This window comes from uncultured Parvibaculum sp. (assembly GCF_963975745.1).
Taxonomy (GTDB): domain Bacteria; phylum Pseudomonadota; class Alphaproteobacteria; order Parvibaculales; family Parvibaculaceae; genus Parvibaculum.
This window is the reverse complement of sequence record NZ_CAXBIB010000009.1, coordinates 1-113,453: the sequence shown is the minus strand read 5'-3', so window position 1 is coordinate 113,453 and position 113,453 is coordinate 1. Positions and strand designations below refer to the sequence as shown.

110 protein-coding genes and 1 tRNA gene (1 of these 111 running past the window's edge) are annotated in these 113,453 nt (G+C 63.5%); 46 read left to right on the top strand and 65 right to left on the bottom strand.

Going from position 1 to position 113,453, the window contains the following annotated elements; all coding sequences use genetic code 11:
• Together rpsD and AAC071_RS09145 are read right to left on the bottom strand one after the other, a co-directional pair.
• Positions 1-370, bottom strand: partial view of a 30S ribosomal protein S4 gene (gene rpsD / locus AAC071_RS09150; RefSeq protein WP_339831883.1) — the 5' portion only. The gene continues 251 nt to the left of window position 1, outside the view; the window shows 370 of its 621 coding nt (coding positions 1-370); the start codon lies at positions 368-370; its stop codon lies beyond the left edge, outside the window.
• A 220-nt stretch (positions 371-590) separates the two neighbouring features.
• The gene (locus tag AAC071_RS09145; RefSeq protein WP_339831881.1) at positions 591-1,379 is read right to left on the bottom strand and encodes an RNA methyltransferase; all 789 of its coding nucleotides are present in this window, start codon (positions 1,377-1,379) and stop codon (positions 591-593) included.
• A 155-nt stretch (positions 1,380-1,534) separates the two neighbouring features.
• Between AAC071_RS09145 and AAC071_RS09140 the strand changes: the two genes are divergently transcribed.
• The gene (locus AAC071_RS09140; protein ID WP_339831879.1) at positions 1,535-2,764 is read left to right on the top strand and encodes an NADP-dependent isocitrate dehydrogenase; all 1,230 of its coding nucleotides are present in this window, start codon (positions 1,535-1,537) and stop codon (positions 2,762-2,764) included.
• Here the strand turns inward: AAC071_RS09140 and alaS are convergent.
• The 10 genes from alaS to AAC071_RS09090 all read right to left on the bottom strand — a co-directional run bounded on the left by alaS (position 2,761) and on the right by AAC071_RS09090 (position 13,990).
• Positions 2,761-5,439 carry an alanine--tRNA ligase gene (gene alaS / locus AAC071_RS09135; protein WP_339831877.1) on the bottom strand — a complete coding sequence of 893 codons (2,679 nt, stop codon included), beginning with the start codon at positions 5,437-5,439 and terminating at the stop codon, positions 2,761-2,763. The two genes, AAC071_RS09140 and alaS, sit on opposite strands and share 4 nt — an antisense overlap.
• A gap of 256 nt (positions 5,440-5,695) precedes the next feature.
• On the bottom strand, positions 5,696-6,784 hold the full coding sequence (gene recA, locus AAC071_RS09130) for a recombinase RecA (protein ID WP_339831876.1): 1,089 nt from the start codon (positions 6,782-6,784) through the stop codon (positions 5,696-5,698).
• Between the two features lie 188 nt (positions 6,785-6,972).
• On the bottom strand, positions 6,973-7,923 hold the full coding sequence (locus tag AAC071_RS09125; protein WP_339831875.1) for a fatty acid desaturase: 951 nt from the start codon (positions 7,921-7,923) through the stop codon (positions 6,973-6,975).
• Positions 7,924-8,001: 78 nt separating this feature from the next.
• Positions 8,002-10,536, bottom strand: coding sequence for an ATP-binding protein (locus AAC071_RS09120; RefSeq protein WP_339831873.1), 2,535 nt, complete (start codon positions 10,534-10,536; stop codon positions 8,002-8,004).
• Between the two features lie 64 nt (positions 10,537-10,600).
• Positions 10,601-11,683, bottom strand: coding sequence for a flagellar biosynthesis protein FlhB (flhB, locus tag AAC071_RS09115; RefSeq protein WP_339831871.1), 1,083 nt, complete (start codon positions 11,681-11,683; stop codon positions 10,601-10,603).
• Positions 11,684-11,696: 13 nt separating this feature from the next.
• Positions 11,697-12,458: a flagellar biosynthetic protein FliR gene (gene fliR / locus AAC071_RS09110; RefSeq protein WP_339831870.1), complete on the bottom strand. Its 762-nt coding sequence runs from the start codon at positions 12,456-12,458 to the stop codon at positions 11,697-11,699.
• Positions 12,459-12,477: 19 nt separating this feature from the next.
• A complete protein-coding gene (fliQ, locus tag AAC071_RS09105; protein ID WP_339831869.1) occupies positions 12,478-12,741 on the bottom strand; it encodes a flagellar biosynthesis protein FliQ in 264 nt (87 codons plus the stop codon).
• A gap of 42 nt (positions 12,742-12,783) precedes the next feature.
• Positions 12,784-13,095 (bottom strand): flagellar hook-basal body complex protein FliE, encoded by a 312-nt coding sequence (gene fliE, locus AAC071_RS09100; protein WP_339831868.1) that lies wholly within the window; start codon positions 13,093-13,095, stop codon positions 12,784-12,786.
• A 17-nt stretch (positions 13,096-13,112) separates the two neighbouring features.
• A complete protein-coding gene (gene flgC / locus AAC071_RS09095; protein ID WP_339831954.1) occupies positions 13,113-13,523 on the bottom strand; it encodes a flagellar basal body rod protein FlgC in 411 nt (136 codons plus the stop codon).
• 38 nt (positions 13,524-13,561) lie between these two features.
• Positions 13,562-13,990 (bottom strand): flagellar basal body protein, encoded by a 429-nt coding sequence (locus AAC071_RS09090; RefSeq protein WP_339831867.1) that lies wholly within the window; start codon positions 13,988-13,990, stop codon positions 13,562-13,564.
• Between the two features lie 275 nt (positions 13,991-14,265).
• On the opposite strand from AAC071_RS09090, the gene AAC071_RS09085 reads away from it, so the two are divergent.
• Complete coding sequence (locus AAC071_RS09085; protein ID WP_339831865.1) at positions 14,266-14,631, top strand: flagellar biosynthetic protein FliO; 366 nt, start codon at positions 14,266-14,268, stop codon at positions 14,629-14,631.
• Entirely contained in the window at positions 14,628-15,392 is a 765-nt protein-coding gene (gene fliP / locus AAC071_RS09080; protein ID WP_339831864.1) for a flagellar type III secretion system pore protein FliP, read from the top strand. Before AAC071_RS09085 ends, fliP begins: the two co-directional genes overlap by 4 nt.
• Before the next feature lie 27 nt (positions 15,393-15,419).
• Here fliP and AAC071_RS09075 read toward each other — a convergent pair whose 3' ends face one another.
• From AAC071_RS09075 to AAC071_RS09055, 5 genes are all read right to left on the bottom strand, one after another.
• Positions 15,420-18,896 carry a tetratricopeptide repeat protein gene (locus tag AAC071_RS09075; protein WP_339831863.1) on the bottom strand — a complete coding sequence of 1,159 codons (3,477 nt, stop codon included), beginning with the start codon at positions 18,894-18,896 and terminating at the stop codon, positions 15,420-15,422.
• Between the two features lie 136 nt (positions 18,897-19,032).
• Entirely contained in the window at positions 19,033-19,773 is a 741-nt protein-coding gene (locus AAC071_RS09070; RefSeq protein ID WP_339831861.1) for a hypothetical protein, read from the bottom strand.
• Between the two features lie 13 nt (positions 19,774-19,786).
• Complete coding sequence (locus AAC071_RS09065) at positions 19,787-20,260, bottom strand: DUF6468 domain-containing protein (protein ID WP_339831860.1); 474 nt, start codon at positions 20,258-20,260, stop codon at positions 19,787-19,789.
• The gene (fliM, locus tag AAC071_RS09060) at positions 20,257-21,318 is read right to left on the bottom strand and encodes a flagellar motor switch protein FliM (RefSeq protein ID WP_339831953.1); all 1,062 of its coding nucleotides are present in this window, start codon (positions 21,316-21,318) and stop codon (positions 20,257-20,259) included. Before fliM ends, AAC071_RS09065 begins: the two co-directional genes overlap by 4 nt.
• A 55-nt stretch (positions 21,319-21,373) precedes the next feature.
• Positions 21,374-21,880, bottom strand: a complete 507-nt coding sequence (locus tag AAC071_RS09055) for a flagellar basal body-associated FliL family protein (protein ID WP_339831857.1) — start codon at positions 21,878-21,880, stop codon at positions 21,374-21,376.
• A gap of 359 nt (positions 21,881-22,239) precedes the next feature.
• Between AAC071_RS09055 and flgF the strand changes: the two genes are divergently transcribed.
• From flgF to flgH, 4 genes are read left to right on the top strand one after another with little or no spacing between them, the layout of a single operon-like run.
• Positions 22,240-22,971 carry a flagellar basal-body rod protein FlgF gene (gene flgF, locus AAC071_RS09050; protein WP_339831856.1) on the top strand — a complete coding sequence of 244 codons (732 nt, stop codon included), beginning with the start codon at positions 22,240-22,242 and terminating at the stop codon, positions 22,969-22,971.
• 41 nt (positions 22,972-23,012) lie between these two features.
• Positions 23,013-23,798 carry a flagellar basal-body rod protein FlgG gene (gene flgG, locus AAC071_RS09045; RefSeq protein ID WP_339831855.1) on the top strand — a complete coding sequence of 262 codons (786 nt, stop codon included), beginning with the start codon at positions 23,013-23,015 and terminating at the stop codon, positions 23,796-23,798.
• Between the two features lie 18 nt (positions 23,799-23,816).
• The gene (flgA, locus tag AAC071_RS09040; RefSeq protein WP_339831853.1) at positions 23,817-24,800 is read left to right on the top strand and encodes a flagellar basal body P-ring formation chaperone FlgA; all 984 of its coding nucleotides are present in this window, start codon (positions 23,817-23,819) and stop codon (positions 24,798-24,800) included.
• Positions 24,801-24,838: 38 nt separating this feature from the next.
• Positions 24,839-25,576: a flagellar basal body L-ring protein FlgH gene (gene flgH, locus AAC071_RS09035; RefSeq protein ID WP_339831851.1), complete on the top strand. Its 738-nt coding sequence runs from the start codon at positions 24,839-24,841 to the stop codon at positions 25,574-25,576.
• A 73-nt stretch (positions 25,577-25,649) separates the two neighbouring features.
• Here the strand turns inward: flgH and dksA are convergent, their stop codons facing one another.
• Both dksA and AAC071_RS09025 read right to left on the bottom strand, forming a co-directional pair.
• Complete coding sequence (gene dksA, locus AAC071_RS09030) at positions 25,650-26,066, bottom strand: RNA polymerase-binding protein DksA (protein WP_339831849.1); 417 nt, start codon at positions 26,064-26,066, stop codon at positions 25,650-25,652.
• A 159-nt stretch (positions 26,067-26,225) separates the two neighbouring features.
• Positions 26,226-26,654 (bottom strand): flagellar assembly protein FliX, encoded by a 429-nt coding sequence (locus AAC071_RS09025; protein WP_339831848.1) that lies wholly within the window; start codon positions 26,652-26,654, stop codon positions 26,226-26,228.
• A 267-nt stretch (positions 26,655-26,921) separates the two neighbouring features.
• Between AAC071_RS09025 and AAC071_RS09020 the strand changes: the two genes are divergently transcribed.
• The 9 genes from AAC071_RS09020 (at position 26,922) to AAC071_RS08980 (ending at position 35,885) form a co-directional block, all read left to right on the top strand.
• Positions 26,922-28,061, top strand: a complete 1,140-nt coding sequence (locus AAC071_RS09020; RefSeq protein WP_339831846.1) for a flagellar basal body P-ring protein FlgI — start codon at positions 26,922-26,924, stop codon at positions 28,059-28,061.
• Positions 28,061-28,372 (top strand): rod-binding protein, encoded by a 312-nt coding sequence (locus tag AAC071_RS09015; protein WP_339831844.1) that lies wholly within the window; start codon positions 28,061-28,063, stop codon positions 28,370-28,372. Before AAC071_RS09020 ends, AAC071_RS09015 begins: the two co-directional genes overlap by 1 nt.
• Entirely contained in the window at positions 28,369-28,848 is a 480-nt protein-coding gene (locus AAC071_RS09010; RefSeq protein ID WP_339831842.1) for a hypothetical protein, read from the top strand. Before AAC071_RS09015 ends, AAC071_RS09010 begins: the two co-directional genes overlap by 4 nt.
• A gap of 91 nt (positions 28,849-28,939) precedes the next feature.
• Positions 28,940-30,562 (top strand): tetratricopeptide repeat protein, encoded by a 1,623-nt coding sequence (locus AAC071_RS09005; RefSeq protein ID WP_339831840.1) that lies wholly within the window; start codon positions 28,940-28,942, stop codon positions 30,560-30,562.
• A gap of 332 nt (positions 30,563-30,894) precedes the next feature.
• The gene (locus AAC071_RS09000) at positions 30,895-32,076 is read left to right on the top strand and encodes a flagellin (RefSeq protein WP_339831838.1); all 1,182 of its coding nucleotides are present in this window, start codon (positions 30,895-30,897) and stop codon (positions 32,074-32,076) included.
• A gap of 233 nt (positions 32,077-32,309) precedes the next feature.
• The gene (locus tag AAC071_RS08995) at positions 32,310-33,458 is read left to right on the top strand and encodes a flagellin (protein WP_339831836.1); all 1,149 of its coding nucleotides are present in this window, start codon (positions 32,310-32,312) and stop codon (positions 33,456-33,458) included.
• A 160-nt stretch (positions 33,459-33,618) separates the two neighbouring features.
• Positions 33,619-34,011, top strand: a complete 393-nt coding sequence (flbT, locus tag AAC071_RS08990; RefSeq protein WP_339831834.1) for a flagellar biosynthesis repressor FlbT — start codon at positions 33,619-33,621, stop codon at positions 34,009-34,011.
• The gene (flaF, locus tag AAC071_RS08985) at positions 33,995-34,372 is read left to right on the top strand and encodes a flagellar biosynthesis regulator FlaF (RefSeq protein WP_339831831.1); all 378 of its coding nucleotides are present in this window, start codon (positions 33,995-33,997) and stop codon (positions 34,370-34,372) included. The genes flbT and flaF overlap by 17 nt, the downstream gene beginning before the upstream one ends.
• A gap of 580 nt (positions 34,373-34,952) precedes the next feature.
• Entirely contained in the window at positions 34,953-35,885 is a 933-nt protein-coding gene (locus tag AAC071_RS08980; protein ID WP_339831828.1) for an IS110 family transposase, read from the top strand.
• A 116-nt stretch (positions 35,886-36,001) separates the two neighbouring features.
• On the opposite strand, the gene AAC071_RS08975 is transcribed toward AAC071_RS08980, so the two are convergent.
• The 3 genes from AAC071_RS08975 to AAC071_RS08965 all read right to left on the bottom strand — a co-directional run bounded on the left by AAC071_RS08975 (position 36,002) and on the right by AAC071_RS08965 (position 40,783).
• Positions 36,002-37,492 carry a flagellin gene (locus AAC071_RS08975; protein WP_339831825.1) on the bottom strand — a complete coding sequence of 497 codons (1,491 nt, stop codon included), beginning with the start codon at positions 37,490-37,492 and terminating at the stop codon, positions 36,002-36,004.
• A gap of 4 nt (positions 37,493-37,496) precedes the next feature.
• Positions 37,497-39,347: a flagellar hook-associated protein FlgK gene (flgK, locus tag AAC071_RS08970; protein ID WP_339831822.1), complete on the bottom strand. Its 1,851-nt coding sequence runs from the start codon at positions 39,345-39,347 to the stop codon at positions 37,497-37,499.
• Positions 39,348-39,418: 71 nt separating this feature from the next.
• Complete coding sequence (locus AAC071_RS08965) at positions 39,419-40,783, bottom strand: flagellar hook protein FlgE (RefSeq protein WP_339831820.1); 1,365 nt, start codon at positions 40,781-40,783, stop codon at positions 39,419-39,421.
• Between the two features lie 335 nt (positions 40,784-41,118).
• On the opposite strand from AAC071_RS08965, the gene AAC071_RS08960 reads away from it, so the two are divergent.
• The gene (locus tag AAC071_RS08960; RefSeq protein ID WP_339831817.1) at positions 41,119-41,964 is read left to right on the top strand and encodes a MoxR family ATPase; all 846 of its coding nucleotides are present in this window, start codon (positions 41,119-41,121) and stop codon (positions 41,962-41,964) included.
• Positions 41,965-42,113: 149 nt separating this feature from the next.
• Here AAC071_RS08960 and AAC071_RS08955 read toward each other — a convergent pair whose 3' ends face one another.
• The 3 genes from AAC071_RS08955 to AAC071_RS08945 all read right to left on the bottom strand — a co-directional run bounded on the left by AAC071_RS08955 (position 42,114) and on the right by AAC071_RS08945 (position 45,216).
• Positions 42,114-43,748, bottom strand: coding sequence for a DUF4166 domain-containing protein (locus AAC071_RS08955; protein WP_339831815.1), 1,635 nt, complete (start codon positions 43,746-43,748; stop codon positions 42,114-42,116).
• Complete coding sequence (locus AAC071_RS08950) at positions 43,745-44,209, bottom strand: DCC1-like thiol-disulfide oxidoreductase family protein (RefSeq protein ID WP_339831813.1); 465 nt, start codon at positions 44,207-44,209, stop codon at positions 43,745-43,747. The genes AAC071_RS08955 and AAC071_RS08950 overlap by 4 nt, the downstream gene beginning before the upstream one ends.
• Before the next feature lie 449 nt (positions 44,210-44,658).
• Positions 44,659-45,216 carry a lysozyme inhibitor LprI family protein gene (locus AAC071_RS08945; RefSeq protein WP_339831811.1) on the bottom strand — a complete coding sequence of 186 codons (558 nt, stop codon included), beginning with the start codon at positions 45,214-45,216 and terminating at the stop codon, positions 44,659-44,661.
• Positions 45,217-45,299: 83 nt separating this feature from the next.
• On the opposite strand from AAC071_RS08945, the gene AAC071_RS08940 reads away from it, so the two are divergent.
• Complete coding sequence (locus tag AAC071_RS08940; protein WP_339831810.1) at positions 45,300-46,475, top strand: VWA domain-containing protein; 1,176 nt, start codon at positions 45,300-45,302, stop codon at positions 46,473-46,475.
• Between the two features lie 9 nt (positions 46,476-46,484).
• Here the strand turns inward: AAC071_RS08940 and AAC071_RS08935 are convergent, their stop codons facing one another.
• From AAC071_RS08935 to AAC071_RS08925, 3 genes are read right to left on the bottom strand one after another with little or no spacing between them, the layout of a single operon-like run.
• The gene (locus tag AAC071_RS08935; RefSeq protein ID WP_339831808.1) at positions 46,485-47,186 is read right to left on the bottom strand and encodes an ABC transporter ATP-binding protein; all 702 of its coding nucleotides are present in this window, start codon (positions 47,184-47,186) and stop codon (positions 46,485-46,487) included.
• Positions 47,183-48,433: an ABC transporter permease gene (locus tag AAC071_RS08930; RefSeq protein WP_339831806.1), complete on the bottom strand. Its 1,251-nt coding sequence runs from the start codon at positions 48,431-48,433 to the stop codon at positions 47,183-47,185. Before AAC071_RS08930 ends, AAC071_RS08935 begins: the two co-directional genes overlap by 4 nt.
• A 3-nt stretch (positions 48,434-48,436) precedes the next feature.
• On the bottom strand, positions 48,437-49,459 hold the full coding sequence (locus AAC071_RS08925; protein ID WP_339831805.1) for an efflux RND transporter periplasmic adaptor subunit: 1,023 nt from the start codon (positions 49,457-49,459) through the stop codon (positions 48,437-48,439).
• A gap of 116 nt (positions 49,460-49,575) precedes the next feature.
• Between AAC071_RS08925 and AAC071_RS08920 the strand changes: the two genes are divergently transcribed.
• A complete protein-coding gene (locus tag AAC071_RS08920) occupies positions 49,576-49,989 on the top strand; it encodes a hypothetical protein (protein ID WP_339831804.1) in 414 nt (137 codons plus the stop codon).
• On the opposite strand, the gene AAC071_RS08915 is transcribed toward AAC071_RS08920, so the two are convergent.
• Together AAC071_RS08915 and AAC071_RS08910 are read right to left on the bottom strand one after the other, a co-directional pair.
• The gene (locus AAC071_RS08915; protein ID WP_339831803.1) at positions 49,983-53,240 is read right to left on the bottom strand and encodes an error-prone DNA polymerase; all 3,258 of its coding nucleotides are present in this window, start codon (positions 53,238-53,240) and stop codon (positions 49,983-49,985) included. The genes AAC071_RS08920 and AAC071_RS08915 overlap by 7 nt on opposite strands.
• Entirely contained in the window at positions 53,237-54,835 is a 1,599-nt protein-coding gene (locus tag AAC071_RS08910; RefSeq protein ID WP_339831802.1) for a DNA polymerase Y family protein, read from the bottom strand. The genes AAC071_RS08915 and AAC071_RS08910 overlap by 4 nt, the downstream gene beginning before the upstream one ends.
• A 148-nt stretch (positions 54,836-54,983) precedes the next feature.
• On the opposite strand from AAC071_RS08910, the gene AAC071_RS08905 reads away from it, so the two are divergent.
• Both AAC071_RS08905 and AAC071_RS08900 read left to right on the top strand, forming a co-directional pair.
• Complete coding sequence (locus AAC071_RS08905; protein WP_339831800.1) at positions 54,984-55,238, top strand: hypothetical protein; 255 nt, start codon at positions 54,984-54,986, stop codon at positions 55,236-55,238.
• A gap of 15 nt (positions 55,239-55,253) precedes the next feature.
• Positions 55,254-55,544: a hypothetical protein gene (locus tag AAC071_RS08900; protein WP_339831798.1), complete on the top strand. Its 291-nt coding sequence runs from the start codon at positions 55,254-55,256 to the stop codon at positions 55,542-55,544.
• 1 nt (position 55,545) lies between these two features.
• On the opposite strand, the gene AAC071_RS08895 is transcribed toward AAC071_RS08900, so the two are convergent.
• The 7 genes from AAC071_RS08895 to AAC071_RS08865 are packed head-to-tail and all read right to left on the bottom strand — an operon-like array spanning position 55,546 to position 60,470.
• Positions 55,546-56,382 carry an inducible mutagenesis protein A gene (locus AAC071_RS08895; protein WP_339831797.1) on the bottom strand — a complete coding sequence of 279 codons (837 nt, stop codon included), beginning with the start codon at positions 56,380-56,382 and terminating at the stop codon, positions 55,546-55,548.
• Between the two features lie 60 nt (positions 56,383-56,442).
• Positions 56,443-57,060 (bottom strand): sulfotransferase family protein, encoded by a 618-nt coding sequence (locus AAC071_RS08890; RefSeq protein WP_339831795.1) that lies wholly within the window; start codon positions 57,058-57,060, stop codon positions 56,443-56,445.
• 28 nt (positions 57,061-57,088) lie between these two features.
• Positions 57,089-57,706, bottom strand: a complete 618-nt coding sequence (locus AAC071_RS08885) for a class I SAM-dependent methyltransferase (protein WP_339831793.1) — start codon at positions 57,704-57,706, stop codon at positions 57,089-57,091.
• 53 nt (positions 57,707-57,759) lie between these two features.
• Positions 57,760-58,611 (bottom strand): hypothetical protein, encoded by an 852-nt coding sequence (locus AAC071_RS08880; RefSeq protein ID WP_339831791.1) that lies wholly within the window; start codon positions 58,609-58,611, stop codon positions 57,760-57,762.
• A 23-nt stretch (positions 58,612-58,634) separates the two neighbouring features.
• The gene (locus AAC071_RS08875) at positions 58,635-59,054 is read right to left on the bottom strand and encodes a DUF3574 domain-containing protein (protein WP_339831789.1); all 420 of its coding nucleotides are present in this window, start codon (positions 59,052-59,054) and stop codon (positions 58,635-58,637) included.
• 40 nt (positions 59,055-59,094) lie between these two features.
• Entirely contained in the window at positions 59,095-59,418 is a 324-nt protein-coding gene (locus AAC071_RS08870; protein WP_339831787.1) for a 2Fe-2S iron-sulfur cluster-binding protein, read from the bottom strand.
• Between the two features lie 20 nt (positions 59,419-59,438).
• Entirely contained in the window at positions 59,439-60,470 is a 1,032-nt protein-coding gene (locus AAC071_RS08865) for an NAD(P)/FAD-dependent oxidoreductase (RefSeq protein WP_339831785.1), read from the bottom strand.
• A 233-nt stretch (positions 60,471-60,703) separates the two neighbouring features.
• Here AAC071_RS08865 and AAC071_RS08860 point away from each other — a divergent pair, with 233 nt between their 5' ends.
• Complete coding sequence (locus AAC071_RS08860; RefSeq protein ID WP_339831783.1) at positions 60,704-61,012, top strand: chorismate mutase; 309 nt, start codon at positions 60,704-60,706, stop codon at positions 61,010-61,012.
• Positions 61,013-61,032: 20 nt separating this feature from the next.
• On the opposite strand, the gene AAC071_RS08855 is transcribed toward AAC071_RS08860, so the two are convergent.
• Positions 61,033-61,662 (bottom strand): glutathione S-transferase family protein, encoded by a 630-nt coding sequence (locus AAC071_RS08855; RefSeq protein WP_339831781.1) that lies wholly within the window; start codon positions 61,660-61,662, stop codon positions 61,033-61,035.
• Positions 61,663-61,753: 91 nt separating this feature from the next.
• On the opposite strand from AAC071_RS08855, the gene AAC071_RS08850 reads away from it, so the two are divergent.
• Complete coding sequence (locus tag AAC071_RS08850) at positions 61,754-62,353, top strand: TetR/AcrR family transcriptional regulator (protein WP_339831778.1); 600 nt, start codon at positions 61,754-61,756, stop codon at positions 62,351-62,353.
• A 32-nt stretch (positions 62,354-62,385) separates the two neighbouring features.
• Here AAC071_RS08850 and AAC071_RS08845 read toward each other — a convergent pair whose 3' ends face one another.
• Positions 62,386-62,706, bottom strand: a complete 321-nt coding sequence (locus tag AAC071_RS08845; RefSeq protein ID WP_339831775.1) for a 2Fe-2S iron-sulfur cluster-binding protein — start codon at positions 62,704-62,706, stop codon at positions 62,386-62,388.
• Positions 62,707-62,926: 220 nt separating this feature from the next.
• Between AAC071_RS08845 and AAC071_RS08840 the strand changes: the two genes are divergently transcribed.
• Both AAC071_RS08840 and AAC071_RS08835 read left to right on the top strand, forming a co-directional pair.
• On the top strand, positions 62,927-64,453 hold the full coding sequence (locus tag AAC071_RS08840) for an alkaline phosphatase family protein (protein ID WP_339831774.1): 1,527 nt from the start codon (positions 62,927-62,929) through the stop codon (positions 64,451-64,453).
• Between the two features lie 452 nt (positions 64,454-64,905).
• A complete protein-coding gene (locus AAC071_RS08835; protein WP_339831773.1) occupies positions 64,906-66,015 on the top strand; it encodes an NAD(P)/FAD-dependent oxidoreductase in 1,110 nt (369 codons plus the stop codon).
• A gap of 224 nt (positions 66,016-66,239) precedes the next feature.
• Here the strand turns inward: AAC071_RS08835 and AAC071_RS08830 are convergent, their stop codons facing one another.
• Positions 66,240-66,647, bottom strand: coding sequence for an Hpt domain-containing protein (locus AAC071_RS08830; protein ID WP_339831770.1), 408 nt, complete (start codon positions 66,645-66,647; stop codon positions 66,240-66,242).
• A gap of 352 nt (positions 66,648-66,999) precedes the next feature.
• Here AAC071_RS08830 and AAC071_RS08825 point away from each other — a divergent pair, with 352 nt between their 5' ends.
• Positions 67,000-69,168 (top strand): hypothetical protein, encoded by a 2,169-nt coding sequence (locus AAC071_RS08825; RefSeq protein WP_339831768.1) that lies wholly within the window; start codon positions 67,000-67,002, stop codon positions 69,166-69,168.
• A 259-nt stretch (positions 69,169-69,427) separates the two neighbouring features.
• On the opposite strand, the gene AAC071_RS08820 is transcribed toward AAC071_RS08825, so the two are convergent.
• Genes AAC071_RS08820 through AAC071_RS08805 form a run of 4 tightly spaced genes read right to left on the bottom strand, consistent with a single transcriptional unit; the run spans position 69,428 to position 72,971 of the window.
• Positions 69,428-70,096, bottom strand: a complete 669-nt coding sequence (locus tag AAC071_RS08820; protein ID WP_339831766.1) for an ABC-type transport auxiliary lipoprotein family protein — start codon at positions 70,094-70,096, stop codon at positions 69,428-69,430.
• An 11-nt stretch (positions 70,097-70,107) separates the two neighbouring features.
• On the bottom strand, positions 70,108-71,016 hold the full coding sequence (locus tag AAC071_RS08815; RefSeq protein ID WP_339831765.1) for an MlaD family protein: 909 nt from the start codon (positions 71,014-71,016) through the stop codon (positions 70,108-70,110).
• 5 nt (positions 71,017-71,021) lie between these two features.
• Entirely contained in the window at positions 71,022-71,792 is a 771-nt protein-coding gene (locus tag AAC071_RS08810) for an ABC transporter ATP-binding protein (protein WP_339831763.1), read from the bottom strand.
• Positions 71,793-71,795: 3 nt separating this feature from the next.
• Complete coding sequence (locus AAC071_RS08805; RefSeq protein WP_339831762.1) at positions 71,796-72,971, bottom strand: ABC transporter permease; 1,176 nt, start codon at positions 72,969-72,971, stop codon at positions 71,796-71,798.
• 181 nt (positions 72,972-73,152) lie between these two features.
• Here AAC071_RS08805 and AAC071_RS08800 point away from each other — a divergent pair, with 181 nt between their 5' ends.
• The 3 genes from AAC071_RS08800 (at position 73,153) to dgcA (ending at position 77,052) form a co-directional block, all read left to right on the top strand.
• The gene (locus AAC071_RS08800; RefSeq protein ID WP_339831760.1) at positions 73,153-73,551 is read left to right on the top strand and encodes a cytochrome c family protein; all 399 of its coding nucleotides are present in this window, start codon (positions 73,153-73,155) and stop codon (positions 73,549-73,551) included.
• A 166-nt stretch (positions 73,552-73,717) separates the two neighbouring features.
• Positions 73,718-75,976 carry an adenylate/guanylate cyclase domain-containing protein gene (locus AAC071_RS08795; RefSeq protein WP_339831759.1) on the top strand — a complete coding sequence of 753 codons (2,259 nt, stop codon included), beginning with the start codon at positions 73,718-73,720 and terminating at the stop codon, positions 75,974-75,976.
• Between the two features lie 92 nt (positions 75,977-76,068).
• Positions 76,069-77,052, top strand: coding sequence for an N-acetyl-D-Glu racemase DgcA (dgcA, locus tag AAC071_RS08790; protein ID WP_339831757.1), 984 nt, complete (start codon positions 76,069-76,071; stop codon positions 77,050-77,052).
• Here dgcA and AAC071_RS08785 read toward each other — a convergent pair.
• The 8 genes from AAC071_RS08785 to AAC071_RS08750 form a co-directional block, all read right to left on the bottom strand.
• Positions 77,049-78,062 carry an NAD(P)-dependent alcohol dehydrogenase gene (locus tag AAC071_RS08785; RefSeq protein ID WP_339831755.1) on the bottom strand — a complete coding sequence of 338 codons (1,014 nt, stop codon included), beginning with the start codon at positions 78,060-78,062 and terminating at the stop codon, positions 77,049-77,051. The two genes, dgcA and AAC071_RS08785, sit on opposite strands and share 4 nt — an antisense overlap.
• Before the next feature lie 103 nt (positions 78,063-78,165).
• Positions 78,166-79,023: a TauD/TfdA family dioxygenase gene (locus tag AAC071_RS08780; RefSeq protein WP_339831753.1), complete on the bottom strand. Its 858-nt coding sequence runs from the start codon at positions 79,021-79,023 to the stop codon at positions 78,166-78,168.
• Positions 78,980-80,206, bottom strand: a complete 1,227-nt coding sequence (locus AAC071_RS08775; RefSeq protein WP_339831751.1) for an MFS transporter — start codon at positions 80,204-80,206, stop codon at positions 78,980-78,982. Before AAC071_RS08775 ends, AAC071_RS08780 begins: the two co-directional genes overlap by 44 nt.
• A gap of 87 nt (positions 80,207-80,293) precedes the next feature.
• Complete coding sequence (locus tag AAC071_RS08770) at positions 80,294-80,743, bottom strand: hypothetical protein (RefSeq protein ID WP_339831749.1); 450 nt, start codon at positions 80,741-80,743, stop codon at positions 80,294-80,296.
• The gene (locus tag AAC071_RS08765; protein WP_339831747.1) at positions 80,740-81,780 is read right to left on the bottom strand and encodes a phosphotransferase family protein; all 1,041 of its coding nucleotides are present in this window, start codon (positions 81,778-81,780) and stop codon (positions 80,740-80,742) included. Before AAC071_RS08765 ends, AAC071_RS08770 begins: the two co-directional genes overlap by 4 nt.
• 8 nt (positions 81,781-81,788) lie before the next feature.
• A complete protein-coding gene (locus AAC071_RS08760) occupies positions 81,789-82,907 on the bottom strand; it encodes a hypothetical protein (protein WP_339831745.1) in 1,119 nt (372 codons plus the stop codon).
• Between the two features lie 163 nt (positions 82,908-83,070).
• Positions 83,071-83,262: a rubredoxin gene (locus tag AAC071_RS08755; protein WP_339831744.1), complete on the bottom strand. Its 192-nt coding sequence runs from the start codon at positions 83,260-83,262 to the stop codon at positions 83,071-83,073.
• Between the two features lie 29 nt (positions 83,263-83,291).
• Positions 83,292-84,563 (bottom strand): cytochrome P450, encoded by a 1,272-nt coding sequence (locus AAC071_RS08750; RefSeq protein ID WP_339831743.1) that lies wholly within the window; start codon positions 84,561-84,563, stop codon positions 83,292-83,294.
• A gap of 322 nt (positions 84,564-84,885) precedes the next feature.
• Between AAC071_RS08750 and AAC071_RS08745 the strand changes: the two genes are divergently transcribed.
• From AAC071_RS08745 to AAC071_RS08705, 9 genes are all read left to right on the top strand, one after another.
• The gene (locus tag AAC071_RS08745) at positions 84,886-85,854 is read left to right on the top strand and encodes an NAD-dependent epimerase/dehydratase family protein (RefSeq protein ID WP_339831742.1); all 969 of its coding nucleotides are present in this window, start codon (positions 84,886-84,888) and stop codon (positions 85,852-85,854) included.
• 66 nt (positions 85,855-85,920) lie between these two features.
• Positions 85,921-86,298: a DUF423 domain-containing protein gene (locus AAC071_RS08740; RefSeq protein WP_339831740.1), complete on the top strand. Its 378-nt coding sequence runs from the start codon at positions 85,921-85,923 to the stop codon at positions 86,296-86,298.
• 77 nt (positions 86,299-86,375) lie between these two features.
• Positions 86,376-87,866, top strand: coding sequence for an FAD-dependent oxidoreductase (locus AAC071_RS08735; RefSeq protein WP_339831738.1), 1,491 nt, complete (start codon positions 86,376-86,378; stop codon positions 87,864-87,866).
• A 40-nt stretch (positions 87,867-87,906) separates the two neighbouring features.
• Positions 87,907-88,878 (top strand): alpha/beta hydrolase, encoded by a 972-nt coding sequence (locus AAC071_RS08730; protein ID WP_339831737.1) that lies wholly within the window; start codon positions 87,907-87,909, stop codon positions 88,876-88,878.
• A gap of 104 nt (positions 88,879-88,982) precedes the next feature.
• On the top strand, positions 88,983-89,351 hold the full coding sequence (locus AAC071_RS08725; RefSeq protein WP_339831735.1) for a hypothetical protein: 369 nt from the start codon (positions 88,983-88,985) through the stop codon (positions 89,349-89,351).
• 46 nt (positions 89,352-89,397) lie between these two features.
• Complete coding sequence (locus AAC071_RS08720) at positions 89,398-89,808, top strand: nuclear transport factor 2 family protein (protein ID WP_339831733.1); 411 nt, start codon at positions 89,398-89,400, stop codon at positions 89,806-89,808.
• A gap of 171 nt (positions 89,809-89,979) precedes the next feature.
• The gene (locus tag AAC071_RS08715) at positions 89,980-91,338 is read left to right on the top strand and encodes a glycosyltransferase family 4 protein (RefSeq protein ID WP_339831732.1); all 1,359 of its coding nucleotides are present in this window, start codon (positions 89,980-89,982) and stop codon (positions 91,336-91,338) included.
• Positions 91,304-92,020, top strand: coding sequence for a methyltransferase domain-containing protein (locus tag AAC071_RS08710; RefSeq protein WP_339831730.1), 717 nt, complete (start codon positions 91,304-91,306; stop codon positions 92,018-92,020). The genes AAC071_RS08715 and AAC071_RS08710 overlap by 35 nt, the downstream gene beginning before the upstream one ends.
• A 2-nt stretch (positions 92,021-92,022) precedes the next feature.
• Positions 92,023-93,108, top strand: a complete 1,086-nt coding sequence (locus tag AAC071_RS08705) for a prenyltransferase (protein WP_339831729.1) — start codon at positions 92,023-92,025, stop codon at positions 93,106-93,108.
• Here AAC071_RS08705 and AAC071_RS08700 read toward each other — a convergent pair.
• Positions 93,088-93,708 carry a class I SAM-dependent methyltransferase gene (locus AAC071_RS08700; RefSeq protein ID WP_339831728.1) on the bottom strand — a complete coding sequence of 207 codons (621 nt, stop codon included), beginning with the start codon at positions 93,706-93,708 and terminating at the stop codon, positions 93,088-93,090. The two genes, AAC071_RS08705 and AAC071_RS08700, sit on opposite strands and share 21 nt — an antisense overlap.
• A 130-nt stretch (positions 93,709-93,838) precedes the next feature.
• On the opposite strand from AAC071_RS08700, the gene AAC071_RS08695 reads away from it, so the two are divergent.
• The gene (locus tag AAC071_RS08695; RefSeq protein WP_339831727.1) at positions 93,839-94,390 is read left to right on the top strand and encodes a hypothetical protein; all 552 of its coding nucleotides are present in this window, start codon (positions 93,839-93,841) and stop codon (positions 94,388-94,390) included.
• Here the strand turns inward: AAC071_RS08695 and AAC071_RS08690 are convergent.
• Genes AAC071_RS08690 through AAC071_RS08680 form a run of 3 tightly spaced genes read right to left on the bottom strand, consistent with a single transcriptional unit; the run spans position 94,387 to position 96,935 of the window.
• Complete coding sequence (locus AAC071_RS08690; RefSeq protein WP_339831726.1) at positions 94,387-95,403, bottom strand: threonine/serine dehydratase; 1,017 nt, start codon at positions 95,401-95,403, stop codon at positions 94,387-94,389. The genes AAC071_RS08695 and AAC071_RS08690 overlap by 4 nt on opposite strands.
• Entirely contained in the window at positions 95,364-95,966 is a 603-nt protein-coding gene (locus AAC071_RS08685) for a histidine phosphatase family protein (protein WP_339831725.1), read from the bottom strand. The genes AAC071_RS08690 and AAC071_RS08685 overlap by 40 nt, the downstream gene beginning before the upstream one ends.
• Positions 95,967-96,935: a magnesium transporter CorA family protein gene (locus AAC071_RS08680; protein ID WP_339831723.1), complete on the bottom strand. Its 969-nt coding sequence runs from the start codon at positions 96,933-96,935 to the stop codon at positions 95,967-95,969.
• A gap of 306 nt (positions 96,936-97,241) precedes the next feature.
• Between AAC071_RS08680 and AAC071_RS08675 the strand changes: the two genes are divergently transcribed.
• From AAC071_RS08675 to AAC071_RS08665, 3 genes are all read left to right on the top strand, one after another.
• Positions 97,242-98,558 carry a DEAD/DEAH box helicase gene (locus tag AAC071_RS08675; protein WP_339831720.1) on the top strand — a complete coding sequence of 439 codons (1,317 nt, stop codon included), beginning with the start codon at positions 97,242-97,244 and terminating at the stop codon, positions 98,556-98,558.
• A gap of 131 nt (positions 98,559-98,689) precedes the next feature.
• Complete coding sequence (locus AAC071_RS08670) at positions 98,690-99,241, top strand: hypothetical protein (RefSeq protein WP_339831719.1); 552 nt, start codon at positions 98,690-98,692, stop codon at positions 99,239-99,241.
• A gap of 88 nt (positions 99,242-99,329) precedes the next feature.
• Positions 99,330-100,166: a hypothetical protein gene (locus tag AAC071_RS08665; RefSeq protein WP_339831718.1), complete on the top strand. Its 837-nt coding sequence runs from the start codon at positions 99,330-99,332 to the stop codon at positions 100,164-100,166.
• A gap of 91 nt (positions 100,167-100,257) precedes the next feature.
• Here AAC071_RS08665 and AAC071_RS08660 read toward each other — a convergent pair.
• The 9 genes from AAC071_RS08660 to purT all read right to left on the bottom strand — a co-directional run bounded on the left by AAC071_RS08660 (position 100,258) and on the right by purT (position 109,933).
• A tRNA-Lys gene (locus AAC071_RS08660) sits at positions 100,258-100,333 on the bottom strand.
• 155 nt (positions 100,334-100,488) lie between these two features.
• On the bottom strand, positions 100,489-101,637 hold the full coding sequence (gene rodA, locus AAC071_RS08655; RefSeq protein WP_339831717.1) for a rod shape-determining protein RodA: 1,149 nt from the start codon (positions 101,635-101,637) through the stop codon (positions 100,489-100,491).
• Complete coding sequence (gene mrdA / locus AAC071_RS08650) at positions 101,637-103,523, bottom strand: penicillin-binding protein 2 (RefSeq protein WP_339831716.1); 1,887 nt, start codon at positions 103,521-103,523, stop codon at positions 101,637-101,639. Before mrdA ends, rodA begins: the two co-directional genes overlap by 1 nt.
• 23 nt (positions 103,524-103,546) lie before the next feature.
• On the bottom strand, positions 103,547-104,080 hold the full coding sequence (gene mreD / locus AAC071_RS08645) for a rod shape-determining protein MreD (RefSeq protein WP_339831714.1): 534 nt from the start codon (positions 104,078-104,080) through the stop codon (positions 103,547-103,549).
• 4 nt (positions 104,081-104,084) lie between these two features.
• A complete protein-coding gene (mreC, locus tag AAC071_RS08640; RefSeq protein WP_339831713.1) occupies positions 104,085-105,008 on the bottom strand; it encodes a rod shape-determining protein MreC in 924 nt (307 codons plus the stop codon).
• Between the two features lie 80 nt (positions 105,009-105,088).
• Positions 105,089-106,129 carry a rod shape-determining protein gene (locus AAC071_RS08635; RefSeq protein ID WP_293507255.1) on the bottom strand — a complete coding sequence of 347 codons (1,041 nt, stop codon included), beginning with the start codon at positions 106,127-106,129 and terminating at the stop codon, positions 105,089-105,091.
• Between the two features lie 393 nt (positions 106,130-106,522).
• The gene (locus tag AAC071_RS08630) at positions 106,523-107,482 is read right to left on the bottom strand and encodes a LysR family transcriptional regulator (protein WP_339831710.1); all 960 of its coding nucleotides are present in this window, start codon (positions 107,480-107,482) and stop codon (positions 106,523-106,525) included.
• A gap of 189 nt (positions 107,483-107,671) precedes the next feature.
• Positions 107,672-108,622, bottom strand: coding sequence for a calcium/sodium antiporter (locus AAC071_RS08625; RefSeq protein ID WP_339831709.1), 951 nt, complete (start codon positions 108,620-108,622; stop codon positions 107,672-107,674).
• A 111-nt stretch (positions 108,623-108,733) separates the two neighbouring features.
• Positions 108,734-109,933: a formate-dependent phosphoribosylglycinamide formyltransferase gene (gene purT, locus AAC071_RS08620; protein WP_339831708.1), complete on the bottom strand. Its 1,200-nt coding sequence runs from the start codon at positions 109,931-109,933 to the stop codon at positions 108,734-108,736.
• A gap of 111 nt (positions 109,934-110,044) precedes the next feature.
• Between purT and AAC071_RS08615 the strand changes: the two genes are divergently transcribed.
• The 4 genes from AAC071_RS08615 to AAC071_RS08600 all read left to right on the top strand — a co-directional run bounded on the left by AAC071_RS08615 (position 110,045) and on the right by AAC071_RS08600 (position 113,369).
• Positions 110,045-110,374 (top strand): metalloregulator ArsR/SmtB family transcription factor, encoded by a 330-nt coding sequence (locus AAC071_RS08615; protein WP_339831707.1) that lies wholly within the window; start codon positions 110,045-110,047, stop codon positions 110,372-110,374.
• A gap of 238 nt (positions 110,375-110,612) precedes the next feature.
• Positions 110,613-111,512 (top strand): cation diffusion facilitator family transporter, encoded by a 900-nt coding sequence (locus AAC071_RS08610; protein ID WP_339831706.1) that lies wholly within the window; start codon positions 110,613-110,615, stop codon positions 111,510-111,512.
• Between the two features lie 275 nt (positions 111,513-111,787).
• Complete coding sequence (locus AAC071_RS08605) at positions 111,788-112,555, top strand: alpha/beta hydrolase (RefSeq protein ID WP_339831704.1); 768 nt, start codon at positions 111,788-111,790, stop codon at positions 112,553-112,555.
• Positions 112,556-112,931: 376 nt separating this feature from the next.
• Entirely contained in the window at positions 112,932-113,369 is a 438-nt protein-coding gene (locus AAC071_RS08600) for a globin (protein ID WP_339831701.1), read from the top strand.
• The last annotated feature ends 84 nt before the right edge of the window (positions 113,370-113,453 follow it).

Below are 113,453 nucleotides of genomic sequence, written 5' to 3'. Positions count from 1 at the left end.
TGACCAGCACATGACCATGGCTGACGAACTGGCGTGCGGCGAACACGGTCGGCACGAACTTGGCGCGGTAGACGACGGCGTCGAGACGGCGCTCCAGGAGGCCGATCAGCAGCTCGCCGGTGTCGCCGCGCAGACGGTCGGCATCCTTGTAGATGCCGCGGAACTGCTTTTCGGAAATATTGCCGTAGAAGCCCTTGAGCTTCTGTTTGGCGCGCAGCTGCACGCCGTAGTCCGAGAGCTTGCCCTTGCGGCGCTGGCCATGCTGGCCGGGGCCGTATTCGCGGCGGTTGACCGGGCTCTTCGGACGACCCCAGATGTTTTCGCCCATCCGGCGGTCGATCTTGTACTTGGACTCCTGGCGCTTTGTCATCGCGGTTTCCTTGGGTCAGACGTTAAGGAAACGCGCCCTCCTTTGTCCCTGCGGGACCGACAGGGACCGGCTACAAGCGTCGCCGGACCCGCGGGTGCGTAACTCTTCAATGAAAACCGGGCCCCCAAAGCCGGGAGCCCGTTTCGAGGCGGGTTTTAGCGCGGGGGACCCGCCCTGTCAAACCACTCAAAACGCTCGAAAAAATCGGCCCGCCCAGGCCCTATTTGTCCTCGGGCCCCTCGCCCTTCGGCACCCGCCTTGTCAGCGCCGCCACAACACCCCTGAGCGTGCGGACCTCCTGCTCGGTCAGGCCCGCCCGCTGGAACATGTTGCGCAGATTGCGCACCATGGAGGGGCGTTTTTCCGGCGGCTTCAGGAAGCCGAAACGGTCGAGTTCACTCTCGAGATGGGTGAAGAAGCCGACAAGCTCCGCCTTGCTGGCCGGCCGCGTCTGCTGGTAGTCGATCCGCGTCGGCGCGGTCGCGTCGCCCGCCTTGTGCCATTCATACGACATCAGCAGCACGCATTGAGCAAGATTGAGCGAGGCGAAGGCCGGATTGACCGGCACCATCATCAGCGCATCGGCAAGCGCCAGGTCATCGTTTTCGAGGCCGGTGCGCTCCGGCCCGAAAAGCAGCCCCGCCTGCCCGCCGCCGATTGCCTGCCGCAATGCGCCCGCCGCCATAGCCGGTGTGTGGATCGGCTTGACCATGTCGCGCGCGCGCGCCGTCGTCGCAATGACATAATCGAGATCGGCGACGGCATCGGCCGTCGTGTCGAACACCCGCGCACCGTCGATCACGACATCGGCACCCGACGCCGCCGCACGGGCCCGCTCATTGGGCCAGCCGTCGCGCGGCCGCACCAGCCGGAGATCGGTCAGGCCGAAATTGAGCATGGCGCGCGCCGCCGTGCCGATATTCTCGCCAAGCTGGGGCGCCACCAGAATCACGGCAGGACCCGCCTCGCGCGGGGCTTCGTCTCGCCTGGTCTGATCGGTTCCGGCCATGGGCAGATGGTTTCCGTTAGGGAAGTCGGCGAGCGTCAATAAGCGATTGCCTGCCTTTAATCAATCGGCCTGCAATGTTATACGGAAGAGGCTCGTTCTGCGCCGGCGCCACGCACGCCTGCCCCCCGCCCGTTACACGTCTCGAAGGACCCCCCATGCCGAAGATCAAAGTCGCAAACCCCGTGGTCGATCTCGATGGCGATGAGATGACCCGGATCATCTGGCAGATGATCAAGGACAAGCTGATCTTCCCCTATCTCGATCTCGATCTCGACTATTACGACCTCGGCATGGAGCATCGCGACGACACCGACGACCGGGTGACAGTCGAATCTGCCGAGGCAATCAAGCGCCACGGGGTTGGCGTCAAATGCGCGACCATCACGCCCGACGAGGCGCGCGTCGACGAGTTCAAACTGAAGAAGATGTGGCGGTCGCCCAACGGCACGATCCGCAACATTCTCGGCGGCACGGTGTTTCGCGAGCCGATCATCTGCCGCAACATCCCGCGCCTTGTGCCGGGCTGGACCGAACCGATCGTGATCGGCCGTCATGCCTTCGGCGACCAGTACCGCGCCACCGACATGCTGATCCCAGGCAAGGGAAAGCTGACGATGAAGTGGGTGTCGGACGATGGCAAGGACACGATCGAGGAAGAGATCTTCGACTTCCCCTCATCCGGCGTCGCCATGGGCATGTACAATCTCGACGACAGCATCCGCGACTTCGCCCGCGCCTGCATGAAGTTCGGTCTCGACCGCAAATATCCGGTCTACCTGTCCACCAAGAACACGATCCTCAAGACCTATGACGGCCGCTTCAAGAATCTCTTCCAGGAGATTTACGAGAAGGAATTCAAGGCCGATTTCGAAGCGGCAAAGATCACCTATGAGCATCGTCTGATCGACGACATGGTGGCCTCGTCGATGAAATGGTCGGGTGGCTATGTCTGGGCCTGCAAGAATTACGATGGCGACGTGCAGTCGGACTCGGTCGCACAGGGCTTCGGTTCGCTCGGCCTGATGACTTCGGTGCTGCTGACGCCGGATGGCAAGATCATGGAAGCCGAAGCCGCGCACGGCACCGTGACGCGCCATTACCGCGCCCATCAGCGCGGCGAGGAAACCTCGACCAACTCGATCGCCTCGATCTTCGCCTGGACACGCGGTCTCTCGCATCGCGCCAAGCTCGACGGCAATGACGCCCTGGCGAAATTCGCCGCAACGCTCGAAAAGGTCTGCGTCTCGACCGTCGAGAGCGGTTACATGACCAAGGACCTGGCGCTGCTGGTCGGCTCCGAACAATCCTGGCTGTCGACGGAAGGCTTCCTCGACAAGGTGGCAGAGAACCTCAACAAGGCGCTGACAAAACAGGGTCTCGTCTAGGCGGCGCCCGCAAGCCCTTCGACCGTCGCTCGCACTGCGTCGAGTGCGGCTGCAGCCTTCGCACCCTCCGGACCGCCGGCCTGCGCCATATCGGGTCGCCCCCCGCCGCCCGCGCCGCCCATGGCGGCCGCGCCGGCCTTGACCAGTTCGACGGCATTGAAGCGGGCCACAAGATCCGCCGTGACGCCAATTGCAATGGCGCCCTTGCCGTCCTCGCTGACAGCCACCAGCGCAACGACGCCGGATCCGACCTGCTTCTTGGCCTCGTCGACCAGTCCACGCAGATCCTTCGGATTGACCCCGTCGAGCTTGCGCGCGACCAGTTTGATGCCGCCGATCTCCTCGACGGGTGATTCCGACGCCGTCCCGGCAGTGCCGCCACCCATGGCGAGCCTCTTCTTCGCCTCGGCCAGTTCGCGCTCGAGTCGCTTGCGCTCATCCATCAGCGAGACGACGCGCGCCGGCAGATCCTCCGGTGCAATCTTCAGAGCGGCAGCCGCGTCCTTCGCGATACGTTCCTGTTCGACCAGATAACGCCGCGCGCCCTCGCCCGTCAGTGCCTCGATACGCCGGATGCCCGAGGCAACCGCACTCTCGCTGACGATCTTGAAGATCGCGATATCGCCGACACGACGCACATGTGTGCCGCCGCAGAGTTCGACCGAATAGACGCCATTGTCCTTTTCGGCATCGACGCCCATGGCCAGGACGCGCACCTCGGCACCATATTTCTCGCCGAACAGGGCCAGCGCACCGGCATCGATCGCCTGTTCGGGCGTCATCAGCCGCGTCGACACTTCGGTGTTCTGTCGGATAATGCGATTGACGATCACCTCCACTTCGGCGATCTCGGCTGCCGTCATCGGCTTCGGATGCGAAAAGTCGAAACGCAGCCGCTCCGGTCCAACCATCGAACCTTTCTGCGTAACGTGCGGACCCAGGACACGACGCAGCGCCTCATGCACCAGATGCGTCGCCGAGTGATTGGCCCGCGTCGCGCTGCGCACCCCGCCATCGACCTTCATCTCGACGATATCGCCGACCCTGAGATTGCCGCGCGCGAGCCTGCCGATATGCACATGCATGTCGCCAAGCTTCTTCACGGTGTCGCTGACCGGAAATTCGGCGCCCGCCGGTGTGAAGAGAACGCCGCTGTCGCCGACCTGCCCGCCCGATTCGGCGTAGAAGGGTGTCTGGTTGGCGATAATGGCGGCTTCGGCGCCTGCCGCAATCTCCGCCACCGGCTGACCGTCGACGACAATCGCCACGATCTTGCCTTCGGCATTCTCGGTTTCGTAGCCGAGAAACTCGGTGGCGCCATGCTGTTCGCGCAGTTCGAACCAGACGGCCTCGGTCGCCTTCTCGCCGGAACCCGACCAGGCGGCGCGCGCATCCTGGCGCTGCTTGGCCATCGCCGTATCGAAGCCTGCCTGATCGACGCTCATGCCGCGCGAGCGCAGCGCGTCCTGCGTCAGATCGAGCGGAAAACCGTAGGTATCGTAAAGCTTGAAGGCAACGTCGCCAGGCAACACGCCCCTGCCCTGTTGCTTCTCGACCTCTTCGTCGAGCAGTTTCAGCCCGCGGACGAGCGTTTCGCGGAACCGGGTCTCCTCGAGCTTCAGCGTTTCGGTGACGAGCGGCTCGGCACGGCGAAGTTCAGGATAGGCGTCTCCCATCTGCCGTACCAGCGCCGGCACGAGACGCCACATCAAAGGTTCGGCAACGCCGACAAGCTGTGCGTGGCGCATCGCGCGGCGCATGATCCGGCGCAGCACGTAACCACGGCCCTCGTTGGAGGGCATGACGCCGTCGGCAAGAAGGAACGAGCTTGCCCGCAAATGGTCGGCGATGACGCGATGACTGACCGCATGCGGCCCGTCGGGATCGCTTTTCGATGCCTCGGCAGAAGCGACAATCAGCGCGCGCATCAGGTCGGTCGCATAATTGTCATGTGTGCCCTGCAGCACGGCGGCGATGCGCTCGAGCCCCATACCCGTGTCGATCGAGGGTCTGGGCAGGTCGAGACGCCTGCCATCGGCCTGCTGATCATACTGCATGAAGACGAGATTCCAGATCTCGATGAAACGGTCGCCGTCCTCATCGGGACTGCCGGGCGGACCGCCCGGAATCCTGTCGCCATGATCGAAAAATATCTCGGAACAGGGGCCGCAGGGGCCCGTGTCACCCATCGACCAGAAATTGTCCGAAGTGCCGATCCGGATGATGCGGCTCTCGGGCAAACCGGCAATCTTGCGCCAGAGACCGAAGGCCTCGTCATCGTCGGCATAGACGGTCGCCATCAGCCGCTCTTTCGGCAGGCCGAATTCCCTCGTCACCAGCGTCCATGCGAACTCGATCGCTTCGGCCTTGAAATAGTCCCCGAAGGAGAAATTGCCGAGCATCTCGAAGAAGGTGTGATGCCGCGCCGTGTAGCCGACATTGTCGAGGTCGTTGTGCTTGCCGCCCGCCCGCACGCATTTCTGCGACGATGCCGCGCGCACATAGGGACGCTTTTCCTGACCTGTGAAGACATTCTTGAACGGCACCATACCCGCATTGGTGAAGAGCAGCGTCGGATCGTTGTTGGGCACGAGCGGGCCCGAAGCCACGACCTCATGGCCCTGCGCACGGAAAAACTCCAGGTACTTCGTTCTGATCTCGTTGAGGCCGGCCATGATCTTGCTCGTCTCGCGTACGGGCTCCGGGGCACAGGAGCGTCACGCGGCCGGAGCCGCCCATCCGCCCGTTTATCCCCCGATTATCCGGAAAAATACAGTGCCCCAGCTTTTACCTGTCGCCCCGTCGACTGTCCAGAAAGCCACCGGAACCAGTCTCGCGAAGGCTGGCGGGGACCCCGCCCCCAAAATGAAAACGGCGCCGGAGGGTACCCGGCGCCGCTTCGGCTCTCATCAGGAACCATGAGATATGGGGTCAGGCGCTGGCTTCCAGATCGCCATCCTCGTCATCGCGGCCGGGCTCGATTTCCATGATCTGCTCGGCAATCAGGCCGGCATTCTGGCGGATGGAGGCTTCGATTTCGGCCGCCATGTCGGGATTGTCCCTGAGAAACTGCTTGGCGTTCTCGCGGCCCTGCCCGATGCGCTGGCTGTTATAGGAAAACCAGGAACCGGATTTCTCGACAATGCCGGCCTTGACTCCGAGATCGACGAGCTCGCCCATCTTCGAGATGCCCTCGCCATACATGATGTCGAACTCGACCTGCTTGAAGGGTGGCGCCACCTTGTTCTTGACGACCTTGACGCGGGTCTGGTTGCCGACCACTTCGTCGCGTTCCTTGATCGCGCCGATGCGGCGGATATCGAGCCGGACGGACGCATAGAATTTCAGCGCATTGCCGCCGGTGGTGGTTTCGGGGCTGCCGAACATCACGCCGATCTTCATGCGGATCTGGTTGATGAAAATGACCATCGTGTTCGATTTGGAAATCGAGGCGGTGAGCTTCCGAAGCGCCTGGCTCATCAGCCGCGCCTGAAGACCGGGCAGGCTGTCGCCCATTTCACCTTCGAGCTCGGCCTTGGGCGTCAGCGCCGCCACCGAGTCGACCACCAGCACATCGACGGCACTCGACCGCACCAGCGTGTCGGCGATCTCGAGCGCCTGCTCGCCGGTATCGGGCTGGGAAATCAGGAGTTCGTCGAGCTGCACACCGAGCTTGCGGGCGTAAATCGGGTCGAGCGCATGTTCGGCGTCGATAAAGGCGCAGACGCCGCCCTTCTTCTGGGCCTCGGCAATGGTCTGCAGCGCCAGCGTGGTCTTGCCGGAGGATTCCGGACCGTAGATTTCGATGACCCGCCCGCGCGGCAAGCCGCCGATTCCGAGCGCAATGTCGAGGCCGAGCGACCCGGTCGAAATCGCCTCGATCTCGACCACCTGCTCGTTCTTGCCGAGGCGCATGATGGAGCCCTTGCCGAACGACCGCTCGATCTGGCTCAGTGCGGCGTCCAGCGCCTTTTTCTTGTCGCTATCGTCTTTCACGAGGCTCACAACATTCTTCGACATCACCGGTTTCCCCTTATTCCATTGCCCGCCGAGTCGTGCAATGCGGTTAATGTACCGGTTTTGTTCTTGTTGGCAATCGAATTTTTAAATACCTGAATTTATTAGGAAATCAGATTCATGTTCGTGGGAAGTTCCAGTTTTTCCACCACGGAACATCGACGGCCGCCGCCGCTCCGAGCCCGGACCGCTTACCCACCCGACACGACGCCCGACCGGCTGCGGTCCCAGGCATCCGTCCAGTCGTGAATCGTCGCCCCTTCCGCCTCCAGGATCGGACGCATCTCATCGAAGGCGCGACCGATGCGGTAGAAGGGAATGCGCGGAAAGAGATGATGGATGAGGTGATAGGTCTGATACATGTCGAGCATCGTGACCAGCCGATGAATGGCGCGGGGCAAGAGAAAAACGCTGGTGTCCTTGTAGCGTTCCCGCGCCAGATGTGGCCGGTGCGGCAGATAATTGAAGATCAGCCCGATCAGCGCCACGTTGAGGAACGTCGGGAAAATCCACAGCATCAGGATTTCATAGGCGAAGCCATAGACGAAGCCCAGCGCCACCAGCGTCCAGGCAATCAGGTGATGCGAGGCTGCAATGAAATAGGGCCGGCGCTGCACCGGGTCCTTCCACATGCCGAACTTTGTCATCAGGAAGACGTAATGCGGCGTCTGCGTAAGGAACCGCAGGATCAACAGCAGCGGGTTGCGCCCAGCGCACCATGTGTCGGGATCGCGTTCGAAATCGTTGGTATAGCGATGATGCACGAGATGCATCACGTCATAGCCGCGATAGGGGATCAGCGTCGCGATGCCGCCGACCCAGGCCAAGCCGTCATTGAGCCACTTGAAACGCTTGTCGTCACCCGAGATCGCCTCGTGCAGCCCTTCATGAACGGCCATGAACTGCATCAGAAGCAGATAGGCATTGACGAGCATGGCCGCCCACATCGGCCACAGGCCGGCCAGCGCCGCCGAGGTCGACAGCGCAAGACCCGTCAGCGAGCCGAGCACCATCAGAACGGTCGGCCAGGCCACATGGCCCATATGCCGGCGCGCAATGGCCAGCGCTGCGCGGTGATTCTCCGCGCCGCTGCCGACGGGCCGTGAACTGCCCGGCTCGAGGGAATTGAGATCAGCCGACATGCGGTATACCACCCCGGACCACATTAACTCGGCCGAAGGCTAACCGCTCAGTTAATGCAAGGCCAGTGCGAAGGCGCATCACGGAGCCTTCATCACTTCCTTGACGGCCGCAGCCAGCTGCTTCAGCGAGAAGGGTTTCGGCAGGAAGTGGAACTCCTGCGCCGGATCGAGGCTCTTGGCAAAAGCGTCCTCCGCATAGCCCGAGACGAAAATGATCGGCGTCCCCGGAAGCTTGTGCTTCAACTCCTTGGCCATGGTCGGTCCGTCCATGTTGGGCATCACGACGTCCGAGACCACCAGATCGATTCGTCCGTCATAAGCGTCAACAACCGCAAGCGCCGCCTCGCCGCTTTCAGCCTGAAGCACTTCATAGCCTCGTGTCGCCAGCGCGCGCGCAGCAAAGGTGCGCACGGCATCCTCGTCCTCGACCAGCAGGATCGTGCCCTTGCCGGTGAGATCGGACGGCTCCGGCGGCGCGGCGGCCAGCGAGATTTCCTCCTGCTTTCGATCGGCAGCCGTCTCGACATAGCGCGGCAGGTAGATGCGGAAGGTCGTACCCTTGCCGACTGTCGAATAGGGAAAAATGAAGCCGCCGGTCTGCTTGACGATGCCGTAGACCGTCGAGAGACCGAGGCCGGTTCCCTTGGACGGATCCTTGGTCGTGTAGAAGGGTTCGAAAATCTTGCCGAGATTTTCCTTCGGAATGCCATGCCCTGTATCGGCAACCTCGATCAGCACATATTCGCCATGCGGCATCAGCGCGTGATCCAGCGCCCGGCTGTCGGCTTCCGAGACATTGGCGGTCCGGATGGTGAGGCGCCCGCCTTCGTCCGGCATCGCATCCCGCGCATTGACAGCAAGATTGATGACGACCTGTTCCAGCTGGTTCTGGTCGACCTTGACGAGACCGAGATCGCGGCCATGCACGATCTTGAGCTCAACTTTTTCAGTCAGCAGCCGCGCCAGCAGGTTCTGCAGTTCAGCCAGCGCATCGGTCAACGAAAGAACCTTGGGCCGCAGCGTCTGGCGCCGCGAGAAGGCCAGAAGCTGGCGCGTCAGATTGGCGGCGCGATTGGCGTTCTGCTTGATCTGAACGACATCGGCAAAGGACGGATCGCCAGCCTGGTGCCGCGCCAGCAGCAGATCGCAGAAGCCAATGATCGCCGTCAGCAGGTTGTTGAAGTCATGCGCCACGCCGCCCGCAAGCTGGCCGACGGCCTGCATCTTCTGCGACTGCGCAAACTGGATCTCGAGCGTCTTCTGTTCGGTGGCGTCGATCAGGTAAACGACCAGGGACGCACCCTCGCCGGCATCGACGCGTGCCGCATAAATCTGGCCGACCCGTTCGGTGTTGCGCGCAAGGCGGATATCGACCGGCGCGCCGGACAGGCGGCCCGACCGCACACCTTCCAGCAATTCCTCGACAGCGCGGCGGTCGTCCTCGGCAACAAGGTCGGCAATCCGGATGCCGCGTTCGACTCCGGCACCCACATAGCCGACAAAAGCGCTGTTGGCGTTGTCGATCCTGCCTTCCTGATCGACCATCGCGATGCCGATCGGCGCATTGTTGAAGAAACGCGCAAAGCGCATCTCGGCGTCCCGCGCTGTCACCTCGGCCTTGTCGCCCGTCGTCCGATTGAGGACCAGCGCGAAGATGCGGTCCGGGCGGGCGCCAACACCGGCAAGCCGACTCGGCATGACGCGCACCGGCACAGCACGCCCTTCCGGTCCCTTGAGATCGAGGTCGAACGGCGCCATCTCACCGTCCCGGCCGCTATCCGTTTCCGTCAACGCCGGCGCTTCGCCCAGCACCAGATCGGCAAGTGTAAGCCCGCGTTCTGTCACCCGCGCGGGCTCGACATCGAGCCATTTCCCGAGCGTCGGATTGAGATAGACAATACGCCCACTGTTGGCATCGGCCGCAAAGAAGCCAACCGGCGCGTGTTCGAGATAGGCAAGCGAGCGACGATGAGTGCGCTCCGCAGATTCCGCGCGATCACGCTCCGCCGTCAGGTCGCGGAACATCCACACCGCCCCGCCATCGGCACCGCTCAGCGGCCGAACCACAACTTTGTAGAAGCGCTCGATACCGCCCGGCGTCACAATCCGGATATCCTCGTCGGCGGCAAAGCCCGTCCGGGCGGCCTGCGCAAGGCGGAAGGCGGTCTCCGCCATGTCGCCCCGCCCCGCCAGAAGCCGTTCCAGCGGCACCGGACGGTCGAGATCGAAGCTGCCTGTCATCATCCGGTAGGCTTCATTGGCAAACAATACCGCGCCGCGCCGGTCCGTCGCATAACAGGGATCGGGAAGCGCATTCAGCGCTTCGGCTGCCGCCAGCGGCGAGCGGCTCATGGCATCGGCCACGCCGCCGGAAAAGCTGAAGAGAACGGCAGCGGCGATTGCCAGCAGGCCGAAAGCGGTCAGCGCACCCGAAAGGCCGAAAGCATGGACGCCGGCGGCGTCGAGCAGCATCGTGGCAACGCCGATCCCGACACCCCCGATTACGATCCATCGCCGGGCCGGCAGCGTCCAGCCAGCCTCGCCCCCTGCCGTTTCCGTACCGGCGGCCGGATTGTCTATCGTGTCGGCATAATCGGCCGGCGTTTCGGCCATTTGCAGCTCCAGCATGGTTCTGTTGGTATGTCCGCCGCATGGCACGGCACAACGCCGGCCCGAATCACTTCCGGCCGCGTCCGCCGCTCATCTTAGCCTTAAGCCGCATCACATAGCCAATCACCTCCGCGACCGCCTTGTAGTGATCCGGATCGATTTCGTGATCGATCTCGACGGTCGCATAGAGCGCCCGGGCGAGCGGCGGATTTTCGATGACCGGCACATCATGCTCCTGACCGACTTCGCGGATGCGGAAGGCAACCGCGTCGACGCCCTTGGCAACGCAGGTCGGGGCGCCCATGCCCTGCTCGTATTTGAGCGCCACGGCGTAATGGGTCGGGTTGGTGATGATGACGGTGGCGGTCGGCACAGCGGCCATCATGCGCTTGCGGCCGCGTTCGACGCGAATCTGGCGCAACTTGGCCTTGACCGTCGGATCGCCTTCCATCTGCTTGTACTCGTCCTTGACCTCCTGAACGGTCATGCGCTGCTTTTTCATCCATTGCAGCCGCTCGAACAGATAATCGAGCGCTGCCACGACGGTCATGACGGCAATCACGCCGGCAAACATCTTCAGCGCCAGTTCGCGCACCAGCGGCAACAGCTGGGCGATTTCCCAGGTCATCATCAACACCAGCCGGTCGCGTTCCGGCCAGACGATCAGGGTGGCAACGACGCCGACAACGCTGAGCTTGACGATACCCTTGGCGAGGTTCATCAGGCTTTTTGCACCAAAAAGACGCTTCATCCCTTCTTTCGGCGAAATCTTGGACAGCTTGGGTTTCATGCGATCGGCCGTGAAGACCGGCGCATGCTGGATGACATTCCCGATCAGCGCAGCAAGGATCAGGACCGACAAGGGCGCCAACAGAACACTGAACATCGTGCCGCCGACATCGAGCCAGATCTTGCGCAGGTGATCTGCATCCATCGGGATGGCTTCGGGTTGCGAAATGAAGATCTTCAGCGTGCCCGAGAGCGAGGTCGCCGTCCCGGTTCCCATTAACGCCAGTGCGACGGCAGCGCCGAGCATCACGAACCAGGTGCTGATCTCCTGACTCTTGACGACATCGCCCTTCTTCTGGGCTTCTTCAAGTTTTCGGTGTGTTGGTTCTTCTGTTTTTTCTGAATCGTCATGTTCGGACATGGGCGCGTTCCACCTAGCCGACGAACATGGAAAGGGTCTGCTCGAACTCCTGCAGGAACCACGTCATCATGGCGCCCAGAAGCAGCATCAGCAGAATCAGCCCGAGACCGATATTGGCGGGCATCGCAATGAAGAAGATCTGAATCTGCGGCATCAGCCGCGAGAGGATGCCAATTCCCAGATAGAAGATCAGGCCGAACACCAGGAAGGGCGCCGCGAGCTGCAACCCCAGACGAAACGCGCCGGACATGATCTTGACGACCATCTGCGTGAAATCGCCGATCGGCATGGCAGCGCCGGGACGAAAGATTTCGTAGCTGTCGCGCATCGCGGCGATCAGCAGATGATCGAGGCCGGTCGCAAAGATCAGTGTAATCGCCAGCAGCGACAGGAAATTGGCGATCATCACGCCCTGCATGCCCTGCGTTGGATCGACATTCTGTGCAAAGGCGAGGCTCATCTGCAACGCAATGATATTGCCGGCGACATGAAGCGCGCTCATGACGAGCCGCGCAGCACTGCCTATGAAGAGCCCGACAACGATTTCGTGAAGCACCATGAAAACCAGCGACGGAACGGTTTCAGGCAGCGTGCCGTAACTGTCCGCGACAAGCGGCATCATGATCAGGGACAGAAGCAGCGCCATGATCAGACGTGCCTGCGCCGGAATGGTCGCCTCGCCGAGCGCCGGCATCAGCATCAACATGGCCGCGACACGCGAGAAGACCAGCAGGAAGATGAAAGCGGTTTGCGGCAGGTAGTCGATGGTGATCATGATGTCGGTCCCGGCGCCGTCAGCCCGAGACGATCTTCTGCGCGATCAGGCTCATGAACCCACCGAGCGAAGACCCCATGAATGGCAGCGCGACCAGCAGTGTGACGAAGATCGCAAGAATCTTCGGCACGAAGACCAGGGTCATTTCCTGCACCTGCGTCAGCGCCTGGAGCAGAGCGATCACGAGACCGACCGCCAGCGCGACGATCATCAGGGGCGCCGCCAGCAGCAGCAACACATAGATCGACTGCCGCGCAAGATCGAGAATTTCCGGTCCACTCATTATTTGGCTACGCCCCTGCCCGCCCCAGATTGCCGCCGATCGTCAGATCGGCATGCGCATGATTTCCTGATAGGCCGTGATCACCTTGTCGCGGACGGTCACCACCGTCTGCAAGGTTGCCTCTGCCTCGGCCACAGCCGTCACGACATCGACGATATTACCCTCGCGTCCCGCCGTGATCGCGGCGACCTTCTGTTCGCTGCCCTTGGCCGTACCGACAGCCTCGTCCAGTGCCTGCTTCAGCACATCGCCGAAGCCGCCGCCCTCCTTGACGCCGCCGGCCGGCGGCGTCGGCATGCCGGCGCCGGCGGCTCGGGCATAGGCATTGAGGGCAACAGAGGCAGGTATGCTCATTTGCGTCTAGCTCCCCTTCACTTCCGCAGGATATCGATGGTCTGCGAGATCATGCGGCGCGATGCCTGGATGAGATTGAGATTGGCTTCGTAGCTGCGTTGCGCCTCGCGCATGTCCATTGCTTCCACCATGCCGTTGACATTGGGCATCTTGACGTAGCCGTTCTCGTCGGCACCGGGATGGCCCGGCATGTATTTGAGCTTGAATTCGGCCTGGTCCAGCACCGGCCGGCCGAGCGACACGACATGCGTGCCGATTTCGCGGTCCAGTTTCTGCTGGAATGTCGGAATGCGCCGCTGATAGGGATCGCCGCCGGGGATGCGCGCGGCCGAGTCCGTGTTGGCGATATTCTCGGCGATGATGCGCATGCGCCCGCTCTGGGCCTTCAGCCCGGAAGCCGCAACCATCATCGACTTGATAAGATCCATGGCGCTCATGTCGAATACGTCCCTTCGGGCTCAGACGCCTACGAGCGGCCGAGCGCAATCCTGATCAGACCGAGGCTCTTGGAGTAGAGTCCGGTCACTGCCTGATAGTCCATCTGCGTCTCGGCAACCTTGATCATCTGCTCTTCGAGCACCACCGAGTTGCCGCCCGGCGTCGTTTCGAAATCCGGCTGCTTGACGATCTGTCCGCCCGTCGCCTGCCCCGGGCGCAAGCCGTTTCCGGCACCGGCCGCCGGACTGCCGATATGCAGGGCCTGCGTCGCCACAGGCGCCAGCACCGGTCCGCTGCGCTTCACCATTGCGCCGAAATCGAGCGCCTTGAGGTCGCGCGCCGTATAGCCGGGCGTATCGGCATTGGCGACGTTCTGCGCCAGCACTTCCTGACGCTGGGTCAGCCATTGCATGCGCTGCTTCATCATCTCGATGATCGGGAGGGTGCCGATTGTCATAGCCGCGTGCCCATCAATCGGTCTGTCGCGCGCCCTTTTCTCGGCGCAATCGGGACCGTTTCCGAAGCCACGCATTCCTTGGCGGCAAGCCGAGTTTTGCCGTCGAGAGTTAAGATCGTGCTAACGCGGCAAAATAGTCCTGGTGACTTCAGAATTGGCTAACCAGACAAGGCCTTGCATTCCCTCGCCCTTAACCCGGCATTAAGCCTGACGCGGCAAATTCTTCCCATGACAGGCCGGCCGGACAGGCTGCCCTCGTGTGGGGAATGCGCAGAATGGAACTCTCCGAGATATTGCGGTTTGCAGCTGCACTCGTCTTCATCATCGGCCTGATCGGGCTTTGCGCCCTTGTCGCGCGCCGGCTGGGTTTTGCCGCCGGCGGCGTTACGGCGACCGGCAATCAGCGGCGTCTTTCCATTGTCGAAGTCAAGCCTGTCGACGCCAGACATCGCCTTCTGCTGATCCGCCGCGACGGCAAGGAACATCTGATCCTGCTTGGAGGCGAACAATCATTGCTGATCGAAGGCGGAATCGACGCGCCGGCCGCGATTGCGCTGGCCGACACCGCGTCGGCAGAAGCCCCCGCGCCCGTTCTTCAGTTTCAGCGCATAGTCGATTTCATCAAGGAGCGCCGCGCGTGATCCGTATTCCCGACATCTCGGCACGCTGGAGACGCCGCGCGACCGGACTTGCCGTCGCCCTGCTGACATTCGGCCTTGCCGATCCGGCTCTTGCCAACAGCATCAGCCTCAACCTGTCCGACGGCCTCGGCCTGACCGATCACGTGGTGCAGATTGTCGCCCTGGTCACGATCCTGAGCCTTGCGCCGTCGATCCTGATCATGGTGACGTCCTTCGTGCGTATCATCGTGGTGCTGTCGCTGCTGCGAACGGCCTTGGGCATGCAGCAGTCGCCGCCGAACGCGGTACTGGTGAGCCTGGCACTGTTCCTGACGGCATTCGTGATGACACCGACCTTCACCAAGGCCTATGACGCCGGCATCCTGCCCCTGATGAACCAGGAAATGGAAATGGGCGAGGCCTTCGAGAAGTCGAGCGAGCCCTTCAAGACCTTCATGCTCTCGCAGGTGCGCAAGCAGGACCTGAAACTGTTTGTCGATCTGTCGAACATCGACGAACCGGAGGAGGCCACAGATATCGGCCTACAGGTTCTGGTGCCCGCCTTCATGATCAGCGAATTGCGCCGCGCCTTCGAAATCGGCTTCCTGGTCTTCCTGCCCTTCATCATTATCGACATGGTGGTCGCGTCGGTTCTGATGTCGATGGGCATGATGATGCTGCCACCGATCATCATTTCGCTGCCCTTCAAGCTGATCTTCTTCGTGCTTGTCGATGGATGGTCGTTGATCGCGGGCAGCCTGGTTCAGAGCTTCGGAACCTGACGCCATCGCCGGCCGGCCAACGCATCCTCAGTTGATTGCCGGCGGCGTATCGTCTTTCAGCGAGGCCACGAACCGTTCCATCGTGTCGATCGAGGCGATGCGGCTGGCAAGTTCGCGGAAGGCGACGCCCTGCTCGGCAATGGGATCGGAAACGACCGCAAAGGCGCCGGCATCCGGACTGCGGCCCATGGCGGCGCCGAACTTGGTTCGCATCCGCGACAGGCCATCCTCGTCGCCGGCAAGCGAATAGGCAACAGCGGCGCGCATGACCTGCAGGCGAACCTCGTCGGCGAGCGGCTCGTCGGGTTTCCAGCTCTCGCCGAGCAGCGCTTCGAAGGCCGCGCCTGTTTCTTCCCACCGTCCCGCATTCCAAAGAACGTCCGCGCGCAAGGCGCGAGACGAAGCATCGGATCGTCCCTCGATCAGATCCAGCGCATAGTCATACTGCTTGGTTTCGGCGAGCGCCCGCGCCTCGATCAACAGACGACGCTCGGCAAGCGCCTCGGGCAGCAGGTTCTGTCGCGTGGCCCGCAGTGCCGCCAGCGCATTTTCAGGCTTGTCGTCGAGCAGAAGAATAGTGGCCAGCCGCGCGGCAACCTGCGCCTTGGCGACGCCGCCATGCAGGCGGTTGGCAACCTGGTAGTCAAGCAATTGTGCCGCCTGCGGCAGCAGATCGGCCTCGACCAGACGCTCTGCCAGATGACGGATCATTTCATCGCCCCTTTGGCCGATCGGCGTCAGGTCCTTGAAGCTCTCGAAAAAGGCAAGTGCCTGCAGGGGCGAAAGACGGCTTGCCTCTTCACCAAGAAAGAAATCGGCAAACAGATCGGACATCTGCATGTTCATGCGATGCGCATGGTCGCTGTCGGGATAGTTTGCCGTCGCAATGCGCATGATGTTCAGCGCTTCGACAATCTGCCCCGCATCGAGATGAAGCGTTGCCAGTTGGCTCAGAACCTCGAGTTCCAGCGCATCGCCGCGCCATGCGTAACGCAGACTTTCAAGTTCCTCCGTCAGCGCTTCGTTGTCGAGCCCGCCAGTCAGGTGGAGCAGCATCGCCTTGCCGAAACGGGCGCGGGCGGCAATGGGCGGATATCCATCCTCGATCGCACGGTCGTAGCGAATGAGGGCCTCGTCATGGCGGCCGATCCGGTCGGCAATCAGGGCGTCGATCAGCAGAATCTCGGCCCGGGATCGGCGATCTTGCGGATTCTCGGGGAAATGTGCCGCATGTTGCTGTGCACCTTTGATGTCGCCGCCATCCAGCGCGGCCTCCGCTGCTCTGGCACGGAATATCGTCCGCCAGTCGTCGTCGAAGGAATCCATGATGGCGCCGGCCAATGCAAACTGGGTGCGTGCGGCATCCCAGTGACCGAGCTGCGCCCGCGCGAGGCCGCGCCAGGCTGCCGCATGTGGAATATTGTCGAGCCCGTTGCCGCTGAGGCTGCGAATTGCGTCGATATAACGGCCGCTCATCGCCTCTGATACCCCCTTGACGCCTCGGAATATCGCGTCCTTTCCGAGCGAGGAATCTTCAGCTGCCACGGCGGTAAGTGCCGACAGTGCTTCGGGTGCAAGCCCGTAGCCCAGCAGAAATTTGGCATAGTCGAAGCGGAAGACGCCGATGTCGGAAGTTGACGCCATGGCCAGGCGGTCCAGGTGGTACTGACGCCTCTCCGTAAAGGTGGCGCCGGGCGCCTCGCGCCATCCGGCAAAGTCCATGACCGCCGGGAATGTCGTGGTGGTCGCCAGCACGCCACCAGACATCATGTCGGCGGTACCCCCCGACAGCATCAGACCGGCCTTGCGTGATACGACCACATTGTCGGGCGCCGCCGCGACGTTCAAATCGTCGGCCATGGGCACAATCGCAATGCCTTGCGCGGTTTGAAGTGCCTGGAACTCGACGAAACTGTGTGAGGTCTGCACGGCCTGCGACGGTCCAAGCGCCGTCGCGACGATCAGCCTGTCCCCCACCAGCCGGTCCTCGAATTTGAGCACCTTGCGCGCGGCCTTCAGGTCGAACGTCACACTGCCACGCCCGTCCTCCTGCCAGTTACGCGAAACGGCGATGGGACGCCCGGTTGTCTGAAGGACCTCTCCCGCGGAAATCCGCCAATCGGCCCCCTCTTCCATAACACTGACAAGCACACGCTCAAGCAACGGCAGTAACAGCGCGACACCGCCGTCGAAGCGGACCACTTCGGGCGTTCCGAACGAAGCCGGCCATCCCTCCTTGTCGTCAGGCACAAGCGCTTCGATTTCGATCGGCAGGGGCTGGTCGAAGACCATCCACAAACGGTCCGCCCGCTCGAATACTGCCGCACCGACGGGTTCGGGCCATGAAATGACAATATCGGATCCGCTGCGTCCCGGATGCAGCCTGGCAATCGCCTTGCCAACCGGCCGCGTGCCGAGCGGCATCGGCCCCACGGCGACGGACGGCGATACGGTTGCAGATGCAACAGCATTTTCTTCGCCTCCGGAAGCGACAGCATTTTCTTTCCCGGCGGAAACTGCGGAATTTTCTTCGTCCTCGACCTCGACGGCCGAAACGACGCTCGCTTCGTCCGGCACGACATCATCATCCGCCGGCTCGATCCGCGCGGCATTCGGCCGAATGTCCTTCGGCGCCGTCGCCACGGCGTCTGGCACGCTGTCACGCGCATGACCGGGTTTGAGATCGAGAACGACCGTCATGTCTTCACGGAAATCGTTGATGACGACTCCAGGCTTCAGGGTCAGAACCACCGCAAGCCGGCCATCATGCTCGATAGCGGTCGCATGGCTCAGATAAGGCGGCGGATCGACGCGCAATGGCGCCAGATCGACCCGCGCCGTCCGATCGAAGGTAATGGTCGCCAGCCCCTGCCTTTGCACCAATGAATAGAGAACGGGCTGGTTCCAGTCGAAAACGAGCCGCGTGATGCCCTCGTGGCGACCGACCCGAACGGCAAGATTGGGCAGCGGCACGTCCGGCTCGACGATTCCCTGCGCCTTGGCAACGGTCGCAGCTTCCTCGGCCTTCTTCCTCGCTTCCGCGGCAGCCGCAACGCGGGCAACCACATCGGCCGGCAGGGGGGGCGCAGCACCTGTCCATTGCGGCGGCAGCAGATCGACATAGAGCGCGTTTTCGGCCTGTTTGCTGTCGGCCCGGAAATCGGCCTTCAGCGCGAAGCGCAGCGTCTTGCCATCATCGTCCTGGCGAGCCGTCGCGATGTAGCGCGGCAACTGGTGCACAAATGCGTCGAGATTGATGGTGATCGGTCTGTCAAAGGCAAGCACGAGAACGCCGGCATTCACTTCGACGCGATGCTTCGGCATGGACTGCGGAAACGCAATGACCATGCGCCCATAGCCGTCCTTCTCGATCAGATCGAGGCGTTCAGGCGCAACCTGTGCCGACGCACCGAGCGGCGCGAGAACCAGAAGCAAAGCGAACGCGATCGTGCGGGCAAACCCGCAATGCCACGCCGGATTGCGATGCCTTTTGTCGACCGTCATATGTCGATGGATTTCGCTCACACCCGGCGCGCGCTCCTGCAGCTTCTGCCAATATCCCCCGGCGTTCTGCCGGCATGCGGGCAGTCTACGGTCCGGTCGGTTAAGTGGTGCTTAAGGAGCCACGATTTTTCGCGGATTAGCTGGCGTTTTTGTCCACGGAAAGGGCCGCTTCCGGCGCGGCCGGCTCACGCTGATCCATGAGCGGAGGCGTTTCGGTCAGGCGGTCGCCGGTCGCCAGTTCCACAGTAAGGTCCTGGGCAACCACCGGGTCCATCGCGGCAAGTACCGCCGACATCCGGCGCGGCTGCATTCGTTTGACGACGTCGAGCAGGACACCCATATCGAGCCGTTCGAAGATCCGGGCGGCATCCTTCGGCTTCATGCCTTCATACATCGAAACCAGGCTCATCATCTTCTCTTCATGGGCCGCGTCGATCTCGGAAATACGGCCATTGATCCTTTCGTCCAGCGCCTTGAGCTCGGCAATCCGCTCCTCGACGCGCTTTTCGGCCGCCGCCAGAACCTGCTCGCGCATGTCCAGTGCTTCTGCGCGTTTTTTCAGTTCTTCGCGCCGGACCGCCAGGCTTTCGAGAACGGACATTTCGGCCTTGCTGAGACGCGGATCGACAGAGTTTGCAGGATTTTCTGCCCCGGCAGCCGCCGCCTCGCTTGTCGGTTCATCCAGCCCGGCTGATACCGGTTCCCCGGAGTCGGTCGACGCCGCCGGATCGGCCGCAGGCGCCTCGGCCCGCGCAACCGCAATGCCCGCAAAGGAGCGCGCGCCCGGCCCTCCGGTCGCCATATCGGCAAGCTTCAGGCCCAGAAGCAACGAGGCACAGAGAATGACGGTCGGCAGCAGTCGGAGACGATCCAGCATGGGTTTGGTGGCCTCAGCGTGCGCGCTTCAACGCATCCAGAAGCGGATGCGTTGCGTGCGCGGGATTGGGGTCGCGGGACGCAATTGCGGAAGCCTGGCGCGGACCGGCAGCCGGCTGGGCAGCTGCTCGGGCGGCAACCGGCCTGACAACAGGCGGCTTGTCGTTCCGGTCAAGCCGGTCGGCAATGCGGTCACCTGCCTCGAGCATAAGTGCCAGTTCGTCCGCCAGCGCGCGGGCACGCCGCACACGCTCGCCAAGTTCTTCACCCGTGGCAGCACTGGCCTGTTTGAGATTCTCGATGGCGGAAACCGCTTGCGAGGTTGCTGCATTGAGATCGCGAACAAGATCGCGCAACCCGTCCTGACCGGATCGCATGGCCCGCAAGCGACGGTCCAGCATGGCGCAATAGATGATTGTCGCGATCAGAAACAGGCAGACGACGCCCTCGAGAAGAACGCCGAATGGCAGGCCCGCAAAACCGGTCATTTGAAAGCTCCCGTCATTCGGTTCTCGATCGCCTTCGGTGTGGATTCCGGCTCCGGCTCGGCTACGCGCTTGTGTTTGCGCATGGCCTGTTCGACGCGCACGGCAACGTGATTGCCGACCCGCCCCATCCGTCCCTTGGCTATATGCACGTCGCCGCAGCGCATGTCGATCATGCCGTCAGGCGTGTTGTTGAACATCAGCGTCTGTCCGACCTGGAAATCCATGACGTCACGCAATGCAAGTTGCTGCTGATCGAGAACGGCCTCAAGCGGTACGCGCGTGGACCACAATTCGGTGGCGAGATGCTCCTCCCAGATCGAATCGCGGCCGAACTTCTCGCCCATGAACATCTGAAGAAGCAGTTCGCGGATCGGCTCAAGCGTCGCATAGGGAAGCATCAACTCGATACGCCCGCCGCGATCCTCCATATCGACACGCAACTTGACGAGAATGGCGGCATTCGCAGGACGCGCTATCGCGGCAAAGCGCGGATTTGTCTCCATGCGATCCAGTTCGAGCGTGACCGGCGACAGCGGCTCGAACGCCGCCTGCACATCCTGCAGAACGACTTCGATCATGCGCTGTACGAGGTTGAGTTCGATGGTCGTGTAGGGCCTGCCCTCGATGCGCATGGCGGCAGTACCGCGGCGCCCGCCGAGCAAAACGTCGACGATCGAATAGATGAGGTTCGAATCGACCGTGAACATGCCGTAATTGTCCCACTGCTTTGCGCGGAAGACGGCCAGGATGGCCGGCAGCGGAATCGAATTGAGGTAATCGCCGAAACGGATGGACGACACATTGTCGAGCGATACCTCGACGTTGTCCGATGTGAAGTTTCTGAGCGAAACCGTCATCAACCGGACCAACCGGTCGAACACGATTTCGAGCATCGGCAGGCGTTCATAGGATACCAGCGCCGAATTGACGATGGCATCGATGCCGTGACGATCGGGAGCCTGACCCTCTTCGACCTCGAAGCCGAGCAGACTGTCGATTTCATCCTGGTTGAGCACACGCTCCGGTGCTTTCGCCGCAGCTTGCGCGGCGGCGGTCATGGCATCGGCTTCGTCGTTGACGTCTGTGGTGGCCATGAATCGGTCCCCGAACCCTTTACTGAACGATGATTTCCCGGAAAAGAATGTCCGTCACCAGCGGTTGCTGCGTTGCAAGCGTCAGGCGGCGCATCAGCTCTTCCTTGAGATTGAGCATGCCCTGCGAGCCTTCGAGATCTTCCGGCCGCAGATCGCGCAGAAAGGTCTGAAAACCGTCAAGCACGCGCGGCATCTCGATCTCGAGACGCTTCACGGCCTCGGCATCGGTGACCTGCAACGATACGCGCATCTTGAGATAATGCGCCGGCGGAGGTCCGCTGAGATTGACGAGAAAGTCGGGCAGATCGTAGAAAACCGGATCGGCAACAACCGCCTCGGCAGGCTCTTCTTCGGTCGAACCGCCGAAAATGCCTGACATGTAGAGACCGGCTCCCGCGCCGATCAGAACCAGCACAGGCAGTACGATATAAAGAACGAGAACCTTGCCGGCCAGGCGGCGCCGTGCCGGCGCCTCGGCGACCTCTTCATCCTCGTCTTCGGCAACTTCGGCGTCGACTGCAGCCATCTTGAATTGTCCTGTCTCATGGATGTCGTGGCGTCTGCGCCCGCGAGATCCGCGCCCCTTCCACCGTTGAGCCGCAGCTTCATTGCGGCACAACGCGATGCTCTCTCACTTTGGTTAATGAAGCGTTGTGTCCGCCGGGCCTCGGCATCCGGTTTCAAACGCGTCGCGCGCCGGCCGCCGCCACCGCAAGGCGGCAGAAACTGCCCGGTATTCCCTGCCGTCGGCGTTGAAAATCGCGGCGAGAAACATCCTATACCATTGATTCTAAACGATTTTTATTCTGGCACAGGGCCTGCACATCTGTCGGCGGGAAGCATCGAACCGCATTCCGACAACCGAACCGGACGAACAGCCACGCCATGGAAAACGCCCTCCTCATAGCTCTTTCGCGCCAAATGGCGGTTGCGCGCGAGATGTCGACCATCGCGAACAATCTGGCGAACATGAATACGTCCGGCTTCAAGTCGGAATCGATGCTGTTCGACCAATACGTCATGAAGGATGCCTCGGAAGGCAGCCAGGCTTCGAAGATCACTTTCGTCCAGGACTTCGGCCAGCACCGCAATCTGCGCGACGGCACGCTGCAGATGACGGCCAACCCCTTCGACGTCGCAATCACCGGCGACGGCTTCTTTCGGGTCCAGACGGAGACCGACGTCTACTACACACGCAACGGCCATTTCCGGCTCGACAACGCCGGTCAGCTCGTCACTGCAAACGGCGATCCCGTGCTGACCGACGCCGATGCCCCCATCCTTTTCGCTCAGGATGAAACGGACATAACGATTGCGCGCGATGGCACCATTTCGTCGAGCCTCGGCTTGCGCGGCAAGTTGTCCGTCGTGACCTTCGAGAATCCGCAGAACATGCAGAACGCGGGCGGCACGTTGTTGAGCACGCTGCAGGAAGAACAGCCGATCGACGAACCGCATGTCGTGCAGGGCGCGCTCGAGGGATCGAATGTGCAGCCGATCGTCGAGATGACAAACATGATCGAGGTCTCGCGCTCCTATGCGAGCGCGCAGAAACTTATCGAGCAATCGGATCAGATGCGCCGCAAGGCCATACAGGAACTCGGAAGCGCGGCCTGAGGCCGGACTCCGGGATGACACAAGGGTAAGGAACAAGTCTCATGCAGTCGCTCAGCATCGCCGCCACCGGCATGATGGCCCAGCAGCTCAATGTCGAGGTGATCTCCAACAACATCGCCAACATGAGCACAAGCGGCTTCAAGCGTCAGCGGGCGGAGTTTCAGGACCTGCTCTACCAGAACCTGCGTCGCGTCGGCACCAATTCGTCCGATGCTGGCACCATCGTCCCGGCCGGCGTGCAGATCGGCCTCGGCGTCAAGACCAGTTCGGTCTACCGCGTGATGACGCAGGGCAACATGGACAATACCGAAAACAAGCTCGACATTGCCATTCAGGGCCGTGGCTATTTCCGTGTCGAACTGCCCAGCGGTGAAGACGCCTATACCCGCGCCGGATCGTTCCAGATCAGCGCCGACGGGCAGCTGGTGACCTCCGACGGCTACACATTGGCCCCCGGTATCACGATTCCGGCCGAGGCGACCGATATCACCATCAGCCGCGACGGCCAGGTTCAGGTCATGATTCCTGGCCAGACGGCCTCTCAGGTTGTCGGCCAGATCGAACTGGCGAACTTCGCCAACGAAGCGGGTCTCGACCCCCAGGGCGACAACCTCTTCCTCGAGACGGCGGCGAGCGGCGCGCCGCTCATCGGTACGCCCAACAATGCCGGTTTTGGCGGTGTGCTTCAGGGCTTCCTCGAGACGTCGAACGTGAACGCGGTCGGCGAGATCACCTCGCTGATCAGCGCCCAGCGCGCCTACGAAATGAACGCCAAGGTCATCACAGCCTCCGACGAGATGATGTCCGTCGCCACGAACGTCAAATAAGCGGTGAGAACAATGTACATGCGTATCGCCTGCCTGACCGGAACCCTCACCGCCGCGATGCTTCTTGTCGGCGCCGCTATCGCCGCCGAACTGCGCCCGGCGGTCACCGTCACCGGCGAAACGGTGACGCTGGGCGATCTCTTCGACGATGCGGGTCCTGCCGCCCATGTCGTGGTGGCCAAGGCGCCCGCCCCCGGCATCAAGAGCGAGATCTCGGTGTCTCGCATCTCGCTGGCTGCCCGGCGCAATGGGATCGAATGGCGCAACAATGCAGGCCTGACGCATGTCGTGGTCGGCCGCAGCGGTCTTTCCGTTCCCGAAGAAGAAGTCGCCGCGGCGATAGCGGGTGCGATTGAAGCGCAGTCCACATCGCTGCCTTCGGCGGCGATCCTGCAGGTCGATTTCGCCGGTGGCATTGCCGGCATCCAGGTCGCCGAGGACGCCGAACGCAGTGTTCACGTCGAGCAGCTTTCCTTCAATCCGCGCAGCGGCGCCTTTTCCGCCATCGTCCGCGCGCCCGCCAGCGACATGCTGAGCCCGCTGCGCCGTATCGCAGGCCGCGCCTATCCTGTGCTCGATGTGCCGGTACTGACGCGCGACATCATGCCCGGCGATGTCGTGCGCCGGAACGATATCGACTGGATTCGCCTGCCCTCGACACGCGTCAGCCAGAACATCGTCACCTCGCTGCCCCAGCTTGTCGGCATGTCGCCGCGCAATCCGGCACGGGCCGGCGAGCCGTTGCGCATCTCCGACATGCGCCCGCCACTCGTCGTCGAGAAAGGGGCACAGGTCGACATGACATTCGTATCCGGTGCCCTGACGTTGACGGCACGTGGACGGGCGCTCGACAGCGGTGCTGTCGGCGACGTGGTGAATGTCCTCAACAGCCGTTCCAACCGGACGATCCAGGGCATCATCGAGGGTCCGAACATGGTCCGCATCGATGCGCCGGGTGCCGCGCGTGCGGCTGCGATCCTCGACGCCGCTGGCAATTCCTGATCACGACACCAGAAGCTCTGACCGAAAAGGCCAAGTCAATGTTCGTCAGTTCCGCCTACCGCCTCGTTGCCATTGCCCTCGTCGCTGCGACGCTGGCCGGCTGCAACACCGCCGACCGCATCGCCAATATCGGCAAGGCGCCCGACATGGCGCCGGTCGGCACCGTGGAACCCCGCGTCTCGATGCCGATGCCGGCACCGGAGCAAGTCGTCTATCAGCCGAATTCGCTCTGGCGATCGGGTTCGCGTGCCTTCTTCCGCGACCAGCGCGCCGCGCGTGTCGGCGACATCCTGACAGTTCTGATCAACATCACCGACAGCGCCAAGGTCGACAATTCGACCAGGCGCAGCCGTACCAATTCGGAAGATGCCGGAATCGACAATCTGTTCGGCTATGAGAGCTATCTCGGTAAGGTCTTTCCCGATGCGGTCGACAACGCCAACCTGGCCCGCCTCGGCACCAGCAGTTCCAGCGCCGGCACTGGCTCGGTCGACCGCAAGGAGACGATCGAACTTACCGTCGCGGCCGTCGTGACCCAGGTCTTGCCGAACGGCAACCTCGTCATCTCCGGCCGCCAGCAGGTACGTGTGAATTTCGAGGTCCGCGAACTTGATGTCACCGGCATTGTCCGTCCCGAAGACATTTCGAACGTCAACACGATCCAGCACACCCAGATCGCCGAAGCCCGCATCGCCTATGGCGGTCAGGGCCAGATCTCCGACGTTCAGCAGGCCCGCTACGGTCAGCAGCTCTTCGACATCCTGATGCCGTTCTGACCTCGCGCCAGATCCGCACCAACAAAAAACGCGGCTCCCGGGAGCCGCGTTTTTCTCGTCGGACAGCGACAGATCAATCGTCGCGATAGACCTTCTCGCGCCGTTCATGGCGCTCCTGGGCCTCGATCGACAGCGTTGCGATCGGCCGCGCATCGAGGCGCTTCAGGCTGATCGGCTCGCCGGTCTCCTCGCAATAGCCGTAGGTCCCCTCCTCGATCCGGCGCAAGGCCGCATCGATCTTGGCGACCAGCTTGCGTTGCCGGTCGCGGGTACGCAGTTCGAGCGAGCGTTCGGTTTCGGAAGAGGCCCGATCGGCCAGATCGGGATGCTGCACGCTGTCATCCTGCAGATGCTGCAGCGTCTCGCGGTTCTCCTTGAGGATATCCTCTTTCCAATTTTCGAGCTTGCGGCGGAAATATTCCTTCTGCCGCTTGTTCATGAACGGCTCGTCGTCAGACGGCATGTAGCCCTTGGGTAAACGCACAGCCATTCGCGACAATCTTCCTTCGACACAAGCCCCTGCGGAAACGGGCCGGACTATAGCGACCGGTCACACGATTCTCAACAGAGACGGCCCTGCCGGATCGGTGAAATATCTGTGAAATCTGAGGCACGACGGAGGCGCGCAAAAGCCCCGGAAACCCGGGCCCTAGGAATAGGTCCCGAACTTGGCAAGTTCGACCCGGGCCCGCAGTTCGATCTGGTCGAGAATCTCGCGCAATCCCGGATCGGCGACCCCGCCCAACTGCCGTTCGACGACCGAAAGCAGGCGGGAAAGCTTGGATTTCGGCACCCGGCCCATCAACAGGGCCAGCTTGATGTCATCGAGAATATCGAGCATTTCCTCGGCCCGGGCGACCGCCTTGCGGCGTGGCGCATGCAGCGCATCATCGGCCGCGCCGGTCTCCTGCAGGGCCAGCAGCGCATCGACAGCCCCAAGCGAGGCCGGTCCCGACAGGCCGGCCGCACCCCGCATGGCCCCGGCGCCGGCCGGTGCGAAGCCGCTCCCGGTGCTGCGCACCGGGCCGCTGCGGGCGCCGCCGCCCTGCGTTGTGGCTCTGGTATTGCCGATCTTCATCTGGCTCCCCCGGGGCCGGACCATCCGTCCCTTGTAGTCGGCCACAAGGATGAAGCGCAGGTCTTAAGGCAGGGTTAAGCATATCCCGCTGCCGCCAGGCGCCATCGGCAGGAATTGCCGCCCGGCGGCAGGAGCTGCCCCGCCGGACCGGCCAGGCAGCCGATCCGCAAGAAAATCACAATACAAATCAATGGCTTGAGAGAAAACCGGCCATGGCATGTGTTTCGCTAGAAGAACGCCGTATCGCAGCGATTGATCGGTTGTTCCATGTTCCGGCTCCTTGCCCACCATCTCCGTGCCGCCCTGACGCTCCTGCTTGCCGCCGTCCTTCTGACCGCCACGCTGCCGGTCGCGGCTCAGGCCAGCTCGCGCATCAAGGACATCGTCGATGTCGAGGGCATCCGCGACAACATGCTGGTCGGCTACGGCCTTGTCGTCGGCCTCAACGGCACCGGCGACACGCTGCGCAACGCCCCCTTCACTCAGCAGAGCCTGATCGGCATGCTCGAGCGCCTCGGAGTCAACACCCGCGGCACGACACTGAAAACCGCCAATGTCGCCGCCGTCATGGTCTCGGCCAACCTGCCGGCCTTCGCCGCCCAGGGCACCCGCATCGACGTGACGGTCTCGGCGCTGGGCGATGCCACCAACCTGCAGGGTGGCGTCCTTCTGGTGACACCGCTGATGGGCGCCGACGGTCAGGTCTATGCGGTCGCACAGGGCTCGGTCGCCACCGGCGGCTTCGCGGCCAAGGGCGAAGGCGCCTCGGTCGTCCGTGGCGTGCCGACCAACGCCCGCATCGCCAATGGCGCCATCGTCGAACGCGAGCTTGAGTTCCAGCTGGCCGATCTGCGCGCGCTGCGCCTTTCGCTGCGCAATCCGGATCTGACCACGGCCCAGCGCGTCGCCGCCGCCATCAACACCTATCTCGGCCTCGGCACCGCCCGCGCCGACAACCCGACCACCGTCCAGCTCACCGTACCGGCCGGCTATCGCGGCGGCGTGGTCGGCCTGTTGACCGACATCGAACAATTGCGCGTCCAGCCCGATCTCGCCGCCCGCGTCGTCATCGACGAGGCTTCCGGCGTCATCGTGATGGGCCAGGATGTCCGCGTCAGCCAGGTCGCCATCGCCCAGGGCAACCTGACCATTTCGGTCAACGAGACGCCGCAGGTCAGCCAGCCCAACCCCTTCGCCACCCAGGGCGACACCGTCGTCGTGCCGCGTACCGACGTCGAGGTCGACGAGGAAGGCGGCAGGCAGCTCGGCATCATCGACGGCAGCATCAGCCTCAAGGAACTCGTCGACGGCCTCAATGCGCTGGGTGTCAGCCCGCGCGACATGATCACCATCCTGCAGGCCATCAAGTCGGCCGGTGCGCTGCAGGCCGAAATCGAGGTGATGTAATGGACATCGCCGCCCTGCCCCCGGCCCTCAAGCCCGTTGCCGCGCCGCCGGCGCCGCGCGGCGCCGAAACGCGCGACCCGCGTGTCTGGGAAACCGCACGCGACTTCGAGGCCCAGTTCGTCTCGGTGCTGCTGCAGCCGATGTTCGCGGGCACCGGCGAAGACAGCGCCTTTGGCGGCGGTCCGGGTGAAGGCATGTTCCGCTCGCTGCTGGTTGAGCAATATGGCCGCGAAATGACAAAAGGCGGCGGCATCGGCCTGGCCGATTCCGTCTATCGCGAAATTCTGAAGATGCAGGAGCAGCCCCGATGACCGCCCCCGCCCGCCGCATCGCCGCCGAAACGCTGGCCCCCGCCGATCTGGTCGAGCGCATGCTCGAACTGACGCTCGCCCTGACCGATATCGTCCGGCGCGAAACCGCCTTGCTGCGCGCCCGTGCCCAGGCCGAAGTGGCCGCGTTGCAGTCCGACAAGATCCGCATCGCCAACGACTACGCGATGGACAGCGACGCCATTCGCCGCCGCAAGGACCTGATCGACCGCGCCCCGGCCGAACGCGTCTCGAAACTGAAAGCGGCGATGGTCGAGCTCGATCGCGCCCTCGCCGAAAATGGCGAGGCGCTGACCGCCGCGCGTTCGGTCTCCGAAGGCCTGATCCGCATGGTCGCCAATGCCATGAATGAGCGCGCCGCGCCGACGCTGGGCTATGGCCGCGACGCCACGCCGGCCGCCCGCCGCCCGGGCAACGCCGCCACGCCCGCTGCCTTGACCCTCGACGCCCGCTTCTGAGCCCGCCGCCGTTAACCCGGTGGTAACCACGTTGGGGCGCAGATAGATCATCAATCGGCCGATACGGCAGGAGACGGGGGCGACAGCCGGCATGTCTGCACTGAAGAAGCAGCGCGTCGCGGCAGGCGACGACATCGAAAAGCGCTTTGCCCAGGGTCAGCGCCTCCAGGCGCGCGAACGCTTCGCCGAAGCCGAACAGCGCTACCGCAAGGTCCTGGCATTCGACCCGCGCCATCTGGGCGCCCTGACCGGCCTGACTCAATGCCTGATTGCACAGAAGAGACAGCAGGAAGCGATCGCGACGCTCGACCGTGCCGCGGCTGATGCGCCTGTGGGCGACGAGGCATGGCTCTTCGATCTGGCCGGTCTCTGCACCACCGTGAAATATCTTCAGCAGGCCCGCTCACTTTATGAGCGCGCACTGGAAATCGCGCCTGACAAGTCGTCGTCGCTGATCAACCTCGCCAATGTCGTCGGCGACCAGGGCGACATCCAGAAGGCCATCGATCTGCTCTCGCGCGCTATCGAGATCGACCCGAACTCGGCCAAGGCCTATGGCAATCTCGGCAAGATGCTGACGGGAACGCGGCTGCGCGATGAGGCGCTGGCCTGCTATCGCCGCGCCATCGAACTCAACCCGAACCTCTCCCAGACCTGGACCAATCTTGCCGCGCTCTTCGAAATCATGGGCCGGCACCGCGAAGCGCTGCCGGCGCTGCAACAGGCGCTGACCCTCGACCCGGAATCCGATGCGGCCCGCTGGAACCTCGCGCGCACCCTGTTGACCGTCGGCGAAATCGAGGCCGGCTGGGACATGTACGGCTTCGGCTTTGCCTGCGGCCAGCGCCAGCCCTGGCGCCCCTTTCCGGGACTGATCTGGGAAGGCCAGGATCTGACGGACAAGACCATCATGGTCTGGCGCGAACAGGGCCTCGGCGACGATTTGATCTTCTCGACCTGCTACACCGACCTGATCGCCCGCGCCGGTCATGTCATCATCGAAACCGAACGGCGCCTGGTCTCCCTCTACCAGCGAACCTGGCCGCAGGCGACGGTGCGCGCCGAAACATGGACCTCGACGGGTCTCGGCAATTACGGCGAGGTCGATTTCGACTACACTGCCCCGGCGGGCCTTGTCGCCGCGCAGTTGCGCCGCAGCCTCGCGGCCTTCCCCGATGCCGGCCCGGCGCTGCAGCCCGATCCGGCCCGTCTCGCCGAATGCCGCGCCTGGCTCGACACGCTGGGCGCCGGCCCGAAGATCGGCATCTCCTGGACTTCCGGCACTGTCGACGATGTCCGTTCGCTCAACTACACCAGGCTCGCCGACTGGAAAGATCTCTTTGCCATCGAAGGCGCGGCCGTCGTCAATCTGCAATACACCGACGTTTCGGCCGAGGCCGAAGCCCTGCAGCGCGATCATGGTCTGACCCTGCACCGCATGCCCGGCCTCGATCTGCGCGACGATCTTGAAGGCGTCGCCGCCCTGACCGCCGGCATGGATGCCGTGGTCGCGCCGGCCAGCTTCCCGGCCATGATGACCGGCGCCCTGAACCGTCCCTGCTTCCACTACAGGCGCACCGACTGGCCGATGCTCGGCAGCGGCCGCCTGCCCTGGTTCCCGCAGACGCGCTGTTACACGATCGGCGATAGCGGCGCCGGCACCGGTTTCGTGAAACCCATCGTGACGGAACTGCGCACCTTTCTTGCTGTCTGAAGCGTCGTCTGCCCGGCAAAACTTTCCCCTTCGCGGCAGTTCCTGCCAGCCCCGCCGGGCCGCACCAGAACTAAGCTATTGATTTTCATACAGTTTTTTTTGGCCCGGCCTTTGCGAAGAAGCAGGCAGACGAAATCGCGGGTGCGGAACGGTCACAGAGATTGCCCAATGCCCCCGGTTCGACGGCGAAGAGACAGACGGCCTTCAATCGGCGGTGCGTCGGTCAAATCGAAAGACAGTCAGGACTGTTTACGTCGAATTAATGATTAATGCCGAGTGTAGTGCCCGTGCCGCCATGAGACGGCCGAGCCAAACCCTGGAGGGTAGAGACAATGGCTGATGTGGTCCTTTCCGGTGCGATCCGGTCAAATCTGCTCAGCATGCAGAATACTGCGAGGCTGCTCGACGAATCCCAGTTGCGCCTCGCAACGGGCCTGAAAGTCCGCAGCGCAATCGACAGCCCGACGTCCTTCTTCACGGCTCAGGGCCTCAACAACCGCGCGTCCGATCTGAACAACCTGCTCGACTCGATGGGCCAGGCGGTACAGACGCTCGAAGCGGCCGATCAGGGCATCAAGTCGATCCTGAAGCTGGTCGACAGCATGAAAGCGGTCGCCAACCAGGCGCTTGAAACCAAGGTCAAGGCAACCGTCCTGACCGGCAACCAGACAACGGCATTGACCGGCGGCGTCACGCTGGCGAGCCTTGCCAATCTGGCCACGGGCCATCAGATCACCATCACGGTCGGCGACGTGACCAACGCTGTCACCATCGGCACCGGCGGTGCCCAGGTCTCGACAGTGACCGATCTGATGAACTGGGTCGGCGCAACCTTCAACGGCGACGAACCGCTTGCCGCCACGCTCAATGCCGACGGCCAGCTGCAGTTCACGGCCGCAACGGGCCGCGACATCGAAATCGCCGCCGACAACGGCGGTACGCCGGTCGCTCTCGATGCCCTGCTCGGCAGCCGCACCACGGCGACCGACGGCGTCAATCGCGACAAGTTCGAGCGTGACTTCAACAATCTGCGCGAACAGATCGACCAGTTGGCCGGCGACGCAAGCTACAAGGGCGTCAACCTGCTGAAGGGCAACGACCTGCTCAGCGTCTTCTTCAACACCGAGCAGACCAGCCAGCTCGACATCCAGGGCGTGACCCTGACACCGGATGGCGCGCTGAACATCGGCGAAGTCGGCTACACCTCCGGCGATCACGGCTTCGCGGCCGATGCCGAAATCAAGGCCTTCGTCGAGAATTTGAACGCCGCCACCAACACGCTGCGCCAGCAGGCTTCGACCTTCGGTGCCAATCTCGGCGTCGTGCAGATCCGCCAGGATTTCACCAAGTCGCTGATCAACACGCTGGAATCGGGCGCATCGAACCTCACCGTCGCCGACACCAATGAGGAAGGCGCCAAGATGCTGGCCCTGCAGACGCGCCAGCAGCTCGGCACCACCGCGCTCTCGCTGGCCAACCAGGCCGAACAGGGCGTGCTGCGTCTCTTCGGTTAGCCGCTGACAACAATAATCTTCGATGACAAAGGCGGGTCTGCGGACCCGCCTTTTTCGTTCGTCCGTCCCGTACTGGGGCAACGCGAAGGACTTTATTCAAATGATCGGAAACATTTTTCGAATGATAACAAAAAAAATGACTCGTTTTACCGCCCCTTAACGGAGACGGCGGCATGATCCCGTCATGGCTCAGAAAGAGCCGGCGAACTAGGTCCTAGGAAAGGAACTGAACTATGGGTGATATCACCATTTCCAGCGCAGTGCGTACCAACCTGCTGACGCTGCAGAACACCGCATCGTTGATGGCGCAGACGCAGAACCGCCTCGCCACCGGCTTGAAGGTTTCGAGCGCTCTCGACAATCCGCAGTCCTTCTTCACCGCTGCCGGCCTTTCCAGCCGTGCGACGGACATGAGCGCCCTGCTCGACTCGATGAGCCTCGGCGTGCAGACGCTGAAGGCCGCCGATGAAGGCATCAAGTCGATCCAGAAGCTGGTCGACCAGGCCAAGTCGGTTGCCAACCAGGCCCTCCAGGCCAAGGCGACGACGACAACCCTCGACAAGACGGCCGAAGCGGCCGCGATCGCCGGCACGGCCGGCGCCCGCACGGTCACCTTCCAGATCGGCACGGCGTCCGCCGTCAGCGTTGTCTTCGGCACGGCGACCTATGCTTCGGCCGCCTCTTCGGCCGCGGCCATCGAAACCGAACTCGCGGGTTACGTCTCGGCTGGCGGCACGCTGGCCGGTCTGACGGTCGAACGTTCGGGCGGCGACCTCAGCTTCTCGGTCGCCTCGGGTGAAAACCTGACGATCGCGGGCACAGCGGCGGCCACCGGCGCGGCCGGCTTCGGCATCGCCACCTCCGGCACGCAGGGCCAGAACGGCGAGACGCTGGCGGAAGCCAAGTCGACCTTCGCCACCGACTACAACAACCTGCTGGCCCAGATCGACCAGATGTCGACCGACGCAAGCTTCAACGGCATCAACCTGCTGGCTGGCAACAACCTGTCGGTGATGTTCAACGAAAGCAGCACGTCCAAGCTGGACATCACGGGCGTGACGTTCAACGCGTCGGGTCTCGGCCTGACGGAGACGACCTTCTCCGACATCGACGCCGATGTCACGCTGCTGAACACGGCAACCTCGACGCTCCGCAAGCAGTCCTCGACCTTCGGTGCGAACCTCTCGGTCGTGCAGAACCGCCAGGACTTCACCAACAACATGATCAACGTGTTGGAAGCGGGTGCCGGCAACCTGACCCTGGCCGACACCAACGTCGAAGCGGCCAACCTGCTCGCCCTGCAGACCCGCCAGTCGCTGGCCTCGACCTCGCTGTCGCTGGCCAACCAGTCGGAACAGAGCGTTCTCTCGCTGCTCCGCTAAGCGGCGCCGCCTTCGGGCGAAACCGTGCTCGACCAAAGACGGCGGGGGCCCTGGCCCCCGCCGTTCCTTTTCGGGCCCAGCCCGATTGGCCTGCCAACCGGCATCGATTCGCGCTAGACTCCGCATGATTCCGCAGCGCATATCATGGGAACGCAACGGCATGGCACTCAAGGTCGAACTGAAACCGGGCGAGCGCTTCATCCTCGGCGACAGCGTCATCACCAATGACGACCAGCGCACGCGCCTTTTCATCGAGGGCGATGCGCCGATCCTGCGCGAAAAGGACATATTGCGCGCGGGCGATGCCGACACGCCCTGCAAGCGCGTCTACCTGCTGGTCCAGATGATGTATCTGGCACCCGACCCGCGCCCGCATCACGACATGTATTTCCAGATTGTTAAGGATGTCGCCGAAGCCGCCCCCTCGACCATGCCGTATCTGGACGCCATCAACAGCAAAATCTTAACCGGCGAAATGTATAAAGCTCTCAAGGAAGCTCGAAAACTGATCGAGTACGAACGGGGGTTGCTGGAGAATGTCAAAACCGCTTGAGGCCTATGCCAACGCGTCGCGGATGACGATTTCGGATCCGCGCGAATTCGAGGCATCGATCCTGACGCGGGCCGCCGGCCAGCTGCAGCGCATTCGCGACAACTGGGCGGCCGAGACATCCGGCACCCTGCGCGACGCCCTGCTCTACAATCGCCGCATCTGGACCGTCTTCGCGGCTTCCGCCGCCGAACTCGAGCATCCTCTGCCCCGCGAGATCAAGCAGAACATCGCCAACCTGGCGGTCTTCATCTTCAAGCGCACCGCCGAGATCGAAGCCAGCCGCGAGCCCGAGCCGCAGCTCCTCGACACGCTGATCATGATCAACCGCGAAATCGCCGCCGGCCTCTACCAGAAGCCCTGAGGCGCCTGCGGGACCGGCAATACGGCATCAGCCTCTCCCCACAAGCGTCATTGCCGGACGTAACCTCTGCCAAAAACAAAGTGCTCTCCCGGCCCTTGTTGTCGTCTTCTGACTCAACCAAAAATAGGAGTGTCATCCCGGGGCTTGTCCCCGGGACCCAATCCACCTTGCCACGATTGGATGAGTTACTTCGTGTGCATCCACGCCAGCCGCAAGCACGGAACGCTTTAAATCGGCGTCACCAATGATATTGCACGCCGCGTCGTCGAACATCGCGAAGGCATCGGCTATGCAATCCAGCACGAAAAGACGATGAAGGAATGGCCGCGTGTCTGGAAGGTTCGTCAGATCGAGCGTGACAATTCCGAGTGGGACGATCTCACCGACAAACTAAACCGATAGGCGAGTGGGTCCCTGTGTGTTGGGGATGTGTCAGGATGGGTGCGGGCGGGAGATCGTTGGGTCCCCGGTCTTGAAGACCGTTTCCCGGCACGGATCCCCGCCCGCGTTCCTGCGTACCCAAACCTGAACAGTTGATCGAGGCCGCACCACCGGACCTCGCAGCACAGGGATAGGCCCCATGACCATACAACCTGGCTTTGTCGGTTGCGACATCTCCAAAGACCATCTCGACATTTTTGATGAGGCACTCGGCAGGTCCGAGCGGATCGCCAATGAGGCCGCCGCGCTGGCGCCGCTGATCGAACGTTGGAAGAACAAGGACATGCTGGTGCTCTTCGAGGCGACCGGCCCTTACGATGCATGCCTGAGACGGGTGCTGACAACGGCCGCCATCCCGTTTGCCCGCGTCAACCCGGCCCGCGCCCGCGACTTCGCCCGCGCCACCGGCCGCCTTGCCAAGACCGATGCCATCGATGCACAGATGCTCGCCGCCATGGCCCGGGCGCTCCGTCCGGCATGCGAGCCCGCGCCATTGCCCGAACGCGAGACACTGGCGCGCTTGCACAAACGGCGCGATCAGCTCGTCGCCATGCGCAAGCAGGAACGCACGCGCCTCACCGCCATCGACGATCCCGCCATCGCCGAAGACATCGAGGCTCATATCGCCTGGCTCTCCACCCGCATTGTCGAGATCGAACGCCAGACCCGCGCGCTGATCGATGCTACCGAGCGGCTGACCGAAGACCAGCGCCTGCTGCGTTCCGTGCCCGGCATCGGGCCCGTCACTGCCGCGACGCTCATCGCCCTCATGCCCGAACTCGGCACCCGCTCGCCAAAGACCATCGCGGCCCTTGCCGGCCTCGCGCCCTTCAATGTCGACAGCGGCCAGTTCCGCGGCAAACGCGTCATCAAGGGCGGCAGGCGGCGGGTCCGCGAAGCCCTCTACATGGCCGCCATCACCGCCGTCCGTTCCAGGCACCGCTTCGCACGCATCTACAACGCAATGATCGAGGCCGGAAAGCCTCCCAAAGTCGCTCTCATCGCCATTGCAAGGAAGATACTCGTCACCGCAAACGCCATCATCCGGGATAAAACCGCGTTCCAGACATGACCCAACAACACAGTTGCCGGCAACGAGTGCCGGGATGACACCTGTATTTTGGATTGAATCAGAAGACGACAAATAGCCCGCATCGCAAGCGGGCCTTTTCGTCACTGCATAGCGCCTTACAGATAATTGACCAGCGACATCCGCGACAGCATCGCCGTCACCTGGTAGCTCGCCTCGAGCTGCGTCTGCAGCGTCGTCAGCTTGACGCCGACCTCGTAAGGATCGGCATTCTGGATATCGCCCAGGATCTCGTTGGCGGTCGCCATCATCTTGTCGTGCCGGTCCTGCGTATTGGCCAGCGTCGCCGCGGTCAGGCCGAGCCCGGTCACGATGCTCTCGACCGAGGACGTCCCCTCGAAATTGAGCACGGTCCCCAGGCGCTGCGTCAGCGCACGGTAGGAATGGATTTCCTCCGGATCGGCGCCGCCGTATTCGACCGCCGACATCAGCGCCGCCGCCTTCAGCGTGTCGCGGATCGCCGCCTGGTCGGCCCGCGCGCCATAGGCAAGCTGCCGCCCGTCATCGATCTTGGCGATCATGTTGTTGCCGGGCGTGCCGCTCTGGTCGCCGCTGTACCAGAACACCGTATCGGCGTCGGTTGCATCGCGCAGCGCCGTCGCCGTCGCGAAGGGCGGCCCGTCGACACGCTGCGGCGCGCCGCCATTGGCATAGTCGAAGAAATTGTTGGCCGCTTCGACCGCAGAGGCCGCCCGCAGCCTCGTGTTGGCCTCGCTCTGGATCGCCGTATCGAGCGCCGCCTGGAAATTGGCCGAGGTCGTCGCCGCATCGCCGCCGATGGTGAATTGTCCGGCGGCCGGCGGATTGTCGCTGGTCGCGGTCAGCGTCACCCGTGTCGCCGTGCCGTCGGGCAGCGTGAAATCGAGAGTCACGCTTTCGCCGGCAAGGGGAACGCCGGTGAAATCGACGTCGATTGCGGCGGGCATGCCGGCCGGGCCGGTGACCGTCGCATTGCTCAGCGTCGAACCGGCGGCGGCGAGCTTGAACCCGAACACGCTGGGCGCGGCATCTTCCGACAGCGTCAGCGTTGCGCCCGCCAGGTTGAGCGCCAGCCGGCCCCGGCCATCGGCGCCGAGATCGGCCTGGGCGCGTTCGTCGACGAACTGCTTGAGGCCGGCCTTGTCGCCGGTGCCGTTCAGCATCGCATCGGGCACGGCCACCGGCCGCGTCTGCGTGTCGCGGCCGCCGAAGAGATAGCGGTCCTCGACCTTGAGATTGAGCAGATTGATGATCTCGTCGAACTGCATCGCCGCGGTCACCTGGGCGCTGGTCTGCGTCCCGTTCACCAGTTCGAAGCCGCTGGTGATGTTGGTCGTCTTCATGCTGCTGGCGATCTGGGCCACGCGCGTCAGTGCATCCGACGAAACCTCCACGCGCATCATCGTCTGCGAGATCGTGTTGGTATAGGTCTGCAACTGGCTCAGCTGATGCGACAGCGACAGCACCATGTTCCGGTCGGTGCCGAGCTTGGCGTAGGAATCGGCCTTGATGCCGGTCGCAAGCTGGCGCTGCAGATCGTCGAACTGGGCCCGCATCGAGTTGATCGAACTGCGCAGGGCCAGGGACTGGGAAAGCGAAGATACCTGCATGTGACTACCTGCCGATGCTCATGAGGACATCGAAGAGCTGTTTGACGGTGGTGATGACGCGCGCATTGGCCGAATAGGCGTTCTGCAGCAGCAGAAGATTCGACATCTCGTCGTCGATATTGACGCCGGTCTGCGCATCGAAACGGTCGGCAAGCGACGAGGCGACGATCTGCTGCGCCTCGGCGTCGCGCTGGGCATTGGCCGCCTGCGACGACTGGAACGAAACCAGGCGCCGCGCGAAACTGTCGATCGTCCCGTTGAAGGGCGAAGCCGCGCCGCCGATGCCCGATTCCGGCGAGAAGTAGCGGCTCTCCCCGGTCAGGCGCTCGAGAAGGTCGTGCACCCGCGTCGAATCGCCCAGCGGCACGTCCGTGTCATAGGCCACAAGCAGCGTATCGTCGGCAATGACCGCCGGGTTGACCTGGATGCGCTGCGCGAAGCCGGTCTTCTGCGGCGGGTTGTCGAGGCTGTTCGAGAAGATCGTGCCCCCGGGGCCGTCGACGAACAGCGCCATGCCGGTCGTGCCGTCGGCAAGCCCGGCCGGCGTCACCACGGCCGACAGCGCATCGATGTCGCTGGTGCCGGCAAGCCCGTCATCGAGGAAGCGGATCACCTCGCCCGATGGGTTCGACACCACGACTTCCGGCGGCAGCGCCGCCTGCAGATCCGCAATGACGGCAGCCATCGGCTGGTTGAAATTGATCCCGACCACCGTGTCGTTGGGATCGGCCGTCGCCGCATTGCTCAGCGGAAGCGTCGCCGGATCCTCGACGCGCATGATCGTCACGGTGTTCGGAATGCCGCCGACCGTATAGGTCAGGGTCATCGAATTTCCCGGCAACATTGCAGCCGTGTCGAACTCGAAACCCGCCGCGGCGCCGTCCACAACGGCTTCGCCCGGCATGGTTTCCTGCGACAGGGCAAGGGCCAGCTGGGCGGCCAGCTCGTCCAGCTGCGCCTGCGCCTGCGGCAGCACCGTGTCGCGCATCGAGATATAGCCCCCGATCGCGCCCGATCGGATCGCACCGGCCGCCAGCAGGTCGATGGTCGTGCTGCCTGCGGTCAGCGTGATCGTGCCGACACCGCCATTCTCGCGCGAGGACGTCGCGTCGATCTGCGTATGTTCGTCGAAGCTCAGTTCGACCGCGGTCCGGTCGAGCAGCAATTGGCCGCCCGACGTGAAGATCGTCACGGTGCCGTCGTCGCGATTGGTGACGCGCACATCCATCAGCCGCGACAGCTCGTCGATGGCCATGTCGCGCTTGTCCTGCAGGTCGCCGACCGGCTGGTTCGACGCCTGGCGCTGTGAAATCTGGTTGTTGACCTCGGCAATGGTCTTGAGCAGCGCATTGGCGGATTCGACCGAGGCGGCAATATTGCGCTCGGCTTCGAGCCGCATGTCCTGAACGGTCTGCGACATCGTGTTGAGTTGCGACGCCAGATTGCCGGCCTGGTTGAGCAGCGATTGCCGCGCCGCCGGCGCCTCCGGGCTGCCGGCCAGTTCCTGCAGCGCGGTCGCCAGCGCGCTGATTGAACCGGCGATCGAGGCGTTGGAGGTCGGATCGCCGAACAGGGCATCGACCCGGCCGAGCATCGAGGTCTTGACATTGAGGCCCGCCGCGCCGGCCGACGCCACGCGCATCTGCTGCTGCAGGAATTCGTCGATCTGGCGCTGCGCCGCTTCGCGCCGCACGCCGATGCCCTCGCCGCCCGCCAGCGCATTGACCTGGGACGGCACCTTGCGCGTATAACCGGGCGTGCCGACATTGGCGATGTTGCGGGCGGTGACGTCGATCCCCGACTGGGCAACGTTCAATCCGCTCAATGCAGCGCCGAGTGCGGAAGAAAGGGTCATCTGGCAACCTGAAAACGGGGACGGGGGCCTTGGCGGCGGACGCCCCGTCTACGGGACGCCCGCCGTCTCTGTTAGCGCTTCATGTTGAGCGTTTCGCGGATCAGTTCGTCGGCCGTGGTCACGATGCGCGTGCCGGCCGTATAGGCCTGCTGCGTCACGATCAGCTTCGAGAACTCGTCCGCGATATCGACATTGGAGGCCTCGCGGGCCGAAGCGATGATGTCGCCGCCGGCGCCCAGAATGGCCTCGCCCGATTCCTGTGTCGCCGCAAAGGCGGTGCCGTCGAGCTTCTTCAGCTTGTCGGGCGCATTGAACTTGGCGAGCGAGACTTCGGCGATGTCGACCGTCTTGCCATTGGAATAGGTGCCGGCGATGCGGCCGTTTTCCGAGACGGCGATGCTGACGAGCTCGCCCGACGGATAGCCGTTCTGGTCGATCGTGTTGACCGCGACGGCGCCGCTGCTGCTCTGGAACTGCGTGATGTTGGACGCGCCATGATCGAGCGTGACGTCACCCAGATTGATGCCGTTGACGGTCAGCGCGGTGATCGTGGTCGAGTCGACCGAGGGGCTCAGGCGGCCCTGCGCATCGAAAGCATAGGACTGGCCGATATTGACCCACTTGTCGGCAGCGCCCACAGCCGCGTCGTCGGTCTTGTAGAACAGGTTCCACTCGTCGCCGCCGCCGGCCGTATTGTCGACCTTCGACCAGCGCAGCTGGATGTTGACCGGCGCGCCCAGCGTGTCGTAGCCGGTGATGGCGCCGCCCGACAGCGAGTTGTCGAGGAAAATGTCTTCGCCGCTGGCCGGGATCGCCGAAAGATCGGCGAGCGGCGGCGTGAAGCGGCCGACGGTCAGCAATTCGCTGTCGGCGATGTCCGGATCGGCATTGACCGTCTGCGGCCAGGCCGGCAGGTTGGCCGTGTAGCTGATCGAATTCGTCGGTCGCGCCGCCAGGAAGTCGCGGTTGACCTGGATGCGGCCCGGCGTGTCGCCCACCGGATTGCCGGTGATCGGATCGATGGTAAGCCCCTGCAGCGCATAGCCGGCGCCGTTCACGAGATAACCGTGACGATCCATCGTGAAGTCGCCACGCCGCGTATAGTAGTTGACGTTGTCGAAGACCGGCTGGTTATCGACGGTCGCGATGGTCGACGAGACGATGAAGAAGCCTTCGCCGTTGATCGCCATATGCGTCGGCACCTCGGAGGCGTCGATCGAACCCTGCACCGAATTGGTGAAGGCCGGCGCCGCCAGAACCGCGCCCGGCAGATGGTTGCGGCTCGACGAGGCGGTGACGATGTCCTGGAAGCTGGTATCGGTACGCTTGTAGCCGACCGTCTGCGAATTGGCGATGTTGTCCGAGATGTGACCGAGCGCGCTCGACTGGGCGCGAATGCCGGTAATGGCGGTGGTCATCGATCCAAAGAAACTCATGGGCTCTTCTCCATGCGGTGGGTTCCGGCAGGGGCTCTGCGGAACACGTGCTGCCAGCAGGGGAGCAAGGAGCGGGCCATCCTGTTTATTGAATAAAATCAACAGGTTACAATTTATTAACCAACGCGGCGCTCAGCAGCCCCTGCCCCCTGCCCGGCAGAAATTGCCGCAAGGGCAGCGCCCGGGGTCCGGCCGGCCCGTTCGGGCCTGTCGTCCCCTGGCGTCGGCGGCAGGCGCGGCCTTTTCCTTGAACCCCGCCGGGCCAGCCTTTAGGTTCCTTCGCGTTCAGCCATTCGGTAACGGCCGCGGCGCGCGGCCAGAGGAAAGCCATATCCATGAAGTTTGAGGGAACGAAAGATTACGTCGCCACAGAAGACCTGCGCGTCGCCGTCAACGCGGCGATCACGCTGCAGCGTCCCCTTCTCGTGAAGGGCGAACCCGGCACCGGCAAGACCGTGCTGGCCGAGGAAATCGCCAAGGCGATCGATGCCGAGCTCATCACCTGGAACATCAAGTCGACCACCAAGGCGCATCAGGGTCTTTATGAATACGACGCCGTTTCGCGCCTGCGCGACAGCCAGCTCGGCGACGAGCGCGTCAAGGACATCCGCAACTACATTTCCAAGGGCAAGCTCTGGGAAGCCTTCGAGCGCAAGAAGCGCCCGATCCTGCTGATCGACGAGATCGACAAGGCCGACATCGAATTCCCGAACGACCTGCTGCAGGAACTCGACCGGATGGAGTTCTACGTCTACGAGACCAACGAGACCATCAAGGCCGAAATCCGCCCCATCGTCATCATCACGTCCAACAACGAAAAGGAGCTGCCGGACGCCTTCCTGCGCCGCTGCTTCTTCCACTACATCAAGTTCCCGGACGAAGACACGATGCGCGCCATCATCGACGTCCACTTCCCCGGCCTCAAGGGCAAGCTGGTGCAGGAAGCGCTGTCGATCTTCTACGAGATCCGCGAAGTGCCGGGCCTGAAGAAGAAGCCCTCGACCTCGGAACTGCTCGACTGGCTGAAGCTGCTGCTGTCGGAAGACATCTCGGCCGAGACGCTGCGCGAGAAGGACCCGACCAAGCTGATCCCGCCGCTGCACGGCGCGCTCCTGAAGAACGAGCAGGACGTCCACCTCTTCGAACGCCTCGCTTTCCTGGCCCGCCGCGAGCGGAACTAGGCAACAAACGCTCCTTCCCACCCTCCCCTCGGGGAGGGTCGAAAAATCCGGCAGGATTTTTCGGGGCGGGGGAGCCACAAGCTGGATACATCAAAGCCCGCGCCTCACCGCGCGGGCTTTTTCGACCCTTATGACGGGCACAAAACGGATCAAGGGAAAGACGGCTTCTCCCGATCCGGCTTCACCCGCCCCCTGTAGCGCACGATCAAGCCGCCGCCGAACGGCGCGCCGAGCGCGACATCGAAGTGGAATTCTCCGTCCACGGCATATTCCCGGCTCTCGCTCGTCGGCAAAAGAAAGCCCGGCAGCGGCACACCCAGGAACCAGCCGCAGCGGACCGGCAATCCCATGCAGCCATCCGCCACCGGAAGTTCCTGTTCGTAGTTGAAGAGCCAGAAGCGCTCCCGGTAGCGATAAGGCGCGGGCGCCGGCGTGCAATGGGACCTGAAGACGCGGCCGCCGAAATTCCGCTCCCAGATTTCGCCGGTCTCAACGCGCGTCTTCGTGATCGTCAGCGGCACAGCCTCGGCCGCCAACGGAAAGCCGAAAAACCATGCGGCGAAGCGCGCGATCATCGAGCTTCCGCGCGTCACCTGTGCCGTGCCGGAAAAGCTCTCGATGTCCTGAACGCTGTGCAGAGCCCGCACCGCGGGCGGCAAGAGCGGCCACCGGTCGCCCAGCGCCGACTGAAAAAGCGTCGGACACGGGAGCGCCGCGGTGTCGGTCGAAACGGCGAGATCGGACATCGCCTCCTCGATCTCCCGCAGCGTCGTTTCCGCCAGGCAGGGCCTTGCGCCGGGCGGCACGCGGTCCAGCCGGCGGATCAGGGCACGCACGGCAACCGTGGGAATGTAGGGGCCGTCTCCGGCTTCCGCGATCAGGCGCCATTCGCGCCGGATCGCTGCATCGCCACTCTGCCCTGTGACGGCAACCCGCATCCCGCCGCGATCCGTTCCGAAGGCGAGAAAGAGATTGGCGAACCGCCGGAAGAGCTCCGCCCACCGCGGCGTAACCTCGAACATCCAGCGCCGCCGCAGAAACGCCGCGGCGCGCATGCCCATGTTGAGGATGCTGAGTTCCAGGCCGGCCCGGAACATGACCGACCGCGCCCCGAAGAACGCCGGGAACAGACGGATGTCGGGCACCTCGATGAAATAGGCGGTGCGCTCGAGGTCAGGGGCGAGGCGCACCCGCCTTGCGTCGCCCCAACAGCGCTGATCGCGCCACATCCCGCCGCGCCAGACGCGGTTCGTGGTTCCGAGCTGGCCAACAATGCTTGATATCACCGATCGCCCGCGCGGTGCGCGATTGCCCGGCAGGATGGCCGTGTCGATCAGGAGAATTTCGTCGAGCCCGGCGCAGAGTTCGGCGGCGACGGCCGACGAAATCCCGGGCACGCTCGACGCGCCGGAAAGCAGCCGCCGCCCGCGCCTGCGCGCTTCTTCGCCGAGCACGGCAAGTCCGGCGGTGAAACCGGCATCGTCCGAAAGATCGAGATAATCCGCATGATGCGCGAGGCAGAGACGCGGAATGATATAGGGATCGCGTCCATAAGCCTGGTACGGCCCGGCGGCATCGACGACGACGTCCGGCGACACAGTGAAGAGCGCCGCCGGATCGGCATGGAAATCCAGCGCCAGCGCGGTGCAGCCAAGTTTTTGGGCCAGCGCCCGCGCCTTCCCGATGCTTCGTCCGACGATCACGACGTCATGGCCGTCCCGGACCAGAAGTTCGGCAAGCCGGGAACCGAAGACGCCATAGCCGCCAAGGACAACGACCTTCATTCGATCAGCCTCGCCCGCAGCGCCGGATCGGGGATCTCGCACATATTGGTTCTGCCGAAAAGCCGGTACCGGTTGCGGGCAAGCCGCCGATAGAACCAGTCCTGCACGGCGCGCGGCAGAAGCCGCAGCGGCTGCAGCAGGTTTCCGGCACCGCCAATGCGCGCGCCCACGCGGATCATCGCGTCGAGCGACGTATAGGCGCGCCCGTCGGCAATATAGAGCCAGCTCTCCGGATCGTCGGGCGAGAGCCCGTAATGCTGGAGCAGGGCGCGTCCGAGTTCGGTCTGCGCCCGGCAGATCCGAACCTCCCCGCTCCTGTCGAACCGGGCGATCAGACGCGCACCCGCCGAGCACAGCGCGCATTCACCATCCATGACGGTCACCGGCTGCCGGTCTTCGAAAGGCGGAACGGCAGAGTCGGCCCGATAGGAATGAGGTTCGTTGGAAAGGGCGCGCGTCATACGGATCCTTCGCGAGCCGGCCGGGGAAAATTCCTGCTGAATGGCATCGGCCTGTGGAGCCCCTGTAAATCCCGGGCTGATACTATCGGTGTCGCAGCACCATCGGCTCAAGCGGCAAACGCGGTTTCCGCAAAAAAACTTATCCCCGCCCACCTTTGAGCCCCCATCTTGTATGGACCGCCTTCGAGAGGGATGCTCCGGAGCGTCCGTTGCATGAAGGTCTGGGCGGCGCCTGCGCCGCCGGGGAAGTAACGCACCCCGGCGCCCCGGGGCTCCCGATGCAGGATGGGCGCGGGCACTATGACCCGCTCGGCAAGACGGTTCCTCTTCGGACGAACCCGAAGCTGTTGGGTGGACGTGGGCATCGGGGCAAAAACGTCGTGCGCGGAGTGTCTTCGGGCGCTCAAGAAAACAAACGAGAGTCGCGGTCGAAGTCACTCCGCGCCCCTCTATCTCTCGCCAGACCCGCGCGCGCCTCGCGGGGCCGTTTCCGTGCGCCTGGTCGGCTCAGGCACGATCAGCGGTTCCTCGCCCAGAAAATCCGCGAGGTCGGCCGCCCGCTCCATCGCCGTTTCCGTGAGGCATGCCACATGCATTTGCCGGTACATTGTCCCCATTGGTATCAGGAACCGCCGGCAGCGTGCCGCGCGATAGGCCGCATAGGCGACGCCGCTCGCCTCCACATAATCGGTCAGACGCCGGTCCTCGATCGCGATAACGGCATCTTCCCGCGCCTCGACGACCTTCTCCCAATAGCCGAGCGCCGCCCCCTGGCACTGGTTCATCGCCAGCGTCGTCCAGTCGCCGGCCTCGGCGCAGGCCGCGAAATAGGCAGCGCTGCACTGCTTCGGCGCATCGCCCCCCGCCTCCTCGCCCGAGGCAGCGACAAGGCAGGCTTCGATCCGGGCCCCGGCCTCGCCCTTGGCGAGATAAGGGTTGCCGGTTGCAGCGGCAGGCAAGCTAAACCCAAGCACCATCAGGAAAATCGTCGGATACACACGGCCCATAAATGAACGCTCCTACCCCTTCAAACCGGCCACCTTAGGCCCTAGACTGCACCCAAACGCCATTCAGGAATCTGGAAACGCCCATGTTCGTCCACTTCTTTCATGAACTGAAAAAAGCCAACATTCCCGTCAGCCTGCGCGAATATCTGACCATGCTCGAAGCGATGGATGCCGATGTCATCGATCGCCGGGTCGAGGACTTCTACTTTCTCTCCCGCGCCGCGCTGGTCAAGGACGAGCGCAATCTCGACAAGTTCGACGTCGTTTTCGGTCATGTGTTCAAGGGCCTGGAACTGGTCGGTGATGGCGAGCTCGCCAACATTCCCGAGGAATGGCTGAAGGCACTGACCGAGAAATTCCTGACCGAGGAGGAGAAGGCGCAGATCGAAGCACTGGGCGGCTGGGAAAAGATCATGGAGGAGCTGCAGAAGCGCCTCGAGGAACAGAAGGAACGCCACGAAGGCGGCAACAAGTGGATCGGCACCGGCGGCACCTCGCCTTTCGGCGCCAATGGCTACAACCCGGAAGGCGTGCGCATCGGCCAGAAGGAAGGCCGCCACGGCAAGGCCGTCAAGGTCTGGGACAAGCGCGAATACAAGAACCTCGACGATCAGGTCGAACTCGGCACCCGCAACATCAAGGTCGCACTACGCCGCCTGCGCCGTTTCGCCCGCGAGGGCGCGCCGACCGAACTCGATCTCGACGGCACCATCAAGGCAACCGCGCATCAGGGTTATCTCGACCTGATCATGCGACCCGAGCGTCGCAACAAGATCAACGTGCTGATCTTTTTCGACATCGGCGGCTCGATGGACAGCCACATCAAGCTCTGCGAGGAACTCTTCTCGGCCGCGCGCAGCGAATTCAAGAATCTCGAATATTTCTACTTCCACAACTGCCTCTATGAAGGCGTCTGGAAGGACAACCGCCGCCGCCACGCCGAAAAAATGTCGACATGGGACGTGCTCCACAAATACCCGTCCGACTACAAGGTGATCTTTGTCGGCGACGCCACCATGTCGCCTTACGAAATCACCTATGCCGGTGGCTCGGTCGAACACTGGAACGAAGAGCCCGGCGGCATCTGGCTCGAACGCGTCAATCAGATCTATGAAAGCGCCATCTGGATCAATCCGATCCCGGAGCGCCACTGGGAATACACACCCTCTCTGCAGATCATCAAGCAGATCATGGGCGAACGCATGTTCCCGCTGACACTGGAAGGCCTCGACCACGCGATGCGCGAGCTCAGCCGCTGATCTTCCGGCTCAGCGCCGCGTATCGCTGTCGATCTTCCCGTCGACCAGATGCACATTGCGCGGCGCGGAATCGGCAAAATCCTTGTCATGCGTCACGGCAACAACGGTGCGGCCCTGCTTCGCGGCGAGATCGGCGAAAATGCCCTGCACGATCTCGCTGTTGCGCATATCGAGATTGCCGGTCGGCTCGTCGGCAAGGATCACCGCCGGATCGTTGGCAAGCGCCCTTGCAACGGCAACGCGCTGACGCTGCCCGCCCGACAATTGGTCCGGCCGCTTCCTGGCCTGGTCGTCGATCTCGAAATCCCTGAGCAGCGCCATGCCACGCGCGTGGATTTCCCTTTCGGTCAGACGGCCAAGCCTGATCATTGGCAGCGTCACGTTCTGCAGCACTGTGAACTCGGGCAGCAGGAAATGAAACTGGAACACGAAACCGAGCTTGGCGAGCCGCACATCGGCCAGCTTGTCGGACGAATAGCCGGACGTGTCGATACCGTCGATCAGCACACGCCCCTCGGTCGGCAGGTCGAGCAGCCCGAGCAGGTAGAGCAAAGACGACTTGCCCGAACCGGACGGTCCGGTAACGCTGACAAATTCGCCGCGCCGGATGACGAGATCGATATCGCGCACCAGCGTCACAGGCACGGCTTCCTGCAGAATGCGCGTCACGCCCTTGAGTTCGATGACCGGCACCTTGCCATCCGCGCTCATGTCGCACCCCGGATGATGTCGACCGGCCGCACAGCCGCCGCCTTGCGCGCCGGGAACCAGGCCGCCACGACCGCGGAAATCAGCGCAAAGGCACCACCGACGCCGAACTGGAACGGACCCTTTTCGAGCGGCAGCTTCTGCGTATCCATCAGGCCCGGCACCGTGATTTCGACCGTTCCCAGCATCTGCAGCAAGATGAGCCCCAGGCCCCAGCCCAGAAACATGCCGATCAGGCCGACGAAAACACCCTGCACCAGGAAGATCCGCTCGATATCGCCGGCCCGAAATCCCATCGACATCAGGATCGCGATATCGCGCCGTTTTTCCATCACCACCGTCGAGATGATGTTGAATATGCCGAACGCGGCCACCGCCATGATCGCCCCGACGATCGAATAGGTGATGATGTTGCGCACGATGAACAGCCCGAGAAAGTCACGATTGACCTCCTGCCAGGACTCGGTGCGATAGCCCCAGCGGCTTTCGAGCTGCGATGCGTAATCCTCGGCTGCGTCGGGATCGGTTATCTTGATGCGGATACGGTTGGCAATGAACGGTTTGTCGAGCAGAACTTGCGCATCCTTGATCAGCATATAGGCCTGCCCCTCATCGAGCAGCAGGTTGCCCGTCCGGAAAATGCCGACGACCTTCATGCGCCGCACGAGTCCGGCCGGCGACACGACGGTTGCGAGATCGTCCATACCGAGGCCGAGGCGGATCGACATGCCCTGGCCGATCACGATGCCTTGCGACGCCGTCTTGAGCCGCATCAGGCTGCCTTCCCGCATGTCGGATTCGATAGTGGTAAGAAAACGCTCCTTCTCCGGGTCGATGCCGGCAATGCCGGCACTCGCATCCTTCGACGCATAGCGGATGATCGCCTGCCCCATCAACGCCGCCTCGGCAATGACGCCGGGCTGGCGCGAGAGTTCCTCGACCATCGCACCGTGGTTCTTGATCCCGCGAAGATATTCGCGCGGCTTGGTATTGGTCAGCGTCACCGCACCTTCGGGAAAGGCAATGAACACGGGCTGCGGCGCGGCCTCGCGGAACTCATCCTTGATCGTGATATGCGGCGCATTGTCGAGCAGGCGCTTGACCATGTCCTGCTCGGAGCCCGACATCAGCGCCGAGGTCGCGACGAAGAAACCGACACCCAGCGCAACACCCAGCGTCGAAACAAGCGTCTGACGGCGCCGGTGCCGAAGCTGCGCCGCCGCAATGCCCATGCTGACGCGCCAGAACATCGCCTATTCCCTGTCGCGCGCGTCCGGCCGAACGCGCCGGCCCTCGGCAATCCCGGCCGCCGAATTGACGACGATGATGTCGTCTTCCGAAAGGCCGGTCAGAATTTCGGCTTCCATATTTCCGACGGCGCCAAGCGTCACCGGCCGGAGTTGTGTGCGCCCATCCTCGACGACCCAGACGGCGCCGCCCGTGATCGCGGAAAGGGGCACCAGAAGCGCGTTCTCCTCGCGTCGCACGACGATGTTGATCTCGGTGGTCATGCCGGAGACGAGCGGCGTGTCGTCGGGCAGCGCGATATAGACACGATAGGTACGCGCGATCGGATCGCCATGCGGGGTAATGCCGCTGACCGTCCCGCGAAGCACCTGCTGGTCAAACGCATCGGCGCGGATCAATGCTTCCTGGCCGTCGGCGACTTTCAGAATGTCCTCTTCATCGACTTCGGCATCGATCTGCAGGGCCGTCGCATCGCCGACCATGAAAAGCACCTGCCCCGGCTGGGCCATGTCGCCAATCTTCAGCTGGTTTTCGGATCGCAGGATCGTGCCCGCAACAGGCGCTGTAATGAAATGCTCGTCGAGCCGCGCCTGCGCTCCCTTGAGTGCGGCAAGTGCGGCGGCATGTGCTGTTTCCATCTGATCGAGAACCGCCGCACTCACATGTCCGGCGCGCCGCAGGGTGCGGGTGCGCTCAAGCTCGGACGCGGCAAGTTGCAATCGCGCACTGAGTTCCTGAACACGCGAAATTTCTTCACGCGCGTCGATGACGGCAAGAACCTGCCCGGCCTCCACGGGCGCGCCCTCGCGCGCCACCACCTCGGTCAGGCGCCCGGAAACCTTCGTTCCGACTCGCGCATATCGGATCGGCTCCACGGTTCCGGTCGCATAGACGGCCTCGACGGCCAGCCCGCGTGTCGGTGTTGCGACGAGTACGGTTGGAGGCTGCAGGAACAGCAGATAAGTGACACCGGCCAGCAGAATTATTGCAGCGGCAAAGCCGCCGACCCAGATCGTGCGCTGTCGCAAGATGCCTCCGCCGCTGATCGCCTGTTCACATCCAGCACCATGTATAGCAGAGTCCATGCGGATATGCGCGCAGGCCTCCAGGGGACCGGATGTCGCATCGGATAGGGGAGAGACAGATGACCGGAAGTGACACGCAGGCTCGGGTGATCCGGGCCATCGCCTGGATCGATCTCGCGATCACGCTGCCTTTCGCATTGCCCTTTGTTGCGGAAGCGGTGATCTCGCTGCTTTACTTCGCCGACAGGGGAATCGGATTGGACACTCCCTCGATCATGTTCGAAACGGGGCCTTTCGGCCTGATGTTCGTTCATATCATGGGTGTACTGGGGGTTGTCTGGGCACTGGCGCGGCTGCGCCGTCCGGCGCCCGATCTGGCACGCATGGATGCCCGTGCCCGTCTCGCCGTGACAATCCTCATTCTTTACGCGATCGGGATGGGGGCAACACCTCTGCTGTGGCTTTTCATTGCAAGTGAAGTCGCGGGAAGCGCCGCGCAATTCGCGGTTCTCCGGAAAACGCCCGCTCAATGAAAATCGCGGCTCTTCGGGACGAAGCGCGCCGCACGCAGCCGCCGCGCCTCGTGTTGCGCCGTCACGACTTCACGGGAGCGCGATGGCCGCTTCCCTTCATCGGCCGGCGCCAGGATCGTTTCGCCAATACTGCCGAGTTCGGAAAGTCCGGCCAGTTCATATGTCCGGTCCTCGAGTTCTTCAGCGATGATATGGATGACAATCCCTTCCTTCTGTACCCGTCCACGCACCAGCAGAAAACGTGATGTGATGACGATACGTCGCCGCTTCTCGAAGAGCTTCGGCCAGATGATGATATTGGCGATACCGGTTTCGTCCTCCAGCGTCGCGAAAATGACTCCGCTTGCCGTTCCCGGTCGCTGACGCACCAGCACCAGCCCGGCCAGCGTCACCCGGGCACCGTTCGCGATTCTCTCAAGATCCGCATTGGGCGTCACACCTTGCGCCGCGAAACGCGACCGCAGGAAGGAAACCGGATGTGCCTTCAGCGACAGCCTGAGTGTCCCGTAATCGAGGACTACATGCTCGCCGAGCGGCATGGCTGGCAGTGCCATTTCCTCCGCGCGCTGAAAACCGCCTTCCTCAAGCGCGGCAAACAAAGGCAGGGGGGCGGGCATGGTGCCCTTTCCCCCGCTGCCATAACCGCCAAGCCCGCGTACGGCCCAGAGCGCCGCGCGTCGATCGAGCCCCAAAGACCGAAAGGCATCGGCATCCGCCAGCCGCTCGACAATCGCAGGCTTGAGCCCGGTCCTGAGCCAGAAATGACGCACGGAATCGAATCCGCTTCCCCGCATCTCTTCAACGGCCGCACCCGCCTCCTTGTGAAATCCGCTGACCTGCCGAAAGCCCAGTCTCACGGCATGCTTGCCGGCCTCGTCCGTCTCCTCCAGCGTGCAATCCCAGTCGCTATGGTTGATATCGACATCTCTGACCTCGACACCATGCTTCTGCGCATCACGCACAAGCTGCGCGGCCGCATAAAAACCCATCGGCTGCGAATTGAGAATTGCCGCACAAAAGACATCCGGATAATGGCATTTGAGCCAGGCGGAAACATAGGCCAGAAGCGCAAAACTTGCTGCATGACTTTCGGGGAAACCATAATCGGCGAATCCCTCGATCTGCTTGAAACAACGCTTGGCGAAGTCGGCATCGTATCCGTTGGCAAGCATGCCGGAGACAAACTTGTCGCGATATATGCCGATCGTGCCGGATTTGCGGAACGTCGCCATGGCGCGCCGCAACTGGTCGGACTCGCCCGGCGTGAAACCCGCCGCGACAATCGCGATCTTCATCGCCTGTTCCTGGAACAGCGGCACGCCATAGGTCTTGTGCAGCACTTCCTCCAGAACCTTGGAAGGATAGGTAATCTCTTCTTCCTTGTTTCGCCGCCGCAGATAAGGATGCACCATGTCGCCCTGGATGGGCCCCGGCCGGACAATCGCCACCTCGACCACCAGATCGTAGAAGCAGCGAGGCCGCAAACGCGGCAACATCGACATCTGCGCCCGGCTCTCGACCTGGAATACTCCGATGGCGTCGGCGTTGCACAACATGTCATAGACCGCCGCATCGCCTTGCGGCACATCGGCAAGCCCCATGCGAATACCGTAATGCTTGTCGAGAAGATCGAAGGCGCGCCGGATGCAGCTCAACATACCGAGCGCCAGAACGTCGATCTTGAGAATGCCCAGCTTGTCGAGATCGTCCTTGTCCCATTCAACGAACGTGCGGTCGTCCATCGCCGCATTCTGAATCGGCACCACCTCTTCCAGTGGGCCCCTGGTGATGACGAAACCGCCCACATGCTGCGAAAGATGGCGCGGAAAGCCGATCAGTTCCCGCGCCAGCGCAATCGCCTGCCGCAAGTTCCCGTCGCCGGGATCGAGCCCGGCCTCGCGCGCATCCTTTTCCGAGATACCGCTGTTCGACCAGCCCCATGTCGAGCGCGACAACGCGTTGACGACATCCTCCGACAATCCGAAAACCTTGCCGACATCGCGAATGCTGCTGCGTGAACGATAGGAAATGACCGTTGCAGCAATGCCTGCGCGATGCCGCCCGTATTTCGCATAGATATACTGGATCACCTCCTCGCGCCGCTCATGCTCGAAATCGACATCGATATCGGGCGGCTCGTTGCGGTTCTTCGAAATGAACCGCTCGAACAGAAGATTGATCTCGGTTGGATCGACAGACGTGATTCCAAGGCAGTAGCAAACGACGGAATTGGCCGCAGAACCACGGCCCTGACAAAGAATGTTCCGGCTTCGGGCCTCGCGCACAATATCGTGAACGGTCAGAAAATAGGGCGCGTAATTCATTGCATCGATCAGCTCGAGCTCATGCAGGAGGGTTGATCGGATCTTGTCGTTGATGCCATCGGGAAACCGATCCGCTGCTCCGGCCCATGTCAGCCTTTCGAGTAGCTTCTGCGGCGTCTCGCTCTCGGAAAAGTTGTCGGCCGGATATTCGTAACGAAGCTCGTCAAGCGAGAACGTGCAACGCGCCGCAATGTCGAACGGCGCAGCAAGTGCTTGTGGTGCATGAGCGAGAAGCTGTGCCATTTCCGCCCCGCTTTTTATATGCCGTTCGGCATTCGCTTCGAGACGGAATCCGGCATCCGCCAGCGTGCAGTGTTCACGGATACAGGTCACGACGTCGGCCAGCGGCTTGCGGTCTGGTGCATGGTAAAGCACGTCATTGGTGGCAACGAGCGGAACACCCGTTTCCCGTGCCATACGGTCGAGAAGAATGAACCGGCGTTTGTCGTCGGCGCGGTAGAGCGGCGTCAAACCGAGCCAGACCGAACCTGGGAAAGCTTGTGCAAGCTGCGCCAGAGCGGCGACAAAATCCCCGCCCGGCAAGGCAGGCGGCATGGCGATGAAGCATTGCCCCGCGCCATGTTCCAGCACATCGCCGAGCGTCAGATGGCATTGCCCCTTGACCGTCCGTCGGTTGCCGAGCGTGAGAAGCCGCGTCAACCGCGCATAACCTGCCCGGTCCTGCGGATAGGCGATGACTTCGAAGCCGTCCATCGTCACCAGCCGCGTACCGACGAGAAGGCGCAAGCCTTCCTCTTTCGCCATCGCATGTGCACGCACGACGCCCGCCAGCGTATTGCGGTCGGCAACGCCGATCGCCGCAAGCCCTTGCGCCTTTGCCGCCTGCACCAGCTCATCGGCACCCGACGCCCCGCGCAGGAAACTGAAATTGGTCGCAACCGCAAGCTCTGCGAATGGCACATTCATTCGAAAATGCCGTGCAGATACCATCGCGGGCCGGCCTTGTCGCGCAGGTAAAGCCCATCGCGATAGAGCCAGAAGCGCCGCCCCTCGGCGTCTTCCACGCGGTAGTAATCGCGCGTCCGGCGGCCGCCGGACCGCCACCATTCGGGTGCGATCCGTTCTGGCCCCTCGGATCGCGTTACCCGGTGCGTGACACGCCGCCAGCGGAATATCCGGGGCGGGCCTTCCGGTACCTCGGCGACCGTTTCAACAGGCTCCGGCCGGGTCAGAAGCCGCAAGGGCCGGGCAAGATATCCTGTCAGCGCCGCCGCCATCTGTTCTTCCACCTGCACCCGCCAACCCTGCATCGCCGGTGTCACCCCCTTGAGCGCGGGCACGGAAACGACGGCGCGTTCGGGAACGTGGCTGGCGCGCGGTTCGAGCCGGACGATGCGCTCATGGCCAAGCCGGGCGCCGAGCCGGTCGATGATCTGCGCCAGGGCTTCTGCACCAGCACCCTCGGCATCGAAACTGTCCTGTGCCGGCGCCAATGGATCGACCGCGGTCGCGGCCAGCATCGCCGCTTCAATGCCGAAACCTGTATCGAAATCGTCACCTGCCTGTCCGAGTTTCTCCCGGAAAAGTCGGGCAAGATGAAGGGCGTCATGCGATGCAGCGGCAGTGCCGGCCGAAAGCCGCGTCACTTCGCCATCGGCGCGAAAGAGTGTCAATTCGAGCTGTCGCGCACCCCGGCGCTCGCTTGCAAGCAATCGGCAAAGTTCGCCGGCGAGAAGCCGGACCGCCTCCTCGATATCTTCGGTGCGCGTCAGCCCCTCGGCAAAAACCCCGCGGGCGCGAAAAGGTGCGGGCGGGCGCAGTGGCGAGATTGGCTCGCGTGCAAATCCCAATGCTTCGTCGAGACGCAGCGCCACCTCCCGTCCGAAACGGGCAGCAATGGGGGCGCGCGGTTTGCCGTAGAGATTGCCGACACGCTTGAGACCGAGCCGCATCAACCCGTCGACCGCCGCATCCGAAAGCCGGAGTGCGGCCACCGGTAATGTTGCGAGCGCATCCGCCTCACTCCCCGGCGGCGCGATGACGGGCGCAGCGCCGAACCGCGCCAGCGCCCAGGCCGCCCCCGGTGTCGAGGCGATCGCCACGCGCACCGTCAGTCCAAACCCGTGAAGTTGCCGCCGCAAATCGGCAAGAAGAGCTTCCTCACCGCCGAAAAGATGATCGCAACCGCTGATATCGAGCACGATCCCGTCGGGAATCTCGCCAATACCCACGGGATCGACCGCCGTCCAGGGCGTGTAGCGCCCGCACCAAAGTGCAAGCCTTTTCAGAGCTGTCCGGTCGGCAGCAAAATCGGCGGCCTGCAGATCAAGCTTCGGGCAAAGCGTCATCGCATCGGGCACAGATTGCCCCGGTGCGATGCCGGTCGCCGCCGCAGCGGCATTGCATGCCGTCACATGCATGCCCCCTTGCCCAGACGCGATCAGCGCCAGCGGCGCCCCGGACACCGAAATCTTGCCGCTTGTTCGCCGGAACGCTCGATGACGCCGCTCCACCGGCCAATGCGGCAGCCAGACCGCAGCAATCCGCCTTTCTGGATCCATATGCATAGCCGGACAAGTCCAATGGAACAAAAAGAGAACAGATACTTTGACTCAGCCGCCTTCCGAATGCGAGTCGAATTTCGGGTGCCCTGATTTCGCCCGAAAAAGGCGTAGGATGAATTCGGTTACCCCTGAAAGGCATCACTCCATGACGAAGCATCCGCTCATCCTTCTCGCGCTGCTTGCGCCGCTGGCACTGGCCGCCTGTGCCGATCCGAAAGCCGAGCAGGCACGTCTCGACGCCATCGATCACAAGAACTGCACCGATCTCGGCTTCGAGCCAGGGACCGAGGCCTACGGCAATTGCCGGCTGAAGATGAAGGAAATCCGCGCGAGGGAAGAAGGCAGCCGATCGCCCAATATCGGCTTTGGTGTCGGCATCGGTGTCAGCAAAGGGTTCTGACCGGAGGAAGATCGCATGAAGGTCGCAAAAACCACTCTGATCCTCCTGGCGCTGCTTGCGCTTGCCGCTTGCGCAAGCCCGCAGGAACAGGCCGCACGCGCCGCCGCACAGACAGAGGCCGACGCTGCCGAATGCGAACGGCTCGGTTTCACACCCGGCACCGAAGCCTTCGCCAGTTGCCAGTTGAAGCTGAAGGAAATTCGCGCGCAGGAAGCAAACACGCAGGCACTGCGCCGCGCGCAAACGCCACCACCCTTCTGGGGGCCGTGGCCGGGCTACTATCCCTATCCTTACAGGCGTTGGTAGTTCAGGCGCTTTGCCTGAGCGGCACCGCACGCTTTCCGGCCGGGATATACGGCTTCTCCCCTGCAGAAGACAACATCTTGTTGTCGGCAAGCATGAAACGCCTGTCGCGCGCATGCCATGTCACATTCCATGCGCCAGGCACACCGCCCCGCGATCGCGTTAGCGCCATGCGCCAGCCTGGCGCCTCGATCAGTCCGCCAAACTTATCCGTATCGGGAATGAGTGAACTCGGCAGGGCAGAGACACGCCAGCGCGTGGCCGCAGCACTTGCTGCCCCACCCTCATGTCCCGTGAACAGGAGCGCCGGTACTCCTTTTTCTTCCGCCGCCAGTTGCAGCCGGCGCGTGGCCGTCAGATCGAGCGCGGAAACACGGCCGTCAATCTCGCCAACGACGACGGCAAAGGCGCCGGAACGTAGCGTCTCCTCCATCGCCCACAGACAATCCGTGGCCGAGGCCGGGTGCACGAGCACAAGCCGCGCCGGGTCGAGCCCGAAACTCGCAAGCCCAGGTCCGTAAAGCGCGCCGATATCGAAAGGCGGCTGCGCCACGCCGCACCAGAGCACCGGCGAAAATCCGCCCTCCGCAAGACGCACGGCAAGCGCCGCCAGAAACCCCGTCGCTGCGCCCATGTCGCGATAATCGTCGGCGGTTACCTCATGCAACGCACCGGCCTTTAGCCCCCGCCCCGGCAGCGCCGCATCGATCGCATCCACACCCAGTGGCACGACACGCCCGCCCCCCGCCGCCACATCAAATCCGTTGGACGGCTTGGCAATCCGGGCCTTGAGATCGGCGAGCAATACAGCCTTGGCATCCTGTTGTGAAACCTGCGACATGAGACAAAACCTTTTGTTCTTGTTTTGTTCTAGACTTCGGGCAAGGGCGCGTCAAGCGGCCTACTCTTTCTGCCGTGCGTTGAATTCCTCGGTCGAATTGCTGCGCGGGAAAGGCACTTCCGGCACGGCAACGCCCAGAAAGCGGCACAGCGGCCCCCAACCCTCGGCGACATCGAATACAAGCAGCCGCGCCGGCGCGATTGTCCGTTTTACCTCTGCTTCATGCCGCGCCAGAACATCGAGCACATGCGCCTCGTCGGTCCGCCCGCCAAAGGTCTTTTCCTGGACGATATACTTGGCCATCCCCAGCACATCCTGCCCCGGCCCCGCCGGTGGCGGATCGTCTTCCATCACTCTGAAGATTGTCTGTGAAATGCTCTTGTACCAGCGCCCTGGGTCGCGCGTCGAAAGGATCACCCGCGCATCCGGATAATACGCCGCAAGTTCACGCCAGAAATGGCAACTTGGCCAGTCGACGCTGGCGCGATAGCCCTCCAGCAGCGCATCCCAATCGATTTTCTCGCCGCGTGCCGCCGCATGCCAGACAGACGCCTGATCGGGATGGGCAAAGACCTCCATCATGTGATGACACCGCGCGAAGCCGAGTTGCTCCAGCGCCATCTTCAGCGACAGCGTTCCCGTACGTCCAAAACCGGCACCGATGACGGACAGCGACAAGAGAAAATCTCCAGCGGCGAGAAAATACTCAGGCCTGCGCCACGCCCCAGTAGTTGAAGCCCGCAACGCGCGGCGTCGACGGCAGATACATGCTCTGCAGATCGGCGATACGGAACCCGCCTTCCTCGATAAGCGCCGGCATCTTGCGGTTGAGATTGCAACCGCCGAACAGCACCTTCCACACCGGATTGATGCGGTCCTGCCACTTCAGCACGCCGGCATCCGGCGCCGCGCCATGCTCGCAGAAAACCAGTTTGCCGCCCGGCTTCAGCACCCGCCTCATGCCTTCAAGCGCTTTCACCGGATCGGGAATGGTACACAGGCTGAAAGTACAGAGCACCGTGTCGACGCTCTTGTCATCAAGCGGAATCTGCTCGCCCGGCAGGCCGATGAACTCGACCGGAAACGGCAGGTCACTTGCCCGTTCGCCGGCAAGTTTCCAGGATGCTTCGGATGGATCGAGCCCGATCACGCGAGTGACTTTCGCCGGATCGTAATAGGGAAGATTGAGGCCGGTACCGATGCCTATCTCAAGCACTGTTCCCTCGGCCATCGGCACCACCTTCTTGCGCTGATAGCGGATTGGCTTGGTCCCGCAGGCGCAGTTGATGATATGCGGCACGATCCTGTTTTCGTAGAAGCCCATGGCGCGTTTCTCCCGATCCTTTGAATAGCGCGGAGTATGACGCCGGCCTTTCGCTAGCGCCACTCCGAAACGCCGAAGCGCAACAACCGGTCGCCATCGACCGGGCCAACGGTGCGCCCCCGTCCCTTGAGGCCCATCGCCGCCGCGCGTAGCAGCCGTTTGTCACGCAAAGCACTGGCCAGCCGAACCGCCGCCGAAAGCGCCTGCCAGACTGCCTCCGGCTCGACAAGCCCCGCAGCGCCGGTAGCGCGACGCCCCCTCCATGCCATCGCCAGAAGCCTGTCGCGCAGATCTCCGGCCAGACGCACGGCGCCGGCCACATCCGCGGCATCGGCAAGCATCGCGGCCACAAGACCCGCCAGCGCCGCCCCACGCGTCTGTACGGCCACGAGATCGGCAAGCCCCGAGGTCGGCATGGCGGACCGACTGCCCCCGAGGGCCACGCCGCCCTGCAGCCCCGCACCCAGCGCCCCGCAAAATTCATGAAGTATCGGCGGCAGGCCCGTCCGCAAAGGCAGGATCTCGCCGGCCTCCTGATGAACCGCCATCACGTCGCCCACCGAGACCAGGACCGTCCGGCCGCCCGCGCGCATGGCCGCAAGAACCGTATCGCAAACCGCACCCGGCAAGGCAGCCAGAGGCGGCGGCATTTCGCTGGCCGGCAGAGCATCACGCAATGTCTGGTACGCCTCCAACGCAAGCCGGCCAGCCTTGCCGCGCGGCAAAATTTCGGCCGATCCGCCTGCAAGAAGTTCGGCATCGGCCATCAGCGTCAGCGAAATCTCGCGCGCCATGTCCATACCCATATCGAGTGCATCGCGCGCGCCCTCTCCCGCTGCCGCCAGCCGGAGCAGGCCCGGCCACACCTCCAACTCTTTCTCAATCAACGGTGCAGCAGCCAGCATGGCGGAAACTCGACAGGGAAAAACTATTCGACAACATGAACCGGCGCTTCCGTATGGAAAACAGATCGCTGCCCGAAGCGCGCCATGTAGTCGGCCTTGATCGCGGCCAGGGCCGCCGCAGTATCCGGCGTCGCATTGTGAACGACAATAACGACCTTGGTCGCTTCTCTCACGATGGCCGCATCGGCACGCTCGGTGTCGCGCCATTGGCCATAGGCGTCGACAACGGTCAGCCCGTCGGGAAAGCGCGGTGTCACCGTCTCGGCGAGAAATCGACGCCAGCCGCACTCGCCGACACTACCGCCATCGCCGCGATCGAGCCCGAAATAGAGCGTCGTCTGAACAATACCGGCGGATGGATCGGCAATGGCCGCGTGATGCGGCGACGCGACGACGGCAAGCGCCAGAACGGTCAGAAAGACATGAAGGAATCGACGGGTCATGAAATGCATTCTGAACCCGGACACGCCGCTTCGCCAGCCCTCAGGCCGCCTCGCGCAACGCCACGTCTGCGATACGAAGACGCAACCCGTCGAGTGCTGGCGTCATGATCAGCTGGCAGGAAAGCCGCGACCAGTCGCCGCCGTAATTCTGGTCAAGCATGTCGAGTTCGTCCTCGCGCGGCGGGTGGAGCTTTGCCGTCCATTCGGGATCGACTTCCACCTGGCAGGTGCCACAAGCGCAGGCGCCGCCGCACTCGGCAACAATCGGAAAGCCGTAGTCGCGAATGATTTCCATCACCCGCCAACCCTCGGCAGCTTCGAGCTCATGTTCGAGCCCTTTCTGGTCCACAAGAACGATACGCATTCCCTGGCTCCCGATACGGTTCAGGCGACACCCAGCTTCTTCTGCAGGCTGGTCGAGGAGGTCGTGTACTGGAAGGTGACCTTGGCATCCGGATTGGCGTAACGGAACGCCGCCTGCGCCATCAGCGCCGCTTCGTGGAAGCCCGACAGAATGAGCTTCAGCTTGCCCGGATACGTATTGATGTCGCCGATGGCGAAAATGCCCTCGACATTGGTCTGGAATTTCTCGGTATCGACCGGGATCAGGTTCTCATGCAGATTGAGGCCCCAGTTGGCGATCGGACCGAGCTTCATCGTCAGGCCGAAGAACGGCAGCAGCGTATCGCATTCGAGCTGGTAATCCTTGCCGTCGTTGCCCTTGACGGTCACGCCCGAAAGCTGGCCGTTGTCGCCATGCAACGCCGTGATCTGGCCGAGATGGAACTGCATCTTTCCGTCCTTGACCAGCTTGTGCATCTTGTTGACGCTGTCGGGCGCCGCACGGAAGCCGTCGCGCCGATGGATAAGCTGCATGGAAGCTGCGACGGGCTGCAGATTGATCGTCCAGTCGAGCGCACTATCGCCGCCGCCGGAAATCAGAATGTTCTTGCCACGGAAGGTTTCCATGCGTTTGACCGCATAGAAGACCGACTTGCCCTCATAGGCCTCGATGCCGGGAATCGGCGGCTTCTTCGGCTGGAAGCTCCCGCCGCCGGCCGCGATCACGACAACCTTCGCCTCGAAGACGAGACCGCCATCGGTCTTCACCCGCCAGCGCCCGTCGGGCAGCTTTTCGAGTTCCTCGACCATTTCGTTGTAGTGGAATTCCGGCTTGAAGGGCGCGGCCTGTTCCATCAGCCGGTCGGTCAGTTCCTGACCGCTGACGACGGGAAGCCCGGGAATGTCGTAGATCGGCTTCTCCGGATAGAGTTCGGCGCATTGCCCGCCCGATCGGTCGAGAATGTCGATCAGATGGCATTTCATGTCGAGCAGGCCGAGCTCGAACACGGCAAACAGGCCGCACGGCCCTGCCCCGATGATGACCACATCTGTCGAAATCGTTTCCTGCGTCATAGCCGGCACCTGTCTGGTTTCGCTCCGTGTCTGGAGCCAAAATAACTTGCAAAATTTGTGATTTAATGTATTTCACAATCTGCGCCGCTTATATAGGGGCGCGAAGGCCCGCCGCCAAGCGGAAATTGCAAAAACGTGGCGTCCCGCGGCGATTTGCGGCGGTACGCCCCCTGTGACATTCGCCCCGGCCGCCCTATTTTAAGCCGGACGCAGCCAAAGACGCGGAGACGAGAATGGTCAAGTGCAACACCATGGCGGATGTCCGCCGCGAGATCGACCGGATCGACCGCGAACTGGTGAAGCTGCTGGCCGAGCGCCAGACCTATATCGAACAGGCCGGCGCGATCAAGGGTGAGCGGACGCGGGTACGCGACGAAGCGAGGATCGAGGAGGTTGTGCAGAAGGTGCTCGCCGAAGCCGACCGTGCAGGCCTCTCGCGCGCCATCGCCGAGCCGCTCTGGCGCCTGCTGATCGAGAGATCGATCGCGCACGAATACGACGTCTTCGACGCCAAGCCGCGCGCGACTGGTACCGGCGACTGACAGTCGCCGGCGACACAAGTTCAGCCCTTCTTGCTCAGAGCCATTTCTTCCGACAAGGCGCGCGCAACGCTGGGCCGCTGTGCAAGATCGGCATAGTAGGTCTCGAGCACCGGCCAGCGGCTGCGATCGATGCCGGCAAATCCGCACAGCGTCAGAACGAAAAACGCATAGGCATCGGCAACCGTGAACCGGTCTCCGATCAGATAGCGCCGTCCCTCCAGCATCTGCGCCAGCGCGCCGAACTTCACCGGCGCCACCTGGTCGCGGGCAAACGCCTTCGCCTCGGGCGGCGATGTCGGATTGAAGATCGCGGCAAGCACCTGCTTGTGCAGTTCGGTCGCGATGAAGTTGAGGCATTCCTGCAAGCGGTAGCGTTCCATCGTTCCGCCGGCCGGCGCCAGACCGGCATCCGGATTGCGGTCGGCAACATATTGCAGCACGGCCGGACCTTCGGTGAGCAATTGCCCGTCGTCGAGCCGCAGCGTCGGCACCTGCCCCTTCGGATTGATCGCGTAGAAGTCGGAGCCGTCCGCCAGCTGCTTGGTCGCGAGCGTCACCGGATGGAAGGAAGCTGCCTCGCCCAGCCCTGACTCGTAAAGGGCGATGCGCGTGGCGATCGAGCAAGCCATTGGCGCGAAATAGAGATCCATGAATGCCTCCCGCGAATTGAATTTTTGTACCGATCCGAATAATATTCAGTCCGCGCTTGGCGTCAATGATTTTTTGCGAATTGGTACAAAAATGCCGGAGAAGCCCCGTGGACGGCCGCGTGCCTATGACCCCGATGTCGCATTGTGGCAGGCGCTGGAAACTTTCTGGGCAAACGGTTTCAGCCGCACCTCGCTCGACGCGCTGGCCGCGGCGACGGGCATGAACCGCCCAAGCCTCTATGCGGCGTTCGGCGACAAGAAATCGCTCTACCTGAAATCCTTCGAATGTTTTGCCGGACAGTTGCGCGCCGCCCTCGCCCGCACCGCCGAGAGCGATGCGCCGCTCGACACGACATTGCGCAACTTCTTCCACGATGCGATCGAGATTTATATGTCGGGTCCGGACGGTCCGCGCGGCTGCTTCATCATCTGCACCGCGCCGGTGGAAGCCGCGATGGATGCCGACATTCGCGCGGCGCTGAAAACGGCGCTCGAAGAAATTGACGAGGGACTCGAAATTCCGTTCGCGAAGGCCAAGGCCGACGGATACCTGCCGCCCGATGCCGACACCGCTGCCCTTGCGCGCATCGCGGCTTCGGTTCTGCACAGCCTTGCCGTCAGGGCGCGTGCCGGCGAAACGAAAGAAGCGCTGCACGCGCTGGCGCGCCAGACGGTGCAAACGCTGTGCTGATGTGAAAGACGAATGAAAAGAAAAACGACGTCTCAGAACTGCTTTTCGGGCAGGTTGACGACAAGCCCGTCGAGCTCGTCCGTCACCTTGATCTGACACGACAGACGCGAATTCTCGCGCACGTCGAAGGCGAAATCGAGCATGTCTTCTTCCATGCTCTCGGCCGGTCCGACCTTCTCCTTCCACGCATCGGCCACATAGACATGGCAGGTCGCGCAGGCGCAGGCGCCGCCGCAATCGGCATCGATGCCCGGGATCGAATTCTTGATGGCGCCTTCCATCACGGTCATGCCGTTCTCGACATCGATCGCGTGTTCCGTGCCGTTGTGCTCGATAAAGGTGATCTTCGCCATTTGATTTTCTTGCCGGATGTTGGAAAGGCGCGCGCCCCCGCAAGAGGGCCGGCACATAGATGCCGCAGCGGCCCCGGCTTTTCAACCCCTCAATCCGGTTAACCGCCGCATATCGCCCGGACACGGCGCCGCACCCCCCGACACGGCCCCTGTTGTCGGCCTGTCGCACCCGGCGCATAGTCTTGCAGACACGGAAAAACCGCAGGGGAGCGCGACGGCAATGGCCGGATCCATGAACGTCCTTTTCATCACCGCCGACCAGTGGCGGGGCGAATGCCTGTCGGCCCGCGGCCATCCGACGGTCAGGACGCCGAACCTCGACGCGCTGGCCGCCGACGGTGTTCTTTTCCGCAATCACTTCGCCAACACCGTGCCCTGCGGTCCGTCGCGCGCCTCGCTGCATACCGGCATGTATCTGCAGAACCACCGCTCGGCGACCAACGGCACGCCGCTCGACGCGCGCCACACCAACTGGGCCAAGGAGGCGGCGCGCATCGGCTACGACCCGGTTCTCTTCGGCTATACCGACACCAGCCAGGACCCGCGCGAGGAGGATCCCGAAAGCCCGTGGCTGATGACCTATGAAGGCCCGCTGCCCGGCATTCGCCCGATCTGCATGATGGGCACCTGGCCAACGCCGTGGACGGACGATCTGAAACAGCGCGGCTTCGAAGTGCCGGAAGACATTCGCTACGCCTATGGCCACCGCGCGCCGGGCCCGGAATATGAGGACGGCGCGGCGGTCCCCCGCCCGCTGGTCTATCCGAACGAAGTCGACGACACGGCCTTCCTGACCAACCGCCTGATGGAATTCATCGACGAATCCGAAAAACCCTTCATCGCGCATCTTTCGCTGCTGCGTCCGCATCCGCCTTTCGTCGCGCCCGAACCCTACAACGCGATGTATGACCCGAAGGAGGTGCCTGGCTTCGCGCGCAAGGAAACACCGGAAGAAGAAGCGGCGCAGCATCCCTGGCTCGAACACCAGCTCGGCCGCAAGCTCTTCCGCGCGCCGGCCGACGAGAAAAAGCTCCGCAGACTGAAAGCCGTCTATTACGGACTGATGTCGGAAGTCGACGCGGCGCTGGGTCGTGTCTTCGCCTTTCTGAAGGAAACCGGCCGCTGGGACAACACGCTGATCGTCTTCACCTCCGATCACGGCGAACAGATGGGCGACCGCTGGCTGCTCGGTAAATGCGGCTGGTTCGACGCTTCGTATTATATTCCGTTGATCGTCCGCGACCCGCGCCCCGCCGCCGATGCGGCGCGCGGGCGCGTCGTTGATCAGTTCACGGAGAATGTCGACATCATGCCGACCATGCTCGATTTCATCGGCGCCGAAACGCCGGTGCAATGCGACGGTAAGTCGCTGATGCCCTTTCTGACGACGACCCGCGCGCCCGAAAACTGGCGCAAGGAAGCCCATTGGGAATATGATTTCCGCGACCCGGCCGACGACAGCGCGGAGAAGCGCCTCGGCCTGACGCTGCATCAATGCACGATGAACGTGCTGCGCGGGCCGCGCTACAAATATGTCCACTTCACGCATCTGCCGCCGCTCTTTTTCGACCTCGAAAAAGACCCGCATGAATTCGAGAATCTCGCGGCAAAGCCCGAATATCTTCCTCTGATTCTTGAACATGCGCAAAAGCTGCTCTCCTGGCGGATGAACCACGACGAGCAGACGCTGACCCATATCGCGCTGACCGACGACGGACCGGTGGCGCGCAAGGCTGCCCGCTATTGATCCGTGAGCGGATTTTAAGGGGTTCCGAAAGGCCGGGGATAAGTCTTTTGTGACAGCCGAAAGCGACAGCGGACCCCTCCTCTGTCACGGAACTGTCAAAAAACTGTCACAAACGGATTTCGGAACAAGTTGTCCCCGGGCACCGCGGGCACTTATCCCCGGTTGTGATCGGTTTTGAGAGACGAATTCGCAGACGATTTGAGGGACCGGTTCGGAGATCGGAACGGTGCTTTTGATGGGGACGTGATGGGGGTGTTTTGCGGTGCGACCCGGAGAGCCCATTTCGGTGTCCGGTCCGGTGCGATTCAAGGTGACGGGTTGAGGCCCGTGTTCGGTGCGAGCGGCGGCGCCGACTTTGGAGCTTCCGGCACACATCCCCACCCCTTGCCACCCTCACCGTTCTCCGGCACTTCTGGAGGGACCGCCACACCAGAACCGAAAGACCGCCGCCCTTGACCGACACGCATGAAATCGAAGCCGTGGTGATCGGCGCCGGCGTTGTGGGGCTTGCCTGCGCGCGGGCGCTCGCCTTGAAAGGCCGCGAGGTGGTGGTGCTGGAACGGCATGGCGCCATCGGCACCGAAACCTCGTCGCGCAACAGCGAGGTGATCCATGCGGGCATCTATTATGGCGCGGGCAGCCTGAAGGCGCGGCTCTGCGTGGCCGGGCGCACGGCGCTTTACGATTTTCTCGAAACGCGGAAGCTGCCGCACAAGCGCATGGGCAAACTGATCGTCGCCAGCGACGGCGCCGAGGCCGCGCGGCTCGAAGGGATCGCCGCGCGGGCCCGCGCCAATGGCGTCGACGACCTGACGCTGCTGACCGGCGCCGAGGCCCGCGCGCTGGAACCGGCGCTCGCCTGCGAAGCCGCGCTGCTCTCGCCCTCGACCGGAATCCTCGATGCCCATGCCTATATGCTGGCCCTGCGCGGCGAGCTCGAAGATGCGGGCGGCGCCATCGCCTTCAACAGCGAGGCCTTGCGGATCGAGAGGGTAGCGGACGGCTTTGTCGTCGATGCGGGCGGGACGCGGCTGAAAACGAAAATGCTGGTCAATGCGGCGGGGCTCGCTGCAGCCCGCGTGGCGCAGACCATCGAAGGTCTCGACGGGTCCCGGGTGCCGGCGCTCCATTTCGCGCGCGGCAATTATTTTTCCTGTGCGATGCGGGCGCCGTTTTCGCGGCTGATCTATCCGGCCCCGTCCGGCGATGGCGGGCTCGGCGTGCATCTGACATTCGACATGGGCGGCGGGGCGCGCTTCGGGCCGGATGTCGAATGGATCGCGGCGAGCGAGACGCCCGACTATCGCGTCGATGCCACGCGCGGCGAGGCATTCTATGCGGCGATCCGGCGCTACTGGCCGGGCCTGCCCGACGGTGCGCTGGCGCCGGCCTATGCCGGCATCCGCCCCAAGCTCGCCCGCGGCGACAGCGATTTCATGATTGCCGGGCCGGAAGCACATGGGCTCGCCGGCCTCGTCAATCTTTTCGGCATCGAAAGCCCAGGCCTGACGGCTTCGCTGACGATCGCGGATGAAGTGGTGCGGCGGCTGGAAGGGGTTTGATTCACGCGAAGGCGCGAAGAAGAATAAGGAAGGACTCACGCAGAGGCGCAGAGACGCAGAGGGGACTGTATGTTTGGCCGGCTCCCGTTTCCTGTCGCCTGATTACCTTTGCCGGGCAAAGCCCGGCAAAAAGGGAAGTGGCGCATGCGGAAGTCTCGTGCGTTTGCTCCGCATCGCAGCGCCTCTGCGTCTCTGCGCCTCTGCGTGCAAATAGAAAGCGCGCGTCAGGCGTCGACGATGCTGTCGATGAAGCTGTTGACGGCGGCGACCGCGTCGCGGATGCGGGCGAGGATGTCGGCGCGGCCTTCGCCGTCGACGGCCATCCATTCGGCCTCCTCGGCCAGCGCTGCCAGCGGCCAGGCGCCGAGGCCCTTGGCCGAACCCTTGAGGCTGTGCGTGGCATTCTTCCAGTCGATGGCGGTGACGGCGCTTTCGATGCGCTCGACATAGATGCCGGCCTGGGCGCGGAAGAGGCCCAGCAGTTCGATTTCGAGGGCGCGGTTGCCCAGCGTGTATTTCGACAGATGCACGAGATCGAGCGGCCGGCCGGCCGCTGCCGGCGCCTCGCCGGCGCCGAAACGCATCGCTGTACCGGCCATATTGGCCATCGCCGCATTCGCCTGGGGTTTCATCGGCCCGCTCCGCCCATCATTGCCGTTTGCGCCAGCTTAGGGGCGGAGGCCCTGCCGATCCGTTAAGCCGGCAGGGGTGCCGGACCCTGGCCATTGCGTTTATGGTTAATTCGGGCTTAAGCTGAAAACAGCGGCAGGCAGGCGCAGCCCCCCAAGAGCTGCAACCGTCCGCCGCCAATGCCCCCCAATCTCGCCCCTAGGCATGTCCCCCCTGCCCGGGGGCATTCTTTATGCGGGGCCCGGAACCCGCGCCGGCGGTTGACGGCACGGGGGGCATGGGACAGGCTTGAACTGCTGCGGGGGCAGCGGGCATCGACGGCCCCGAACGGGCCCGGGGGAGCGCGGAAATCTCATGAAAAACAACGATCTGCCCTCCAAGACCGGCGCGGCCGACAAGCCCGCCAGCGCCACCGACGCGGCCGAGCCGAAGGTCCGCGCCGCCAATGAGGACAGTCCCGAAACCGGCGCCCTGTTCCGCCTGATCCAGCGCCGGCCGAGCCGGCAGATCCCGCTCGCAGCGCTCACGGCCAGTGTTTTCCTGCTGGGCGCGGAAGCGGCCTTTCTCTGGGGCCGCTACGGGCTCGACGGCCTGCAGAGGCTCGGCCCGCTCGAAACCGGGTTGATCGCGGCCGCCGCCCTCGCCCCCCTCACGCTGATCTGGATGCTGGCCTTCGTGGTCTGGCGCGGCCAGGAAATGCGGCTGATGGCCGATGCACTGGCGCGCACCGCGATCCGCCTGTCGGACCCGGAGGATTTCGCGAGCGGCCAGATCGCCACCATTTCGGGGGCGGTGCGGCGCGAACTGGGCGAGATGCGCGACGGGCTCGACGCCGCACTGGCGCGCGCCACCGAACTGAAGGAGATCATCGCCCGGGAGGTCGAGGAAATCGACCGCGGCTCGGGCCGCGCCGAATTCCGCACACGGACGATGGAGGAACTGATCGGCCGCCATAGGGCGAGCCTGGAAGAGGTCGCCCGGACGCTGGGCAGCGAGAGCGACGCGATTTCGCGCGCGATCCGCGAACAGGTGGACGCGGTGCGCGGCCTGACCGGCAAGGCGGCGGACGATCTGCGCGCGGCGGGCGATGCCGTATCCGAACAGGCCGAACATCTCGGCCGCGTCAGCGAAGCCGCGCGGGCCGGCGCCGACCAGACGGCATCGATGCTCGACCGGCAGTCCTCGCGCCTCGAAGTGGTGGCATCCGACGCGCTGTCGAAGGCCGACGAAATCGGCCAGCGCTACGAACAGCAGCGCGCGATCATTGCCGAGGCCGCCGACCGGCTGGTGGCCGAGCGCGAACGCTTCGACACCAGTTTCGAGAGCCACCGCGCGACGATGGAAACGGCCGATGCGACTCTGGCCCATCATACGGCCGAAATCGGCAAGGCGGTCGCAAGCCTGGGCAGCGGCATCGAGGTGACCTTCGACACTGCCGCTGCGCGTGCCGCGGCGCTGCGCGACATGATCGCCGGCGAAATCCGCAACGCTGCCGCCGAAGCCGAAAGCGCCTCGACCGCGGTCAGCCGTTCGGCCGGCGCCGCCACCCGCGCGATCGGTGCGACGGTGGACGAGCTGAAGGCCGCCACCGGCGCGCTCTCGACCGATGTGGCACGTTCGGCCGCCGAGGCGATCGACCGGACGACCGAAAAGGTCAAGACGGCCACCGTGTCGATGAGCGAGGAAGTGATGCGCGTCACCCAGGCGCTGACCGGCGAAGTGGCCGGCCGCACCGGCGAGTTGCGCGGGCTGATCGAGGCGACCGCCGCCGAGAGCGACAATGCGGCCGAACGTTTCAACGCCGCGATGATGCGGCTGGGCGGCACGGCGCGCGAAGCCGGCCGCGTGCTGCACGAGGCGACCGACGATCTCGCCGGCCGCATCGACAGCCTGCCCGACGAGGCGGCGCAGAGCGCGGCCGCGCTGGCCGATGTGCTGAAGGAACAGATTTCGGCCCTGGCGACCATCGCCGAAATCGTGGTGCGGCATGCCCGCACGCTCGACCGCTCGGAACCGCTGCGCGAGGCGCCGGCGCGGGTGGCCGCGCCGCAGCCGCCGCGCCCCGCCGAGCCGGCCCGCCGCTGGGGCCTGTCGGACCTGCTGGCCGCCGCCGAACAACGCCCCGCCCCGACCGAGGCCCCTGGCACCGGCGAGCGCGATTTCCAGCGCGCCTCGCTGCATGTGGTCGAAACGCTGCAGGCACTGGCGATCGATCTCGACGCGGCGCTCGAACAGAGCCCGCCGGCCGAACTCTGGCAGCGCTACCAGGCCGGCGAGCGCAATGTCTTCACGCGCCGGCTCTACAACATGGCCGGCCGCGACCTCTATGACCGCATCGCGGCGAAATACAGGAAGGACGCCGAGTTCCGCGGCCATGTCGACCGCTTCACTGCGACCTTCGAGAACCTGCTGGGCGCCGCCGCCGCCCGCGACCGCGACAACATCCTGGTCGAGACCTATCTGACGTCCGATACCGGCAAGGTCTATCTGATGCTGGGCCAGGCGACCGGCAAGCTCGGCTGAGCCCGGCGCGAAGAAGAAGAAAGATTTTTCACGCGGAGACGCGGAGCCGCGGAGAAGAGCAAGAAGGAAGGAATCACGCAGAGGCGCAGAGACGCAGAGGGGAATGTATGCGTGGCCGGTTCCCGTTTCCTGTCGCCAGATTGTCTTTGCCGGGCAAAGCCCGGCAAAAAATGAAGTGGCGCATGCGGGAGTCTTGTGCATTTGCGCCGCATCGCAGCACCTCTGCGTCTCTGCGCCTCTGCGTGAACCCTTCTTCCTTTTACGACGGGCGCTTCGGGAAAGCCTTTGCGCCTTCGTCGAGCGTCCAGAGGGCGATCTCGGCAAGGACCTGGCCGAGCGCGGCGTCATAGGCCGCCACGATGTCGGTCATCTTGCCGCTGGCCGACGGCACGGTTGCCGTGAATTCGCGGCTGGCGACGATCGCACGGTCGGAGGCGCGCAGCAGGCGGACGAAGAAGACCACATGCGCCTCGGTGGTGGCCGCGCCGAAGCCCTGCGCGGCACTGCGCATCGCCGCGAACTGCCGGATGTCGCCGGTCAGCGCCAGATCCATGCGCGCGCCGCTGCCCGCACCGATGGCGGCCGGAAAGCGGCCGGTCCTGTGCAGCGTCTCGACCGTCAGCGCGGCAATCATGCGCGGCGCCCGGTCGCTCCAACGCGCACCGGCATAATACTTGATCTCGTTGGGCGAGGGCTGGAAGACGATCCGCGTCGTGTCGATGGCAGCCGGCGCGGTGAAGGGCTCGACCACGACCTGCGCCGCCGCAGCCGCCGCGCCCTCGGGCACGACGGGCGCGGCCGCCGTCAGCACATAGAGACTGGGCGGCGGCTCGCTGGCGACATTGGCCAGCGCACACCCTCCCAGCGGCGCCAGCGCCAGCAGGAGGCCGGCCGCGCGGCAGAACTTCCCGAACCCGATCACCGCCATGCCCCGCTCCCTCATTCGGCCCGGACCTCGGGCACATTGTTGCCGATCAGAAAGCGCGCCGGATCGTCCTGCGCGCGCGTTGCGATGCGCTCGAGCGAGGCGACCAGCGCCCGGGTTTCGGCAACCAGTTGCGGCAATTGCGCCAGTCCGGCGCCGAGGCCCGGCCCGCTCTGCTTCAGCACCGCCTCGAGCTCCTCGGCCACCAGGCGATAGGAATGCGCGGCCTCGCGCGCATCGGTCAGAAACAGACGGACATCGTCCTTCAGCAGCGCATCGGCATTGCGGCTGAGACTGTTGATATGCACAGACGCCTCGGAGAGATGCCGGATCGCCTTGCTCATGTCGCCCGAACTGCCCGCCAGCGCCGCCGAGATCGTGTTCATGTTCTCGACCGCTTCGGTGATCGCCTGCTGGTTGGCGACGACCACGGCATCGAGTTCGCGGATCAGCTTGTTGGCGCTTTGCAGCGTTTCGGGGCCGCTTTTCAGCAGGTCCTGCAGCGAGGAGGTCGAGGCGCGGATGACCGGATAATCCTCGCCGGGCTTCGCGGTCAGCGGCGCCGACGCCTCGCTGCCGCCGGTGATCTGGATGAAGGCGACACCGGTGAGACCGGAAAGTTCGAGCTGCGCCACCGAGTCCTCCTTGACCGGCGTGCGTGCATCGAGCTCGATGATGGCAACCACCTTGTTGGGATTGCGTTCCATCAGATAGAGGTCGGTCACCTTGCCGACCGGCAGGCCGTTATATTGCACCGGCCCCGAGACCGAGAGGCCCGACACCGAGCCGTCGAAGACGATCTTGTAATAGGCGAACTGGCGGTTGAGCTGCACGCCGTTGAGCCAGAGCACGAACAGGAAGATGCCCAGCAGCGTCGCCAGCGTGAAGGCGCCGATCAGCACGTTGTTGGACTTGATTTCCATCGCCCCTACTTGCCCGCAAAGGCCGCGCGCGCCCGCGGCCCGTGGAAATATTCATGCACCCATTCATGCCGGCTCAGCAGCATGTCGTCGATCGTGCCGATCAGGATAACATGCCTCTCGGCCAGCACCGCTATCCGGTCGCAGGTGGCATGCAGCGTATCGAGGTCGTGCGTGACCAGAAAGACCGTCAGGCCAAGCGTTTCCTTGAGGTCGTTGAGCAATTCGTCGAAGGCGGCCGCGCCGATCGGATCGAGGCCGGCGGTCGGCTCGTCGAGAAACAGGATTTCGGGATCGAGCGCCAGTGCGCGCGCCAGCCCCGCCCGCTTGCGCATCCCGCCCGAGAGTTCGGAAGGATAGAGCGCGGCCGCCGCCGGCTTGAGGCCCACCATCGCGATCTTGACCGCGGCCAGTTCGTCCATCAGCGCCGGCGACAGCTCGAGATGCTCCCGGTACGGCACCTGGATATTCTCGGCAACCGTCAGCGCCGAGAACAGCGCGCCGTCCTGGAAGAGCACCCCCCAGCGCCGCTCATGCAGCCGGCGTTCCTCTTCCGGCAGCTCGGCCAGATCGATGCCGAAAACGCGGATGCGGCCGGCATCGGGTTTCTTGAGGCCGAGAATGGTGCGCAGGAGCACCGACTTGCCGGTGCCCGAACCGCCGACTATGCCGATCACCTCGCCGCGCCTGACCGTCAGGTCGAGATTCTCATGCACGACATTGTCGCCGAACCGCGTGACAAGGCCCTCGACCTCGATGATGGGTTCGCCCTTGCGCATGACCTAGATATCCACCGCGGTGAAGAACATGGCGAACAGCGCATCGAGAATGATGACCAGAAAGATCGAATAGACGACCGAGCGTGTCGTCTGCGCGCCGACCGACTCGGCGCTGCCCGAGACCGCCATGCCGGCGCGGCAGCCGACCAGCGCAATGGTGGCCGCCATGAAGGGCGCCTTGACGATGCCAACACCGAAAGTCCAGAAGCCGATCGCCTCCTGCACGCGCTGGATATAGACGGCCGGCGACATGTTGAGCATGACCTGCACGACGACGCCGCCGCCGATCAGGCCCATGATGTTGGCGACGAAGGTCAGCAGCGGCAGCGCCACGATCAGCGCCAGCACGCGCGGCACGACCAGCATGTCCATCGGATCGAGACCGAGCGTGCGCATCGCGTCGATCTCCTCGCGCATCTTCATCGAGCCGATTTCGGCCGTGAAGGCGCTGCCCGAGCGCCCCGCCACAATGATCGCGGTCAGCAGCAGGCCGACCTCGCGCAGGAAGATGATGGCGATCAGGTTGACCGTGAAGACCTCGGCGCCGAACTGCCTGAGCTGCACGGCACCCTGCTGGGCGACGACGGCACCGATCAGGAAGGTCAGCAGACAGACCAGCGGCAGCGCATCGAAGCCGGCCTTCTCCATGTGATGGACGAAGGGAATGACGCGCAGCCGCGAGGGATGGCGGATGGTGCGGCCGAGCGTGACGACGACGGCGCCGACAAAAGCCAGCATGCCGACGGCTTCCGTGCCGATGGCGCGCATCGCCTCGCCGATCCTGCCGGTGAAATGCAGATAGAGCGGCAGCGCCGGACGGAGGATGGGTTCGGGCGCGCCGGCGGCCCCGATGCGGTCGATCAGCAGGCGCTGTCCCTCGCCGATCTCCTTCAGCACGACCGGGAGGCCGCTCGCCTCGAGCAGGCGCCGGGTTCGCGCCAGCACGCAGGCACCCGCCGTGTCGAAGCGGCCGATCGCCGAGAAATCGATCTCGGCCCGCCGCGCCGCGGGCGGCGCAGCCGTCAGCGCGCGCAATTGCCGGTCGACCGGGTCGAGATGGACGATCGACCAGTCGCCGGCCGCGACCAGGCGGAGCGTTCCGTCCTCGACGCCGACCGCACAGGACGCCGGTGCGCCGGCCGCCGGTTCCGCCCTTGCTGCTGTGCCCGTTCCGGCCAAACCGCCCCCAAAATCCCCGCCATGCCGTCCGCTGAGCGCCACTGTGCCCTCGCCCCCGGCCCGCGGCAAGCAATCCCACACAAAGCTTGCGCGCGCCCGTGTCGCATGGCCTTCCCTCCCCGACCGATTAGTCTATTTTACCGGCACGATTCTGCCCCCGGCTCTTCAGAAAGGTGTTCTCATGCGTGGTTTCTATGCAGCTTTGACGGCAATCGGCCTGACGCTTTCGCTGCCGGGCGCGGCCCTGGCCGAGGAGGCCGATCCGGCCGCCGGCGAGAAGCTTTTCGCCCGCTGCAAGGCCTGCCATACGCTCGACGAGGGCGGCAAGAACGGCATCGGCCCCAATCTGCACGGGCTTTTCGGCCGCACCGCAGGCAGCGTGGAAGGCGTCAACTATTCCAAGGCGATGAAGGCCAAGGGCGAGGAAGGCCTGGTCTGGAACGAGGAAACGCTCTCGGCCTATCTCGAACGCCCGGCGGCGTTGGTGAAGGGCACCAACATGGCCTTTCCGGGCCTGAAGAAGCCCGAGGACCGCGCCAACCTGATCGCCTATCTGAAGCAGGAAACCGGCGCCGAATAGGCCCGTCCGTCTCGCCATAATCCGGTCCCGCACTATTGGAACGGTTGCTGCAGCGAAAGCTGTGGCGACATCCGTCTTTGTCCCGTAACAAGACAAGGACGGGGTCGACAGGTTCAATATGGGGCATGCGTGCCGGCTTCTGCTGCCGGGGCGCCTGCGGTGAGACATGAATCCGACGCCTGCCTTCCGCCGACTGTCCGCGATCCTGCCCGGCCTCGTGCTGGTGCTGGGCCTTGCCGTCGCGATCTATGATCTGCGCGGCGCGGGCAGCTTCCTGCAGAACCAGGTCTTCGATCTCTATCAACAGATCCTGCCGCGCAGCGCCGCCCCGGCCGGGCCGCGCGCGATCCATGTCGACATCGACGCCGAGACCGCCAAGCGCTACGGCGCCTGGCCCTGGCCGCGCAAGCGCGTGGCCGAGCTGGTCGACCGGGTGCGCGAGGCCGGCGCCAGCGCGGTGCTGATCGATGTCCCGCTTTCCGAACCCGATCCGACCGCGAGCCGCGAACTGATGCGCCTCTGGGCGCCGCTGCCCGCGGGCGAGGGCCAGCCGGGCCTGATCGGCGCGCTGGCCGGCCTGCCCGATTACGACCGCGAACTGATCGCCCAGCTGCGCGCGACACCCTCGATCGTTTCCTTCCTGCCCGGCAAGACCGGTTTCGACGGCCAGCACATGCCGGCGCGCCCGGCCGCATTGGCACCGCAGGGCGGCGATCCGCGCCACTACATGCGCGACCACCAGATCTGGCGGCCGACCCTCGCCCCCTTCGAGGCGGCCGCCCGCGGCGTCGGCGCCAGCCTGGCCGACGGCGCGCCCGGCGCCCGCATGCGCGACCTGCCGCTGCTGGTCAATCTGAACGGCACGCTCTATCCCGCCAATGTGCTCGAGACGCTGCGCGTCGCGCGCGGCGGCAGCGGCTATCGCGCCATCGTCACGACACCCGAAAGCGGTTTTTCCTTCGAGATGGAACCCGGCATCGATCGCGTCGCGATCGAGGGTACGCCGCTGGCGCCCCGCACGATGAAGGACGGCAAGCTGCGCCTCTATTTCGGCCGCGACGACACGCGCAGCGCCGTCCCGGCCTGGCAGGTGCTGGCCCGCGACGCCGCGGCGCCGCTGCTGGAAGGCCGCATCGCCGTGATCGGCGTATCGGCCAATGGCAGCGAGCGGCTGTTCGACACGCCGGCCGGCACCCTCGCTTCGGGCGCGATTGCCGCCAGCGCCATCGACCAGATCGTCGAGGGCGCCTATCTGGTCCGGCCGGGCTGGGCCGGCAGCGCCGAACAGCTTTTCATTTTCCTGGGCGGCATCGTCGTGATCCTGGTCGTGCGCCGGTTCCGCTTCCGCTGGGGCTTCGTGCTGACACTGCTGCTGATCGGCGGCGCCGGCTATGCCTCCTGGTGGGCCTTCGAGACCCACCGCTGGCTGATCGACCCGGCGCTGGGCAGCGTGACGCTGTTTGCGGCCTGTCTGACCTGCGCATTGATGACGCGGCTTCATACCGAAGACGAGATCCGCTTCATCGAGACGCAATTCGGCCGGCGCCTCTCCTCCTCGGGTCTTGCGAAGATGAAGGCCAATCCGCGCCTGATCCGCGCCGAGGGCACGCTGCGCGACGTGACCTCGGTGGTCGCGGGCCTGCGCGGCTTCAACATCATCGCCGACCGCTATCTCGAGGATCCGACGGCCTATGCCGATATTCTCAACCGCTTCTTCTCGCCGATGACCAAGATCGTGCAGGATCGCAACGGCATGGTGGATCGCGGCGTCGGCGACACGCTCTACGCGGTCTGGAATGCGCCGCTGGACGCCTCCGACCACGCTTCCAAGGGCTGCGACGCGGCCTTGCGCATGGTCGAGAACCTCGAAGCGTTGAACGAATTCCTCGAAGAGGATGCGCGCCGCCAGCATCTGAGCCATGTGCCGCTGAGCCTGTCGATCGGCATCGACACCGGCACGGCGATCACCGGCAACATGGGCGCCGTGCAACGCTTCGATTATGGCGTGCTGGGCGAGCCGGTCAGCTTCGCCGCCTATCTGCAGAAGAATGCACGCCATTACGGCCCGGCCATCATCGTCGGCGAAGGCACGCAACGCAGCGTCGGCGACCGTTATGCCCTGCTCGAGATCGATCTGGTCTCGACGCCGCGCCACCCGGAAGGCCGGCGCGTCTATGCGCTGCTGGGCGATCCGATCATGCGCGCCAATCCGAAGTTCCGCGCGCTGCAGGAAGCCCATGCGCTGATCTTCTCGGCCTATCGCAGCCAGCGCTGGGCCGAGGCGCGGGCTGCCATCGCCGAATGCCGCAAGCTCAATGGCGCGATCCCGACGCTTTACGATTTCTACGAAGCGCGCATCGCCGCCTATGAAGCCAATCCGCCCGGCGAGCACTGGAACGGTGCCTTCTTCGCCGGCCGCATCTAGCGCCGCATTGTGCCAATACGGGGCTTGGCGGCGGCGCCGCGCCGCGCCATGATCGCGCTCCCGCCTCCCGACGCGAAAGGCCCGCTCCCTCCATGCGCGAAATCGACGCCGAAGCCCAGGCATGGCCGATCGCCGGCGCCTTCACGATTTCGCGCGGATCGAAGACCGAAGCCCGCGTCGTCGTCGTGACGCTGCGCGAGAACGGACTGACCGGCCGCGGCGAATGCGTGCCCTATGCGCGTTACGGCGAAACCGAAAAGGACACGCTGGCCGCCATCCGCGCCATCCAGCCGCAAATCGCCGATGGATTGAGCCGCGAGGAGCTGCAACGCGCGATGCCGCGCGGCGCGGCGCGCAACGCCCTCGATTGCGCTCTATGGGATCTCGAAGCCAAGCAGGCGAAATGTCCGGCCTGGAAGCTGGCGGGGCTTGCCGAACCGGGCCCGGTGACGACCGCCTATACGCTGAGCCTCGCCGCGCCGGATGCGATGCGCGAGGCCGCGCGGGCCGCCGCGGCGCGCCCGCTTCTGAAGCTGAAGCTGGGCGGCGGCCCGGACGACATCGCCCGTGTCGAAGCAGTGCGCCTCGGCGCGCCCAACGCGACGCTGATCGTCGATGCCAATGAGGGCTGGGCGGCCGACGACGTGATGCCGATGGCGCGCGAACTGGCGCGGCTCGGCGTCGCGCTGATCGAGCAGCCGTTGCCGGCCAAGGACGACGAAGCCCTGCGCGGGATCGATTGTCCGGTGCCGCTCTGCGCCGACGAGAGCGCGCATGGGCTTGAAGGCATGAAACGGCTTGTCGGCCTCTACGATGTCATCAACGTCAAGCTCGACAAGACCGGCGGGCTGACCGAGGCACTGTCGGTCATGCGCTGCGCGAAGCTGCGCAAGCTGCGCGTGATGATCGGCTGCATGGTCGCGACCTCGCTGGCCATGGCACCGGCCATGCTGATCGCGCAAGCCGCCGATTATGTCGATCTCGACGGCCCGTTGTTGCTGGCCGATGACCGCCGGCCGGGCCTGCGCTACGAAGGCAGCACAGTCCACCCGGCCGAAACGGCGCTCTGGGGCTAGATCTCGAGCACGATCTTGCCGAAATGCGAGGCCCCCGCCATCAGACGCAATGCGTCCTGTGCCTCCTCGAGGCCGAACCGCTTGTCGATCACCGGATGGATGTCGTTCTGTTCGATCGCGCGCGTCATGTCCTCGAAATGGGCCCGGCTGCCGACCGTGACGCCGCTGATCTTGAGGTTCTGCGAGAAGATCGCCGCGACATTGACGTCCCTGGTCATGCCCGACAGCAGGCCGATGACGCCGACATGACCGCCGACGCGCGATGCCATGATCGATTGCGGGAAGGTGTCGGCACCGCCGACCTCGACCACATGATCGACGCCGCGCCCGCCGGTCAGCTTGCGGGCTTCCGTTGCCCAGTCGGGCGTCGTCCTGTAGTTGATGAAATCGTCGGCGCCGAGCTTCCGCGCGCGCTCGAGCTTCTCGTCCGACGACGAGGTAACGATGACACGCGCACCGGCCGCCTTGGCGAACTGCAATGCAAAGATCGAGACGCCACCGGTGCCCTGGACAAGTACCGTATCGCCGGCCTTCATCCGCCCTTCGACCACCAGCGCACGCCATGCGGTCAGCGCCGCACAGGGAAGACAGGCGATTTCCTCATGGCTGAGATTGGCCGGCGCCTTCGACACGCCTTCGGCGGAAAGACACATGTATTCCTGCGCGCAACCGTCGATCGGTCCGCCCAGCGCCGTCGTTCCGAGCGTTTCAGGCACCGGATCGCCCGACAGCCAGCCCTGAAAGAAACTCGGCGCCACGCGGTCGCCGACCTTCAGGCGCCGCACGCCCTCGCCCACTTCCACCACCTCGCCCGAACCGTCCGAGAGCGGCACGAGCGGCAGCTTGTGACCCGGACCATAGGTCCCGCTGACGGTCGCAAGATCGCGGAAGTTGAGCGAGGCCGCCTTCATGCGGATGACGACCTGCCCCGGACCGGCCTTCGGAACCGGCCGGTCGGCGAGCTTCAGATTGTCGATGCCGTAGGCGCCCTGAATTTCCATCGCGCGCATGTCGTTCTCTCCCGTTCGTTGAATATCGTTGCTGCAATAACTGGCGCATCTGCAACGGATGTCAACGGGCGCAGGGATTGACGCAAGGGCGCGCTGGCCGATGTCAGCGCGGCCGATCGCCCTTGATCTGCGTGCGATGCATGACGCGCCGCTCGCGCCCGTCGAAAGCATCGCGGCGGTGAATGGCGCAGCGATTGTCCCAGATCAGCATGTCGCCGATGGCCCATTGATGCGTCCATGAAAATTCCGGTCTCGCGCAATGCGCCCAGAGCCGGTCGAGCAGCTTCTCGCTTTCCTCGACGCCGTAGCCCTCGATGTAACCGTTGAGGCGGCGGCCGAGATAAAGCGCCTTGCCGCCCGTGGCCGGATGGGTGCGGATCGCCGGATGTTTCGCGCCGGGCGCCATGCGCACATCGGCGACGGCATCGGCACCGGCGCGCAGCTCGCCAACGCTGGTGGTGCTCGCATCATGATTGCACATGCGGCCCTCGATCGCGGCGCGCAGATCGGCCGGCAGCGCCTCAAGCGCCTTGTACATATTGGCAAAGCTGGTGTCGCCGCCGGCTTTCGGAATTTCCAGCGAGTAGAGCACGCTGGCCATTGGCGGCGCCGCCACATAGGACATGTCGGTATGCCACTCGGCTTCCTTGTCGCCCAGCGCGCCGATGGGTTTGCCATTTTCGACGACGTTGGAAATGATCCAGATCTCCGGCCGCGACTTTTCCTGCGATCCCGCCATGTCGGTCGCACTCGCCGGCGCGATGTCGAGTTCGCCGAAACGCCGCGAAAACCGGATCAGGTCGTCATCCGAAAGCTTCTGCCCGCGGAACAGCAGCACGATATGGTCGTACCAGGCCTGCTGGATCGCCATGAAGGCATCGTCTGTCAGCGGTTTCGACAGGTCGACGCCGCGAACCTCAGCACCCAGGGCGGACCGGCTTGGGATAATCTCGATTGTCATCTTCCTCGTCGTCCTCGGTTTCCTCGACCAGCGCGCCGCCGTTCCAGCGTGCCGCAACATAGAGCGCGCCCGCAAGCCCCAGCGCGCCGGCCGCCGCCGACAGCAGATAGGCCTGGGGTCCATAAGCCTGATAGATGGGGCCGGCGATCAGCGTCATCAGGCCCATGATAACGCCGGATGAGAGCGCCCCGTAGAGGCTTTGCGCGGTCGCCGCCAGCGACTTCGGCGCGGCGGCGGCAACAAAATACATCGCCCCGAGATGTGCGGCACAGAAGGTCAGCGCGTGGAGGATCTGCAGCCCGAAAAGCGCCCAGAGCGGCGGGTCGAAAGCCGTCAGCGACCAGCGCAGGATTGCCGCTCCCGCCGCAATGGCAAGCAGAGACGTGGCACTGAAGCGTTTCAGCACTCGCGCCGAAAAGGCGAAAAGGATGATCTCGGCAACAATGCCGACGGCCCAGAGTATGCCGATCAGGTTTTCGCCATAGCCGAGGCGCAGCCAGTTGAGCGTGCCAAACGCGTAGTAGACCGCATGGGTCGACTGAACGAGACTCGCTGTCAGCAGACCGACGAGGAAGATCGGGTGCCGCGCGATGGCAAGTGACGCCTGTAGCTGCCCGCCCGGCCGCCGTTTACGCTTCCTGGCTGGACGTTCCTTGACCAGCAGATGCGCGCCCGCGAGGCCGATGGCGATCGAACCGATCATGCAGAGAATGACGATGGAGGCCGGGTTCCATTCGAGCAGCCAGCCGCCCCCCGTCGCCGCGATGATGAAGGTGATCGAACACCAGAGTCTGACGCGGCCATAGTCGACGCCCTGTTCCTGCGTCGCGCGCATCGCAATCGATTCGAGCAGCGGCGTGACCGACGGCCAGAGCGACATCAGCAGCGCCGCGACAATGAAGATCGGCCAGAAGCCGTCGGTGAGCAGAAAGAGCGAGACGGTGGCGAGCGATGCCCAGGAAAGCGCGATCGCGACGCCGCGCCGGTTTTCCCAACGGTCGGCGACAAAGGCGAAGACCGGTCCCGAGACGATACGCAGGAACATCGTGGCCGCCAGCACCAGCGCAATGTCTTCGGGACCGAGCCCCTTCGACTTCAGCCAGACCGGAAAGAAAGGCAGGTTGATGCCGCCGAAGAAACAGAGCGAGCCGTAAAAGATCGACAGGCGGAGGGAAAGCGACATGAGGCGCAGGGTTCCGGTGGGACCGCACACTCATAGCGCGCCGGACCGGGCGGCGGGAAGCGGGATTATTGCGGAAGCGTTGCCGTCCTACCCCAGTGACGGGAAAGGCAGCTTCCGTCGCTCGGTCGCGGCCACCAGATAGTCCCAGATTCGGGCTTCGAGCGGTCCGGCCCATGCGGCCTTCGAAGTTTCGACATGTGCCTGCAACTCGACCAGAAGTCCGCTGAGCGCCGCATTGCTCTGGTCGAGCGCCTTGATGCGCAACGAGGCGTCGCACGAGGCCGCCGCTTCGCCGAGCCGCGTCTTCAGACCGGTATCCTCGACGACACGCGCCGCCTCGCCGAACAGCGCCCGTATTTCGGTATTTTCGGCGACACGGATTTCGGCGGCGCGGTCGTGCTCTTCGGCGGTCATGAACATCATCATGCCCATGATGCCGACATTGCCCATCGAGTATTCGGCATTGAGATGCGGCGCGACATCCATCAGCAGCGTACCGAAGAAGCCCTGCAGCACCAGATCGACATCGGGTTTCATTGGCGGGCCTCCTTCGCAAGTTCGGCAAGACGTTTTGCCAGCACGCGGTTGTGAACATCGGTGCAGTACCAGCTCGAAAAGGCCAGTACCGGATCGCGATTGGCGCCTGTCTGATATTCCTTGCCGGCCGAAATCCAGATGGCGAGTCCTTTCAGCGAGTTGAATATCTCCCACCAGCGCAGGCGGACAGGATCGACCTTCAGGCCGCTTTCCTTCTCCCAGATGGCAAAGCCTGCATCACGCGCGATCATGCCACCGGGCCTGTCCGGCTGCTGAAAGGCCCAGAGCGGGTCGGCCGCCCAGGCGACGTCCTCCAGCGGGTCGCCGAGATGGCACATCTCCCAGTCGAGGATGGCATGGATGCGGCCTTCCGGATCGAACAGGAAATTGCCGGTGCGGTAGTCGCCATGCACGACCGAAATCTTCTCGGCGGGCGGCGGCGGATTGCGCCGGAGCCAGCGAATGGCGGCGCGCGCGACCGGCTGCGGGGCCAGCTCGTCCTCGTCGATCACCGCTTCCCACTTGTCGAGTTCACGCTTCCAGCAATCGCCCGGCGCGATCGAGCCCATATTGGCATCGAAACCGATCGTCTCAGGTTCGGCCGCGGCGATGTGCCCGAGATGCGTCCAGAACTGGCGGCCGATCGTCTCGGCAAGCGGGCCATAGGGATCGGCATTGAAGGGCGAGGCCGCGGCGCATCCCTCAATCTGCTCCATGATGAAGAATGGCCGTTCGAGCCATTGAAGATCGATTTCGAGATAGAGCGGCTCGGGCACCGGCAGCCCGGTCGGATGAAAGGCCCGATAGGCATTGTATTCGATGTCGCGCTCGGTCTCGATGAGGCTCGCGACCGGGTCGCGCCGCAGGATCAGCGGACGGGCCTTCTTCTGTCCGCCCTCCTCCCAGCTCGCTTGCAGACGAAACGTCTCTCGGCTGGCACCCCCGTGAATGCGCGACACGCCGCTCACCTCGACATTCGAGGCCTGCGGCATGCGATGCGCGAGATAGGCGGCAATACGGGAAGCAAGATCGTCCATGGTCGTACTCACTTCGCCGGATCGAGAATGTCTTTGAAGCCCGACGGCGCATGCGGGCCAACGACAAGCTGTTCGAGAATGCCGGCACCCGAACGTGTCTCGCCATCCGGCAGCGTCATCTCTGCGGTCACGAAGGCCTGAATATGAAGATGCGGCGGTGCATAGCTCTTGATGTCGGAAAGTTTGAAACGCTCGAAGCCGACAGCAAGTTCGCCCTTGTTCTGGCCATGCCCCCATTCAGGATGCCCGTAGCCGAGCCCCAGCATGTAGAATTGCCACTTGGGCGTGAGATCGATACGAATATCCCCGCCGCCGCGCCGCGTGAAGAAGAGGCGGGCCGCTCTTGCGTGGCGCGAGCCCGAAACGAACTCGATTTCGGAGCGGCATTTCGCCATTTCTTCCGGCTGCGCCTCGTCCTGTCCGTCGGCAAGACCGCACATGACGGCATTGGTGTTCCACGCATCGCCATGGGCGTCGTCATTGAGATGGTAGAGCGTGATGCGGTCGTCGAAATTGAGCGGCGCCCAGAGCCAGTAGAATTGCGGAGCCGCCGCCGGCAGCAGGCCTTGCGGATCCGCGGCGCCGATCGGGCGGACACCCCAGGAGCGGTCGCGGGTCCCGACAAAGGCATCGCGCGACACCTCGATGCGCGTGCCGCCGATCTCGACCCAGCCTTCCCATGTGCCGTTCTGCGTCAACCGCGTCACATCCATCACGGTTCGCGGGCCATTGCGATAAGTGAAGCGCGGCTCCTTGAGCGCGATGGCGCGGCGGTGAAAGGTCAGATCGGCCGAAATGCCATGCTCGTTCTCACTGACCTTCACGCGCAGGCTTTTCAGTGGCTCGACGACCTCGATGGCGATCGGGCCGACATGCGTGTCGAGCCGTTCCATGTGAAGGCAGCGCGACGCGTGAATATTGTGCTGCACGCCATCATGCACGACGCAGAAGGAAGCATCCATGATGTTGAGATGGGGATAGACACCGAGCGCGGCGGCAAAAAACACCTCGCCATCCCGCGTGTATCCGTTGAAGAAATAGCGATCGTAGAAATTGCGGTCCGTGCCGGCAAAGGCGATCGGCTCCGGCGTCTGGTGAATCGGAAAATCGTCTGCCTTGGTGAGCATCGCAGCTGGCCTCCCTCACGTCCCGGCTTCGACGGCCGGGCTTCATTCCTGATTGCTTTGCCGATCAGAATGACCGGCCGCTTGACAGGGGTCAACTTGGGGGATCACCGGCAACCACGATGACGCAGCGGAAACGCTGTTGCCGTCGACAGACCAGGCCGGCTCAGATCACGATCATTTCGAAATCGCTCTTGGGGGTGCCGCAAAGCGGACAGATCCAGTCGTCGGGAACATCCGCCCATCGCGTGCCGGGCGGCAAGCCTTCATCGGGCAGGCCTTCGGCTTCGTCATAAATGAACCCGCATGTCGCGCATTGCCATGTCTGATAGTCACCGTCTCCGTCCTTGCCGGCCATCTTCCCCCCTCTGGACTTTATTCGCGATGTCATTGCATCCGGTAGCGGATCGGCACCGATTTCGGACCGCAGACGAAACTCGCCTCCATCAGCTTCGGCGCGCCCGCGAGCTCTACCGATTCGAGACGCGGCAACAATTCTTCCCAGAGAATACGCATCTCCATCCGCGCCAGATGCTGGCCAAGACAGACATGCGCGCCATAGCCGAACGCCACATGCTTGTTGGGGGACCGGTCCACCTTGAAGGTGAAGGGATCGCTGTACACGTCCTCATCGCGATTGCCCGACGGATAGGACAGCATCAGCCAGTCGCCCCTGGCGATCTTCTGGCCGCGCAGTTCGGCGTCCGCCGTTGCCGTCCGCATGAAATGCTTCACCGGCGTCGCCCAACGGATCGACTCTTCGAGATAGCTCGAAATGAGGCCGGGATCGGATTTCAGCCTGGCAAACTGATCCGGATTCTCGGCAAGCGCCCAGAGCCCGCTCGATGTCGTGTTCGAGGTGGTGTCGTGCCCGGCCGTGGCGACGATGATGTAATAGGACATGGCTTCGAGATGACCGAGGGGCTTGTCCGCGACAGTGCCATTGGCGATGACGCTGGCAATATCGTCGCGCGGGCTGGAGCGGCGATCTTCGGTCATTGCATTGAAATATTCGATGAACTCGCCGACGGTTGCGCCGATCTGCGCCAGCGCCGCATCGGCGTCCCTGATCTCGGCGCCGCTGCGGTTGAGATCGGGGTCGGCGCTGCCGAAAAGCTCCTGCGTCAGCTTCAGCATGCGCGGTTCGTCGGCTTCCGGCACGCCAAGCACCTCCATGATGACATGCAGCGGATAAAGGAAGGCGACGTCGCGCGCGAAATCGCACTGCCCATTCATGTCGGCCATGCGATCGATGAAGCCCCTGGCGATCTCGCGAATGCGTTCTTCGAGGCGTTTGAGATTCTGCGGCATGAACCAGGACTGAGTCAGGCGCCGGTAGTTCATGTGATCGGGATTGTCCATCTGCACGAGCGACCGCACCAGATGCGGCGAACCGCCCATCATCTCACGCACCTTCTTGTCGACATCGATCGGCGTCAGCGTCGTTGCGCGATCGCCATTGTGGAAAAGCTCGTTCTGCCGCTCGACCTCCAGAATGTCGGCATGCTTGGTCACCACCCAGAAGGGATCGAAATTCTCCGGCTGGGCCTGCGCCAGCGGCATCTCGCGGCGCAGAAAGGCGAACGCGTCGTCGACTCGTTTGCCGTCGGCATAGGCCTTGGGATCGACGATCGTCTGGGCAATATCCTGGGGGATCATGATTGTGTTTCCTGTCGCGCATCCTGAATCCATACGGATGCTAGGGCTATTTGATACGACGATCAAAGGGGCAAGTGGCCGCGCGGCGCGACCATGCGCGACGTTATAAATACAGGTGCTGGATATATGAATGCAGGTGCTGCCGGCCGGGCACATGGCCCCTGCCGATGAGAATGACCGTGACGCCCGTCGCAAGTCGAGAACAACAACACCGACGCGAAGCTGCCGCAACGTAAATCGATTGCACCCGTTACGGCTTCGTCCTTCAATTTGTCCCGATTGCCGGCGGTCGGCCAGAACGCGCAAAGACAGGGAGACGACCATGAAGATATTCATCACCGGCGCATCGGGGTTCGTCGGCGGCGCGGCGGCAAAGCGGCTTGCCCGGAGCCATGACGTCCGGGCGCTTTCGCGATCCGAAAAGTCGGACGCGATCATCAGGGAACTGGGCGCGACGCCCGTTCGGGGCAATCTCGGCAGCGTCGACGCGACCATGCTTGAAGGCATCGACGCGGTCGTCCATTGCGCGGCCAAGGTCGAAACCTGGGGCCGCATGAAGGAATTCGAGGACATCAATGTCGCGGGCACCGAACGCCTGCTGCAGGCGGCGCGCAAGGCGGGCGTCGGACGTTTTGTGCATATCGGTACGGAGGCCGCGCTTTTTTACGGCCAGTCGATGGACAATCTCGACGAGACGGCGCCGATGGCCCTCGCCTCGCCCCTGCCCTATCCCCGCACCAAGGCACGGGCCGAACGTCTGGTGCGGAACGCCAACGGCGATGGCCTCACGACGATCGTGCTGCGCCCGCGCTTCATCTGGGGGCCGGGCGACCAGACGCTGCTGCCCGCGCTGAAGACGATGGTCGAGGCCGGTCAATTCACCTGGATCGATCGGGGCCGCGCCGTCACCGATACCGCGCATATCGAGAACGTGGTTCATGCGATCGAACTTGCATTGACCCAGGGGCGCGGCGGTGCAGCCTATTTCATTACCGACGGCGGCGAACCGATTTCGTTCCGCGAAATGATGACGAAAATGGCGGCCACCATCGGCCTTGAGCTTCCCGACAGGAACATGCCGGGCTGGCTTGCACGCGGCACCGCAAAGCTTCTCGATTTTGTCTGGCGCGTGACCCTGCGCCGCACCCCGCCGCCTATCGATCCGCATACGGCGGCACTGCTGTCACGCAACTGCACGCTGAAGATCGACAAGGCGCGGCACGAACTCGGCTATGAACCGGTAATCACACGCGAAGCTGGCATTGCCGCCCTGATGCCTGCCGGACACTGACCGGCATTGCACATTGGTCCGCTTTGTCCGATGCTCCGCCCAACGATTTCAACGGAGAACGATCACATGCGGCTCTGGCTGACCATTGGCGCGCTGAGCGGCCTTGTCTCGGTGGCGCTCGGCGCCTTCGCGGCACATGGACTGCAGGCACGCGTCGGCGCGGCGGAACTTGCTGCCTTCGAAACCGGTGCGCGTTATCACATGTTTCATGCGCTGGCCCTGCTCGCCGTCGCATGGGTTGCGGCCCAGGGCGGCGGCACCTTCGCGCAGGCCGCAGGCTGGGCCTTCTTTGTCGGCACCATTCTCTTTTCGGGCTCACTTTACTATCTGGGCCTCACCGGCAGTCGCGCCCTGGTGCTGGTGACGCCGATCGGCGGCATCGCCTTTCTGGCCGGGTGGCTGGCGCTGGCCTTCTCGGCATGGACGCTGAAAAACGGCGGCTGATCCACTGCCCCTTGCATTAAAATAGACCGCGGTCTACTTTCCTGCCGAGACCGGAAAGTCGAGGCGGAGACAAGCAGATGGCCGAACGGATTCTGGTGGTTGGCGGCGGAATTGCCGGCCTTTCGGCCGTGCTGGCGCTGGCCCGAGCCGGCCGCGAGGTGACGGTGCTGGAGCGCGACCCGCCGCCGCCCGACAGCTCGGCCGACGAAGCCTTCGAGGCCTGGGAGCGCAAGGGCGTCGGCCATCTGCGTCACAGCCATGCCTTCCTTGCACGGCTGCATATGCTGATCCGCGACAACTATCCCGAACTGATGAACGACCTGCTGGCCGCCGGCTGCCGGGAAATCGTCTTTGCCGACAATCTGTCGCCGATGCTGCGTCAGCACTATGTGCCCGCCCCCGGCGACGAGGACATGACGATCCTGACCAGCCGCCGCACGACGCTGGAACTGGTCATGCGGCGCTATGCCGGCCGTCAGCCCGGTATCCGGTTCGAGACCGGTGCGCTGGTACGCGGCCTGCTGACCGAACGGCAGGAGGGCAGGCTCCGTGTGACCGGCGTCACGGTCGAGCGCAACGGCGAGCGGCAAGACTGGCCGGCCGATATCGTGATCGATGCCGCCGGCAAGAACAGCCAGATGATCGAATGGCTCAATGAAGCCGGCGCCGGAATCACGGAAGAAGACGCGCGTGCCGGCATTCTCTATTTCACCCGGCACTATCGCCTGCCTGGCGGCGCCAGCGAACCCGAGCGCGGCAAGGTGCCGGGCGCCGGCGATCTCGGCTTCATCAAATATGGCGTCTTTCCCGCCGACAATGGCTGCTTTTCGATCACGCTGGCAGTGCCCGAGATCGAAATCGAACTGCGCAAGGCGGTCGTGCGCCCCGAGATCTTCGACCGGATTTGCGCACAATTGCCGGGCATCGCGCGCTGGACCGCAACCGCCGAACCGGTGAGCCGCGTTTTTGGCATGGGCGAACTGATCAGCCGCTGGCGTCACATGACGGCGAACGGCGAACCACGCGCGCTCGGCTTCTTCCCGATCGGCGACAGCGTGATCCGCACCAACCCGCTCTATGGACGCGGTTGCTCCTTTGCCGCCATCGCTGCCGAAGCGTTGCGCGACGCTCTCGACCTGCCGGACGCTGCCGCGCGCGCCGTCTACTATCACAAGCGTCTCGCCGAGGATCTTCGTCAGTACTATGACGACATGGTCAAGCAGGATCTTGCCGCCACCCGGCGCGCCCGCAACGCCATCGATCCCGACTACAGACCGGGCCTCAAGGCGCGGGTCATCAAGAGCTTCGCCGAAGATGCCATCACCCCGGCACTGCGTGGCGATGTCGAATTGCTGCGCGCCTTCATGCGCGCCTTCCACATGGTGGATCGGCCCAATCTCTGGCTGCGCAATCCGCGCAACATCGCGAAGATCCTGCTTGCCTGGATGCGCGGGAAGAGGCGCAATGCGGCCTTCTATCCGCCGAAGCTCGGCCCCGATCGCGCAGAGATGATGACGTCGCTCGGCCTGTCGCCAACCGCCGACGCCGAACGCCTGAAGGCCGCATGAGAATTCAGACAGACAATATTCGAAACCCGGAGGAACGGCCATGAAGTTTCCCGAGCCGCATTACGTCGAGACGAACGGCATCAGAATGGCCGTCTACGAACAGGGGCCAAAGGACGGCGTGCCCGTCGTGATGTGCCACGGCTTTCCCGAACTCGGCTATTCCTGGCGTCATCAGTTGCCCGCCGTCGCCGGCGCCGGTTTCCGCGCCATCGCACCGGACCAGCGCGGCTACGGCAATACCGGCGGACCGAAGGGCCCCGACGCGGTTCCCCTTTACGACATCGCGCATCTGACCGACGACCTTGCCGGCATGCTCGATGCTCTTGGCATCGACAAAGCCGTCTTCGTCGGACATGACTGGGGCGGCATGGTCGCCTGGCAGATGCCGCTGCGCCACCCCGACCGCGTGGCCGGCGTCATCGGCGTAAACACGCCTTTCATCCCGCGTGGCCCCGTTGACCCCATCGCCGCCATGCGGATGGTCTACGGCGAGGACATGTACATCGTCTATTTCCAGCAATTCGGGGTCGCCGAGAAGATCTTCGACGCCGATGTCGCCCGCTCGATGCGCTTCTGGTATCGCAAAAGCGCCATGAAGCTCGCCGATTTCGATGCCCTGCCCGCCGACCAGAAAAACCTTTCATTCCTGAAATCATTCGAGACCGACGAAAGCACCTGGCTCGGCCAGCCGCTGCTGACCGCTGAGGAGCTCGACTACTACACAAGGGCGTTCGAAAAATCGGGCTTCGAGGGCGGCATCAACTGGTACCGCAATTTCACACGCAACTGGCAACTGACCGAAGGTCAGGTTCAGACGATCGAGGTTCCCTGCCTGATGATTTCGGCTGCCGACGACTTCGTGCTCCGGCCTGAACTTACAATCGGCATGGAAAACCATGTGCCCGATCTCGAAAAGCATGTGATCGCCGATTGCGGCCACTGGACCCAATCGGAAAAACCCGAGGAACTGAGCCGGCTGATGGCGGACTGGCTGAAGCGCCGTTTCGGCTGAATCTCACCCGAACACGACTTGCACCATGCGTCCGAACTGATCAAAATGACCGAATTCGAATAAACGGTCATTTTGATCTTCGGGAGCATGTCGGCATGGAATGGATGGAACGCCTCCTCGCCGATCCTGCCTTGCTGCGCAACTTTCTGACCTGGCTGATCTTCGTCAATTCGCTGGCGGTGTTTTTCTTCTTCCACCATTTCGCGGCCCGGGCATTGCTGACGGCATGGCTTGCCAATCTGCTCCTGGTTGACACGGTTTTCTCGGCCGGCGCCGCGCCGCTGAGCCATGTGCTGCTCTGGACACCACTGCTCGCCTGGCTGGTCTGGCGCAATCCGGATTTCGCCCCGCGCTCACCGCTGGGGATTTGGCTGATCGCGGTGTTCGCCTCAAACCTCGTCGGCGTCGCTATCGGGTATGCAGCACTAATCGGCAGCGGCGGTCCGGCAACCGCCATGCTCGCAGGACTTTGAAATCCTGATAGACTAATCATGTTGGTCTCCATCATCGGCATGTCTCATGACCATTGCACGCGATCGCGCCGCCTTGCTGTTCGCCAACGAGACTTTCTATCGTGCTTTCGCCGAGCGCGACCTGACACTGATGGAGGCCCTCTGGGCCGAAACCGAACCTGTAAGCTGCCTGCATCCCGGCTGGCCGCCGGTAGAGGGACGCGAAGCGGTCCTGCAAAGCTGGCACGCCATTCTGACCGGCCCGGCGAGCCCGGACATCCATTGCCTGCACGCCCGGGCCGGTATTCACGGTGATACGGGCATCGTCATCTGCTACGAAAGGATCGGCCCGGATTATCTGCTGGCGACCAATATATTCGTCCGGGACGGACAGGACTGGCTTCTGGTCCATCACCAGTCAGGCGCGGCGCCCGACCCCGAGGAAGACACGCCGGTACCTCGCCAGCGGCTGAATTGAGTTGAAATACCCCTCGCTGACATTCTTGTTAGCGGGTTGTTGCCTTGTCGCGATGCCGTTATGATCCGCCGCGCCAGACTGCGGCGCAGCATGGGGTATATCTGGCATATATCCGCATGGGCCGATCCGGACGCCGCCGGCGCACACCAACGAAAGACCGAGGAAATTTGAATGTCGCAGGCGCTGGAGCGCAATGAGACGGATGACGCGCTGGCCGGGCCCGCGAACAAATCCAACGTCGAAATCCCGAAGCTGGCCGCCATTTCGGGCGACCGGCCGCTTCGTATCCTGCTGCCGAGCTATCGCTCGAACCCGACCACCGGCGGCCAGGGCGTCTATATGCGCCATATCGCCAAGGCGCTTGCCGAACTCGGACACCAGATCGACGTCATATCGGGACCGCCCTACCCCGAGCTCGACCCGCGCGTGAAGCTGATCAAGCTGCCGTCGCTCGACCTCTATGCCAATCCCCACCCGATCAAATCGATCCGGCCATGGATGCTCGCCTCGCCCATCGATCTCTTCGAATGGTGGAGCCACGCAACCGGCGGCTTTTCCGAGCCCTACACCTTCGGCGAGCGCATGGCGCGCTATGTGCGCGGCACCGTGCAGGACTACGACGTCTGCCACGACAACCAGACGCTGTGCTGGGGCTTGTTGAAGATTCGCGACATGGGCCTGCCAACCGTCGGCACGATCCATCACCCGATCACCATGGACCGCCGCATCGACATCGAGCACGCACACAGCCTGAAACTGAAACTTCTGAAGCGCCGCTGGTATTCCTTCCTCAACATGCAGATCAAGGTCGCGCGCAAGCTCGACCCGCTGATCGTCGTCTCCGAAAGCACGCGCCGCGACGTGGCGCGCGAATTTGGTGTCGATGCTTCGAAGACACGACTGGTCCTGCACGGCATCGACCACATTCAGTTCCACCCCATGCCCGACGTGAAGCGCCGCGACGACCTGATCGTCGCCTGCGCCAGCGCCGACGTGCCGTTGAAGGGCCTGATCTATCTGATCCGCGCCTACGCGGAACTTCTGAAAACGCGGCCGCACCTGAAACTACGGGTCATCGGCCGCCTCCGCGAGGGCAATACCTCGCACGAGCTCCGCACGCTCGGCATCATGGACAAGGTGGAATTCGTCAGCGGTGTCACCGATGACGATATCACGCGGATTTACAACGAGGCGACGATCGCCGTCTCGCCGTCCGTCTATGAGGGGTTCGGCTTTCCTTGCGGCGAAGCCATGTCTTGCGGGACGCCGGTCATCGCAACCGATGGCGGTTCGCTTCCCGAGGTCGTGGGCGATGCCGGCATTGTCGTCCCTCATTCCAACCCGCCGGCTCTCGCAAGCGCAATCGCCGCGATGCTCGATGATCCTGAAATGCGGGCGCGCTACGGCGAGGCGGGACGCGAACGCATCCTCGCCAAATTCAAATGGGAACGAGCGGCGCGCGAATGCGTCGATATTTACAGGCAGACAATCGCAGATGCAGACAATCGACTTGAACGTGCTCGGGCTTAGGGACGGCCAGCGCGCGCTCGACCTCGGTTGCGGCGCCGGCCGGCATGTCCATGCCATGTACTACCACGCGGAATGCCATGTCGTCGGGATCGATCTCGGTTTCGACGACGTGAAGCGCACGCGCGAAGGGTTCGGAACTTGCCCCGACATGGACCCCGACACACGCCGCAGCTTTTCGCTGTCGGTCGGCAATGCGTTGTCGCTGCCCTTTCCGGACGCCAGCTTCGACAAGATCGTCTGCTCGGAAGTCCTGGAACATATCCCGGACTACAGACAGGCGGTGGCCGAGATCGAGCGCATTCTGAAGCCGGGCGGCACACTCGCTGTCAGCGTACCGCGCTATTTTCCCGAATGGGTCTGCTGGAAACTCTCGGACGACTATCACAACGAACCGGGTGGCCATGTCCGCATCTTTCAGGAAAGCGAATTGAAAGACGCAGTCGAGAAGCGTGGCCTCTCCTTCTTTCACCGGCATTTCGCGCACGGGCTGCATTCGCCCTATTGGTGGTTGAAATGTGCCGTCGGCGTGAAGCGCGATGACGCGAAGCTGGTCAATCTCTACAAACGCTTTCTGGAATGGGACATTCTCGAGCGTCCGTGGCTGACGCGGGCGCTCGAGCGCGTTGCCGGACCGCTGATGGGCAAGAGCGTCGTCCTCTATTTCACAAAGGGAGCGGCGTGACCATGGCCCATCTGACCTGGGGCGATCCGATTCCGGAGGACTTCTTTCTCGGATCGCGTGCACGCATTCTCGAGTTGCAGCGGGAGAATGGCGCCATCCCCTGGTACGACGGCGGGGTCGTCGACCCGTGGAACCATACCGAAGCCGCGATGGGCCTGACGATACTCGGCGAGATCGAACATGCACGCCGCGCCTTCCGCTATCTGGCCGACACCCAGTTGAAGGACGGCTCGTGGTGGGGCCAGCTTGGTTCGGCTGTGCCCTTCGACGACGAGGAGCAACGCTTTACCGGCGAAGAAGCCGATGCCGGCCACCATATCCGTGACACAAATTTCGCTGCCTATATCGCAACCGGCGCCTGGCACCATTTCCTTGTGACGCGCGACCGCAAATGGCTGGCCACCATCTGGCCGCATGTAAAGGCCGCGATCGGCTTCGTGCTCGCTCATCAGAGCCCGCATGGCGAAATCCGCTGGGCCGCCGCCGATCCGCATACACCGGAAGACGATGCGCTGATCACTGGCTGCTCCTCGATCTACAAGAGCCTCGAATGCGCCGCGCATATCGCCCGCGAACTCGGCGAGCCATCGCGCGACTGGATGGCGGCCCGCACACGCCTGGGCGAAGCGCTGCGCGACAAGCCGCACCGTTTCGACCGTACCTGGGAGCCGAAGGACCGCTATTCGATGGACTGGTACTACCCGGTTCTGGCCGGCGTCGTCACCGGCGAGGCGGCCCGAAAGCGTCTCGACTGGAAATGGGACATCTTCGTTGCCGAAGGCAAGGGCTGCCGCTGCGTACTCGACCAGCCATGGGTCACCGTCGCCGAGAGCGCCGAACTGACCATGGCACTTCTGGTGGCCGGACGGCGCAAGGAGGCCGAAGCCATGCTGTCCTGGCAGCATCAATGGCGTGCCGATTGCGGCGCCTACTGGATGGGCTACCAGTTCGAGGACGATGTGGCCTGGCCGGCCGAGAAGCCGGCATGGACCGCCGCCGCCGTCATCCTCGCCACCGACGCCGTGACCGGCGCAACGCCCGCGGCGCGCCTCTTTGCCGAACGCACGCTAGCCGAGGCGGCGGAGTAACCGCAGGCTCTTCACGGATTTCTGTTCCGCAAACAGGTTCGACGCCAACGCCATCTTGCAGATCTCGTAGGGCGGGCGACCGCCATCCTTCGGGTCGGGAAAGACATCGTGGATGGCGAGGATGCCGCCCGGCATCACACGCGGCGCCCAGAGACGATAATCGGTCAGCGCCGGCTCCATGCCGTGCCCCCCATCGATGAACACCATCGCCAACGGCGTCGCCCACTGTTTCGAGACAATAGCGGAAGGCGCAACCAGCGGCACGACCGTGTCTTCGAGCCTCGCCATGCGCATGGTCCGGCGGAACAGCGGAAAGGTGTTGAGACGATCCGTCTCAGGGTCGTAGAGCGCTTGGTCATGGTGCTCCCAGCCCTTCTGGTTTTCCTCCGATCCGTAGTGATGGTCGAGCGCGTAGAGAACCGCGTCGTTCGCCTGGCAGGCGACCCCCATATAGACCGTCGACTTGCCGCAATAGGAACCGATCTCGAGCACCGGGCCGCGCCGCGACGCCTCCATGGCCGCGTCATGCAGTGCCCAACCCTCCTGCGGGTCCATGAAGCCCTTGACCGCCTCGATATCGATGGGGAGTACCCGCTTCAAGACATTGCCCTCTTGTCGTTGCTGCCGGAAACCCCGGCCCGCCTTCTCTAGCCTCTCGCGAGGCGTCGAAGCAAACGGTTAAGCAATACCCTGGATAATGGTGGCACAAGCCTCCCCCGGAGCGGAACGCATGAGTGAACCGGCATACACCGCAGTACCGGACGATTATGAAGCCATCGAACAGGCGGTGCGCGAAACGCCGCGCGGCCGCTGGTTTCTGGAGGAATTCGCCCGCCGCCATCGGGTGGCCGATACTGCCGAAGTCCTTGACGCCATTGGAAAACTTGCCCGCGACGCGGATGCGGGCGCGCGCCTCGGCTTCGTCTATCACGAAGCGCTCGAGTTGCATCGCGCGCTGACCGAAGCACAAGCTGAACTTGCCGAAGCCAAGCCCGGCGAAGAGACCGAGGGCCCCGCCACAATTGCCGAGACGGCCGCACGTGCGGCAGCCGACATTGTGCATGCCGCCGAACGGCTCCAGGAAATCAGTGAAAAACTACGCAGCAGGAATGTCGAGTCCGATCTCTGCGACGAAATCGAGACTCATGCCGGCGGCATTTTCATGTCCGCATCCTATGGGGCATTGACCGGCAAGCGCATCGCCATCGTGGCGGATGCCTTGCGCCGGATCGAGGAACGCCTCGCGCGCGTCATCGAGCGCTGGGAAGCTGAACTCGGCTAGCCGGCAATCGTCCGGCAAAATGGTGCGGGATCGGCATTCCCACCACTGAGGATCAGGACAACCGATTTGCCCGCCGCATCGAACCGTCCAGCCAGCACCGCCGCCAGTGCCACGGCACCGCCGGGCTCGACCACCAGCTTCAATTCCTCGAAGGCGAAACGCATCGCCGCCGCCACTTCGGCGTCGCTGACCGCCACGCCACCGGCAAGGCGCGCGGCGTTGATCGCGAAAGTGAATTCGCCCGGCATCGGCGCCAGCAATGCGTCGCAAAACGATTGCCGACCCACCTCGTTGCCGAGCCGCTGTCCCGCGGCCAGCGACCGCGCATGATCGTCGAAGCCTTGCGGTTCGACGCACCAGACTTTCGCATCGGACATGGCGGCGCCGAGCGCCAGCGCCGTCCCGGCCGCAAGCCCGCCGCCGCCAGCCGGCACCAGCACCGCGTCGAGCGCGACGCCAAGCCGCCCCGCATCCTCGGCGATCTCGAGCCCCACCGTGCCTTGCCCTGCAACGATGTCGGGATCGTCATAGGGTGGCACGATGACGGCGCCGCGGTCGGCGGCGATCCGCCTCCCGATGGCCTCCCGATCTTCGTTGATGCGATCATAGAAAATGACTTTGGCGCCAAGCCCCTCGGTACGTTCGATCTTGAGGCGCGGCGCATCTTTCGGCATGACGATTAACGCGGGAATGTCGAGAATCCGCGCCGCTGCAGCAACACCCTGCGCATGATTGCCCGAAGACCATGCAACCACGCCGGCACGACGCTCGGCCATCGAGAGTTGCGACAGACGATTCCAGGCACCGCGAAACTTGAACGACCCTGTTCTCTGCAGAACTTCCGGCTTGATGAGAACCCGGCCGTCGATGCGCGCATCAAGCGTCGGAAATTGAAGCAGTGGTGTCCTGACGGCCACACCGGCCAGGCGTGACGCCGCCTGGCGTATGTCGGCGATATCCGGCACGCGCATGGTCAGGCCGCCAGATCGAAGTTGATGCAGCCAACGCTCCATTGCGCAGTGCCGTTGATCTCACGGTGCCCGAGCCGCGTGATCGACAGCGGCGCAACCTCGATGCGCATTGCGGTGGCAAGATCGATGTCAAGCGCATGAGAAATAGCAATGCGAACGGCCCCGGCATGCGCAATCGATATGAGTGTATGCCCTGCATAATGGGCCGTCAGGCGATCGATCCCGGCCGCAACGCGCACCGACATGTCGGCAAAACTCTCGCCTTCGGGCGGGCGGATGTCGGCCGGCTGCGACCAGTCGAGCGTCCGGTTGGCCGCGAAGACATCGTTGAACCCCATGCCCTGCCAGCGTCCATAGTGCTGGTCGTTGAAATCGCCGACCACCACCGGATCAACGCCGGCTTTCAGCGCCAGCGCCGTCGTCCGCGTACGCGTCAGCGGCGAGGACAGCCATACGGCAACCGGGGGCAGCCGACGCGCAACGGCCGCTGCCAGCGCCGCGTCGACTGGCTCCGCTGCCACGTCGAGCTGCCCGTAATAGCGGCTCTCACGTCCCTGCACCGGGGCATGAACGATCCAGATCCACTCGGTCCGCACACCCGCCATCTAGAGCCAACCGCGCTGCTTGAAGAAAAAATAGGGCCCAACGGCCGAGAACACCATCATCAGCAGTGCCAGCGGATATCCGATTGGCCAAGCGAGTTCGGGCATGAATTCGAAGTTCATTCCGTAGATGCTGGCGATCAGCGTCGGCGGCAGGAAGACGACAGCAGCCACCGAGAAGATCTTGATGATGCCGCTCTGCTCGTTGTTGATGAGACCCAGCGTCGCGTTGAGGATGAAGCTGATATTGTTGGCGATGAAACTCGCATGATCGCTGAGCGCCGTCAGGTCGCGCGAGGTGGTCTTGAAGGCTCTCTCGGTCGATTTCGAACGTCGATCCGTGGCGGGCCGCGCGATGAAGCTGACCAGCCGTCCGAAGCTGACCAGACTCTCACGCACCTGCGACGTCAAGGCATGGCTGCGGCCGATGCGCCGCAGGATCTCGTCATAATTGCGTTTTGTCTTGCCGCCTTCATGCGGAAAGATCTCTCCTGACAAGGTATCGATATCCGACTGGACACGCTCGAGAATATCGGCGACACGGTCGACAATGGCGTCGAGCAGCCCGGCCAGAACCTCCTCGCCCGTCGCACAGGGCACGCTGTGCCTGCGTGCTTCCGACGCATAGTGACGAAAGGGTGTCGGCTCCGCATAGCGCAACGTGAGCAGGCGATGACCGGCAAGCACAAATGTCACGGGCACGACTTGCGGCCTCGGCGTGTCGGCCTGCGTCACCATGGCCGCTGTCATATAGGCCACCTCGTCCTCGAGATAGAGCCGGCTTGAGACCTCGATCTCCTGCATATCGGCTTCGGTCGGGACATCGAGGCTGAGCTTCACATCGACAAAGGTAAGCTCTTCTTCGGTCGGCTGAAGCAGATCGATCCAGACCGCTTCCGTAGGAATGGTCTCGCCTGCGGCAACCGGAACGGGAGAGAGCGCGCCGTTGACGGGGATATAGGCTGTGATCATCGAATCTTCCGCATCGCTCCTGCAATTTGAACGATCATGCCCACTCGTGCTGCCCGCGACAATCCGTCCCGCCAGACCGCATTAAGGTTTTACGAACCCTTTCGTTCTTGACTTCGGGAGCCGAAAGGCTCATCTACGCCCTATCTGGCTTCGTGTGCGCGCTCTGCGCTGCCTCCCGGCACCGCCTAACCCCGAAGCATCAGACCCTTTCCTCGATTCCAAGCGCGTTGGAACGCGGCAAGACCCCGCGTGAAGCGACGGCCATAGTGGCCGGCGCAAGACGTTTGACTTGTGAGAATGTTACTTATGACTATGAAGACCTTCGCGGATCTCGGCGTTGCCGAGCCGCTCTGCCGCGCGCTTGCGGCGCAGAACTACACCACCCCCACCCCCATCCAGGCTCAGTCGATTCCGGCCCTGCTCGAAGGTCGCGACCTTCTCGGGCTCGCCCAGACCGGCACCGGAAAGACGGCCGCCTTCGTGCTGCCGATTCTGCAGCGCCTCGCTGCCAGTCAGCAGACAAAGCGTCCCGCAAAGGGCGCCCATGTCGTCATCCTGGCACCGACGCGCGAGCTGGCGGTTCAGATCGGCCAGAGCATCGAGACCTATGGTCGGAACCTGAAGCTTCGCCACACCGTCATTTTCGGCGGCGTCAACCAGTTCCGCCAGGTGAAGGCCTTGGCCGGTGGCGTCGATATTATCGTTGCGACGCCCGGTCGCCTGCTCGACCTGATGAACCAGCGTCATGCGGATCTCAGACAGGCCTCGGTTCTCGTTCTCGACGAGGCGGACCGCATGCTCGACATGGGTTTCATCCACGACGTCAAGAAGATCGTCGCGGCCCTGCCGAAGACGCGCCAATCGCTGCTTTTCTCGGCGACGATGCCATCGAACATCGAACATCTGGCCGCTGACATTCTCAACGAACCGGTCCGCGTCGAAGTGCGGCCCGAAATCATCACCGTCGACAAGATCGACCAGCGCGTTCTGCATGTAGACGGCAAGCGCAAGCGCGAGCTTCTGACAAAACTGCTGGACGACAGCGAACTGAGCCGGGTCATCGTTTTCACGCGCACCAAGCATTGCGCCAACCGGGTCAGCGAGCAGCTCGAAAAGACCGGCATCGCCGCTGAAGCCATTCACGGCAACAAGTCGCAAGGTGCCCGCCAGCGGGCCCTGGAGCAATTCCGTACCGGCAAGGCACGCGTCCTGGTTGCGACCGATATCGCCGCCCGCGGCATCGACGTCACCGGCATCACGCATGTCATCAACTATGAATTGCCGAACGAGCCGGAAAGCTATGTACACCGTATCGGCCGCACCGCGCGCGCCGGCAAGAGTGGCGTCGCGATCTCCTTCTGCGACGCCTCCGAGCGTTCGCATCTGAGAAGCATCGAAAGGCTGACCAAGCGGCCGATCACCGTGGTCGCGACCACTGAATGGCTCGGCGACCAGGTTGCCCTTCCGGCCGGCGAACCGTCCGACGATCGCCCGGCCCGCAACGGCCCGCGCGGTCCCCGCCACCAGCCCGGCAAGCCCCGTCGCTTCGGCAAACCCGGCGCCGGACGTGGCCGGCCGCAAGGCGGTCAGAAGCAGAGCCGCCGCCAGGCAGCCACCGCCTGAAGGCATGCCGGTTTCGATCGACACGACATGAAAAGAAGCAAGGCCCTGGATATACCGGGGCCTTTTTTTTGTGAACGCGGTTTGCCGCTCAGCCTATATTCGCTGGAGGCATGGGAAGCGGGGGAAAACAAATGAGCCTTTCCGATCTCACCAATATCGGCGGCTTTGTCAGCAGCCTGGCGGTTCTGGTTTCACTGGTCTATCTGGCGCTGCAAATCCGCCAGAGCGCGAAGAACCAGAAGGCGGCAATCCACAATGAGCGAAACGGTCATCTCCTTGGTCTGCTTGCCAGCAGCTATGCCGACAAGCAGATCATGGATGTTTGCGTAAGGGATTTGAACGCCGATACCACGCTTTCGCCGGTCGAGTGCAACCAGTTCGTGCATGTGAAGCTATGCTTTTTCAATTTCTATCAGGAATATTTCCTGATGTTCATGGACGGGATGATCGGAAAGGAGCGCCACACCCACACGATGAACAATCTGAAGATGGATGTGACGCGGCCGGGAACCCGGGCAACATGGAAAACGATCAGAGGCGGATTCGATCCTGCATTTGCCGCTCATGTGGATGGCTTCGGTCGCGAGACCTCCCCGGTGGACAATGGCGACAACTTCGCTACGCCTTTTTTGCACTTCGCCAAGCTCGAACGAGCAGCGCTCGCGGTACCGCCCGGTGAATAAATCTTCGAAGGGAGGAGGAGCCGGCCGCCAATCGAGACGCGGCTCTGGCTGGCCGTTCGGGCCTGTCTTCTGCTTGCCGAAGAGCACCGTGCTGGGCCCGCTTACCCTTGCCGGCCTATCGACCGTTCTTCTTGCCGCCTGCGCGGTAGCAACGCCTGCGGAACGCAACGCCGAAGCCGACAGGATCGCAAGCAGGGCCACGCTTGCGCCGCTGCTGATCGAGACGACCGTCTTCGATCTTCATGCTCGGCTGCGCGCCATGGGCAATGTCCCCCGACTGACCGTCTATATCGAGGGTGACGGCTTCGCCTGGCGCAGAAGGAACGAACCATCGACAGATCCGACACCGCTTGACCCCGTCGCCCTTCGCCTCGCCGCAGCGGACGACGCAGACGCCGTCGCCTATCTAGCCCGCCCCTGCCAGTTCACAGGCGGCGAAAAGGCGCGGAACTGCGAGAATGCGCTCTGGACATCGGCGCGATACAGCGAAGAGACCCTCGCGGCCATGGATGCCGCCATCGGCGCGCTGAAGGAAAGGGCCGGCGCGTCGAAGATCGCCCTTGTCGGCTATTCGGGCGGCGGCACCGTCGCCACGCTTCTCGCGATACGGCGTGACGATATCGTCTGGCTCAAAACAGTAGCCGCGCCGCTCGATACGGATGCCTTCACCGCGCACCACAATGTAAGCCCGCTATCGGACTCCCTGAACCCCGCCGACATTGCCGCCGCGCTCGCAAATCTGCCGCAGATCCATTATGCGGGAAGCGCTGACAAGGTCGTACCTGCCAGCATCAACCGGGATGTGGTCGCACGGCTCGATGTCGGCGGCTGCGCCATGCTGCAGATTGTCCCCGGTCCGACACACGACCGGGGCTGGGCTGAAATTTGGCCGGAACTCGTGAGGACGACGCCCGCCTGTCGCTGACATTGCGATGAAGACTGGCTCGAGGAAGCTCTTCGGCGACACGCTGCACCGCGGCCCGCTAATACTGGAACGCTTTGATTCGGGAAAGGATTGGTGGGCGCACCAGGACTCGAACCTGGGACCCGCTGATTAAGAGTCAGCTGCTCTACCAACTGAGCTATGCGCCCGCCGTGCCGCCGGACATGGCGCCGGGGCAATCGGTGGAAACCACCATCCCGGCCACGCGTTTCGTGGGGGAGCGGTGCCTATAGCAAAGGAATCAGGGCCTGTCCAGCGGCGGCCGAAGCGACCGGGAAACGCCGGCCCGGCCGCCCGAACCGGGTCACCAGAAAGCGCTGGGTCCGCGAGAAATTTCGACGTTGCGATGAATATAGACACTCATCAGAAGGCCGAAGGCAAACATCAGCGACAGCATGGCCGTGCCGCCATAGGAGACCAACGGCAAGGGCACGCCGACGACCGGCAACAGACCCATGACCATCGCTGTATTGATGAAGACGTAGAGGAAAAAGGTCATCGAAACGCCGATCGCCAGCAACCGGCCGAACTGGTTGCGGCATTGCATGGCCACGTTGAGCGAGAACATCAGCACTATGAAATAGAGCGCCATCAGGGCCAGCCCGCCCGCAAGGCCCAGCTCCTCGCCCAGCATCGTGAAAATGAAGTCGGTATGTTTTTCCGGCAGGAAGTTCAGCTGGCTTTGCGTTCCCTCCATGAAGCCCTTGCCAAAGACACCGCCGGAACCCAGAGCGATCTTCGATTGAAGAATATGGTAACCGGCGCCGAGCGGATCCTGCTCGGGGTCGAGAAAGGTAAAAACGCGCCTCTTCTGGTAGTCGTGCAGCCGACTCCAGACGACCGGAACCGTCGCGAGAACCAGAATGCCGGACATGATGAAATAGCGCCAGCGCAACCCTGCAGCAAAGAACAGGACGGCACCCGAGGCCATAAGGAGAATCGCAGTGCCGAGATCCGGCTGCAGGACGACCAGACCGACCGGCGCGGCAATCAACAGGACCGGAATGACGAGGTTGCGCATGCGCGAGACCTCTTCAAGCGTCAATCCGTGAAAATAGCGCGCCAGCGCCATCAGCAAGGTAACCTTCATCACTTCGGATGGCTGAATCTGGATAAATCCGAGATTGAGCCAGCGTTGCGCACCCATGCCTGTAAAGCCCACGATCTCGACTGCGACAAGCATGACAAGAGCCGCACCATAGAGCGGATAGGCAAGCCGCATCCAGAGCCGCAGGTCGATCATCGCGACAATCAGCAGAATGCACACGCCGACAGCGAAGCGGAGCGCCTGCCGATAGGCCCAGGGCGAAAAGCTGCCCTCGGCAACCGAATAGAGCATCGCAAATCCGATCGACGCGATCAGCACCAGGAGCAGCAGGAAGCCCCAGTTGAACTCGATCAGCTTATCGGCAAGCCGCATCTCGCGGCCGGTGAAACGCCTGAGATCGAGCATCAGCCTTCCCTCGTCTTGCCGGCGGCACCTGGCGGCACGACCGCCTGGGGCCGCTCCGGGCTGCGCATCAGGACCTCACGCATGATGTCCCGCGCGACAGGCGCAGCGGCGCCGGAACCCGAACCACCATGTTCGATAATGACGGACATGGCATACCGGGGCGCATGCACCGGAGCAAAGCAGACAAAAAGCGCGTGGTCGCGAAACCGCCACGCCAGATCCTCGTTTCGCAGGACACCGGTCGAACGCTCGGCACGGCTGATCCGACGAACCTGCGCCGTACCTGTCTTGCCGGCGAGTTCCATGCCGGGATCGGGAATGCGCGAGCGAAACGCCGTGCCCCCGGCTTCATTCGACACGGCGTTCATTCCCTCGCAGGCAACCTTCAATGCCGCCTCGCTGACACCGAGCGATGATGGACGCGGCGTCGGCAATAATTGACCGCCGATGGCACGCGTCAAACGCGGCTTCACGGCATGGCCGCCATTTGCAAGTCGCGCCGTCATGACAGCAAGTTGCAGCGGCGTCGCCAGCAGATAGCCCTGCCCGATGCCGGCAATCACGGTCTCACCCTGGTGCCATGGTTCGCCGCGCGTTGCCCGTTTCCAGTCTGGCGTCGGGACGAGCCCCGCCTTCTCGCCGGGAACTTCGAAACCGTAGGTTTCTCCCAGGCCGAATTTCCGTGCCATCTCGGAAATCGCATTGATGCCGATGCGCCGTGCGATGTCGTAGAAATAGACGTCGCAAGAATACTTGATGGCTTGATGCATGTTCATCGCACCGTGGCCGCCCTTCTTCCAGCAATGGAAGTCGTGGCTGCCAAGCGAGTAGTGACCGGGACAGACAACACGCTGCGCTGGGTTGATTCCGGCTTCGACCGCCGCTGCGGCCACCACCATCTTGAACGTCGAACCGGGCGGATACATGCCGGCCAGTGCCTTGTTGACCAGCGGCTTGTATTCATTGTCGACCAGCGCGCGCCATTGCTCGTTGCTGAGCCCCATATTGAACTGGTTCGGGTCATAGGCCGGAGCTGAAACAAAGGCCAGGACGTCGCCTGAGTGAATATCCATGACGACGGAACCAGCCGACTCTCCTTTCAGCCGGTCCCAGGCGAACCGCTGAATATCCATGTCGAGCGTCAGCACAACCTCGTCGCCGGGCTTGCCAGGATCCTTGGCGAGCTCCCGGATCACACGGCCATAGGCATTGACTTCGACATGGCTGGAGCCTGCGGTCCCGCGCAACTCCTTGTCGTAGGTTTTCTCGATCCCTTCCTTGCCGATGCGAAATCCCGGCAGACGCAGCAATTGACGATCGGTCTGCGCCTCAGCCATGTCCTTCTCCGACACCGATGCGACATAGCCCATGATATGGGCAATTTCTTCACCATAAGGATAATCGCGTGTCTCGCCGACATCCGGAATGATCCCGGCGAGATCCGGCTCGTTGATGTTGACCTGCGCAAACTGATCCCAGGTAAGACCCTCGGCGACGGTCACCGGCATGAACCGGGGTGAACGCTGAACGTCGCGCAGAATGCGTCGCCGGGTAAAATCGTTGATCTCGACGATCCGCGACAGCCGGTCGAGCGTTTCCTCGATATCCGGTGTTTGCTCGGCAATCATCATCGCCCGGAAGTTCTGCCGATTGGAGGCGAGTACGCGCCCGTAGCGATCGACGACATTCCCGCGTAGCGGCGCCAGAAGCCGCATGCTGACACGGTTTTCCTCGGCCAGCATCGTGTACTGGTCTGATTTGAGTACTTGCAGATAGTACATGCGACCGGCCAGCACCACGAATGCAATCCCCTGAAGACCGCCCAGCAGCGCCGCACGCCGCGTGAAGGTCTGATAGCGATTGCTGTCGCGGCCGCTTATCTGCATTTGTTACGCCCCATGGTTCCGCCTCAGCTTCCCGGCAGAACGCGCGTCTGAATCCGCCCGAAAATCATAGCGAAGATCGGAAAGATCGCCACAGTCAAAACCATATGCTGCACCAGGGAGAAAGGCGGCACCGGCATGCCATGGAACACAGAGACAACAATCCAGGAAAGCGCTCCGGCAAATGTCGCGACGATCAGGAACCCGAACCAGAACACCGTGAAGGGCGCATTGACCACGAGCACGCGCTGCGAAACGACGACGGCATAGGTGGCAACATAGACAAAGGCCCAAAGACCGATAATGCCACCGGACAGCAGATCGAAGAGCAGGCCGACTGCAAAAACCGCGAAAGGTGGGAACATTTCAGGCCGAACGATCGCCCAGTAATAGATCGCCATCAAAGCAAAGGCCGGCGTAAGCGGCGAACCGAAAATCCGGCCGAACGGCACGAAGGAGAGCAACACACAAACAAGACCCATGACAAAGGGCGCAACGATCATGAAGACACGACCGGCACGGGCGGCGGGTGTGGGCGAATAGGGATCGAGGCGCGCCATGATACTACTCCGTCACGGTCGATGCAGGCGCGGCCACCGCCGCGGCATCGGAACCAGAGGAAACCGGCGGACCAATCAGGACTTCGGGTGGATCCTGTCGCTCGACCCTGGACGGAAACTCGTATTGAAGGACGCGCACGAAATCCAGCCGGCCCCGGTCGGAGAATGTCTGGACACGAAGGTTGCCGTCACTGGTCTGAATGACCAGACCAACAGGCAGGCCCGGCGGTATGAGCCCGCCATCACCGGATGTCACGACCCTGTCGCCCGGCGAAATGGCACTGATATTCGTCAGATATTCGAGCCGCGGCCAGTCGGTGTTGTCGCCCGCAAGCACCGCCTTGTAATGCGCAGGCTCGATGACGACCGGAACGCGGCTGTTGAGGTCGGTCAAGAGCAATACGCGGCTGGCTTTCGGACCGGTCGACACGATCCGCCCGACCAGACCGTCCGTATCGATGACAGCCTGCCCGCTCTTTGCTCCCGATTCACGCCCGACATTGACCAGAACCGTGTCGACAAACGGACCGCCCGCGTCGGACACCGCGCGACCGCTGATATAGTTGATCGACGGGTCGATCTGGACGTTGAGTAGTGCCTCGTAGCGCGCCACGCGGGCCTCGAGGTTGAGCGCCCGTTCCTTCCATTCGAGCAACCGGGCGTTCTCGGCTCTCAGACGCTCGTTCTCGTCGAACACATAGGCATATTCGTCCGTTCGTTCGATCACACGACGTGCGGCTGCCACAGGTCGCGACGCGACTTCGAGAAGCGGTGCAGCCATGTCGGTGACAACCTGACGCGCCTGATCGAAGACATAGGTCTCGGCACGACCGAGCAGCAGCAGCGCAGCCGCCAGCGTCAGCATGAAGACAAGCGAGATTCTGTGGGAAAACTCGCGGAACGGCAAAGCTGTCCGGTTCGGGTCCATGGGAACTTAATGCTCTTTCACTGCCGAACGGCCCACCTTGCTCCTGCTTTTTCGCTCCTCCAGCGGAGCAGGCACGCGCCCTAGTATACCGATGACAGCACGTGCTTCATCGTACGAATATGTTCGAGGGCCTTGCCCGTCCCGAGCGCAACACAGGACAGCGCATCGTCGGCGATGCTGACAGGCAATCCCGTCTCGTCACGCAACACCTGATCGAGATTGGCAAGCAACGCACCACCCCCCGTCAGAACGATACCCTTGTCGACGATATCGGCCGCAAGTTCGGGCGGCGTCGCCTCAAGCGCAACCTTGACTGCTTCGACGATGGCGCCGACGGGCTCGGCGAGGCTTTCGGCAATCTGTCGTTGGCCGATCGCGATTTCCTTGGGCACACCGTTCATCAGGTCGCGGCCCTTGATCTCGATGGTCATGCCGTCGCCATCCGGTGGAATGGCCGCAGAGCCGACTTCCTTTTTGATGCGCTCGGCACTTGCCTCGCCCACCAGAAGATTATGATGGCGGCGGATATAGGCAATGATGGCTTCATCCATCTTGTCGCCGCCGACGCGCACGGAACGCGCATAGACGATACCGCCCAGCGACAACACTGCGACTTCGGTCGTGCCGCCGCCGATATCGACGACCATCGAACCTGTGGGTTCGGTCACGGGCAGCCCGGCGCCGATCGCGGCTGCCATCGGCTCCTCGATCAGATAGACGCGGCGCGCGCCGGCCGACAGCGCCGACTCCTGGATCGCGCGACGCTCGACTGCCGTCGACCCCGATGGCACGCAAACGATGATCTGGGGATTGGCGAAGGAACGACGGTTGTGAACCTTGCGAATGAAATGCTTGATCATTTCTTCGGCGATTTCGAAATCGGCGATCACACCGTCCCGCATCGGTCGGATCGCCTGGATGTTGCCCGGCGTGCGGCCAAGCATCATCTTGGCCTCCTCGCCGACGGCAAGCACTTGCTTCTTTCCGCCCTTTTCAATGATGGCGACAACCGACGGTTCGTTCAGAACGATCCCCCGGCCTTTGACATAGACGAGAGTGTTCGCCGTGCCGAGATCGATTGCCATATCGGCCGAGAACATGCCGAGCAGACCGGAAAGCATGTTTTTTTATTCCCTTGAGAGAGTGCTGCCGGACACCGGAGACATCGCGGCCACGAAAATCAGAGTTTCGCCACTTATGGTGGCATTTCGGTTAATACGCCGTCCAAAAACACCCGGCACGATCCGGGATCGACAACCGCGAAAAACACGGCGAGCAATAAGACCCTCACCGATTCTCAGCCTACGAATGTCGTGGGTCGAAACTGTGGCGAGATCGCAGCTGCAAACGGCCCCCGCTTCGATACACGCAACAAGGCCCGGGCCGATGCCGCACCAACGTAGCGGCCCGAAAATTAAGAGCGCGTTAAGGCTAACCCGTCCCGCATCTGCAAAGGATTCTTACGCCAGATCGGCGCGGAAAGGCAACGACAAAGAGGAAATTTTCACGGCTTTTCAATGGTTTGGATGGAGCTGGCGTGGCAGTTCCATAACTTCCTGCGCACGACCCTCCAGCGCTCCGCGATGACGCTTCACCGCATCGACGACGAATTCCATCACGGCCCGAACATGGGCCAGTTGGGCAAGGTCGTTGCGTGCAAGCAACCACATTTCCAGCGCACCCAGCAGATCGGGCCCGAAGACCCGCTGGAGGCCAGCATCGGCATCGGCAAGGATACACGGCAAGGCGGCAAGGCCGAGCCCGCGCCGGGCCGCTTCGGCACGGGCTGCTACGCTGGACGAACGCAGCGCGACCTGTGCCGACTTTTCCGCCCGCGAAAACCACCAGACCGGCCCCAGCGGTGTTTCGGCGCGCGGAAAGCCGATCAGATCGTGGCCGGCGATGTCGGCCATCTGGCGCGGATGCCCGCGCTCTTCGAGATAGGACGGGATGGCATAGAGCCCGTAGGCCATGTCGCCAACCTTGCGCATCAGCATGTCGCCCTGTGTCGGCCGCGCCAGACGCAGGGCCACATCGACATCCTTGAGTGGATTGCCGATGCGCGGCGCGGCGCCGGCCGCGGCAAGACGCGGATCGGTGACGATCTCGAGTTCGAGACCGGGATGCGCCTGCCGGAAGGACGGAAGTTCGGGTGCCAGCAGCGTGGCGGCAACGACATCGCTGGCCGCCAGCCGGACGATGCCCTCGGCACCGCCGCCGGCGGCTGCGAAATCGCGCGGCAGGGCCGACAGGCGCCGGTCGACGGGCTCCAGTGCCTCGACGAGCTTTTCTCCTGCAGCTGTAAGGCGATAGCCGGTGCGCTCGCGCTCGAACAGCCGCGCGCCGAGATCGTCCTCCAGCGAGGCGACACGGCGCAGCACGGTGGTCGTGTTGACGCCAAGCTGCTGGCCGGCGCCCGACAGGCTGCCCGCCCCCGCCACAGCCAGAAAGAACCGTAAATCGTCCCAATTCATGGACTTGAGCCCTGCCACCAGACCGAAACCGAGGGTTGCGTAAACAGCATAGGGGTCTTGCATCACCATTGAAATGCGAAAAAGCAATGGTCGATTTGCAGGAAAGAGGTATGTCGGGGGCAATTGTGACAGCACAGCGGAATGACCGCTTACCCCCCTCTGTCACGCAACTGTCACGAAACTGTCACATTAGCGCAGAAGGAAGGCGAGATAGGCCCCGTAGCCGACCAGCAGCAGCAGCGACTCGATGCGCCCGAGCCGTGCCCCGGTGAAGGCGAAGAAGAGGAACACCAGTGTCGCCCCGCCCATGACCCAGATGTCGAACGAGGCGATGTCGGCCGGCACGGTGATCGGCTTGACGACGGCGACCGTGCCGGCGATGCCAAGCACGTTGAAGATATTGCTGCCGACCACATTGCCGATGGCGATCTCGGATTTGCGGCGGAAGGCGGCAAGGACCGAGGTTGCGAGCTCCGGCAGCGAGGTGCCGATGGCGACGACGGTCAGACCGATCACCGAGTCGGAGATGCCGAAGCGGTCGGCCAGCACGACGGCACTGTCGACCAGCAGCGAGGCGCCGGCGACCAGTGCGACGAGACCGCCCAGCGCCATGACCAGTTCGATCAGCAACCCGAAACGCGGACCCGCCTGCAGGAAGGCCGCCTCGGCCGCATGCATCTCGGCGGTGCCGTCCTGACATTTGCGGTCGGCGCGGTAGGTATAGACGAGATAGGCGGCCAGCAGCAGCAGGAAGGTGATGCCGACGCCGCGCGACAGGAAGCCGTAGACGCAGACGACGGTCATCACCGCGGCGGCCGCCAGCATCATCGTGCCATCGCGCTTCAGCGTGCCGCGCTCGACGGTCATCGGCCAGACGAGACCGGCAATACCGAGAATGAGAAGGATATTGGCGATGTTGGAGCCGACGACATTGCCGACCGCAATGCCGGGATAGCCGCGAAAGGCGCCTTCGAGGCTGGCGACCAGCTCCGGCGAGGAGGTGCCGAACCCGACCAGGGTCAGTCCGATCAGAAAGGGCGAAACGCCAAGCCGCGTCGCAAGTCCGGCCGCGCCCTTGACCAGAAATTCGGCGCCGCCCAGAAGCAGCACCAGACCGAGAACCAGAAACAGCAGCGTCAATCGCCGACTCCTTCGTTTGCCCGCTCTGCTTCAGGAACGAAACGGACAGGGCAACCGGCTGCTAGAGATAGGACACTTGGCAACGCACCGCGAGTCCCGGCGGGAAATAAATTATCCGGCCACGGGCTTCACGAGGCCGGCCGCCTGTTTTGCCCGCACCCGCGCCTCGTCCGCCGTCGCCGCGCGCGCCAGCGCGACGCCCATGCGCCGCTTCGCAAAGGCTTCAGGCTTGCCGAACAGCCGCACTTCGGTGCCCGGCAGCGCCAGCGCCTGATCGAGCCCTTCGAAGGCAATGCCCTTCGCATCGCATCCGCCATAGATAACGGCGCTGGCACCCGGCGACACCGTCTCGACCGACACCGGCAGACCGAGCACGGCACGCGCATGCAGCGCAAATTCGCTCTGATACTGGGTCACCAGCGTGACGAGACCGGTGTCGTGCGGACGCGGACTGACTTCGGAGAAGCAGACCTTGTCGTCCTTGACGAACAGCTCGACGCCGAAGATCCCCCGGCCGCCCAGCGCGTCCGTCACCTTCCTGGCGATCTCGCGCGAGGCCCGGAGTGCCTTTTCGCTCATTGCCTGCGGCTGCCAGCTCTCGACATAATCGCCCTTGACCTGACGATGGCCGACCGGCGCGCAGAACTGCGTCTCGAAGCCACCGCCCTGCCCCCTGGCGCGCACAGTCAGCAGCGTGATCTCGTAGTCGAAATCCACCATGCCCTCGACAATGACACGCGGCGCCTCGACGCGGCCGGCCGCCATGGCATGGTCCCAGGCCTTCTGCACCCCGCCCGGCGCCTCGAGCAGGCTCTGGCCCTTGCCGGAGGACGACATGACCGGTTTGACGAAACAGGGAAAGCCGATGCCGCCGTCGATCGCGGCTTTCAGTTCGGCAGCACTCGACGCAAAGGCATAGGGCGACACCGGCAGACCGAGTTCCTCGGCCGCCAGACGGCGGATGCCTTCGCGGTTCATGGTCAATTGTGTCGCCCGCGCGGTCGGGATCACTTCGGCAAGACCCTCGGCCTCGATCTTCGCCAGTTCCGCCGTCGCGATCGCCTCGATCTCGGGAATGACGATATGCGGCCGTTCCTTTTCGATCAGCGCCCGCAGCGCCTTGGCGTCGGTCATCGCGATGACATGGGCACGATGGGCCACCTGCTGCGCCGGCGCGTCGGCATAGCGGTCGACCGCGATGACCTCGACGCCATAGCGCTGCAGCTCGATGGCAAGTTCCTTGCCGAGCTCGCCTGAGCCCAGCAGCATGACCCGCGTGGCCGACGGGGAAAGCGGCGTGCCGATGCGCATGGGGGCCTCCTTGAACCGTTAGGGCGGCGGGTCTAGCACGGATCGGCGGGGCTTGTGCAGCCCGCTTTTCAATGCTAACAGTTGAACACATATTCAATTGTATGGCTCATCATGGCAGTTCCGAAGACCCTCCGGTCCGCACCGCTCCCGCTCGACGACGACAAGACGGCCGAGCTGGCCGACATGTTCAAGATGCTGGGCGATCCGAGCCGTCTGCGCATCGTCGTGGCGACACTGGATGGCCCGCGCGCCGTCGGCGACATCGCCGCCGCCCTCGGCCTCTCGGTCTCGCTGGTCAGCCACCATCTGCGCCTGTTGCGCGCGACGCGCCTCGTCAGCCCCGAGCGGCGCGGCAAGCAGATTTTCTACCGCGTGCATGATGCGCATGTCGCGCATGTGATTTCCGACATGATCGCGCATGTGAACGAGGAGGCGGAATGAGGATGCGCGCTGCACCTGCCGTTGAAATCTTCCCACCCTCCCCTCGGGGAGGGTCGACAATTTGCGAGCGGCACGCGCGCAAATTTCGGGGCGGGGGCCGCAGCCGGCAACTCGAGTACAGTCGTCAGCGTGTACTTCGCTCGAACCGCTGCACCCCCGCCCCAAACGGCCTTCGGCCGTTTGACCCTCCCCGAGGGGAGGGGGGGAAGAGATGCCGAGAGCGAATGGAAGAAATGAAATGAGTACGCACCACCATCACGCACACGATCACAGCCACGCAAACGAGCGTCGCGTGTTCCTCGCGATGTGGCTGACCGGCACTTTCATGGTGGTCGAGTTCATCGGCGGCGTGTTCTCGGGCTCGCTGGCGCTGATCGCCGATGCCGGCCACATGCTGACCGATACCGGCGCGCTGATGCTGGCATGGGTGGCGACGCGGCTGGCACGCAAGCCCGCCGACATCGCCCGCTCCTATGGCTATGGCCGCGCCGAGACGCTGGCCGCCTTCACCAACGGCATCGTGATGCTGGGTCTTGTCGGCTGGATCCTCTTCGAGGCGGCAACGCGCATTCTCGAACCGCGCGAGATCCTGGCCGGGCCGATGCTCGCCGTCGCCATTGCCGGCCTTGCCGTCAACATCGTGGCGCTGAAACTGCTGCATGGCGGCGACGGCAATCTCAACATGCGCGGCGCGGCGCTGCATGTGATGGGCGACCTTCTGGGTTCGGTCGCGGCAATCGCGGCGGCGCTCACGATCCTCTACACCGGCTTCACGGCGATCGACCCTATCCTTTCGGTGCTGGTGGCGCTGCTGATCCTCAGAAGCGCCGCGTCGATCATCCGCGAGGCGGCGCACATATTGATGGAAGGCGCCCCCGAAGACGCGCACGGCGGCGACATCGCCGGCGACCTGATGGCCGAAGTGCCGGGGCTGGCCGACGTGCATCACGTGCATGCCTGGTCGCTGAGCCCCGAACGCAAGATGGCGACGCTGCATGCCCGCCTCGCGCCCGATACCGACGCCGGCACAGCGCTGACCGCGATCAAGACAAGGCTGGCGGAGAAATTCGGCATCGGCCATGCGACGGTGCAGATCGAGGCTGCCGATTGCCCGGATGATGCGGGGCATGGGAGTTGAATTGGACAAACAGCAACGTCCCACCCTCCCCTCGGGGAGGGTCGACATTTTGCGAGCGGCACGCGAGCAAATTTCGGGGCGGGGGTGCTGCCGAAAATTCGGCCACATTCGATGGCGAGTGCTTCGCCCGAAGCGCATTCCCCCGCCCCAAACGGCCTCCGGCCGTTTGACCCTCCCCGAGGGGAGGGTGGAAGGCTGTAAAGATGCCTTGTAATTTCCCCGCGCAATTTATGCTGCAATGCGGTATGATCGTGCTCAGTATGCAAGGGGCGGCAATGGCTTACATCATCGGTAATCGGGACGACCTCGACGAGAAGCAAACACCGTCGCGGGAGCCGGGCTGGCTATCATGGCTCGGCGAGCTGCGCGTCTTTGCCGAGATGGGCGCGCTGGCGCCGGCGCTGCCGGCGCTGCTCAACGCCCCGCGCGGCGACGGCCATGGCGTGCTGGTGCTGCCGGGCATGCTGACCGGCGACGAGGCGACTTTCGTGATCCGCCGCTATCTCGACCAACTGGGTTATGCGACGCATCCCTGGAACCAGGGCCACAACTGGGGCCCGAGCCGGGCGCTGCATGAGGCCCTGCGCGAACGCCTGCGCGAACTGGCGACACGCTACGGCCGCCGCATCAGCCTGGTCGGCTGGAGCCTGGGCGGCATCTATGCGCGCGAACTCGCCCGCGAATACCCGCAACTGGTGCGTCAGGTCGTGACGCTGGGCAGCCCCTTCGGGGCCGACCACGATCCGGGTGGCCACATCAACGGACAGGTCAACGGCCACAGCGCCGAACGCGCCACGCGCCGCCGCATCGCCCCGCCGGTGCCCTGCACCGCGATCTATTCGAAAAGCGACGGCGTAGTGTCGTGGGAAGACTGCCGCGAAGCCAATGGTCCGCAGACGGATAATATCGAGGTCACGGCCACCCATCTCGGCATGGGCGTCAACCCGATGGTCCTCTGGGCCATCGCCGACCGTCTGGCGCAGGCGGAAGGCGCCTGGAAGCCGTTTGACCGCACGGGCTGGCATGGGGTGGTTTACGGGTGAGGGGTTCCCTCCACACCCGTCATTGCCGGGCTTGAGCCACTGCCGTCCGGTTAAGCAGAGTCGGCTGCGAGAATGAGGCTTCCAATACAACCCCAAAGCCGTCATGGCCCGATTTATTCGGGCCATCCACGTCTTTGCGGCATTCAAAGGAGAAAGAAAGACGTGGATGACCCGGACGAGCCGGGTCATGACGTTTAAATTTGGATTTGAAAACTAAACCGGAGAGCAGTGATTCAAGTCCGGGCATGACGAATGCAAGGGTGTGCAGGGGCAAACTGTACCGCACAATTCGTCGCACCCGCTGACCGCGGCTTTCGCCGGGATGACATTGGTGGTGTAGTCTTCCTCAAAACAAGAACAAGGAAGGGAGGCACCCATGAGCCTGAACGAACAACAAAAACAACTGATCGAACATTCGATCGAGCGCGTGGCGGAAGTAGCCGGTGATCCGAGCCCGCATGTCTATGCGCGGCTTTTCGCGCAGGCGCCCGAAATGGAGCCGCTCTTCATCCTCGACACCGACGGCAATGCGCGCGGCCACATGCTGATGGAAGCACTGGATTGCATTTTCGATTTTCTGGGACCGCGCACCTATTCGACGACGCTGATCCAGAGCGAGCTGATCAATCACGAAGGCTTCGGCGTGCCGCCGCGCATCTTCACGACCTTCTTCAACGTGGTGATGGAGACGTTCCGCGAACTCCTCGGTGCGGAATGGACGGCCGAAACGGATGCCGCATGGGATGCGTTGCTGACCGATCTTGACGCCGTGGTGGCGGAGCAGGCGAAGAAATTCGGCGTGGCGGCGGTTTGAGGCGTGGTTTCTTCCCACCCTCCCCCTGAGGATTCCTCTGCAAAAGAGAGTGGCATTTGGATTGTAGTGATGATTCCCTGTTTT

Coding starts and splice junctions, on each gene's coding strand:
- AAC071_RS09145 (WP_339831881.1), bottom strand. CDS start 1,379: ATGGCCGGAACCGATCAGACCAGGCGAGACGAAGCCCCGCGCGAGGCG.
- AAC071_RS09140 (WP_339831879.1), top strand. CDS start 1,535: ATGCCGAAGATCAAAGTCGCAAACCCCGTGGTCGATCTCGATGGCGAT.
- alaS (WP_339831877.1), bottom strand. CDS start 5,439: ATGGCCGGCCTCAACGAGATCAGAACGAAGTACCTGGAGTTTTTCCGT.
- recA (WP_339831876.1), bottom strand. CDS start 6,784: ATGTCGAAGAATGTTGTGAGCCTCGTGAAAGACGATAGCGACAAGAAA.
- AAC071_RS09125 (WP_339831875.1), bottom strand. CDS start 7,923: ATGTCGGCTGATCTCAATTCCCTCGAGCCGGGCAGTTCACGGCCCGTC.
- AAC071_RS09120 (WP_339831873.1), bottom strand. CDS start 10,536: ATGGCCGAAACGCCGGCCGATTATGCCGACACGATAGACAATCCGGCC.
- flhB (WP_339831871.1), bottom strand. CDS start 11,683: ATGTCCGAACATGACGATTCAGAAAAAACAGAAGAACCAACACACCGA.
- fliR (WP_339831870.1), bottom strand. CDS start 12,458: ATGATCACCATCGACTACCTGCCGCAAACCGCTTTCATCTTCCTGCTG.
- fliQ (WP_339831869.1), bottom strand. CDS start 12,741: ATGAGTGGACCGGAAATTCTCGATCTTGCGCGGCAGTCGATCTATGTG.
- fliE (WP_339831868.1), bottom strand. CDS start 13,095: ATGAGCATACCTGCCTCTGTTGCCCTCAATGCCTATGCCCGAGCCGCC.
- flgC (WP_339831954.1), bottom strand. CDS start 13,523: ATGGATCTTATCAAGTCGATGATGGTTGCGGCTTCCGGGCTGAAGGCC.
- AAC071_RS09090 (WP_339831867.1), bottom strand. CDS start 13,990: ATGACAATCGGCACCCTCCCGATCATCGAGATGATGAAGCAGCGCATG.
- AAC071_RS09085 (WP_339831865.1), top strand. CDS start 14,266: ATGGAACTCTCCGAGATATTGCGGTTTGCAGCTGCACTCGTCTTCATC.
- AAC071_RS09075 (WP_339831863.1), bottom strand. CDS start 18,896: ATGACGGTCGACAAAAGGCATCGCAATCCGGCGTGGCATTGCGGGTTT.
- AAC071_RS09070 (WP_339831861.1), bottom strand. CDS start 19,773: ATGCTGGATCGTCTCCGACTGCTGCCGACCGTCATTCTCTGTGCCTCG.
- AAC071_RS09065 (WP_339831860.1), bottom strand. CDS start 20,260: ATGACCGGTTTTGCGGGCCTGCCATTCGGCGTTCTTCTCGAGGGCGTC.
- fliM (WP_339831953.1), bottom strand. CDS start 21,318: ATGACCGCCGCCGCGCAAGCTGCGGCGAAAGCACCGGAGCGTGTGCTC.
- AAC071_RS09055 (WP_339831857.1), bottom strand. CDS start 21,880: ATGGCTGCAGTCGACGCCGAAGTTGCCGAAGACGAGGATGAAGAGGTC.
- flgF (WP_339831856.1), top strand. CDS start 22,240: ATGGAAAACGCCCTCCTCATAGCTCTTTCGCGCCAAATGGCGGTTGCG.
- flgG (WP_339831855.1), top strand. CDS start 23,013: ATGCAGTCGCTCAGCATCGCCGCCACCGGCATGATGGCCCAGCAGCTC.
- flgA (WP_339831853.1), top strand. CDS start 23,817: ATGCGTATCGCCTGCCTGACCGGAACCCTCACCGCCGCGATGCTTCTT.
- flgH (WP_339831851.1), top strand. CDS start 24,839: ATGTTCGTCAGTTCCGCCTACCGCCTCGTTGCCATTGCCCTCGTCGCT.
- dksA (WP_339831849.1), bottom strand. CDS start 26,066: ATGGCTGTGCGTTTACCCAAGGGCTACATGCCGTCTGACGACGAGCCG.
- AAC071_RS09025 (WP_339831848.1), bottom strand. CDS start 26,654: ATGAAGATCGGCAATACCAGAGCCACAACGCAGGGCGGCGGCGCCCGC.
- AAC071_RS09020 (WP_339831846.1), top strand. CDS start 26,922: ATGTTCCGGCTCCTTGCCCACCATCTCCGTGCCGCCCTGACGCTCCTG.
- AAC071_RS09015 (WP_339831844.1), top strand. CDS start 28,061: ATGGACATCGCCGCCCTGCCCCCGGCCCTCAAGCCCGTTGCCGCGCCG.
- AAC071_RS09010 (WP_339831842.1), top strand. CDS start 28,369: ATGACCGCCCCCGCCCGCCGCATCGCCGCCGAAACGCTGGCCCCCGCC.
- AAC071_RS09005 (WP_339831840.1), top strand. CDS start 28,940: ATGTCTGCACTGAAGAAGCAGCGCGTCGCGGCAGGCGACGACATCGAA.
- AAC071_RS09000 (WP_339831838.1), top strand. CDS start 30,895: ATGGCTGATGTGGTCCTTTCCGGTGCGATCCGGTCAAATCTGCTCAGC.
- AAC071_RS08995 (WP_339831836.1), top strand. CDS start 32,310: ATGGGTGATATCACCATTTCCAGCGCAGTGCGTACCAACCTGCTGACG.
- flbT (WP_339831834.1), top strand. CDS start 33,619: ATGGCACTCAAGGTCGAACTGAAACCGGGCGAGCGCTTCATCCTCGGC.
- flaF (WP_339831831.1), top strand. CDS start 33,995: ATGTCAAAACCGCTTGAGGCCTATGCCAACGCGTCGCGGATGACGATT.
- AAC071_RS08980 (WP_339831828.1), top strand. CDS start 34,953: ATGACCATACAACCTGGCTTTGTCGGTTGCGACATCTCCAAAGACCAT.
- AAC071_RS08975 (WP_339831825.1), bottom strand. CDS start 37,492: ATGCAGGTATCTTCGCTTTCCCAGTCCCTGGCCCTGCGCAGTTCGATC.
- flgK (WP_339831822.1), bottom strand. CDS start 39,347: ATGACCCTTTCTTCCGCACTCGGCGCTGCATTGAGCGGATTGAACGTT.
- AAC071_RS08965 (WP_339831820.1), bottom strand. CDS start 40,783: ATGAGTTTCTTTGGATCGATGACCACCGCCATTACCGGCATTCGCGCC.
- AAC071_RS08960 (WP_339831817.1), top strand. CDS start 41,119: ATGAAGTTTGAGGGAACGAAAGATTACGTCGCCACAGAAGACCTGCGC.
- AAC071_RS08955 (WP_339831815.1), bottom strand. CDS start 43,748: ATGAAGGTCGTTGTCCTTGGCGGCTATGGCGTCTTCGGTTCCCGGCTT.
- AAC071_RS08950 (WP_339831813.1), bottom strand. CDS start 44,209: ATGACGCGCGCCCTTTCCAACGAACCTCATTCCTATCGGGCCGACTCT.
- AAC071_RS08945 (WP_339831811.1), bottom strand. CDS start 45,216: ATGGGCCGTGTGTATCCGACGATTTTCCTGATGGTGCTTGGGTTTAGC.
- AAC071_RS08940 (WP_339831810.1), top strand. CDS start 45,300: ATGTTCGTCCACTTCTTTCATGAACTGAAAAAAGCCAACATTCCCGTC.
- AAC071_RS08935 (WP_339831808.1), bottom strand. CDS start 47,186: ATGAGCGCGGATGGCAAGGTGCCGGTCATCGAACTCAAGGGCGTGACG.
- AAC071_RS08930 (WP_339831806.1), bottom strand. CDS start 48,433: ATGTTCTGGCGCGTCAGCATGGGCATTGCGGCGGCGCAGCTTCGGCAC.
- AAC071_RS08920 (WP_339831804.1), top strand. CDS start 49,576: ATGACCGGAAGTGACACGCAGGCTCGGGTGATCCGGGCCATCGCCTGG.
- AAC071_RS08915 (WP_339831803.1), bottom strand. CDS start 53,240: ATGAATGTGCCATTCGCAGAGCTTGCGGTTGCGACCAATTTCAGTTTC.
- AAC071_RS08910 (WP_339831802.1), bottom strand. CDS start 54,835: ATGGATCCAGAAAGGCGGATTGCTGCGGTCTGGCTGCCGCATTGGCCG.
- AAC071_RS08905 (WP_339831800.1), top strand. CDS start 54,984: ATGACGAAGCATCCGCTCATCCTTCTCGCGCTGCTTGCGCCGCTGGCA.
- AAC071_RS08900 (WP_339831798.1), top strand. CDS start 55,254: ATGAAGGTCGCAAAAACCACTCTGATCCTCCTGGCGCTGCTTGCGCTT.
- AAC071_RS08895 (WP_339831797.1), bottom strand. CDS start 56,382: ATGTCGCAGGTTTCACAACAGGATGCCAAGGCTGTATTGCTCGCCGAT.
- AAC071_RS08885 (WP_339831793.1), bottom strand. CDS start 57,706: ATGGGCTTCTACGAAAACAGGATCGTGCCGCATATCATCAACTGCGCC.
- AAC071_RS08880 (WP_339831791.1), bottom strand. CDS start 58,611: ATGCTGGCTGCTGCACCGTTGATTGAGAAAGAGTTGGAGGTGTGGCCG.
- AAC071_RS08875 (WP_339831789.1), bottom strand. CDS start 59,054: ATGACCCGTCGATTCCTTCATGTCTTTCTGACCGTTCTGGCGCTTGCC.
- AAC071_RS08870 (WP_339831787.1), bottom strand. CDS start 59,418: ATGCGTATCGTTCTTGTGGACCAGAAAGGGCTCGAACATGAGCTCGAA.
- AAC071_RS08865 (WP_339831785.1), bottom strand. CDS start 60,470: ATGACGCAGGAAACGATTTCGACAGATGTGGTCATCATCGGGGCAGGG.
- AAC071_RS08860 (WP_339831783.1), top strand. CDS start 60,704: ATGGTCAAGTGCAACACCATGGCGGATGTCCGCCGCGAGATCGACCGG.
- AAC071_RS08855 (WP_339831781.1), bottom strand. CDS start 61,662: ATGGATCTCTATTTCGCGCCAATGGCTTGCTCGATCGCCACGCGCATC.
- AAC071_RS08850 (WP_339831778.1), top strand. CDS start 61,754: ATGCCGGAGAAGCCCCGTGGACGGCCGCGTGCCTATGACCCCGATGTC.
- AAC071_RS08845 (WP_339831775.1), bottom strand. CDS start 62,706: ATGGCGAAGATCACCTTTATCGAGCACAACGGCACGGAACACGCGATC.
- AAC071_RS08840 (WP_339831774.1), top strand. CDS start 62,927: ATGGCCGGATCCATGAACGTCCTTTTCATCACCGCCGACCAGTGGCGG.
- AAC071_RS08830 (WP_339831770.1), bottom strand. CDS start 66,647: ATGAAACCCCAGGCGAATGCGGCGATGGCCAATATGGCCGGTACAGCG.
- AAC071_RS08825 (WP_339831768.1), top strand. CDS start 67,000: ATGAAAAACAACGATCTGCCCTCCAAGACCGGCGCGGCCGACAAGCCC.
- AAC071_RS08820 (WP_339831766.1), bottom strand. CDS start 70,096: ATGGCGGTGATCGGGTTCGGGAAGTTCTGCCGCGCGGCCGGCCTCCTG.
- AAC071_RS08815 (WP_339831765.1), bottom strand. CDS start 71,016: ATGGAAATCAAGTCCAACAACGTGCTGATCGGCGCCTTCACGCTGGCG.
- AAC071_RS08810 (WP_339831763.1), bottom strand. CDS start 71,792: ATGCGCAAGGGCGAACCCATCATCGAGGTCGAGGGCCTTGTCACGCGG.
- AAC071_RS08800 (WP_339831760.1), top strand. CDS start 73,153: ATGCGTGGTTTCTATGCAGCTTTGACGGCAATCGGCCTGACGCTTTCG.
- AAC071_RS08795 (WP_339831759.1), top strand. CDS start 73,718: ATGAATCCGACGCCTGCCTTCCGCCGACTGTCCGCGATCCTGCCCGGC.
- dgcA (WP_339831757.1), top strand. CDS start 76,069: ATGCGCGAAATCGACGCCGAAGCCCAGGCATGGCCGATCGCCGGCGCC.
- AAC071_RS08785 (WP_339831755.1), bottom strand. CDS start 78,062: ATGCGCGCGATGGAAATTCAGGGCGCCTACGGCATCGACAATCTGAAG.
- AAC071_RS08780 (WP_339831753.1), bottom strand. CDS start 79,023: ATGACAATCGAGATTATCCCAAGCCGGTCCGCCCTGGGTGCTGAGGTT.
- AAC071_RS08775 (WP_339831751.1), bottom strand. CDS start 80,206: ATGTCGCTTTCCCTCCGCCTGTCGATCTTTTACGGCTCGCTCTGTTTC.
- AAC071_RS08770 (WP_339831749.1), bottom strand. CDS start 80,743: ATGAAACCCGATGTCGATCTGGTGCTGCAGGGCTTCTTCGGTACGCTG.
- AAC071_RS08765 (WP_339831747.1), bottom strand. CDS start 81,780: ATGGACGATCTTGCTTCCCGTATTGCCGCCTATCTCGCGCATCGCATG.
- AAC071_RS08760 (WP_339831745.1), bottom strand. CDS start 82,907: ATGCTCACCAAGGCAGACGATTTTCCGATTCACCAGACGCCGGAGCCG.
- AAC071_RS08755 (WP_339831744.1), bottom strand. CDS start 83,262: ATGGCCGGCAAGGACGGAGACGGTGACTATCAGACATGGCAATGCGCG.
- AAC071_RS08750 (WP_339831743.1), bottom strand. CDS start 84,563: ATGATCCCCCAGGATATTGCCCAGACGATCGTCGATCCCAAGGCCTAT.
- AAC071_RS08745 (WP_339831742.1), top strand. CDS start 84,886: ATGAAGATATTCATCACCGGCGCATCGGGGTTCGTCGGCGGCGCGGCG.
- AAC071_RS08740 (WP_339831740.1), top strand. CDS start 85,921: ATGCGGCTCTGGCTGACCATTGGCGCGCTGAGCGGCCTTGTCTCGGTG.
- AAC071_RS08735 (WP_339831738.1), top strand. CDS start 86,376: ATGGCCGAACGGATTCTGGTGGTTGGCGGCGGAATTGCCGGCCTTTCG.
- AAC071_RS08730 (WP_339831737.1), top strand. CDS start 87,907: ATGAAGTTTCCCGAGCCGCATTACGTCGAGACGAACGGCATCAGAATG.
- AAC071_RS08725 (WP_339831735.1), top strand. CDS start 88,983: ATGGAACGCCTCCTCGCCGATCCTGCCTTGCTGCGCAACTTTCTGACC.
- AAC071_RS08720 (WP_339831733.1), top strand. CDS start 89,398: ATGACCATTGCACGCGATCGCGCCGCCTTGCTGTTCGCCAACGAGACT.
- AAC071_RS08715 (WP_339831732.1), top strand. CDS start 89,980: ATGTCGCAGGCGCTGGAGCGCAATGAGACGGATGACGCGCTGGCCGGG.
- AAC071_RS08710 (WP_339831730.1), top strand. CDS start 91,304: ATGCAGACAATCGACTTGAACGTGCTCGGGCTTAGGGACGGCCAGCGC.
- AAC071_RS08705 (WP_339831729.1), top strand. CDS start 92,023: ATGGCCCATCTGACCTGGGGCGATCCGATTCCGGAGGACTTCTTTCTC.
- AAC071_RS08695 (WP_339831727.1), top strand. CDS start 93,839: ATGAGTGAACCGGCATACACCGCAGTACCGGACGATTATGAAGCCATC.
- AAC071_RS08690 (WP_339831726.1), bottom strand. CDS start 95,403: ATGGAGCGTTGGCTGCATCAACTTCGATCTGGCGGCCTGACCATGCGC.
- AAC071_RS08685 (WP_339831725.1), bottom strand. CDS start 95,966: ATGGCGGGTGTGCGGACCGAGTGGATCTGGATCGTTCATGCCCCGGTG.
- AAC071_RS08680 (WP_339831723.1), bottom strand. CDS start 96,935: ATGATCACAGCCTATATCCCCGTCAACGGCGCGCTCTCTCCCGTTCCG.
- AAC071_RS08675 (WP_339831720.1), top strand. CDS start 97,242: ATGACTATGAAGACCTTCGCGGATCTCGGCGTTGCCGAGCCGCTCTGC.
- AAC071_RS08670 (WP_339831719.1), top strand. CDS start 98,690: ATGAGCCTTTCCGATCTCACCAATATCGGCGGCTTTGTCAGCAGCCTG.
- rodA (WP_339831717.1), bottom strand. CDS start 101,637: ATGCTCGATCTCAGGCGTTTCACCGGCCGCGAGATGCGGCTTGCCGAT.
- mrdA (WP_339831716.1), bottom strand. CDS start 103,523: ATGCAGATAAGCGGCCGCGACAGCAATCGCTATCAGACCTTCACGCGG.
- mreD (WP_339831714.1), bottom strand. CDS start 104,080: ATGGCGCGCCTCGATCCCTATTCGCCCACACCCGCCGCCCGTGCCGGT.
- mreC (WP_339831713.1), bottom strand. CDS start 105,008: ATGGACCCGAACCGGACAGCTTTGCCGTTCCGCGAGTTTTCCCACAGA.
- AAC071_RS08635 (WP_293507255.1), bottom strand. CDS start 106,129: ATGCTTTCCGGTCTGCTCGGCATGTTCTCGGCCGATATGGCAATCGAT.
- AAC071_RS08630 (WP_339831710.1), bottom strand. CDS start 107,482: ATGAATTGGGACGATTTACGGTTCTTTCTGGCTGTGGCGGGGGCGGGC.
- purT (WP_339831708.1), bottom strand. CDS start 109,933: ATGCGCATCGGCACGCCGCTTTCCCCGTCGGCCACGCGGGTCATGCTG.
- AAC071_RS08615 (WP_339831707.1), top strand. CDS start 110,045: ATGGCAGTTCCGAAGACCCTCCGGTCCGCACCGCTCCCGCTCGACGAC.
- AAC071_RS08610 (WP_339831706.1), top strand. CDS start 110,613: ATGAGTACGCACCACCATCACGCACACGATCACAGCCACGCAAACGAG.
- AAC071_RS08605 (WP_339831704.1), top strand. CDS start 111,788: ATGGCTTACATCATCGGTAATCGGGACGACCTCGACGAGAAGCAAACA.
- AAC071_RS08600 (WP_339831701.1), top strand. CDS start 112,932: ATGAGCCTGAACGAACAACAAAAACAACTGATCGAACATTCGATCGAG.